102 protein-coding genes are annotated in these 106,114 nt (G+C 71.0%); 62 read left to right on the top strand and 40 right to left on the bottom strand.

The features are described from left to right. From uvrC to Q1K57_RS05945, 9 genes are all read left to right on the top strand, one after another. Positions 1–1,278, top strand: a 1,278-nt coding sequence (gene uvrC, locus Q1K57_RS05985; RefSeq protein ID WP_300079984.1) for an excinuclease ABC subunit UvrC, incomplete at its 5' end; no start/stop codon positions are given. A 181-nt stretch (positions 1,279–1,459) separates the two neighbouring features. Beyond that, positions 1,460–2,323, top strand: a complete 864-nt coding sequence (gene rapZ, locus Q1K57_RS05980) for an RNase adapter RapZ (RefSeq protein ID WP_300079982.1) — start codon at positions 1,460–1,462, stop codon at positions 2,321–2,323. Between the two features lie 5 nt (positions 2,324–2,328). Next, on the top strand, positions 2,329–3,276 hold the full coding sequence (gene yvcK / locus Q1K57_RS05975) for a uridine diphosphate-N-acetylglucosamine-binding protein YvcK (protein ID WP_300079980.1): 948 nt from the start codon (positions 2,329–2,331) through the stop codon (positions 3,274–3,276). A gap of 10 nt (positions 3,277–3,286) precedes the next feature. Next, complete coding sequence (gene whiA, locus Q1K57_RS05970) at positions 3,287–4,273, top strand: DNA-binding protein WhiA (RefSeq protein ID WP_300079978.1); 987 nt, start codon at positions 3,287–3,289, stop codon at positions 4,271–4,273. A gap of 164 nt (positions 4,274–4,437) precedes the next feature. Beyond that, on the top strand, positions 4,438–5,442 hold the full coding sequence (gap, locus tag Q1K57_RS05965) for a type I glyceraldehyde-3-phosphate dehydrogenase (RefSeq protein WP_300079977.1): 1,005 nt from the start codon (positions 4,438–4,440) through the stop codon (positions 5,440–5,442). A 103-nt stretch (positions 5,443–5,545) separates the two neighbouring features. Beyond that, positions 5,546–6,739, top strand: coding sequence for a phosphoglycerate kinase (locus tag Q1K57_RS05960; protein WP_300079975.1), 1,194 nt, complete (start codon positions 5,546–5,548; stop codon positions 6,737–6,739). 3 nt (positions 6,740–6,742) lie between these two features. Beyond that, a complete protein-coding gene (tpiA, locus tag Q1K57_RS05955) occupies positions 6,743–7,525 on the top strand; it encodes a triose-phosphate isomerase (protein ID WP_300079973.1) in 783 nt (260 codons plus the stop codon). Between the two features lie 71 nt (positions 7,526–7,596). Continuing rightward, positions 7,597–7,875 carry a preprotein translocase subunit SecG gene (gene secG / locus Q1K57_RS05950; RefSeq protein ID WP_300079971.1) on the top strand — a complete coding sequence of 93 codons (279 nt, stop codon included), beginning with the start codon at positions 7,597–7,599 and terminating at the stop codon, positions 7,873–7,875. Between the two features lie 46 nt (positions 7,876–7,921). Next, positions 7,922–8,278 (top strand): RNA polymerase-binding protein RbpA, encoded by a 357-nt coding sequence (locus Q1K57_RS05945; protein WP_300079970.1) that lies wholly within the window; start codon positions 7,922–7,924, stop codon positions 8,276–8,278. A gap of 32 nt (positions 8,279–8,310) precedes the next feature. Here Q1K57_RS05945 and pgl read toward each other — a convergent pair whose 3' ends face one another. Next, positions 8,311–9,057, bottom strand: coding sequence for a 6-phosphogluconolactonase (gene pgl / locus Q1K57_RS05940; protein WP_300079969.1), 747 nt, complete (start codon positions 9,055–9,057; stop codon positions 8,311–8,313). Between the two features lie 9 nt (positions 9,058–9,066). Continuing rightward, entirely contained in the window at positions 9,067–10,161 is a 1,095-nt protein-coding gene (gene tal / locus Q1K57_RS05935; RefSeq protein ID WP_300079967.1) for a transaldolase, read from the bottom strand. Positions 10,162–10,287: 126 nt separating this feature from the next. On the opposite strand from tal, the gene Q1K57_RS05930 reads away from it, so the two are divergent. Then, positions 10,288–11,211, top strand: coding sequence for a heme o synthase (locus Q1K57_RS05930; RefSeq protein ID WP_366525342.1), 924 nt, complete (start codon positions 10,288–10,290; stop codon positions 11,209–11,211). On the opposite strand, the gene Q1K57_RS05925 is transcribed toward Q1K57_RS05930, so the two are convergent. From Q1K57_RS05925 to Q1K57_RS05900, 6 genes are all read right to left on the bottom strand, one after another. Beyond that, on the bottom strand, positions 11,160–12,077 hold the full coding sequence (locus Q1K57_RS05925; protein WP_300079966.1) for a COX15/CtaA family protein: 918 nt from the start codon (positions 12,075–12,077) through the stop codon (positions 11,160–11,162). The genes Q1K57_RS05930 and Q1K57_RS05925 overlap by 52 nt on opposite strands. Then, positions 12,074–12,835: an ABC transporter permease gene (locus Q1K57_RS05920; RefSeq protein WP_300079964.1), complete on the bottom strand. Its 762-nt coding sequence runs from the start codon at positions 12,833–12,835 to the stop codon at positions 12,074–12,076. Before Q1K57_RS05920 ends, Q1K57_RS05925 begins: the two co-directional genes overlap by 4 nt. Beyond that, a complete protein-coding gene (locus Q1K57_RS05915) occupies positions 12,832–13,539 on the bottom strand; it encodes an ABC transporter ATP-binding protein (RefSeq protein WP_300079963.1) in 708 nt (235 codons plus the stop codon). The genes Q1K57_RS05920 and Q1K57_RS05915 overlap by 4 nt, the downstream gene beginning before the upstream one ends. A gap of 10 nt (positions 13,540–13,549) precedes the next feature. Further along, complete coding sequence (locus tag Q1K57_RS05910) at positions 13,550–14,977, bottom strand: MauE/DoxX family redox-associated membrane protein (protein WP_300079962.1); 1,428 nt, start codon at positions 14,975–14,977, stop codon at positions 13,550–13,552. Between the two features lie 22 nt (positions 14,978–14,999). Beyond that, a complete protein-coding gene (locus tag Q1K57_RS05905) occupies positions 15,000–17,462 on the bottom strand; it encodes a sodium-translocating pyrophosphatase (RefSeq protein ID WP_300079992.1) in 2,463 nt (820 codons plus the stop codon). A 191-nt stretch (positions 17,463–17,653) separates the two neighbouring features. Continuing rightward, positions 17,654–20,182: a sodium-translocating pyrophosphatase gene (locus Q1K57_RS05900; protein WP_366525341.1), complete on the bottom strand. Its 2,529-nt coding sequence runs from the start codon at positions 20,180–20,182 to the stop codon at positions 17,654–17,656. A gap of 270 nt (positions 20,183–20,452) precedes the next feature. Here Q1K57_RS05900 and Q1K57_RS05895 point away from each other — a divergent pair, with 270 nt between their 5' ends. The 8 genes from Q1K57_RS05895 to Q1K57_RS05860 are packed head-to-tail and all read left to right on the top strand — an operon-like array spanning position 20,453 to position 26,998. After that, a complete protein-coding gene (locus Q1K57_RS05895; protein WP_300079960.1) occupies positions 20,453–21,160 on the top strand; it encodes a metalloregulator ArsR/SmtB family transcription factor in 708 nt (235 codons plus the stop codon). Continuing rightward, positions 21,161–22,597, top strand: coding sequence for a Fe-S cluster assembly protein SufB (sufB, locus tag Q1K57_RS05890; RefSeq protein ID WP_300079959.1), 1,437 nt, complete (start codon positions 21,161–21,163; stop codon positions 22,595–22,597). A 27-nt stretch (positions 22,598–22,624) separates the two neighbouring features. After that, positions 22,625–23,797: a Fe-S cluster assembly protein SufD gene (sufD, locus tag Q1K57_RS05885; RefSeq protein WP_300079958.1), complete on the top strand. Its 1,173-nt coding sequence runs from the start codon at positions 22,625–22,627 to the stop codon at positions 23,795–23,797. Then, positions 23,794–24,114: a non-heme iron oxygenase ferredoxin subunit gene (locus tag Q1K57_RS05880; RefSeq protein WP_300079956.1), complete on the top strand. Its 321-nt coding sequence runs from the start codon at positions 23,794–23,796 to the stop codon at positions 24,112–24,114. Before sufD ends, Q1K57_RS05880 begins: the two co-directional genes overlap by 4 nt. A 14-nt stretch (positions 24,115–24,128) precedes the next feature. Then, positions 24,129–24,893, top strand: a complete 765-nt coding sequence (gene sufC / locus Q1K57_RS05875; RefSeq protein WP_300079955.1) for a Fe-S cluster assembly ATPase SufC — start codon at positions 24,129–24,131, stop codon at positions 24,891–24,893. After that, on the top strand, positions 24,886–26,151 hold the full coding sequence (locus Q1K57_RS05870; RefSeq protein ID WP_300079954.1) for a SufS family cysteine desulfurase: 1,266 nt from the start codon (positions 24,886–24,888) through the stop codon (positions 26,149–26,151). Before sufC ends, Q1K57_RS05870 begins: the two co-directional genes overlap by 8 nt. Next, entirely contained in the window at positions 26,148–26,600 is a 453-nt protein-coding gene (sufU, locus tag Q1K57_RS05865) for a Fe-S cluster assembly sulfur transfer protein SufU (RefSeq protein WP_300079953.1), read from the top strand. The genes Q1K57_RS05870 and sufU overlap by 4 nt, the downstream gene beginning before the upstream one ends. Then, complete coding sequence (locus tag Q1K57_RS05860; protein ID WP_300079952.1) at positions 26,597–26,998, top strand: metal-sulfur cluster assembly factor; 402 nt, start codon at positions 26,597–26,599, stop codon at positions 26,996–26,998. The genes sufU and Q1K57_RS05860 overlap by 4 nt, the downstream gene beginning before the upstream one ends. 139 nt (positions 26,999–27,137) lie before the next feature. On the opposite strand, the gene Q1K57_RS05855 is transcribed toward Q1K57_RS05860, so the two are convergent. Next, positions 27,138–28,328: an AI-2E family transporter gene (locus Q1K57_RS05855; protein ID WP_300079951.1), complete on the bottom strand. Its 1,191-nt coding sequence runs from the start codon at positions 28,326–28,328 to the stop codon at positions 27,138–27,140. Positions 28,329–28,390: 62 nt separating this feature from the next. Between Q1K57_RS05855 and Q1K57_RS05850 the strand changes: the two genes are divergently transcribed. Both Q1K57_RS05850 and Q1K57_RS05845 read left to right on the top strand, forming a co-directional pair. Next, positions 28,391–29,992, top strand: a complete 1,602-nt coding sequence (locus Q1K57_RS05850; RefSeq protein WP_300079991.1) for an ABC-F family ATP-binding cassette domain-containing protein — start codon at positions 28,391–28,393, stop codon at positions 29,990–29,992. A gap of 62 nt (positions 29,993–30,054) precedes the next feature. After that, positions 30,055–31,584: a serine protease gene (locus Q1K57_RS05845; RefSeq protein WP_300079950.1), complete on the top strand. Its 1,530-nt coding sequence runs from the start codon at positions 30,055–30,057 to the stop codon at positions 31,582–31,584. Positions 31,585–31,588: 4 nt separating this feature from the next. Here the strand turns inward: Q1K57_RS05845 and Q1K57_RS05840 are convergent, their stop codons facing one another. Further along, the gene (locus Q1K57_RS05840) at positions 31,589–32,419 is read right to left on the bottom strand and encodes a Cof-type HAD-IIB family hydrolase (protein WP_300079948.1); all 831 of its coding nucleotides are present in this window, start codon (positions 32,417–32,419) and stop codon (positions 31,589–31,591) included. A 65-nt stretch (positions 32,420–32,484) separates the two neighbouring features. Here Q1K57_RS05840 and Q1K57_RS05835 point away from each other — a divergent pair, with 65 nt between their 5' ends. The 6 genes from Q1K57_RS05835 to Q1K57_RS05810 all read left to right on the top strand — a co-directional run bounded on the left by Q1K57_RS05835 (position 32,485) and on the right by Q1K57_RS05810 (position 38,025). Beyond that, complete coding sequence (locus Q1K57_RS05835; RefSeq protein ID WP_300079947.1) at positions 32,485–32,979, top strand: DUF456 domain-containing protein; 495 nt, start codon at positions 32,485–32,487, stop codon at positions 32,977–32,979. Between the two features lie 237 nt (positions 32,980–33,216). After that, positions 33,217–34,170: a hypothetical protein gene (locus tag Q1K57_RS05830; RefSeq protein WP_300079945.1), complete on the top strand. Its 954-nt coding sequence runs from the start codon at positions 33,217–33,219 to the stop codon at positions 34,168–34,170. Between the two features lie 252 nt (positions 34,171–34,422). Continuing rightward, complete coding sequence (locus Q1K57_RS05825) at positions 34,423–35,967, top strand: acyl-CoA carboxylase subunit beta (protein ID WP_300079944.1); 1,545 nt, start codon at positions 34,423–34,425, stop codon at positions 35,965–35,967. Between the two features lie 9 nt (positions 35,968–35,976). After that, entirely contained in the window at positions 35,977–36,357 is a 381-nt protein-coding gene (locus Q1K57_RS05820; RefSeq protein WP_300079942.1) for an OadG family protein, read from the top strand. 4 nt (positions 36,358–36,361) lie between these two features. Then, positions 36,362–36,904 (top strand): biotin/lipoyl-containing protein, encoded by a 543-nt coding sequence (locus tag Q1K57_RS05815; RefSeq protein ID WP_300079940.1) that lies wholly within the window; start codon positions 36,362–36,364, stop codon positions 36,902–36,904. Continuing rightward, positions 36,904–38,025, top strand: coding sequence for a sodium ion-translocating decarboxylase subunit beta (locus Q1K57_RS05810; protein ID WP_300079939.1), 1,122 nt, complete (start codon positions 36,904–36,906; stop codon positions 38,023–38,025). The genes Q1K57_RS05815 and Q1K57_RS05810 overlap by 1 nt, the downstream gene beginning before the upstream one ends. A 156-nt stretch (positions 38,026–38,181) precedes the next feature. On the opposite strand, the gene Q1K57_RS05805 is transcribed toward Q1K57_RS05810, so the two are convergent. From Q1K57_RS05805 to Q1K57_RS05780, 6 genes are all read right to left on the bottom strand, one after another. Next, entirely contained in the window at positions 38,182–39,141 is a 960-nt protein-coding gene (locus tag Q1K57_RS05805) for a hypothetical protein (protein WP_300079937.1), read from the bottom strand. Between the two features lie 250 nt (positions 39,142–39,391). After that, complete coding sequence (locus Q1K57_RS05800) at positions 39,392–41,176, bottom strand: alpha-amylase family glycosyl hydrolase (RefSeq protein WP_300079935.1); 1,785 nt, start codon at positions 41,174–41,176, stop codon at positions 39,392–39,394. A gap of 132 nt (positions 41,177–41,308) precedes the next feature. Further along, entirely contained in the window at positions 41,309–42,475 is a 1,167-nt protein-coding gene (locus tag Q1K57_RS05795; protein ID WP_300079933.1) for a M20 family metallopeptidase, read from the bottom strand. Then, on the bottom strand, positions 42,476–43,939 hold the full coding sequence (locus Q1K57_RS05790; RefSeq protein ID WP_300079932.1) for a bifunctional ADP-dependent NAD(P)H-hydrate dehydratase/NAD(P)H-hydrate epimerase: 1,464 nt from the start codon (positions 43,937–43,939) through the stop codon (positions 42,476–42,478). A gap of 16 nt (positions 43,940–43,955) precedes the next feature. Continuing rightward, positions 43,956–45,959, bottom strand: a complete 2,004-nt coding sequence (locus tag Q1K57_RS05785) for an acyl-CoA dehydrogenase (RefSeq protein WP_300079931.1) — start codon at positions 45,957–45,959, stop codon at positions 43,956–43,958. Beyond that, a complete protein-coding gene (locus Q1K57_RS05780) occupies positions 45,956–46,582 on the bottom strand; it encodes a TetR/AcrR family transcriptional regulator (protein ID WP_300079930.1) in 627 nt (208 codons plus the stop codon). The genes Q1K57_RS05785 and Q1K57_RS05780 overlap by 4 nt, the downstream gene beginning before the upstream one ends. 83 nt (positions 46,583–46,665) lie before the next feature. On the opposite strand from Q1K57_RS05780, the gene Q1K57_RS05775 reads away from it, so the two are divergent. Genes Q1K57_RS05775 through Q1K57_RS05745 form a run of 7 tightly spaced genes read left to right on the top strand, consistent with a single transcriptional unit; the run spans position 46,666 to position 54,140 of the window. Further along, on the top strand, positions 46,666–47,910 hold the full coding sequence (locus tag Q1K57_RS05775) for an acetyl-CoA C-acetyltransferase (protein WP_300079929.1): 1,245 nt from the start codon (positions 46,666–46,668) through the stop codon (positions 47,908–47,910). 1 nt (position 47,911) lies between these two features. Continuing rightward, complete coding sequence (locus Q1K57_RS05770) at positions 47,912–49,315, top strand: 3-oxoacyl-ACP reductase (RefSeq protein WP_300079927.1); 1,404 nt, start codon at positions 47,912–47,914, stop codon at positions 49,313–49,315. Further along, the gene (locus Q1K57_RS05765) at positions 49,315–50,220 is read left to right on the top strand and encodes a MaoC/PaaZ C-terminal domain-containing protein (RefSeq protein ID WP_300079925.1); all 906 of its coding nucleotides are present in this window, start codon (positions 49,315–49,317) and stop codon (positions 50,218–50,220) included. The genes Q1K57_RS05770 and Q1K57_RS05765 overlap by 1 nt, the downstream gene beginning before the upstream one ends. Positions 50,221–50,230: 10 nt before the next feature. Then, entirely contained in the window at positions 50,231–51,151 is a 921-nt protein-coding gene (locus tag Q1K57_RS05760) for a PfkB family carbohydrate kinase (protein ID WP_300079923.1), read from the top strand. A gap of 13 nt (positions 51,152–51,164) precedes the next feature. Continuing rightward, complete coding sequence (locus Q1K57_RS05755) at positions 51,165–52,673, top strand: cytosine permease (RefSeq protein WP_300079921.1); 1,509 nt, start codon at positions 51,165–51,167, stop codon at positions 52,671–52,673. Continuing rightward, positions 52,673–53,203, top strand: a complete 531-nt coding sequence (locus tag Q1K57_RS05750) for an isochorismatase family protein (RefSeq protein ID WP_300079919.1) — start codon at positions 52,673–52,675, stop codon at positions 53,201–53,203. Before Q1K57_RS05755 ends, Q1K57_RS05750 begins: the two co-directional genes overlap by 1 nt. Positions 53,204–53,216: 13 nt before the next feature. Further along, a complete protein-coding gene (locus Q1K57_RS05745) occupies positions 53,217–54,140 on the top strand; it encodes a hypothetical protein (protein ID WP_300079917.1) in 924 nt (307 codons plus the stop codon). A gap of 10 nt (positions 54,141–54,150) precedes the next feature. On the opposite strand, the gene Q1K57_RS05740 is transcribed toward Q1K57_RS05745, so the two are convergent. After that, on the bottom strand, positions 54,151–54,669 hold the full coding sequence (locus Q1K57_RS05740; protein ID WP_300079915.1) for a phosphoribosyltransferase family protein: 519 nt from the start codon (positions 54,667–54,669) through the stop codon (positions 54,151–54,153). Between the two features lie 252 nt (positions 54,670–54,921). On the opposite strand from Q1K57_RS05740, the gene Q1K57_RS05735 reads away from it, so the two are divergent. The 5 genes from Q1K57_RS05735 (at position 54,922) to Q1K57_RS05715 (ending at position 59,399) form a co-directional block, all read left to right on the top strand. Beyond that, the gene (locus Q1K57_RS05735; RefSeq protein ID WP_300079989.1) at positions 54,922–56,991 is read left to right on the top strand and encodes a glucose PTS transporter subunit IIA; all 2,070 of its coding nucleotides are present in this window, start codon (positions 54,922–54,924) and stop codon (positions 56,989–56,991) included. Between the two features lie 45 nt (positions 56,992–57,036). Further along, positions 57,037–57,891, top strand: a complete 855-nt coding sequence (locus Q1K57_RS05730; RefSeq protein ID WP_300079913.1) for a PRD domain-containing protein — start codon at positions 57,037–57,039, stop codon at positions 57,889–57,891. Next, positions 57,888–58,193: a hypothetical protein gene (locus tag Q1K57_RS05725; RefSeq protein ID WP_300079911.1), complete on the top strand. Its 306-nt coding sequence runs from the start codon at positions 57,888–57,890 to the stop codon at positions 58,191–58,193. The genes Q1K57_RS05730 and Q1K57_RS05725 overlap by 4 nt, the downstream gene beginning before the upstream one ends. A 343-nt stretch (positions 58,194–58,536) precedes the next feature. After that, positions 58,537–58,890 (top strand): metalloregulator ArsR/SmtB family transcription factor, encoded by a 354-nt coding sequence (locus Q1K57_RS05720; protein ID WP_300079909.1) that lies wholly within the window; start codon positions 58,537–58,539, stop codon positions 58,888–58,890. Beyond that, positions 58,887–59,399 (top strand): SRPBCC family protein, encoded by a 513-nt coding sequence (locus Q1K57_RS05715; protein ID WP_300079908.1) that lies wholly within the window; start codon positions 58,887–58,889, stop codon positions 59,397–59,399. The genes Q1K57_RS05720 and Q1K57_RS05715 overlap by 4 nt, the downstream gene beginning before the upstream one ends. Here Q1K57_RS05715 and Q1K57_RS05710 read toward each other — a convergent pair. From Q1K57_RS05710 to Q1K57_RS05685, 6 genes are read right to left on the bottom strand one after another with little or no spacing between them, the layout of a single operon-like run. Continuing rightward, on the bottom strand, positions 59,357–59,614 hold the full coding sequence (locus Q1K57_RS05710) for a helix-turn-helix transcriptional regulator (RefSeq protein ID WP_300079987.1): 258 nt from the start codon (positions 59,612–59,614) through the stop codon (positions 59,357–59,359). The two genes, Q1K57_RS05715 and Q1K57_RS05710, sit on opposite strands and share 43 nt — an antisense overlap. Continuing rightward, complete coding sequence (locus Q1K57_RS05705) at positions 59,611–60,090, bottom strand: DUF2975 domain-containing protein (RefSeq protein ID WP_300079907.1); 480 nt, start codon at positions 60,088–60,090, stop codon at positions 59,611–59,613. The genes Q1K57_RS05710 and Q1K57_RS05705 overlap by 4 nt, the downstream gene beginning before the upstream one ends. Before the next feature lie 52 nt (positions 60,091–60,142). Continuing rightward, positions 60,143–60,946, bottom strand: coding sequence for a putative RNA methyltransferase (locus Q1K57_RS05700; RefSeq protein ID WP_300079906.1), 804 nt, complete (start codon positions 60,944–60,946; stop codon positions 60,143–60,145). 1 nt (position 60,947) lies between these two features. Next, on the bottom strand, positions 60,948–61,703 hold the full coding sequence (locus Q1K57_RS05695) for an SDR family oxidoreductase (protein WP_300079905.1): 756 nt from the start codon (positions 61,701–61,703) through the stop codon (positions 60,948–60,950). Continuing rightward, on the bottom strand, positions 61,703–62,476 hold the full coding sequence (locus Q1K57_RS05690; RefSeq protein WP_300079903.1) for an SURF1 family protein: 774 nt from the start codon (positions 62,474–62,476) through the stop codon (positions 61,703–61,705). Before Q1K57_RS05690 ends, Q1K57_RS05695 begins: the two co-directional genes overlap by 1 nt. Next, a complete protein-coding gene (locus Q1K57_RS05685; protein WP_300079901.1) occupies positions 62,473–62,796 on the bottom strand; it encodes a DUF3099 domain-containing protein in 324 nt (107 codons plus the stop codon). The genes Q1K57_RS05690 and Q1K57_RS05685 overlap by 4 nt, the downstream gene beginning before the upstream one ends. Before the next feature lie 49 nt (positions 62,797–62,845). Between Q1K57_RS05685 and fabG the strand changes: the two genes are divergently transcribed. The 5 genes from fabG (at position 62,846) to Q1K57_RS05660 (ending at position 66,873) form a co-directional block, all read left to right on the top strand. Beyond that, positions 62,846–63,562 (top strand): 3-oxoacyl-ACP reductase FabG, encoded by a 717-nt coding sequence (fabG, locus tag Q1K57_RS05680; protein ID WP_300079899.1) that lies wholly within the window; start codon positions 62,846–62,848, stop codon positions 63,560–63,562. 69 nt (positions 63,563–63,631) lie between these two features. Then, a complete protein-coding gene (fabI, locus tag Q1K57_RS05675; protein WP_300079897.1) occupies positions 63,632–64,405 on the top strand; it encodes an enoyl-ACP reductase FabI in 774 nt (257 codons plus the stop codon). A 30-nt stretch (positions 64,406–64,435) separates the two neighbouring features. Next, complete coding sequence (locus Q1K57_RS05670; protein ID WP_300079896.1) at positions 64,436–65,218, top strand: ABC transporter ATP-binding protein; 783 nt, start codon at positions 64,436–64,438, stop codon at positions 65,216–65,218. Between the two features lies 1 nt (position 65,219). After that, on the top strand, positions 65,220–65,687 hold the full coding sequence (locus Q1K57_RS05665; protein WP_300079894.1) for an NfeD family protein: 468 nt from the start codon (positions 65,220–65,222) through the stop codon (positions 65,685–65,687). A gap of 46 nt (positions 65,688–65,733) precedes the next feature. Next, on the top strand, positions 65,734–66,873 hold the full coding sequence (locus Q1K57_RS05660; protein ID WP_366525339.1) for an SPFH domain-containing protein: 1,140 nt from the start codon (positions 65,734–65,736) through the stop codon (positions 66,871–66,873). A gap of 33 nt (positions 66,874–66,906) precedes the next feature. Here Q1K57_RS05660 and Q1K57_RS05655 read toward each other — a convergent pair whose 3' ends face one another. Further along, the gene (locus Q1K57_RS05655) at positions 66,907–67,893 is read right to left on the bottom strand and encodes an SDR family oxidoreductase (protein ID WP_300079892.1); all 987 of its coding nucleotides are present in this window, start codon (positions 67,891–67,893) and stop codon (positions 66,907–66,909) included. Between the two features lie 23 nt (positions 67,894–67,916). Here Q1K57_RS05655 and Q1K57_RS05650 point away from each other — a divergent pair, with 23 nt between their 5' ends. Then, the gene (locus Q1K57_RS05650; protein WP_300079890.1) at positions 67,917–68,669 is read left to right on the top strand and encodes a TMEM175 family protein; all 753 of its coding nucleotides are present in this window, start codon (positions 67,917–67,919) and stop codon (positions 68,667–68,669) included. Here Q1K57_RS05650 and Q1K57_RS05645 read toward each other — a convergent pair. The 3 genes from Q1K57_RS05645 to Q1K57_RS05635 are packed head-to-tail and all read right to left on the bottom strand — an operon-like array spanning position 68,611 to position 71,646. Then, positions 68,611–69,192, bottom strand: coding sequence for a uridine kinase (locus Q1K57_RS05645; RefSeq protein WP_300079888.1), 582 nt, complete (start codon positions 69,190–69,192; stop codon positions 68,611–68,613). The genes Q1K57_RS05650 and Q1K57_RS05645 overlap by 59 nt on opposite strands. Continuing rightward, complete coding sequence (locus Q1K57_RS05640; protein WP_300079886.1) at positions 69,189–70,838, bottom strand: phospho-sugar mutase; 1,650 nt, start codon at positions 70,836–70,838, stop codon at positions 69,189–69,191. The genes Q1K57_RS05645 and Q1K57_RS05640 overlap by 4 nt, the downstream gene beginning before the upstream one ends. A gap of 1 nt (position 70,839) precedes the next feature. Beyond that, positions 70,840–71,646 (bottom strand): purine-nucleoside phosphorylase, encoded by an 807-nt coding sequence (locus tag Q1K57_RS05635; RefSeq protein WP_300079885.1) that lies wholly within the window; start codon positions 71,644–71,646, stop codon positions 70,840–70,842. An 83-nt stretch (positions 71,647–71,729) separates the two neighbouring features. Between Q1K57_RS05635 and Q1K57_RS05630 the strand changes: the two genes are divergently transcribed. Together Q1K57_RS05630 and Q1K57_RS05625 are read left to right on the top strand one after the other, a co-directional pair. Beyond that, positions 71,730–73,118 carry an NAD(P)H-quinone dehydrogenase gene (locus tag Q1K57_RS05630; protein ID WP_300079884.1) on the top strand — a complete coding sequence of 463 codons (1,389 nt, stop codon included), beginning with the start codon at positions 71,730–71,732 and terminating at the stop codon, positions 73,116–73,118. Positions 73,119–73,243: 125 nt separating this feature from the next. Then, a complete protein-coding gene (locus Q1K57_RS05625; RefSeq protein ID WP_300079882.1) occupies positions 73,244–74,167 on the top strand; it encodes a DMT family transporter in 924 nt (307 codons plus the stop codon). A 6-nt stretch (positions 74,168–74,173) separates the two neighbouring features. Here Q1K57_RS05625 and Q1K57_RS05620 read toward each other — a convergent pair whose 3' ends face one another. Beyond that, a complete protein-coding gene (locus Q1K57_RS05620) occupies positions 74,174–75,262 on the bottom strand; it encodes a glycosyltransferase (RefSeq protein WP_300079881.1) in 1,089 nt (362 codons plus the stop codon). 59 nt (positions 75,263–75,321) lie between these two features. Further along, positions 75,322–76,122, bottom strand: coding sequence for a hypothetical protein (locus Q1K57_RS05615; RefSeq protein ID WP_300079879.1), 801 nt, complete (start codon positions 76,120–76,122; stop codon positions 75,322–75,324). A gap of 106 nt (positions 76,123–76,228) precedes the next feature. Here Q1K57_RS05615 and Q1K57_RS05610 point away from each other — a divergent pair, with 106 nt between their 5' ends. Next, positions 76,229–77,101, top strand: a complete 873-nt coding sequence (locus tag Q1K57_RS05610; RefSeq protein WP_300079877.1) for a phosphatase PAP2 family protein — start codon at positions 76,229–76,231, stop codon at positions 77,099–77,101. Here the strand turns inward: Q1K57_RS05610 and Q1K57_RS05605 are convergent. The 6 genes from Q1K57_RS05605 to Q1K57_RS05580 form a co-directional block, all read right to left on the bottom strand. Continuing rightward, a complete protein-coding gene (locus Q1K57_RS05605; protein ID WP_300079875.1) occupies positions 77,092–78,858 on the bottom strand; it encodes a biotin carboxylase N-terminal domain-containing protein in 1,767 nt (588 codons plus the stop codon). The two genes, Q1K57_RS05610 and Q1K57_RS05605, sit on opposite strands and share 10 nt — an antisense overlap. Before the next feature lie 70 nt (positions 78,859–78,928). Then, entirely contained in the window at positions 78,929–79,822 is an 894-nt protein-coding gene (locus Q1K57_RS05600; protein ID WP_300079874.1) for a decaprenyl-phosphate phosphoribosyltransferase, read from the bottom strand. Positions 79,823–79,859: 37 nt separating this feature from the next. Next, positions 79,860–80,483: a Maf family protein gene (locus Q1K57_RS05595; protein ID WP_300079986.1), complete on the bottom strand. Its 624-nt coding sequence runs from the start codon at positions 80,481–80,483 to the stop codon at positions 79,860–79,862. After that, on the bottom strand, positions 80,480–81,232 hold the full coding sequence (locus tag Q1K57_RS05590) for a DUF937 domain-containing protein (protein ID WP_300079873.1): 753 nt from the start codon (positions 81,230–81,232) through the stop codon (positions 80,480–80,482). The genes Q1K57_RS05595 and Q1K57_RS05590 overlap by 4 nt, the downstream gene beginning before the upstream one ends. 44 nt (positions 81,233–81,276) lie before the next feature. Then, positions 81,277–81,504, bottom strand: a complete 228-nt coding sequence (locus tag Q1K57_RS05585) for an acyl-CoA carboxylase subunit epsilon (protein ID WP_300079872.1) — start codon at positions 81,502–81,504, stop codon at positions 81,277–81,279. Further along, a complete protein-coding gene (locus tag Q1K57_RS05580) occupies positions 81,501–83,075 on the bottom strand; it encodes an acyl-CoA carboxylase subunit beta (protein WP_300079871.1) in 1,575 nt (524 codons plus the stop codon). Before Q1K57_RS05580 ends, Q1K57_RS05585 begins: the two co-directional genes overlap by 4 nt. A gap of 39 nt (positions 83,076–83,114) precedes the next feature. On the opposite strand from Q1K57_RS05580, the gene Q1K57_RS05575 reads away from it, so the two are divergent. Next, complete coding sequence (locus Q1K57_RS05575) at positions 83,115–83,882, top strand: biotin--[acetyl-CoA-carboxylase] ligase (protein WP_300079869.1); 768 nt, start codon at positions 83,115–83,117, stop codon at positions 83,880–83,882. A 388-nt stretch (positions 83,883–84,270) separates the two neighbouring features. On the opposite strand, the gene Q1K57_RS05570 is transcribed toward Q1K57_RS05575, so the two are convergent. Beyond that, the gene (locus tag Q1K57_RS05570; RefSeq protein ID WP_300079867.1) at positions 84,271–85,248 is read right to left on the bottom strand and encodes a Gfo/Idh/MocA family oxidoreductase; all 978 of its coding nucleotides are present in this window, start codon (positions 85,246–85,248) and stop codon (positions 84,271–84,273) included. A 15-nt stretch (positions 85,249–85,263) separates the two neighbouring features. Further along, on the bottom strand, positions 85,264–85,899 hold the full coding sequence (locus Q1K57_RS05565) for an alpha/beta hydrolase (RefSeq protein ID WP_300079865.1): 636 nt from the start codon (positions 85,897–85,899) through the stop codon (positions 85,264–85,266). Positions 85,900–86,007: 108 nt separating this feature from the next. On the opposite strand from Q1K57_RS05565, the gene Q1K57_RS05560 reads away from it, so the two are divergent. Then, complete coding sequence (locus Q1K57_RS05560) at positions 86,008–86,436, top strand: GtrA family protein (RefSeq protein ID WP_300079863.1); 429 nt, start codon at positions 86,008–86,010, stop codon at positions 86,434–86,436. Between the two features lie 57 nt (positions 86,437–86,493). Here Q1K57_RS05560 and Q1K57_RS05555 read toward each other — a convergent pair whose 3' ends face one another. Continuing rightward, entirely contained in the window at positions 86,494–87,207 is a 714-nt protein-coding gene (locus tag Q1K57_RS05555; protein WP_300079862.1) for a peptidase E, read from the bottom strand. 32 nt (positions 87,208–87,239) lie between these two features. On the opposite strand from Q1K57_RS05555, the gene Q1K57_RS05550 reads away from it, so the two are divergent. From Q1K57_RS05550 to Q1K57_RS05540, 3 genes are all read left to right on the top strand, one after another. Continuing rightward, complete coding sequence (locus Q1K57_RS05550; protein ID WP_300079860.1) at positions 87,240–88,421, top strand: 5-(carboxyamino)imidazole ribonucleotide synthase; 1,182 nt, start codon at positions 87,240–87,242, stop codon at positions 88,419–88,421. Further along, a complete protein-coding gene (gene purE / locus Q1K57_RS05545; RefSeq protein WP_300079859.1) occupies positions 88,414–88,908 on the top strand; it encodes a 5-(carboxyamino)imidazole ribonucleotide mutase in 495 nt (164 codons plus the stop codon). Before Q1K57_RS05550 ends, purE begins: the two co-directional genes overlap by 8 nt. Before the next feature lie 91 nt (positions 88,909–88,999). Further along, positions 89,000–90,547: an LCP family protein gene (locus Q1K57_RS05540; RefSeq protein ID WP_300079858.1), complete on the top strand. Its 1,548-nt coding sequence runs from the start codon at positions 89,000–89,002 to the stop codon at positions 90,545–90,547. A gap of 19 nt (positions 90,548–90,566) precedes the next feature. Here the strand turns inward: Q1K57_RS05540 and Q1K57_RS05535 are convergent, their stop codons facing one another. Both Q1K57_RS05535 and Q1K57_RS05530 read right to left on the bottom strand, forming a co-directional pair. After that, positions 90,567–91,415, bottom strand: coding sequence for a serine hydrolase (locus Q1K57_RS05535; protein ID WP_300079856.1), 849 nt, complete (start codon positions 91,413–91,415; stop codon positions 90,567–90,569). Then, positions 91,412–92,143, bottom strand: coding sequence for a TIGR03089 family protein (locus tag Q1K57_RS05530; protein WP_300079855.1), 732 nt, complete (start codon positions 92,141–92,143; stop codon positions 91,412–91,414). The genes Q1K57_RS05535 and Q1K57_RS05530 overlap by 4 nt, the downstream gene beginning before the upstream one ends. Before the next feature lie 33 nt (positions 92,144–92,176). Between Q1K57_RS05530 and Q1K57_RS05525 the strand changes: the two genes are divergently transcribed. From Q1K57_RS05525 to Q1K57_RS05480, 10 genes are all read left to right on the top strand, one after another. Next, entirely contained in the window at positions 92,177–93,253 is a 1,077-nt protein-coding gene (locus Q1K57_RS05525; protein WP_300079854.1) for a mannose-1-phosphate guanylyltransferase, read from the top strand. A gap of 12 nt (positions 93,254–93,265) precedes the next feature. After that, positions 93,266–94,006, top strand: a complete 741-nt coding sequence (locus tag Q1K57_RS05520) for a hypothetical protein (RefSeq protein WP_300079852.1) — start codon at positions 93,266–93,268, stop codon at positions 94,004–94,006. Between the two features lie 63 nt (positions 94,007–94,069). After that, positions 94,070–94,327 (top strand): WhiB family transcriptional regulator, encoded by a 258-nt coding sequence (locus tag Q1K57_RS05515; RefSeq protein ID WP_300079850.1) that lies wholly within the window; start codon positions 94,070–94,072, stop codon positions 94,325–94,327. 35 nt (positions 94,328–94,362) lie between these two features. Continuing rightward, positions 94,363–97,458: a glycosyltransferase gene (locus Q1K57_RS05510; protein WP_300079848.1), complete on the top strand. Its 3,096-nt coding sequence runs from the start codon at positions 94,363–94,365 to the stop codon at positions 97,456–97,458. After that, on the top strand, positions 97,455–98,831 hold the full coding sequence (locus Q1K57_RS05505; RefSeq protein WP_300079846.1) for a DUF5719 family protein: 1,377 nt from the start codon (positions 97,455–97,457) through the stop codon (positions 98,829–98,831). Before Q1K57_RS05510 ends, Q1K57_RS05505 begins: the two co-directional genes overlap by 4 nt. Before the next feature lie 157 nt (positions 98,832–98,988). After that, complete coding sequence (locus Q1K57_RS05500; protein WP_300079845.1) at positions 98,989–100,881, top strand: PRD domain-containing protein; 1,893 nt, start codon at positions 98,989–98,991, stop codon at positions 100,879–100,881. After that, the gene (locus Q1K57_RS05495; RefSeq protein WP_300079844.1) at positions 100,878–101,207 is read left to right on the top strand and encodes a PTS sugar transporter subunit IIB; all 330 of its coding nucleotides are present in this window, start codon (positions 100,878–100,880) and stop codon (positions 101,205–101,207) included. Before Q1K57_RS05500 ends, Q1K57_RS05495 begins: the two co-directional genes overlap by 4 nt. Position 101,208: 1 nt before the next feature. Next, entirely contained in the window at positions 101,209–102,537 is a 1,329-nt protein-coding gene (locus tag Q1K57_RS05490; protein WP_300079843.1) for a PTS transporter subunit EIIC, read from the top strand. Next, entirely contained in the window at positions 102,534–104,030 is a 1,497-nt protein-coding gene (locus tag Q1K57_RS05485) for a family 1 glycosylhydrolase (protein WP_300079841.1), read from the top strand. Before Q1K57_RS05490 ends, Q1K57_RS05485 begins: the two co-directional genes overlap by 4 nt. Next, positions 104,027–105,424, top strand: coding sequence for a glycoside hydrolase family 1 protein (locus tag Q1K57_RS05480; RefSeq protein ID WP_300079839.1), 1,398 nt, complete (start codon positions 104,027–104,029; stop codon positions 105,422–105,424). The genes Q1K57_RS05485 and Q1K57_RS05480 overlap by 4 nt, the downstream gene beginning before the upstream one ends. The last annotated feature ends 690 nt before the right edge of the window (positions 105,425–106,114 follow it).

Genomic DNA, 106,114 nt, shown 5'->3' with positions numbered 1-106,114 from the left:
GAGTTCGAGAAGGCGGCCGTCCTGCGCGATCAGCTCGGCGCGCTGGAGTCGGCCACCGAGCGGAACGCGATCGTGCTCGGGGACGGCACGGACGCCGACGTCATCGCGCTCGCCGCCGACGAACTGGAGGTGGCGATCCAGGTGTTCCACGTGCGCTCGGGCCGTGTCCGCGGCGAGCGCGGCTGGGTCGCCGACCGCGCCGACGATTCCAGCCTCGCCGAGCTCATCGAGTCGTTCTGCCTGCAGCTCTACAGCAACCCCGAGATCGAGGTGAGCGGGGGCGTCCCCAAGGAAGTGTTGCTGCCCGTCGAACCGGCGTCCGGCAAGGCGCTCGAGGAGTTGTTGGTCGAGGTGCGCGGCGGCCGCGTCCGGGTGCACGTGCCGCAGCGGGGCGACAAGCGGGCGCTGCTGGAGACGGTCGGCCGGAACGCGCAGGAGGCGCTGGTCCTGCACAAGACGAAGCGCGCCGCCGACCTCGAGACCCGGAACCGGGCGCTCGAGGAGCTCCAGGACGCCCTCGAACTGGACGCCCCACCGCTGCGCATCGAGTGCTACGACATCAGCCACCTGCAGGGCACCGAGGTGGTCGGGTCGATGGTCGTGTTCGAGGACGGCCTCTCGCGCCGCTCGGAGTACCGGCGGTTCATCATCAAGACGGTCGAGGGCTCCAACGACGTGGGTGCGATCCACGAAGTCATCACGCGGCGGTTCCGCCGCTACCTCGATGACCAGGCCTCGCTCACCGGGGAGGGGGCGATGCTGGTCGACGCCACCACCGGCGCGGCGCGCAAGTTCGCCTACAAGCCGTCGCTCGTCGTCGTCGACGGTGGTGCACCCCAGGTCGCGGCGGCCCGAGCGGCCATGGACGCCCTCGGCGTCACCGACGTCCCCCTCATCGGGCTCGCCAAGCGACTGGAGGAGGTGTGGCTGCCCGGCGAGGAGTTCCCGCTGATCCTGCCGCGCGCCTCGGAGGGGCTGTTCCTCCTGCAGCGCGCTCGCGACGAGGCCCACCGCTTCGCCATCACCCACCACCGGGGCCGGCGTAGCGCCTCGATGGTCGAGTCGCTGCTCGACGGCGTCCCTGGGTTGGGGGAGTTGCGGCGCAAAGCGCTCCTCAAGCACTTCGGGTCGTTGAAGAAGCTGCGGGCCGCCGAGGTGGGGGACATCGCGGCCGTTCCGGGCATCGGGCCGCGCACGGCGCAGGCCGTCAAGGACGCCCTCGCCGCCACCGAGCAGCCCGAGGCCGTCAACACGGCCACCGGCGAGATCCTGGAGTGATAGGGGTCCACTTCCCTGACCCCCACGCACGGTCCTCCCCCGCACGCACTTGCCTCGCCGCCACGCACTTGCCTCGCGTTGCAACGGTAGGTAAGTCGCCCGACGCGCGGGGAGTGCCCGAACGCCACCCGAGTGCGGCTCCGCGAGGAGATGGGAGGCGAATGTCGGCGATAATGACCCCATGAGTGGGGCGTCGTTGCGGTTCATCGCGATCACGGGCATGTCGGGGGCCGGACGCCGCACCGCGGCGCACACGCTCGAGGACCTCGGCTGGTACGTCGTCGACAATCTGCCGCCCACTCTGCTCAGCCAGCTCGCGACCTCGGCGCAGCGCGACGGCTACGACAAGGTCGCCGTGGTGCTCGACGTGCGCACCCGCAAGCAGTTCGACGAGATCCCCGCAGCGTTCGACGCGCTCAACACGCAGGGCATCTGGCCCCAGATCCTGTTCCTCGAGGCGTCCGACGAAGTGATCGTGCGCCGGCAGGAGTCGGTGCGGCGACCGCACCCGCTCCAGGGCGACGGCCCGCTCCTCGACGGCATCCACCGGGAGCGGGAGATGCTCGCCATGCTCCGTGCGGGCGCCGACATGGTGCTCGACACCTCCGACCTGAACGTCCACCAGCTCACCAGCCGGGTGGCGTTCGCGTTCAACACGGCCGACGACCGGCAGTTCCGCCTCACGCTCATGTCGTTCGGCTTCAAGAACGGCCTGCCCGTCGACGCCGACATGGTGCTCGACGTGCGGTTCCTGCCCAACCCGCACTGGATCCCCGAACTACGCCCGCAGACGGGCCTGTCGCAGGCGGTGTCGGGTTACGTGCTCAGACAGGATGCCGCGGGGCCGTGGCTCGAGGCGGTCCGGGCGATGCTCGGCCAGGTCATCCCCGGCTACCAGCAGGAGGGCAAGCGTCTCGCCACCCTTGCGGTCGGCTGCACCGGGGGCAAGCATCGCTCCACGTCGATGGCCGAGGAGCTGGCCCGCCGCCTGCGCACCGACGGCGTCGAGGTGCACGTCGTGCATCGCGACCTCGGTCTCGAGTGACCCCGATGCTCTCGGCCGGCGTTCCGCGCGTGGTCGCCCTCGGCGGCGGTCACGGCCTCGCCGCGACCCTCCAGGCGCTGCGCCGGGTGACGTCGCAGATCACGGCGATCGTGACGGTGGCCGACGACGGCGGCTCGTCCGGACGCCTCCGGGCCGAGTTCGACATCCTGCCGCCCGGCGATCTGCGGATGGCGCTCGCCGCCCTGTGCGGTGACGACGCGGACGGACGGCTGTGGGCGGACGTCCTGCAGTCCCGCTTCGGCGGCGACGGCCCCCTTGCCGGGCATGCGATCGGCAACCTGCTGATCGCGGGCATCTGGCAGCGTCTCGGCGATCCGGTCGCCGGTCTCGACATGGTGGGGCGCCTGCTGGGCGCCCAGGGCCGGGTGCTGCCGATGGCTGCGGTACCGCTGGCCATCGAGGCCGACGTCATCGGGCTCGATCCCGACCATCCCGACGAGCACGGTCTGGTCACCGGACAGGCTCACGTGGCGGTGACCAAGGGCTTCATCCAGGAGGTGCGGCTGATCCCCGGACGCCCCCCGGCGTGCCCCGAGTCGGTCGCCGCCGTGCGGCAGGCGGACGCCGTCGTGCTCGGCCCCGGTTCGTGGTTCACCTCGGTGGTGCCACACCTGCTCGTCCCCGAACTCGCGGAGGCTCTCGTCGACACCTCCGCGCGGCGCGTCCTCAACCTCAACGTGGTGTCGTCGTCCGAGATGGCCGAGTACTCGGCGTCCGGGCATCTCGAGGTGATCGCCGAACACGCCCCGAAGCTCCGGTTCGACACGATCATCTGCGACCCCACGATGGCCGCCGGCGATCCGCACCTCGAGCGGTACGCCGAGTCCCTGGGCGCGGAGTTGCGGGTGTCGCGGGTGCGGGCGCGGGACGGGTCTCCTCGTCACGACGTCAACCGACTGGCCTCGGTCTTTGCCGACGTGCTCGGTCGGTAGGCTGGCGCGCATGGCCCTCACCGCAGACGTCAAGGAAGAGCTCGCAGCCGTCGAGATCACCAAGCCCGCCTGCCGCAAGGCGGAGGTGGCCGCCATGCTGCGGTTCGCGGGCAGCCTGCATCTGGTCGGGGGAAAGATCATGGTGGAGGCCGACCTCGACACCGGCGCCGCCGCCCGCCGCCTGCGCAACACGATCTTCGACCTGTTCGGGCTGACCTGCGAGTTCGTGGTCATCACGCCGAGCGGACTGCGCAAGAGCACCCGGTACGTGGTGCGGCTCATCCGTGGCGGTGATTCCCTCGCCCGCCAGACGGGTCTCGTCGACGCACGCGGACGCCCCGTGCGCGGTCTGCCCGCCGCCGTGGTCAGCGGGGGCCTCGACGTGGCGACCGCCGTGTGGCGCGGCGCATTTCTGGCGCACGGCTCCCTGACCGAGCCGGGCCGGTCGATGTCGCTCGAGGTCACGTGTCCCGGCTCTGAGTCCGCCCTCGCGCTCGTCGGCGCCGCCCGCAGGCTCGGCGTCCAGGCCAAACCGCGCGAGGTCCGCGGGGTCGATCGGGTCGTCATCCGCGACGGCGACGCGATCGCAGCCATGCTCACGCGCCTCGGCGCCCACGAGACGCTGCTGGCCTGGGAGGAGCGCCGCATCCGGCGCGAGGTGAAGGCGTCCGCGAACCGGTTGGCCAACTTCGACGACGCCAACCTGCGCCGTTCGGCCCGAGCCGCCGTCGCGGCCGGAGCCCGCGTCGAGCGGGCGCTCGAGATCCTCGGCGACCAGGTGCCCGACCACCTCCGCATCGCGGGCCAGCTCCGCCTCGCGCACAAGCAGGCGAGCCTCGAGGAGCTCGGCCAGCTACACGAGCCGCCCCTCACGAAGGACGCCGTCGCCGGCCGGATCCGGCGGTTGCTGGCCACGGCGGACAAGCGCGCGCAGGAGCTCGGCATCCCCGGGACCGAGGCCAACCTGAGCCCCGACATGCTGGATGACGACGTCTGATCCGACGTCGGGGACGGATTATGTCCATCGTTTGACCTAGGTAACGGGTTGATCTCGGTGAAGGCTCCCCGAGCGCCCGCGAGGGGCGGATTTACGCGCTAGGGTTGTCCCTGTCCAGTCCCGTCGTAGTGGCGGGAAGTTCCCTTCGAAGGAGACACCGACACATGACTGTCAAGGTTGGTATCAACGGCTTCGGCCGCATCGGCCGCAACTTCTTCCGCGCCATGCTGGAGCAGGGCGCCGATCTCGATGTGGTCGCCGTTAACGACCTCACCGACAACAAGACGCTCGCCCACCTCCTCAAGTACGACTCGATCCTCGGCCGCTTCAGCGGTGAGGTCAGCTACGACGACGAGGGCATCGTGGTCGACGGTAAGCACATCAAGGTGCTCGCCGAGCGCGACCCCGCGAACCTGCCGTGGGGCGAACTGGGTGTCGAGATCGTGGTCGAGTCGACCGGCTTCTTCACCGACGCCACCAAGGCCAAGGCTCACATCGACGGCGGCGCCAAGAAGGTCATCATCTCCGCTCCGGCGAAGAACGAGGACGGCACGTTCGTCATCGGCGTGAACGAGGACAAGTACGACTCGGCGACGATGAACATCATCTCGAACGCGTCCTGCACGACCAACTGCCTCGCGCCGCTGGCCAAGGTGCTGAACGACGAGTTCGGCATCGTCCAGGGCATCATGACCACGATCCACTCGTACACGGGTGACCAGCGCCTGCTCGACGCGCCGCACAGCGACCTGCGCCGCGCCCGCGCCGCCGCCCTGTCGATGATCCCCACCAAGACCGGTGCCGCCCAGGCCGTCGCCCTGGTGCTCCCCGAGCTGAAGGGCAAGTTCGACGGTCTCGCCGTTCGCGTCCCGACGCCCACCGGCTCGCTGACCGACCTCACCTTCCAGGCCGAGAAGGAGGTCTCCGTCGACGCCGTCAAGGCCGCCGTCAAGAAGGCCGCCGAGGGCCCGCTCAAGGGCGTCCTGGTCTACACCGAGGATCCGATCGTCTCCGCCGACATCGTGGGCGACCCGGCGTCGTCCATCTTCGACGCCAACGAGACCAAGGTCATCGGCAACCTGGTCAAGGTCCTGTCCTGGTACGACAACGAGTGGGGCTACAGCAACCGTCTGGTCGACCTGACCGAGCTGGTCGCCGAGAAGCTCTGACCTGTTCTCACCATCAGTGATCCACCCGGGGTGGGGCGCCACCGGCGCTCCACCCCGGTGTGGTTCCACCCCTCCATCCACGGAACATCGAAAGGGAATGACAGTGAAGTCCGTCAAGGATCTGGGCGATCTCAAGGGCAAGCGGGTCCTCATCCGCTGCGATTTCAACGTGCCGCTGGACGGCGACACGATCACCGACGACGGCCGCATCAAGGCCGCTCTGCCGACCCTCAAGGAGCTCGTCGGCGCTGGCGCGAAGGTCGTCGTCATGGCGCACCTCGGCCGCCCGAAGGGCGAGGTCAACACCAAGTACTCGCTGGCTCCCGTCGCCAAGCGCCTCGGTGAGCTCATCGACGCCCCCGTGACGCTTGCGGGTGACGTCGTCGGCCCGTCGGCCGCCGAGACCGTGGCGGCCCTGGGTGACGGCGAGATCGCGTTGTTGGAGAACGTCCGCTACGAGAAGGCCGAGGAGAGCAAGGACGAGGCCGAGCGCCAGGCGCTGGCCGCCAAGTATGCCGAGTTCGGCGACGTGTTCGTGTCCGACGGCTTCGGCGTCGTCCACCGCAAGCAGGCGTCCGTGTACGACGTCGCGAAGCTCCTGCCGAACGCTGCTGGCTACCTCGTCGCGAAGGAGGTCGACGTCCTCAAGAAGCTGACGGAGACCCCCGAGCGCCCGTACGTCGTCGTCCTCGGCGGCGCCAAGGTCGCCGACAAGCTGAGCGTCATCGACAACCTGCTGAAGGTCGCCGACACCCTCATCATCGGTGGTGGCATGGGCTACACCTTCCTCAAGGCCGAGGGCCTCGAGGTCGGCACCTCCATCCTCGACTCCGAGAAGATCGACACCGTCAAGGGCTACATGAGCCAGGCCGAAGCCGAGGGCAAGAAGATCCTCATCCCGACGGACGCCGTCGTCACGCCCGAGTTCGGCGACGCCGAGCACAAGTCGACGGTCGCTGCGGGCGCCATCCCCGCCGACCAGATGGGTCTCGACATCGGCCCCGACACCGCCGAGGCGTACGCCGCGGCGATCAAGGAGGCCAAGACGGTGTTCTGGAACGGCCCGATGGGCGTGTTCGAGAACCCGGCGTTCGCCGACGGCACCCTGGCCGTGGCGAAGGCCCTCGCCGAGACCGACGCCTTCACGGTCGTTGGCGGCGGCGACTCGGCCGCAGCCGTGCGGCAGCTGGGCTTCTCGGACGACCAGTTCGGCCACATCTCCACCGGCGGCGGCGCGTCGCTGGAGTACCTGGAGGGCAAGGTGCTCCCGGGTCTCGACGTCCTCGAAGGGAACTGAACCATGGCGAACCGCACCCCGCTGATGGCGGGCAACTGGAAGATGAATCTCGACCATGTCGAGGCCACCGGCGTCGTGCAGAAGCTGGCCTGGTCGCTGACCGACGCCAAGTACGACGCGTCGAAGTCCGAAGCCGCAGTGATAGTTCCGTTCACCGACCTTCGCACCGTGCAGACGTTGGTCGAGGGCGACAAGCTCCCGATCACCTACGGCGCCCAGGACATCTCCGTCCACGCCAAGGGCGCCTACACGGGCGAGATCTCGGCCGCCATGCTCAGCAAGCTCAACGTGAAGTATGTGGTGGTCGGGCATTCCGAGCGCCGCGACTACCACGGCGAGACCGACGAGGTCATCAACGAGAAGGCAAAGGTCGTCCTCGCGGCCGGCATGACGCCGATCATCTGCGTTGGCGAGAAGCTCGATGTCCGCAAGGCCGGCGAGCACGTGCCGTTCGTGCTGGCTCAGGTCGACAAGGTGCTCGAGGGCCTCACCCCCGAGCAGGTCGGTTCCCTCGTCGTGGCCTACGAGCCTGTCTGGGCGATCGGCACCGGCGAGGTCGCGACCCCTGAGGACGCCCAGGAGGTCTGTGGCGCGATCCGTGGCCGCGTGGCCGAGCTCTTCGGTCAGGACGCCGCGGACGCCGTCCGCATCCAGTACGGCGGCTCGGTCAAGTCCTCCAGCGCCCCCGACATCATGGCCCAGCCTGATGTCGACGGCGCCCTCGTCGGTGGCGCGAGCCTCGACCCGGAGGAGTTCGCCAAGATCGTCCTCTTCTACCAGGCCTGATCCGCAACGCCTGCGCGCGGCCCCCGTTCCGTCGGTTCGGAACGGGGGCCGCGCTGGGTTAGAATCATCCGGTGACTCTCGTGCCTCTGCTGACCTGGCCGATCCTGACCGTGTCGATCCTGCTCTCGATCACGAGCGTCGCCCTCGCCTTGTTCATTCTGCTGCACAAGAACCGGGGTGGCGGCATGTCCGACCTCTTCGGCGGCGGCATGAGCTCGAGCATGGGTGGCACATCGGTGGCCGAGCGGAACCTCGACCGGTTGACGATCATCGTGGGGGTGCTGTGGTTCGGTTGCATCCTCGCCCTGCTCGCCCTCTACCGCTACTTCCCGGACTTCGGCACGCTCTGATTTCCCCACGCCGTTCGGCGTCCGACACTCAACGAAGGAGACATCGGTGGTCGGTGGTAGTGCGATCCGCGGGAGCCGCGTCGGTGCGGGCCCGATGGGGGAGGCGGAGCGGGGCGACGCGGCCCCGCGGCTGTACGTCTCCTACTACTGCAGCAACGGTCACGAGACCAGGCCGGCGTTCGCCGCGGACGCGCAGGTCCCCGAGACCTGGGACTGCCCCCGCTGTGGGCTGCCCGCCAACCTCGACTCCGAGAACCCGCCGCCGCCGCCGAAGATCACCCCGTACAAGACGCACCTGGCTTACGTGAAGGAGCGGCGCACCGACTCCGAGGCCGCCGCGATCCTTGCCGAGGCCCTCGCCACCCTGCGTGCCCGCCGCGCCGCGGGAGAGGTCATCTACTAGCCGCGGCGCAAGGCCAACGGGCGCGATCGGCGTCAGAAGCTGCACTCGTGGTACGGCAGATCGGACGCGGCCGAGCGGTCCAACAGCCACAGCGTGCGCTCGCGCCCGCGGACGACGCCCGCGGGCACCGTCGGGTCGCCGCCGACGGACCGGCGCACGGCGTCCGCCTTGTCCGCACCGCCGACGAGGAACCAGATCTGGCGGCTCGTGTTCAGGGCCTGAATGGTCAGACTGATGCGTTCCGACGGGGGCTTCGGTGAATCCGTGACACCGACGACCGCATGACTGGTCGCCTCGAACGAGGGGTGGTTCGGGAAGATCGACGCCACGTGTCCGTCGGTGCCCATGCCGAGCAGGCAGATGTCGAACGTGACGTTCTCCAACTCCTTGGCGTACGACGCGGCGACGGCGGTGGCGTCCGCGAACCCGTCCTTCGCCGACATGGGGTGAGTCTGCGCCGACGTGAGTGGCAGCTTGCCCGCCAGGATGGCCAGCGTGTGGCCGGCGTTGCGGTCGGGGTCCTCGGTAGGCACGAACCGCTCGTCGCCCCACCACAACTCCAGTCGCCGCGGGTCGAGCCCCGAGCCCTCCAGCTGGTCGCAGAGCGCCGCGTAGATGCGGTTGGCGATGCGACCACCCGTCAGGCACAGGTGCACGTTGCCCTCCCGCTCCGCCTGGATCGCCACCAGGTTGGCCAGCAGGCGTTCGGCCGCGCCGTCGACGAGGTCGGGGCCGGTCGCGTAGCGAGCGACGGACTCGACGGCAGTGTTCTCAGCCACGAGCCGATCCTAACCCGCGCCCCTGCCGCCGAGGGCGGCGGCCACGGTTTCGGTGAGTTCGGTCCAGCTCGCCGCGAACTTGTCCACGCCTTCTCGTTCGAGCACGGCGAACACGTCGGCCAGGTCCACGCCCGCTGCTGCGATGGATTCCAGCACCCGGACGCCGTCGGCCGCGGTCCCCGGCATCGGCGTCCCGATCTCGCCGTGATCGGCATACGCGACGAGCGTCTTCTCGGGCATCGTGTTGACGACGCCCGGCGCCACCAGCTCGGACACGTAGAGCGTGTCCGGGTAGGCGGGGTTCTTGACGCCCGTCGACGCCCACAGGGGTCGCTGCGGGTGGGCACCCTTGGCGGCCAGCGCCGCGAACCGCTCGCCACCGAACACCTCGTCGTAGGCCCCCAGCGCCGTCTGGGCGTTCGCGATGCCTGCCCGGCCCTTCAGTTCGGCTGCACCGGCGGCGTCCAACCGCTGGTCGACCTCGACATCGACGCGGCTGATGAAGAACGACGCCACCGAGTGGATGCCGCCCAGGTCGATCCCGGCAGCGTCGGCCATCTCGAGGCCGGTGAGATAGGCGTCCATGACCTCGCGGTAGCGGTCGACGGAGAAGATCAGGGTGACGTTCACGCTGATCCCCGCGGCGAGGGTCTCGGCGATCGCGGGCAGGCCCTCCGGCGTGGCCGGGATCTTGATGAGGACGCCGTCGCGATCGACGAGGCGGTGCAGTTCGCGCGCCTGTGCGATGGTGCCCCGCGTGTCGTGGGCGAGGGTGGGCGCCACCTCGATCGACACGCGGCCGTCGACGCCGCCCGTGGCGGTGTGGACGCCGGCCAGCACGTCACAGGCGTCGCGCACGTCGGCGGCGGTGAGCAGTTTGATGGCGTCATCGACGCCGACGGGGGCAAGGTCGGCCACGGCATCGGCGTAGGCACCGGATTGTGCGAGCGCGGCGGCGAAGATCGTGGGGTTCGTGGTGACCCCGGTCACGGACTTCGTCGCGACGAGTTCGGCGAGGTTGCCGCTGATGAGTCGGGAACGGGACAGATCGTCGAGCCAGATGGAAACCCCGGCGCCGGCGAGGGCCGCGAGACGGTCGTTCATGGCTCGACTGTAGCCGCCACAAGGGGCGGGACGCGGAGTCGGGCGGGTGACGCCCGATCGGCTAGACTGCCTCCGACCGCCCGGGCCCCCAGGCCGGCGGCGCCAGCCGGATCCCGTGGAGTCCACATGCACAACGCACCCAGCCGGACCGTGCCCGTCGGCACCGGTCTCGGGGGAGTCGTGCGGGCCTATGTGGGTCTCACCAAGCCGCGGATCATCGAGCTGCTGCTCGTCACCACCATTCCGGCCATGTTCCTCGCCGCCGGCGGCCTGCCGCCGCTGGGGCTGGTGCTGGTCACCTTCGTGGGTGGGACGCTGTCGGCCGCGGCGGCCAACGTCTTCAACTCGGTGCTCGACCGCGACATCGACGCCTCCATGCGGCGCACGCGGCGGCGTCCGATGCCGCGCGACCTGGTGGATCCCCGCGCCGCCTACGCGTTCGCGACCGTCCTCGGGATCGGATCGCTGCTCATGCTCGGGCTCGGCGCCAACTGGTTGTCTGCGGGCCTGTCACTGCTGGCGATGCTCTACTACGTCTTCGTCTACACGATCTGGCTCAAGCGGCGCACGCCGCAGAACATCGTGTGGGGTGGCGTGGCCGGCTGCTTCCCGCCCCTCATCGGCTGGACCGCTGTCACCGGTTCCATCGCCCTCACCCCGCTCGTGCTGTTCGCGATCGTCTTCTTCTGGACGCCGCCGCACACTTGGGCCCTCGGGTTGCGCTATCGCGAGGACTACGCCCGGGTGGACGTCCCGATGCTGCCGGTCGTGGCGTCCGCGCCCGTGGTGACGCGGCAGATCCTCGTCTATGCGGTGCTCACGGTGGCCACGAGTCTGGTGCTGTGGCCGGCGGCGGGCACCGGCTGGCTGTACCCGCTCGTGGCCGGTGCCCTCGGCGCGTGGCTGGTCGTCGAGGCGTTCCAGTTGCTGCGCCGGGCCCGTGCGGGCCAGACCGACGCCGCCCTCAACCCCATGCGGCTGTTCCACTACTCCAACAGTTACCTCGCGCTCGTCTTCATCGCAGCCGCGGTCGACCCGCTCGTCTTCTGAGGCGGTCCCGCGCCGGCGAGCAGCCACAGGTGGCCCAGCGCGGCGGTGAACACGGTGGTGCCCACCATGTGCGCGATCACCACGCCGACGGGCAGGTGCGTGAAGTACTGCACGTAGCCGATGAGACCCTGCAGGAGTTCGGCTGCCAGGAGGCCCTGCCACAGGCGGCGCAGCCGGGTGTCCGACCAGGCCCACAGCAGCCCCAGCAGGGTGAGCGCGAGGAGCCCCCACACCGACCAGGCGTGCACCTTGGCCGTCCACTCGGTCGACAGATCGTTGCGCGCCGCGCCGCCGTCCCCCGCGTGCGGACCAGCGCCGGTCACGACCACCCCGAGCGCCACCACAACGATCCCGAGCGCGAACACGACCTCCGTCAGCCGGGCGAGCCGCAGCGGGGCGGACGCCCTCGGCGTCCGCTGGGCGTCGTGAACGAGCAAGACGCAGGCGAGGATGAGGAACACCGAGACGAACATGTGCAGCCCGACGATCCACGGGTTGAGCTGCAGGAGCACCGAGATGCCGCCCACGACCGCTTGAGCGATGATGCCCAGCCCCACGGCGAACGCGACGACCGGCATCCGCTCCGGCACGCGGCCGGCGCGGGCTTCGCGGCGGGCGAGCAGCCAGGTGGACAGGGCGATGCCGGCGAGCACGAAGGTGAGCAGGCGGTTGCCGAACTCGATGGCGCCGTGGATGCCCATCTCGGGGGTCGCGACGAAGCTGCCGGGCTCGCACTGCGGCCACGTCGGGCAGCCGAGCCCGGAGCCGGTGAGGCGGACGAGGGCGCCGGTCCACACGATGACCATGTTGGCCACGAGCGAGGCGATCGCCAGGCCCCGGAGGGTGGTGCGGGGGGGGCTCGTCACGTCCATCGGAAGGCCTTTCGGGCGAGCAGGAGCGCCAGGGCGGCCCAGGCGGCGACCACGACCAGCGGCATCGGATCGGTGCCGCCCGCCGCCCACGTGCGCAGCGTCTCGCCGAGGGCGCCCGACGGCGTCCACGCGAGCACGGCCGCCGTGGCGGGTGGGTAGGCCGACAGAGGCAGCAGGACGCCGCCGCCCGCGGCCACGAGCAGGTAGATGAGGTTCGCAGCGGCAAGGGTGGCCTCGGCGCGCAGGCGGGAGGCGAGGGTGAGCGCGAAGCTCGCGAACGTGGCGGCGCTCAGCACGGCGACCCCGGCCGCCACGAGGGTCTGGGTGACCGTGGGCATCGGCCGCCAGCCGAGTGCCACCGCGACCCCGGCCAGCAGGGCCAGCTGCCCGGCAGTGACGGTCGCCGTCGCCAGTGCTTTTCCGGTGACCAGGTCGAGGCGCGTCAGGGGCGTGGCGACGAGGCGCTCGAGCACGCCGTAGCGGCGCTCGAAGGCCGTGGTGATGGCCAGCGAGGTGAACGAGGTGGACCACAGCGCCAGTGCCAGCACCGAGGCGGGCAGGAACTGCGGATCGAGGCCGAACTGCGTCCCGAACAGGCGGCCGGCGACCAACACGCCGACCGGGATGACGAGGGCCAGCAACAACTGCTCGCCGTTGCGGAGCGTGAGGGCGGACTCCATGGCGGCGTGGCGGGCGATGCGGCGCCCACGAGGGGCAGCGCCGGCGGCCGGCGTGAGATCGAGGGCGGTCACCGGCCCTCCTGGGTGTGGCGCAGGAAGACGTCCTCCAGGGAACCGTCGACGGTCAGCTCGCCCACGCTTCCGGAGACGGTGACCCGGCCGGCGTCCATGATCCAGACGTGGTGGGCGAGCGCGGCGGCCTCGTCCATGGCGTGGGTGGTGAGCAGGACGGTGACGCCGACGTCCGCGAGCTCCCGCACGAGCGCCCACGTGCGGCGGCGGGCGTGCGGGTCCATGCCCGCGGTGGGCTCGTCGAGGACGACGAGCTCGGGCCTCCCGACCAGCGCCCCGGCGAGATTGACGGCCTGCTGCTGCCCCCCAGACAGGCGCCGGTAGGGCGTGTCGAGGAAGCTGCCGAGCGCGAGGGCGTCGACGAGGGCGTCCACGGGGTGCGGGTGCGCATACAACGACGCGAGGTAGGCGAGCAACTGGCGTGGCCGGACGCCGGACCAGGCGCCGGTCGCCTGCGGCATGAGGCCGAGCCGGACGAGGGCCTCCGGGTGCCCTGCGGGTCGGCCGAGGACGCTGACCGTGCCCGCCTGCGGGGCGATGAGGCCCGTCAGGCAGCGAAGGGTGGTGGTCTTGCCGGCGCCGTTGGGACCGAGCAGGGCCGTGATCTGGCCGGTGCGGGCGCTCAGGCTGAGGTGGTCGAGGATGCGGCGCCCGCCGAGTTCGACGACGACACCGTCGGCGACCAGGGCGGGATCGGCGGGCATGCGGGCCAGTCTAGGCATCGCGGGTGAGCACGGCGTACTCGACCAGCTCCGCCTCGATGTCGGCCACGAACTGCTCGATCTCGTCCTCGGGCACCGGGCCGCCCGCGACCATGCCGTCGGCGCCGAGGAGCACCGCGCTGACCGAACCGCTCAGGCCGAGGGCCGACCGGCTGGTGCTGCGGTGGTCGTACCACGCCCGGTCGCGGACGCCCCAGTCCTCGGGCAGCCCGTCGAGGGGGAAGGTGGTGAACAGGACGACGTCCACCACCTCGAGTCGCTCGGCCCAGGCCCCCAACTGATCCACGGCACCGCGGACGGAACCGCACAAGCATGTGATGGCCACGACGAGGGTCGGGCGGTACATCGCCAGTTCGGCCAGCGTGCGCGGCTTGCCCTCGGCATTGATGACGATGCCGCTCGGGATCGGCTTGCGCTCGTAGGCGAGCTCGTCCTCGACGACGGCGGGCGCGGCCTCAGACGTCGGGGTGGGTGTCGGGGCAGGTGCCGTCGCCTCGGCGCCGAGGGCGGCGGCCAGCTCACGGACAGCGGTCTCGCCCACGGCCGCCCACCCCACCGTGCCGTTGCGGTCGACGTGCACGGCGCTCGGCGTGCTGCCGCCGAACAGGGCGAGGCCGACGTTGCCGTCGTTGTCGGTGAGATGCAGGTCGCGGACGCCGTCGTGCGCCCACTCCGCCGGGTTCACGGCATCGTGGTAGACGGGCCTGATCGTCACGCCCGGCAGAGCGGCGCGCCAGGCGGCAAGGTCCTTTGCGACGCGTTCACAGCCGCCGCAACCGGGGGTGACGAACAGCAAGAGCGTGTCCGGGAGCCGCCCCAGCGAGTACGGGGTCCCGGTGGCCGCCTCGCGCAGCACAAGGTGATTGGCGTAGGTGACGGTGGCAGCGGCGTCCGCTGTCGGACCGCCGGCGCGGCCGAGGACGAGGACGCCGACGGCCCCGGCCAGGGCGGCGGCGAGGATCCAGCCGATGGCCCCAGGGGTGGCGAGCAGGACGTCTGCCGTCGAGACCCCGCCGAGCGCCCCGGCGAGGCCGGCGGTGGCGGTGCCGACGAGGACGGAGTTGCGGACGAGCGTGCGCCGGCTGACATCGTGGTCGCCGATGCGGCCGAAGCAGCCGCAGCGCACAGGCACGGCGAAGCCGAGGGCGCGGCCGATGATGACGAGGTAGGCGACGAACAGCACCAGGGTGGCCAGCAGCGTGAGCACCAGCACCCAGCCGGCTCCCACCACGATGAGGGCGCCGAGGACCAGCTCTGCCCACGGCAGCAAGGTGGGCGCGGGGGAGTCGGCGAGCGCGCGCGGCAAGCGGAGGGCGGCGAAGGCGTCCCGTGTGGCCTCGGGCTCACGCGCCTTGGCGAGTCCGCTCAGGATCAGGACGGCGGCGCAGAGCAGCTGGGCGACGACGAGGAACGACCACACGGTTGACCATTCTATGGCTTGATCAGCCGAGCACCTCGGGGGTCAGGTTGTGATCGCCCTGGACCTGGGCGGGCGTGATGTCGGGAGCGTCGATGCGCATGCGGTAGAAAGAGCGCCACATGAACACCACGGCGGCGGCGAAGCTGAGGGCCGCCAGCACGGCGACGACCGTGTGCAGTTCGCTCGCCCGCAGGGAGACGGCCAGCTCGACAGCCAAGAGCCCGAAGAGCGTCGTGAACTTGATGACCGGGTTGAGCGCGACCGAACTGGTGTCCTTGTAGGGGTCGCCCACGGTGTCGCCGACCACGGACGCGTCGTGGACGTCGGTGCCCTTGGCGCCCAGATCGACCTCGACGATCTTCTTCGCGTTGTCCCAGGCGCCACCCGCGTTGGCCATGAAGATGGCCTGGTAGAGGCCCACGATGGCGATCGAGATCAGGTAGCCGATGAAGAAGAACGGGTCGAAGAAGGCGAACGCCAGCGTGGCGAAGAAGATGCCCAGGAAGATGTTCAGCATGCCGCGCTGGGCGTACTGGGTGCAGATTTCGACGACGCGCTTCGAGTCGGCCTCGGACGCCTTGGCGGCGCCCTCCAGCTCGATGTGGCTCGCGATGAACTCGACGGCCCGGAACGAGCCCGTCGTGACGGCCTGGATGGAGGCTCCGGCGAACCAGTGGATGATCGCCCCGCCGGTGATGAGGCCGAGCAGGAAGGGTGCGTACAGGAGGCTGAGCCGGTCGACGTTCGCGGTGAGACCGTCGGTGAGCCCCATCATGATCGAGAAGATCATCGTGGTGGCCCCCACGACGGCGGTGCCGATGAGCACCGGCTTGGCGGTGGCCTTGAACGTGTTGCCTGCGCCGTCGTTCTGTTCGAGGAGGGTCTTGGCACGGTCCCAGGCGACTCCGAAGCCGTAGTCGCGTTCGATCTCGCCGTTGATGTCGGGGAGGTCCTCGATGGTCGACAGCTCGTAGATGGACTGGGCGTTGTCGGTCACCGGGCCGTAGCTGTCGACGGCGATGGTGACCGGGCCCATGGCGAGGAACCCGAACGCCACCAGCCCGAACGCGAACACGCCCGGGGCGACCATGAGGGCGCCGAGGCTGGTCAGCGAGATGAAGTACGCCGACGTCATGAGGCCGACGATCGCCATGCCCAGCCACAGACCGGAGAAGTTGCCCGCCACCAGCCCCGACAGGATGTTGAGGGACGCCCCGCCGCGGTGGGACGACTTGACGACCTCCTGCACGTGCCGGCTCTTGACCGAGGTGAACACCTTCACCAGTTCGGGGATGAGGGCGCCGGCCAGGGTGCCGCAGGACATGATCGCGGCCATCTTCCACCAGACCGTGCCGTCGCCGAGGTCGCGGATCAGGGCGAACGAGACCACGAACGTGGCTGCAATGGAGAGCAGGGAGGTGATCCAGACGAGCTGGGTGAGGGGCCGCTCGAAGTCGATGTCCTCGGCGTCGTCGTAGAGCCGCCTGGTGATCGCCGAGCTGATCACATAGGACAGCAGCGATGTGACGATCATGACGGCGCTGACGAAGAACAGCCAGGTCAGCAACGTCGCCTGCAGCCCGGGCACGAGGTCGGGGCCCACGACGGCGGGGGTGACGGCGAGCATGATGAACGTGACCAGCGCCACGGACGTGACGCCGTAGGTCTCGAAGCCGTCGGCGGACGGGCCGACCGAGTCGCCGGCGTTGTCGCCGGTGCAGTCGGCGATGACGCCGGGGTTGCGGGCGTCGTCCTCCTTGATTTTGAAGGCGATCTTCATGAGGTCCGACCCGATGTCGGCGATCTTGGTGAAGATGCCGCCCGCGATGCGCAGCGCCGAGGCGCCGAGGCTCTCGCCGATCGCGAAGCCGATGAAACACGAGCCGGCGATGTCCCCCGGCAGCACGAGCAGGATCGACAACAACATGAAGAGCTCGAGGCTGATGAGGAGCGTCCCGATGCTCATGCCGGCGCGCAGCGGGATGCGGTGCACCTCGTACGGACGCCCCCGCAGCGCCGCGAACGCGGTGCGCGAGTTGGCGAACGTGTTGACGCGGATGCCGAACCATGCGATGCCGTAGCTGCCCGCCATGCCGAGCAGGCTGAAGGCGAGGATGACGAGCACCTGCCCCAACCCCGAGCCCACGAGGAACGTGAAGTAGACGAAGATGACCGTGCCGGTGAACGCCCACAGGAGCAGGAGGAACTTGCCCTGCTGGCGCAGGTAGGCCTGACAGGTCGTGAAGATAAGCTCGGACACCTCGCGCATAGCCTGGTGCACGGGGAGCTTGCGCAGCCCCATGACGGTGCTCAGCCCGAACGCCATGCCGGCCAGGCTGATGAGCAGCCCGAGGATCAGGAGCGTCCGCCCGTCGACGACGCCGAAGAACTGGGCGCTCGCCAGATCGGGCAAGCGCAGATTCGCCTCGCCGCCCGGCCGGTGCTCGCCCCCGGCGGACACCACCGGTGTGCAGCCGGCGAGCAGCGCCGTCGCGAGCGCACCCGCGAGCAGGCCGAGGGGGCGGCGTCCGACCCCGAAGTGCGAACGTCCTGCTGCGGCCACGGCCACCCCCATTGGTGAGTCGACTTCAGGTGCACGTCATTAAAGGGGAGCGCCCGAAGATGGCGCAACCCCCGGCGACCGGCGCCGGGGGTTGCCTTTTCACACCGGGTTCGTCAGGCGACCGGCTCGGCCGCGTTGTCGACACCCACGAGCTCGTGGGTGAGCATGGGGGCGTCGATGCGCATGCCGTAGAACGACCGCCAGACGAAGAAGGCGCTGACGAGGAAGAACACCACGGCGAGCACGTGCACCAGGGTGGCACTGCCCGTGGCCGACAGCGACACGGCCAACTCGACGGCCAGCAGGCCGAACAGGGTCGTGAACTTGATGACCGGGTTGAGGGCGACCGAGCTGGTGTCCTTGTAGGGGTCGCCGACCGTGTCGCCGACGATGGAGGCATCGTGCAGGTCGGTGCCCTTCGCGTTGAGGTCGACCTCGACGATCTTATTGGCGTTGTCCCAGGCGCCGCCGGCGTTCGCCATGAACACGGCCTGGTAGAGGCCGAACAGGGCGATCGAAACCAGGTAGCCGATGAAGAAGTACGGCTCGACGAACGCGAACGCGAGGGTGGCGAAGAAGATGCCGAGGAAGATGTTCAGCATGCCGCGCTGCGCGTAGACGGTGCAGATCTGCACGACCTCGCGGCTGTCCTTCTCGGACGCCCGCGTGGCCGTCTCGTCGAGGCGGATGTTCTCCTTGATGTACTCGACCGCGCGGAACGAGCCCGTCGTGACGGCTTGGATCGAGGCGCCGGTGAACCAGTAGATGACCGCGCCGCCGGCGATGAGGCCGAGCAGGAAGGGCGCGTGCAGGAGCGACAGGTTCTCGACGTTCTCGGTCATGCCCGCGGTGAGACCCATGATGATCGAGAAGATCATCGTGGTGGCCCCGACGACGGCGGTGCCGATGAGCACCGGCTTGGCGGTGGCCTTGAACGTGTTGCCCGCGCCGTCGTTCTCCTCCAGGAGGTGCTTGGCGCGCTCCCAGTCGGGCTCGATGGCGTAGTTGCTCCGGATGTCCTCGGTGATGCCGGGGATCTCCTCGATCGTCGAGAGTTCGTAGACGGACTGGGCGTTGTCGGTCACCGGACCGTAGCTGTCGACCGCGATCGTGACCGGGCCCATGCCGAGGAAGCCGAACGCGACGAGGCCGAACGCGAACACCGCCGGGGCGGCCATCGTGTCGCCGAAGCCGAGCACGGTGGAGACGCCGTACGCGATCCCCATGAGGCCGAGGATCGCGATGCCCAGCCAGTAGCCGGAGAAGTTGCCCGCCACGAGGCCGGACAGGATGTCGAGCGACGCGCCGCCCGAGTTGGCCGACTTGACGACCTCCTGGGTGTGCTTGCTCTTCACGGAGGTGAACACCTTGACGAGTTCGGGGATGAGCGCGCCGGCGAGGGTGCCGCACGAGATGATCAGCGACAGCTTCCACCAGACGCTGCCGTCGCCGAGGTCGTGGATGAGCAGGTACGAGGTGGCGAAGGTGAGCACGATCGAGGCCACCGAGGTGATCCACACCAGCCAGGTGAGCGGGGCCTCGAAGTCCATGGCGGCGGACTTCTCGTAGCGGCTCTTCGTCATTGCGGCGTTGGCGGCGTACGAGATCGCCGACGCTATGACCATGACGGCGCGGATGAAGAACAGCCACACGAGCAGGGTGGCCTGGAGGACCGACTCGGCCGGCGGGATGGCCAGCATGATGAACGTGACGAGGGCCACGCCGGTGACGCCGTAGGTCTCGAAGCCGTCGGCGGACGGGCCGACCGAGTCGCCCGCGTTGTCGCCGGTGCAGTCGGCGATGACGCCGGGGTTGCGGGCGTCGTCCTCCTTGATCTTGAACACGATCTTCATGAGGTCGGAGCCGACGTCGGCGATCTTGGTGAAGATGCCGCCCGCGATGCGCAGCGCCGAGGCGCCGAGGCTCTCGCCGATCGCGAAGCCGATGAAGCACGAGCCGGCGATCTCGGCGGGCAGGAACAGCATGATCGTGAGCATCATCGACAACTCGACGCTGATCAGGACCATGCCGACGCTCATGCCCGAGCGCAGCGGGATGACGTGGACGGGGTAGGGACGCCCCTCGAGCGAGGCGAACGCGGTCCGGCCGTTGGCGAACGTGTTGACGCGGATGCCGTACCAGGCGATGGCGAAGCTGCCCAGCATGCCGATGAGGCTGAACAGCAGGATGATCGCCACCTGCCCCCAGCCGGAGCCGACGAGGAACTTGAAGTACACGAAGATGACGGCCGCGATGAACGCCCACAGGACGAGCAGGAACTTGCCCTGCTGGATCAGGTAGGCCTTGCACGTCGTGTAGATGAGCTCGGAGATCTCGCGCATCGCCTGGTGCACGGGCAGCTTGCGCAGCGAGACGTAACTCGACAGGCCGAACAGCAGCCCGCCGAGACAGACCACGAGCCCCAGCATGAGGAGAAGGCGGCCGTTCACCGCCCCGCCGAAGAACACCGCGGAACCGAGGTCAGGAAGGTGAATGTTCGCCTCGCCACCGCCGGAATGGCCACCGGACGCCGGCGTCGCGGGTGCGCTGCAGCCCGCGGCGAAGAGGAGGGGAAGGAGGAAGGTGAGCAGAAGAGCACGGGGTCGCGAAGAGACTCGGGTCGGTGCTGTGCGCGTGTTCACGGAAGTGTCCTTGACAGAGACGATGATCAGGCGGCTGTGCCGTCGGACCCGAAACTAGCCGTTGTGACTCGTAATTGCTCTCCGAGCCATCCTTTGGGACGAGTTGTCCAGACTCCGGGCGAGCTGTGCGGATCGAGCTGCCTGGCCCTCCGCCCGCCGGGTGGTGCGGGGGCTGTCGAGGGGGATCGGCGGGTCTGTCGGTGGGGTCGGTGGGGCCGCAGTAAGGGCAGCCTTACCTGACAGCAGGACGCTTTATGCAATGATGGCGTTGTGAAAACAGCGGGCGCGGAGCGGGTGAGCCGGGGGATCAGCCCCGAGCCGACGCTCGAGGATGCCTCGACGCGCGACCGCGTGGCCCGCTCGATCCTGGAGCACGGGCCGTCCACCGCCGGGGAGCTGGCGGAGCGGCTCAACCTGACGCCGGCGGCCGTCCGGCGACACCTGGCGGTCCTCACGGACGTCGGTCATCTGACGAGCCGTGAGCGGCGCGTGTACGGCGCCCGGGGGCGGGGGCGTCCGGCGAAGGTGTTCTGTCTGACGGACGCCGGCCGCGGCGAGTTCTACCAGGCCTACGACGCGCTCGCCGTGCGGGCGCTCGAGTTCCTGCGGGCCCACGCGGGCCCCGCGGCGGTCGAGCAGTTCGCCGAGCAGACCATGGCGGAGGTGGCCGACCGCTTCGCGGCGGCGACGGCGTCCGATGCCGGGGAATACGGGAGCGCGGCCGAGGCGTTGGCGACGGTGTTGAACGAACAGGGGTACGTGGCTTCGCTGCAGCCGGTGGCGTCCGGGACGCAGTTGTGCCAGTACCACTGCCCGGTCGCCCACGTCGCGCGCGAGTTCCCCGAGTTGTGCGCGGCAGAGACGGCTCTGTTCGCCGAGTTGCTGGGCAGTCACGTCCAGCGGCTCGCCACGATCGCTCATGGCGACGGGGTGTGCACCACGCACATCCCGCACCCGGTTGAGAGGAAGGTCTCCTAGATGACCCAGACGCAGGCCCCCGGCCTCGGCGCCACCCAGGACGAGCACCTCGAGGCGCTCGGTAAGTACCGGTTCGGGTGGCACGACCCGGACGCCGCCGGCGCCTCGGCCCAGCGTGGCCTCAGTGAGGCCGTCGTGCGGGACATCAGCGCCCGCAAGGACGAGCCGGCCTGGATGCTGGAGCGTCGCTTGCGCGGTCTGAAGCTGTTCGATCGCAACCCAATGCCCACGTGGGGCGCAGACCTCTCCGACATCGACTTCGGCAACATCAAGTACTACGTGAAGTCGACCGAGAAGCAGGCCACCACCTGGGAGGACCTTCCCGAGGACATCAAGAACACCTACGACCGCCTCGGCATCCCCGAGGCCGAGAAGCAGCGGCTCGTCGCCGGTGTGGCCGCCCAGTACGAGTCGGAGGTCGTCTACCACAAGATCAACGAGGAACTGGAGCGCCAGGGCGTCATCTTCCTCGACACCGACACGGGCCTGAAGGAGCACCCGGAACTGTTCGAGGAGTACTTCGGCACGGTCATCCCGGTCGGGGACAACAAGTTCGCTGCGCTCAACACGGCCGTCTGGTCGGGCGGATCGTTCATCTACGTGCCGAAGGGCGTCCACGTGACGATCCCGCTGCAGGCCTACTTCCGGATCAACACCGAGAACATGGGCCAGTTCGAGCGGACGCTCATCATCGCCGACGAGGACTCCTACGTGCACTACGTGGAGGGCTGCACGGCGCCGATCTACAAGTCGGACTCGCTGCACAGCGCCGTCGTCGAGATCATCGTGAAGAAGGGCGCCCGCGTCAGGTACACGACGATCCAGAACTGGTCGAACAACGTCTACAACCTCGTCACCAAGCGCGCCACCTGCGACGAGGGCGCCACCATGGAGTGGATCGACGGCAACATCGGTTCCAAGGTCACCATGAAGTACCCGGCCGTCTGGCTGCTCGGCGAGCACGCGAAGGGCGAGACGCTGTCGATCGCGTTCGCCGGCGAGGGCCAGCACCAGGACACGGGTTCCAAGATGGTGCACGCCGCGCCGCACACGTCGAGTTCGATCATCTCCAAGTCGGTCGCGCGCTCGGGGGGCCGGGCGTCCTACCGTGGGCTCGTCGAGGTGCAGCCACAGGCGCACCACGCGGCGTCCAGCGTGAAGTGCGACGCGCTGCTCGTCGACACGATCAGCCGCTCGGACACCTACCCGTACGTCGACGTCCAGGTCGACGACGTGGCGATGGCGCACGAGGCGACCGTGTCGAAGGTCTCCGACGACCAGCTGTTCTACCTGATGCAGCGCGGCATGGAAGAAGACGAAGCCATGGCGATGATCGTGCGCGGCTTCGTGGAGCCCATCGCGCGCGAGCTGCCCATGGAGTACGCGCTCGAGCTGAACCGCCTGATCGAACTGCAGATGGAAGGAGCCGTGGGCTGACGCCCGCGGAAAGGACAACCTGTGACCGTGACTGACGTTCCCAACGTTTCGGCTGCCCTCGAGACGGTCGAGTCCCACCTGCACCCGAAGCCCAGCTTCGACCTGGCCGACCATCCGGTGCCCACCGGCCGCGAAGAGGTGTGGCGGTTCACGCCTCTGCACCGCATCCGGCCGCTGCTCGACGAGCAGCCGGACGCCGGCGGTGTCGAGTTCACGCTGGAGGCACCCGACGGCATCGCGCGCGAGAACCTCGCCCCGCGGCAGAGCCCGCGCGGCGACGTGCTCGTCCCGGGCGACCGGCCGGCTGCCCTAGCGGACGCCGGGTGCGAGCGGGCCCTGTACTTGCGCATCCCCGCGGGGCGCGAGCTCGCCGAGCCGATCCGGCTCCGTGTCGAGGGGTCGGACGCCGCCGCCCGCAGTCACGCGGTCCACGTCATCGTGGCCGAGCCGAACAGCTCGGCGACGATCATCGTGGACCACGGCGGTTCGGCGCAGCAGTTGGAGAACGTCGAGATCGACGTGCAGGAGGGGGCCCGGCTCACCTTCGTGTCCATCCAGGACTGGGCCGACGACGCCCTGCACGCGGGCCTCCACGAGGCGCGGGTCGGCAAGGACGCGACGTTCCGGCACGTCAACGTGAGCTTCGGCGGGTCGGTCGTGCGGCTGCACACCAACGTGAGCTACGCGGAGACCGGTGGCGAGGCCGAACTGTACGGCGTGTACTTCGCCGACGCCGGCCAGCACATCGAGCACCGCCTGTTCGTCGACCACAACGCACCCGCCGGCAAGAGCCACGTCGACTACCGGGGCGCCCTCCAGGGCGACCACGCGCACTCGGTGTGGGTGGGCGACGTGCTCATCCGCAAGGTCGCCGAGGGCATCGAGACGTACGAGACGAACCGCAACCTCGTCCTCACCGAGGGGGCGCGCGCCGACTCCGTGCCGAACCTCGAGATCGAGACCGGCGAGATCCTCGGCGCGGGGCACAGTTCCACGACCGGCCGGTTCGACGACGAGCACCTGTTCTACCTGACCAGCCGCGGCATCGATCCCGTCGAAGCGCGCCGCCTGGTCGTGATGGGGTTCTTCGTCGACATCATCCGCCGCATCGGCGTGCCCGACGTCGAGGAGCGCCTGGTCGCCGAGGTGGAGCGCGAGCTGACGGTGGTCTCGACCGGCTCGACGGGCGGGGCCCGATGAGCTGGCAACGCGCGGCCGCGGCGTCCGACCTGGAGCCCGACCAGCCACTGAGCGTCCAGGTGGGCGACGAACTCGTCGCGCTCGTGCGCACCGACGGCGAGGTCTTCGCGATCCGCGACGAGTGCAGCCACCAGAGGGTCATGCTCAGCCATGGCGTGGTGGAGGACTGCACGCTGGAGTGCTTCGCCCACGGCAGCCGCTTCGACCTGCGCACCGGCGAGGCGCTCGACCTGCCGGCGACGCAGCCCGTCCCCGTGTACCCCGTCTCGATCGAGGGCGACGACGTGCTCGTCGACCTCGATCACCCGATCCACTGAAAACAGGAGCAGAAGTGTCCCTCGTCATCAACGACCTGCACGTCGACGTCCTCACCGAGGACGGCCCCAAGGAGATCCTGAAGGGCGTCAACCTCACCATCAACCCAGGTGAGGTGCACGCCATCATGGGCCCGAACGGGTCGGGCAAGTCGACGCTCGCCTACAGCCTCGCCGGCCACCCGAAGTACAAGATCACCTCGGGCTCCGTCACGCTGGACGGCACCGAGCTGACCGAGCTGGCCGTTCACGAGCGGGCCCGCGCGGGCCTCTTCCTCGCCATGCAGTACCCGGTGGAGGTGCCGGGCGTCTCCGTGTCGAACTTCCTGCGCACGGCGAAGACCGCTCTCGACGGCGAGGCCCCGAAGGTGCGCACGTGGGTCAAGGACGTCAACAAGGCGATGGCCGATCTCGGCCTCGACGACTCGTTCTCGGGCCGCTCGCTCAACGAAGGCTTCTCGGGTGGGGAGAAGAAGCGGGCCGAGATCGTGCAGTTGCAGCTGCTCAACCCGAAGTACGCGATCCTCGACGAGACCGATTCGGGCCTCGACATCGACGCGCTGCGCGTGGTCGCCGACGGCGTCAACCGCTACACGAGCCAGGGCGATCGCGGTGTGCTGCTGATCACGCACTACACGCGGATCCTGCAGTACATCAAGCCCGACTTCGTGCACGTGTACGTCGACGGCCGCGTCATCACCGAGGGCGGCCCCGAGTTGGCCGAGAAGCTCGAGGAGACCGGCTACGACGCCTACATCGCCCAGGCCCGGGCGCATGCCTGATTTCTCCCTCGCGGACGCCGTCCGCCCCGATTTCCCGGCGCTCGGCCGGGTGGTGAACGGGGCGGAGCTGGCGTACCTCGACTCGGCCAACACGTCGCAGAAGCCGGCCACGGTGATCGACGCGATGGCCGAGTTCACCGCGTTCCACAACGCCAACGTGGCGCGGGCGATGCACACGCTGGGTGCGGAGGCGACGGCGGCCTTCGAGGGGGGCCGGGCGAAGGTCGCCGCGTTCGTCGGCGGCCGGCCGGAGGAGATCGTCTTCACGAAGAACGCCTCCGAGGCGCTCAACCTGGCCGCGCACACGCTCGGCCAGCACCTGCGGCTCGGCCCGGGCGACGAAGTCGTCATCTCGGTGCTGGAGCACCACTCCAACATCGTGCCGTGGCAGTTGCTCTGCGAACGGACGGGCGCCACGTTGCGCTGGTTCGACATCACCGACGACGGACGCCTCGACCTCGCCAAAGCCGAGGCCGACGGGTTGCTCAACGAACGGACGCGGATCGTCTCGGTGGCGTGGGTCTCCAACGTGCTGGGCACGGTGAACCCCGTGGCGGAGATCGCTGCGCTCGCCCATGCCGTGGGCGCCACGGTGGTGCTGGACGCCGCCCAGGCCGTCCCCCAGCTGGGGGCCCACGTGAGGGCGTCCGGAGCCGACCTGGTGGCCTTCACGGGCCACAAGATGCTGGGGCCGACCGGCATCGGCGTCCTGTGGGGGCGCTACGACCTGCTCCAGCAGTTGCCGCCGTTCCTTGGCGGCGGCGAGATGATCGAGGTGGTCACGATGGAGCGCTCGACGTTCGCGCCGCCGCCGGCCCGGTTCGAGGCGGGGACGCCGCCGATCATCCAGGCCGTCGGTTTGGGCGCGGCGGTCGACTACCTGGCCGGGGTGGGGATGGAGCGCGTCGGCGCGCACGAGTCCGCGATCACGGCGTACGCGCTGGAGCGGCTCGCCGGGGTGGAGGGGCTGCGCCTCCTGGGGCCGACGGAACCGGTCGACCGCGGGGGAGCGGTGTCCTTCACGCTCACCACCGCCGACGGCGTCGACGTGCACCCGCACGACCTGATGCAGTTCCTCGACTCCCGCGGCATCGCGGTGCGGGGCGGGCACCACTGCGCGCGGCCGCTGCATCGGCGGCTCGGCATCGTGGCCTCGACGCGGGCGTCCGGCTACCTCTACACGACGCCCGGCGAGATCGACAGGCTGGCCGACGCGCTGGACTACACGCGGGACTTCTTCTCCGGAGGTGGGCGGTGAACGTCGAATCGATGTACCAGGAGATCATCCTCGACCACTACCGGGAGAAGCGCCACAGCGGCCTGCGCGACCCGTACGAGGCCGAGGTGACCCACGTCAACCCGAGTTGCGGTGACGAGGTGATGTTGCGCGTCCACCTCGACGGCGATCGGGTGGCCGATGTGAGCTACGACGCCATCGGCTGCTCGATCTCGCAGGCGTCCACGTCGGTGATGACCGACCTCGTGATCGGCCGCACGGTCGACGAGGCGCTGGCGGTCGCCGCGGTGTTCTCCGAGATGATGCACGGCCAGGGCAGGGTCGAGCCCGACGAGGACGTGCTCGAGGACGGCATCGCCTTCGCCGGTGTCGCCCAGTTCCCTGCGCGTGTGAAGTGCGCGCTGCTCGGCTGGTCGGCGTGGAAGGACGCCACCGCCCGGGCCCTGTCGCTTCCCAAGGAGGAATCATGACCGACGAACCCCGCCCGTCCGACCTCGTCAGGGACACGTTCCCGGACGCCGCCGGCGCCACCGCGGCGCCTGCGGAGCCAGAGGGTGACCGGCCGAGCATCGAGGACCTCGAGGAGGCCATGCGCGACGTGGTCGACCCGGAGCTGATGGTGAACGTGGTCGACCTCGGTCTGGTGTACGGCATCCACCTGGACGACGAGCTGAACTGCACGGTCGACATGACGCTCACCTCCCCGACGTGCCCGCTGACGGACCGGCTGGAGTACGACACCCAGGTCGCCCTCGGGCCGCTCGTGAACTCCGTGACGATCAACTGGGTCTGGCTGCCGCCGTGGACGCTGGACAACATCACCGACGACGGCCGCGAACAACTCCGGGCGGTGGGCTACAACCTCTGAGGTGGGCCTCGCGCCGGACGTTTGGCCGTTCCGGCGGAGCCGTCGGCGTGTGTTCCGCACTGTCACGCTGAAACGCGTCGACTTCCCGTGACTCCGCCGAACGCATGCGCCGCCCGGCGAGCCACGCGTTCTGTGCGGTTCAGTGCTTGGCGACGCCCTCGGCCACCACGTCCCCGTCGTCCGGGGGCGGACAGTCGTCCTCGGCGACGGAGGAGACGGCGTCCGCTTTGTCCTCCGCAAGCACCGTCGCGGGTGCGGTGACCGCCGCGAGGACCGCCGGATTGGCCGTGTCCGGCTCGTTGGAGATGAACGCGTTCAGCCAGCGCAGGTTCGGGTCGTGGTCGACGAAGAGCGCTTTCGCGAGCAGGGTCATGGGCAAGGCCAGCAGGGCGCCCAGGGCGCCCAGGACGGAACTCCACAGCAGCAGGGACAGCAGGGCCACCGTGGCGGTGACGCCCACGGCGTCCCCGTTGAACTTGGGCTGGATGATCGACTGGATCACGAAATTCGCCACACTGTAGATGATGACCACCAGCAGCGCCGTCAGCGGATCGTTCGCCAGCAGCGCCATGACCGCCGGGGGCACCAGACCGATGACGAACCCGATGTTCGGGATGTAGTTCGTCAGGAAGCTGAGGATGCCCCAGACCAGCGCCAACGGCACCCCCAACCACATGAGCGCGATCACATCGATGATCGCCACGATCAGTCCGAACAGGCTCGTGACGACCCAGTAGCGCCGAACGCCGATCGTGTAGTCCACCACCGACAGCCACACCCGCGGCTGGAAGCGGTTCAGCACCCGGTTGCGGTGCGCGAACGTGCCCGAATCGATCGTCATCATGAAGATCATCGTCACCAGCACGACGAGCAGCGTCACCGCCGACGTCACCTCGCGCAGCAGGCTCTGCAACAGTCCCGCGAAATTCACCGGGTTGATCTGCTGGAGTTGTCGACTCAACTCCGCCTCCGACAACCCCCAGCCGGCCAGCCAGTCGATGGTGGCGCGGTATTGGGTCCAGAACTGGCCCTGGTACTTGGGCAACTCGGAGATCAGCGACGTGATCGCCCACGTGAGCATGTAGAAGAACGCGCCCAGGATCGCGAACACCAGCAAACCGAGCATGGTCGACGCCACCACCCGCGGCACCCCCGCCTTCTCCAGCCGCGGCTGGATCGGATACGCGGCGATGAAGAGGCTGATCGTCAGGAAGAACGGAGCCAGGATCTCGTTGAACTCGCGCATGCCGAACAGCAGCACGACCAGGCCCGCCAGGGTCCCCACCACCACGAGGGCCGAGGGGGGTCTGATCGCTGCGCGTTCCGCCATGCGGCAACCCTAACCAACCCGGCGGACAATCCGCCGTGGCCGTCCCGGTAAGCTGGATCCTCGTGATCGTCGCCCGTGAACTCGCCGTCTCCGTGGGCGCACGCACCCTGCTGGAGCCCTCGTCGTTTCAGATCGCCGCCGGCGACCGCGTCGGTCTCGTCGGCCGCAACGGCGCCGGCAAGACCACCCTGACCCGCATCCTCGCCGGCGAGGGCCAGGCGTCCGGCGGCACCGTCAAGCGCACCGGGCCGGTCGGCTACCTACCGCAGGATCCGCGCACCGGAGACCTCGGCGTCCTCGCCCGCGACCGCATCCTGTCCGCCCGCGGCCTCGACGGCATCCTTCGGCGGCTGGATGCCCACTCGCTCGCCATGGCGTCGGCAGACGACGAAGAGGCTCGCGAGGCGTCCATGGCCAAGTACGCCCGCGCCGAGGCGGAGCTCGCCTCGGCGGGTGGCTACGCCGCCGAGTCCGAGGCCGCCCGCATCGCCGCCAACCTCGGCCTGCCGGAACGGGTCCTCACCCAGGAGCTGCGGACGCTCTCGGGCGGGCAGCGGCGCCGCGTCGAGCTCGCCCGCATCCTCTTCTCGGGAGCCGACGTGCTCCTCCTCGACGAGCCCACCAACCACCTCGACGCCGACTCGATCGTCTGGCTCCGCACCCACCTCGCCACCTACCCCGGCGGCGTCCTCGTCATCAGCCACGACACCGGGCTGCTGGACGCCGTGGTGAACAAGGTCTTCCACCTCGACGCCAACCGCGCCGAACTGGACCAGTACGCCCTCGGCTGGAAGAAGTACCTGCTCCAGCGCGAGGTCGACGAGAAGCGCCGCCGCCGCGAACGCGCCAACGCCGAACGCAAGGCCGCCCGACTGCTCGAACAGGCCGAGAAGATGGGCGCCAAGGCCACCAAGGCCGTGGCCGCCCAGAACATGGCCCGCCGCGCCGAACGGCTCCTCGCCGCCACCGAGGGCGAACGCGTCCAGGACAAGGTGGCGAGGATCCGGTTCCCCGAACCCGCACCCTGCGGCAAGGTGCCGCTCGAGGCGTCCGATCTCTCCAAGAGCTACGGATCGCTCGAGGTGTTCACCGGCGTCGATCTCGCCATCGACCGCGGCGCCAACGTCGTCGTCCTCGGCCTGAACGGCGCCGGCAAGACCACCCTGCTGCGCCTGCTGGCCGGCATCGAGGAACCCGACACCGGCGAGGTCCACCCCGGCCACGGACTCAAGCTCGGCTACTACGCCCAGGAACACGAGACCATCGACGTCAACCGATCCGTGCTGGAGAACATGGTCACTGCGTCCCCCGACCTCGGCGACACCGAGGTGCGCAAGATCCTCGGGTCGTTCCTCTTCTCCGGCGACGACGTGGACAAGCCCGCCCGCGTCCTCTCCGGCGGAGAGAAGACCCGCCTCGCGCTCGCCATGCTCGTCGTCAGCGCCGCCAACGTGCTGCTGCTCGACGAGCCCACCAACAACCTCGACCCCGCCTCCCGACGCGAGGTGCTGGAGGCCATCCGGACCTACGCTGGGGCGGTCGTGTTGGTGACCCACGACGAGGGCGCCGTCGCTGCACTCCAACCCGACCGCGTCCTGTTGCTGCCCGACGGTGACGAGGATCTCTGGAGCCCCGAGTACGCCGAGCTGATCTCTCTGGCCTGAGGCCGGCGTCTCGACGAGCTCGACCTGCGGACTTCTGGTGCGCGATACGGCAGGATTGGCGCATGACACGAGAGCCGACCCCCAAGGTCCTCGCCAAGATCTTGGTTCTACTGTTGGCCGGCGTCCTCCTCGTGGGTTGCGTCCGGCTCAACTTCACCTCCGTCAGCCCCACGCCCGACGCCACCGTCGCCACCCCGGGCCCTGCGGGTCCTGCCGACTGGGACGCCGTGGCCTCGGCCGTCGTCCTCGTCGCCGCCGTGGACGCCGCCGGTGAAACCCTGTGCAGTGGTTCGGGCACTCTCGTGGACTCCGCCGGAACGATCGTGACCAACTTCCACGTCGTCGAACCCGCCGGCCCCTGCGCCTACGACCACCTCCTCATCGGCCTGGCCGACTCGGTGCGGGACGTGCCGAGCCTCGACTACACCGCCGACGTGCACGCTTACGACGCGTCCCTTGACCTCGCCGTCCTCCGGATCTCCGGGACGGTGAACGGAGGGACGGCGTCCGGGCCCTTCCCCTTCATCGCGCTCGGCGATTCCGACGCCATCGGCATCAGCGACACCCTCCACGTCTTCGGCTACCCGGGCATAGGCGGCCAGACGATCACGTCCACCCAGGGCGAGGTCTCCGGGTTCACCACCGAGGCGGGCATCGACGGCACCGCCTGGATCAAGACGGACGCCTCGCTGGCTGGCGGCAACTCCGGCGGCCTCGCCACCGACGACGCCGGCCGCATGGTCGGCGTCCCGACGCGCGCGGGGGCGTCCGACGCCAGTTCGACCGTCGACTGCCGCCGCGTCACCGACACCAACGGCGACGGCACCGTCGACGAGTCGGACACGTGCGTGCCCATCGGCGGGTTCATCAACTCGATCCGGCCGGTCAACCTCGTGTTGCCGCTCATCGAGGACGCCAAGGGTGCCGCCGCGATCCCGCCGTCCGAGTTGGCGCCGACAACCACCGACCCGGGCACGCCCACCACGTCGGAGCCGACCATCACCGCCATGAGCTTCGCCGAGAGCGCCGACGCCGAGGACCAGCCGATCGGTGAGGCGGCGTCCTTCCCGTCCGGCGTCGACCGCATCTGCGCCTTCTTCTCCTACACCGGCATGGGCGGCGTGGAGACGTGGGACGCCGTGTGGACGCGCGACGGCGAGGTCGACGAGACGGCCAGCATGCTGCAGAGCACCTGGACGTGGACGCCCGACGGCGACACCTGGCTGTGCACCGGAATCGCAGACCAGGCGCCCCTGGCCGACGGAGGCTGGGAACTCAGCCTCTACTTCGGCGGTGACGAACCCCTCGTCAGCCGCAGCGTGTGGGTGGGCGACGGCCACGAGATCGTCGACATCACCGTGCGCAACGATCTCGCCGGCGACGTCTGCTACCTGTACATCTCGCCGGGGTTCGCCTCGTCGTGGGAGTCGGACCGGCTGGGCGAGGACCAGATCCTGTGGGCGGGCGACAGCACCACGCTGTCGCTGCCGGCAGGCGACTACGACGTGCTGGCCCGCAACTGCGACGAGGAAACCCTCGCAACCCAGACGGCCACCGTGGCCCCAGCGGCCGTGATCGCGCTGACCGGGTAGGGACTCACGTCAGGCCGAGCCGGCGGAAGCCGATGGCCAGACCTTCGTCGGACGCCGCCGGCACCACCAGATCGGCGGCGTCCCTGACAACGGCCGGGCTGTCGCCCATGGCGACGCCGACGGCGACGTAGTCGAGCATCTCGAGGTCGTTGGTGCCGTCGCCGAACGCGATGGTGTCGGCGCGGTCGATGCCGACCTCGGCGAGCAGCCGCTCGATCGCGGTCGCCTTGTGGACGCCCGGCAGCGCGAGTTCCCCCATGTTCGCGCCGAAGCGGGGGATCGTGTCGCCGATCACGTCGAGTTCGGCGCCGAACTCGGCGCGCACCTCATCGAGGGGCACGTCGGAGCCCAGCAGTAGGATCTTGTGGACCACCCCGTCGAGGTCGTGCCCGGCGAGCGTGACGATGGGCTTGATGAAGTCGGTGTCGGTCGCGACGAGTGCGTCCAGGTCGGCGGCGTCCAGGTCGGGGTGGACGATCCGCGCCAAGTGGGCTCGCGTGCCGGCGCTGCCGAGCATGGCGGCGTCGGTCTCCAGGATGTGGTCGATGCCGTGGGCGTCCAGCCAGGCCAGGGCGCGGTCGAGGAGTTCAGGCGGGTAGGCGTGGGACTCGAGGCGGCGTCCGTCGTGGTCGATCACCGCGCCGCCCGCCGAGATGACCCCGTCGAACCCGGCCTCGGTGATGTGGGCGTAGATCTCCGAGAGCGACCTTCCGGTGCAGAGGAACACCTGGTGACCGTTCGCGCGGGCTGCGCGCACGGCGTCCGCAGCGCTCGGTGGCACCTCGTTGCCCACCATGTACGTGCCGTCGACATCGAGGAACACCGCTTTGCGCATGGCACCAGTGTGGCAGCTGAGTCGTTTAAGAAGAAGGGGCGCCGGGTTTGGCCTACGCTGGCGCCGTGCCCGTGGAAGCTGCAGCGCTGATCGCCGTCGCCCTGACCGTGGTCGGGGTGTGCGGGATCGTCGTGCCCGTGTGGCCCGGGACGATCACCGTGCTCGCCGGCCTGCTCGTGTGGGCCTGCTTCTCGCCCGCACCGTGGGGGTGGATCGTCTTCGGCGTCGGGGCCGTGTTGCTGGCCGCGGGGGCTTCCGCGCAGTACCTCATCACCGGACGCCGCCTCCGCGAGCGGCAGATCCCCAACCGGTCGGTGCTCGTCGGCCTCGCGTGCGGGGTGATCGGGCTGTTCGTGATCCCGTTCGTGGGGCTGCCGATCGGGTTCGTCGTCGGCCTGCTGGGCATGGAGTGGCTCCGGGTCCGGCGCTGGCGCGAGGCCGTGTCGACGAGCTGGGCGGCCCTGAAGTCCGTAGGCCTGGGGATGCTGGTGGAGCTCGGCTGCGCGCTGAGTGCGGCGGTCGTGCTGCTCATCGGGATCCTGGTGCACTTCTTCGCTTGAGCCCGCCGGCTGCCGGGCCTCCGGGGGGGTCACCACCAAAGTATCGGGGCGTGTGCGCGCTGGGCGAGGGCGACGCGGAGGCGTGTGCGGGCCCTCGCTACCAAACCAGTGCCCTGGCACGCCTTGCGCAGCACGGAGCCGCACACGCTCGTCCCCGGCGGTGTGGACAACGAGACGCGTTGTCCACATCTTCTCGATCCGTGACGGATTCGGTGGCTCGAGGGCGAATGTGAGGGTGTGAGCACCTGCAGATTCCCGGAGGTCGGGGGCCAGTGCGGCCTCGCCACTGCCCTCCAACTCAAGCAAGCCGGCACTACCCCGGACGCCCTGACCCACTTGGCTGCCACCGGGCGCCGCGTCGTCCGGGGGGTCTACGCACCCACGAAGGGGCCGTGGTCGGCGGACGTGCTGCTCATGGCGGGGCTCCTGTGGGCCGGTCCCCGGGCCGCCCTCACCGGCGCCCGCGCGCTCGCCCTGCACGGGGTGGAGCTGCCGCGGGCTCCCGTCGCCACCCGCTTCCTCGTGCCGGCCAGCCACCGCTCACGGCGCAGCGCTCGCGGGTACGTCACGGTCCGCACGCGGTCGATGCCGGCGACGATGGTGCGCGGCGGCGTCCGGGTGGCGTCGCTCGAGCGGGCTCTCGTGGACGCCGGACGCTTCGCCGAGTTCACGCGGGCCGAGCTGAAGGGCCTCACACTCGCCGTGCTCCAGCGGCGCCTGAGCACCGACGACCGGCTCGCCACCGAACTCGAGGGCGGGTGGAACGCGGGGGTCGCCGGGGTCCGCGACGGGGTGCTGGCCCACCGGGCGGGGGCGTGGTCCGTGCCCGAGGCGGTGCTGCAGGACGCCGTCGAGCGCTGCGCCGACCTCCCGCCCATGCTGGCCAACCCGCGGCTCGAGACCCTCGCGGGGGAGTTCATCGGCGTGCCCGACGGGTTCTTCCCGGACGCCGGCGTGGTCGTCCAGGTGCACTCGCGCGCCTACCACGACGGCGTGGACCTCGAGGGGAACGACCAGTGGGCCGCGACGGTGGAACGGGACAACGAGTACACCTACCACGGCCTCGTGGTGGTTCCGGTGACCCCCGAGACGATCCGGGACCGGCTGGACGCCTACCTCGAGGGCCTCGTCGCGATCGTGGACGGGCGCGGTTCCGGTGCGGGCGACCGTGTGCGCGTCCGTGCTGCCTAACCGGTGCCCTCGCACGCCTTGCGCAGCACGGGGTTGCACACGTGCCGCCCCGGTGCATCTCAGGGGGCGCGGGACGGGCCCGGCTTGTCCGGGAACCAGGCGGGCCGGCCCCGGCGCGGCCGAGGGGCAACGAGGGGCGCCTGCGGCGTCCGAGGGGTGTGCGGGACAGGCGCTGGTGGGGAGTGTCCGGAGGGCGTGCTACGGTGCGCGTCATCGCGCCGCGACGACCGCGGCGCCGTGAGGTGAGGACCAATGGCGGACCAACTCTCCATTCTGCGCAGCAAGCGCGAACAGGCCCTGCTCGGGGGCGGGCAGGCGCGGATCGACGCCCAGCACGCCCGCGGCAAGCTGACGGCGCGGGAGCGGCTGTCGATCCTGCTCGACGAGGCGTCCTTCCAGGAACTCGGCGCGCTCGCCACGCATCACAACACGGCGTTCGGCCTGGACGCCCAACGATTCCCGGGGGACGGCATCATCACCGGCTTCGGGAAGATCCAGGGTCGCCGCGTGGCCGTCTACGCACAGGACTTCACCGTGCTCGGCGGGTCGTTCTCGGAGGTGCAGTCGAACAAGATCTCCCGCATCCAGGACCTCGCCATCGAGGCCGGCATCCCGCTCATCGGGCTCAACGACTCCGGCGGCGCGCGGGTGCAGGAGGGCGTCCGCTCTCTGGCCGCGTACGGCGAGGTGTTCGTGCGGAACGTGAAGGCGTCCGGGGTGATCCCGCAGATCTCGCTCATCATGGGCCCCTGCGCGGGCGGCGCCGTCTACAGCCCGGCGCTCACCGACGTGACGATCATGGTCAACGAGACCTCCAACATGTTTCTCACCGGCCCCGACATCATCAAGACCGTCACCGGCGAGGAGGTGAGCGCCGAGGATCTCGGCGGCGCCTGGGTGCACAACGCGACCTCCGGCGTCGCCCAGCTCGTCGCCGACAACGAGCAACAGGCCCTGGGGCTCACCAAGTCGCTGCTCAGCTATCTGCCGCAGAACAACACCGAGGACCCGCCCGCTCTCGAACCCTACGATCCGCCCGACCGCATGGACGAGGCCCTCAACACGCTCGTCCCCGCCGACGACGGGATCGCCTACGACATGCGCGAGGTGCTCAGCCGGGTGTTCGACCACGACTCCGTGTTCGAACTGCACGCCCAGTGGGCCGGCAACGCGCTCGTGGGCTTCGCCCGACTCGACGGGCAGAGCGTCGGGTTCATCGCGAACCAGCCGCTCGTCATGTCCGGATGCCTCGACATCAACGCCTCCGACAAGATCGCCCGCCACATCACCTTGTGCGACGCGTTCAACATCCCGCTCGTCACCTTCGTCGACTGCCCCGGTTACCTGCCCGGCGTCGAACAGGAGCACAACGGCGTCATCCGGCACGGAGCCAAGATCATCTACGCCTACTGTCAGGCGACCGTCCCCAAGATCTCCCTCGTCACGCGCAAGGCGATGGGCGGGTCGTACGTGGCCCTGTCGAGCAAGCAGATGAACAACGACGTCGCCTTCGCCTGGCCCAGCGCCCAGATCGCCGTCATGGGCGCTGAGGGAGCCGCGCGGCTGCTGCACCGGCGCGCCATCGAGGCCGCCGAGGACCCGGCCGCCGAACAGGCCCGCTTCATCGCCGAGTACAAGGAGAAGTTCTTCAACCCCTACCAGGCCGCCGACGTCGGCCAGATCGACGAGGTCATCGAGCCGCGCGAGACCCGTGCGCGTCTCATCCGGGCGTTCGAGGTGCTGCGCACCAAGGTCACCCACACCATCCCCAAGAAGCACGGCCTCTTCCCCGTCTAGGAGCACGCCATGGAGAACCTCGGCTGGGGCCTCATGATGATGCTCGTCGGCATGGGCGTCGTGTTCGCCCTGCTCGCCGCCCTCATGGGTCTGCTCATGCTCATCGGACGCCTCGACCGCCAGCCCCGCGAGACCCCCGCCGCGACGGAGGTGCCGCCCGTCGAGGAGCGGTCCGCTCCGGACGCCGCCCCCCGCGTCCGCATCGTCGCCGACGGCCTCGACGAGAACCAAGTGGCGGCGATCACCGTCGCCGTCATCACGCACGCGGAGAACCGGCGTCGCCTCGCCGCCCCCGAGACCCGCGCCCACGCCCCGGGCAGCCAACTGTTCGCGAGCCGGTGGCTCGCCGTCGGGCGTGCCCAGTCCCAGCAACCGTTCGTCCGGAGGTAGGCCGATGCGCCGCTACACGATTTCCGTCAACGACACCACCAAGGTGCTCGACGTCGAGGCCATCGGCGCCAACAGTTTCCGCGTCCAGATCGACGGACGCCTCGTCGACGTCACCCTCGAAGACCACCGCGACCTCGCCCACTCCGCCGTCACGCCCGCCCTGACGCCCCGCCCGTCGCCCGCCCCGGAGCCCCGGCCGGCACCGGCGGCGTCCCCCCGCTCGGCACCTCACGCAGCGGCTGCACCCGCCGGGTCAGGCGCCCCCAGCCCGTCGGCCGCTGCGTCCGCGCCGGCCGGGGGAGGCGGTGGCGGCGGGGCGGCGTCCGGCAGCCGGGACATGCTCACCGCCCCCATGCCCGGCGTGATCCTGAGCGTCGATGTGACACCAGGCACGCGCGTGCAACGCGGCGACGCCCTCATGGTGCTCGAAGCGATGAAGATGAAGAACGAGCTCAAAGCGCCGCGCGACGGCGTCGTCGCCGAGATCTACGTGGCTGCCGGCCAGCAGGTGAAGTTCGGCGAGACGCTGGTGAGGTTCGAGTCCTGATGAACCCGGACACCCTCCACTACCTCCTGCAGGGGATCCTGAACGTCACGTGGCAGAGCCTGACCATGATCGCGGTCGGGCTGCTGCTCGTCTGGCTGGCCGTGAAGAAGGAGTACGAGCCGCTGCTGCTCCTGCCGATCGGCGCCGGGGCGATCCTCGCCAACCTGCCCCTCTCGCCGATGGTGGGTGAGGAGGGTGCGCTGACCGTGCTGTACGAGATGGGCGTGGCGAACGAGCTGTTCCCCCTGCTCATCTTCGTCGGTATCGGAGCCATGACCGACTTCGGGCCGCTGCTCGAGAACCCCAAGATGGTGCTCCTCGGCGCGGCGGGGCAGTTCGGCATCTTCCTGACCCTGCTCCTCGCTCTGCTGCTCGGCTTCAGTCAGAACGAGGCGGCGTCCATCGGCATCATCGGAGCCATCGACGGGCCCACGTCGATCTACGTCTCCAACAAACTCGCCCCCGACCTGGTGCCGCCGATTACGGTCGCCGCCTACTCGTACATGAGCCTCGTGCCCATCATCATGCCGCCGATCATGCGAGCGCTGACGACGCCCAAGGAGCGCGCCATCCGCATGCCGTACACGAGCCGGGAGATCAGCCAACGGACACGGATCCTGTTCCCCATCATCGTCACCATCGTCGTGGGCACCCTGGTGCCCTTTGCGACGCCGCTGATCGGCATGCTGATGCTGGGCAACCTGATGCGGGAATCGAAGGTGGTGGAGCGGCTCGTCGGGGCGTCCTCGAACGAACTGGCGAACGTGGTGACCCTTTTCCTCGGCCTCGCCATCGGCTCGACCATGATCGGCGAACGCTTCCTCAACGTGGCGACGCTGATGATCCTCGTGCTCGGCCTGATCGCCTTCTGCCTGGACACCGTCATGGGAGTCCTGTTCGGCAAGGTGATGAACGTGGTCTCGGGCGGCAAGTTCAACCCCCTCATCGGGGCGGCGGGCATCTCCGCATTCCCCATGGCCGCGCGGGTCGTCCAGCGCGAAGCGCAACGAGAGAGCTTCGACAACTTCCTGCTGATGCACGCCATGGGCGCCAACGCCGCGGGCCAAGTGGCCTCCGTCGTCGCCGGTGGCGTCCTGTTGGCGTTGATGGGCACCGCCTGATCCTCTCCGCCCGTGTGGCAGTTGATGACCACCCCCCTGTGGCGGTTGGGGCAGACGGTTTGGGCGCTGCAGCGCCCTCTTCGTGAGCCCCGACTGTCGCACGGGGGGGGTCCCCAACTGCCACACAGGGAGGCAGGGTGGGCGGGGGTTTGGGCGTCACGCGGCGGGGGGCGTCCGAACGAAGACGTTCGGTGCCGGGCCATCGCGGGTAGCCAGGATCGCGGCGAGCGAATCGAGGAAGCCGGGGAGGGAGTCGCGCAGGGTCTCGGGGGTGACGGGCACGACGAGGAGCCCGTGCTCGGGGTAGCGGAGGTCCCCCTCGACCGTTGCGGTCCACCGGTCGTCACCGTCATCGGTGACCCCGTCGTGGTAGGCGCGGGAATGGACCTGGACGACGACGCCGGCGTCCGGGAAGTACCCGTCCGGGACGCCGATGACCGCACCGGCGGCGTCCAGGAGTGTGGGGTTGGCCAGCATGACCGGCAGGTCGGAGTGTTCTGCGACGGCTCCGGCGAGCGTCGCCTCCGGCACCGACCACGACCCGTCACAGAAAGCCATCAGCCCTTGTCGCACGCCGGTGACGCCGAGGGTGCCGCCCGCCTCGAGCTCGGCAACGAGGCGCTCGGGCGTGGTGAGGCGCCGTTGCAGCACGGCGATCGTCAGGCCCTTCAGCTCGGACGCCGTCAACTCGCGATGCCGCCCCGCATCGGCGAGAGCGCGTTCGATGGGGGCGGTCGGGACGCCGTAGCGCGGGCGAGCCTTGGGGGGACGCCGGGTGCGGATGGTGCGGAAGCCCTGGATGTGTCGCCTGTTGCGGGCCCCCGCCACCACGAGGAAACAGATCACCGTGGCCGGCCGGGGCACCGCGATGCCGAGGCGGATGAGGGCATTGACTCCGGTCAGCACCGCGCTCTTGCCGGCCCACAGGTAGCCGGCGATCACGCGATCCTCCTCCCGTAGGGCGCCCCCGTCGGCGCCGTAGACCGCCCGGGCGACGTGGTGCCCGTTCCGCGACAGCTGGCGGAGCGCGGAGGGGGTGGATCCGGCGTCCAGAAGCTGGCGCCGGGTCGCGAAGCCGCGCTGGTGCGGCAGGTCGGGAAAGCCGTTGTCGTTCACGCCCTTCACATTCGCCCGCAGAGGCCCGAATCCGTCACGATGAGGCAGATTGTGGACAACTTCTGGGGCTCGGGTGCGTTGTCCACAGGCCCGTCGGACGCCGCCGGTTCGGCTTCCCTGCCCCGTGCGACGGTTGGGGACCACCCCCGTGCGACAGTCGGGGCTCACGAAGAGGGCGCTGCAGCGCTCCAAACGTGAGCCCCAACCGCCACACGGGGGTGGTCCCCAACTGCCACACGGGCGGGGAGAGTCAGGCGGGATCCTGGGAGAAGACCAACGCCGTGTACGGGCCCAGGGCGACGTGGGAGCCGGCGGGGTAGCCGTCGCACCACCAGTTCGTCGCGTCCACGTCGGTGGTGACCACGGCGCCGAAGTCGGGGCCGTAGGTGGGGGCGTCCGTGTTGACGCGGAGGCGCCAGCGACCGGACGCCGGGAACCCGACGGGGTAGTGGCCGTGCGTGCGCGTGGAGAGGTTGACCACGACGATCGTGTCGTCGCCGGGGCCGCCGCGGTGCCATCGGTGCAGGACGAGGACGCCGTGGTGGGGGTCGACGCGCAGGATCTTCGCGTGCGGGCCGTGCAGGCCGCCCGTCGTGCGATCGACGTTGCGGCGCAGCCGCACGAGGTCGCGCACCAGCAGCAAGAACCCGTGGTGGTGGTTGCCCTTCTCCCACGACAGTGCCCGGCGATCGGAGAACCACTGGTCCTCGCAGAACTCCTGGCCCTGGAACAGCATCGGCAACCCGACGGCGGTGAGCGTCAACGCCAACCCGAGTGCCGATCGCTTGCGCGCGTGCCACGAATCGGCCGCTCCCGGCGTGATCGTCTCCGGCAGCCGCGACCGGCCGTTGGCCACCTCGTCGTGGCTCTCGGTGAACACCACCCGCTCGTGGGGCGCCGAAAGATAGTGGCCCAGCCACGCGTGGGCGACGGCGTACAGGTTGCGGTCCTCGTCGCGCGGCGTCTCCAGCGCCGCACGCACCGGGTGGACGAAGCCGGCGTCCCACTGCGCATGGAAGCCCAACCCGCCAGCCGCCGACGACCGCGTCACGACCGGGTCGAGCTGCATGTCCTCCGCGACGAGCAGCTTCCACGGCTGCCGTTCGCGCAGGTCGGCGGTGAGCGCCGCCAGGTACGCGTGGCCGCCGCGCAAATACGCCGCCGGGTCGCGCGTGTCCCCCCAGCGAGACCGGATGAAGTTCGTGCCGTCGAAGCGCAACCCGTCGACGCGGAAGTCCTCTAGCCACATGACCGCCGAGTCGCGCAGGAACCGGCGCACCTGCGAGCGCCCGTAGTCGGGGCGCGTCGCCCCCCACGGCGTCAGGGCGCGGCGGTCGTTGTAGAAGTAGACGCCGCCCCAGCCGCCCTTGCGCCAGCCGTCGAACCGCCAGAGATCGAGGTCGGTAGGGCCGAGGTGGTTGTGCACGACGTCGAGGAACACGGCGATGCCCAGCCGGTGGGCCTCCCGCACGAACCGGGCGAACGCGTGCGGCCCGCCGTAGGACGACTCGATCGCGAACACGTGCGACGGGTTGTAGCCCCAGCTGACCGTTCCGGCGAACTCGAACGGCGGCATCACCTCCACCGCGTTGACGCCCAGCCACGCCAAGTGCTCCAGCCGGCCGATCGCCTTGTCGAACGTGCCCGCACCGCGGGCGTCCGCCGCGAAGGTCCCGACGTGCAACTCGTAGAGGACGATCTCGTCCCACCCGGGCGAGACGTAGGCGTCGGACCCCCAGTCCAGCGACGCCGGGTCGAACACGACCGAGTTGCCCCGCGACCCGGTGACCTGGCGGCCGTACGGATCCATGCGCCACAGGTACGGCCCTCCCCGACGGATCAGGAAGCGGTACTCGGTGCCCGGTACAGCCCCCGGCACGAACGCCGACCACGTGCCCGACCGGGCGTTGTCGGGCGCGAGCATCTGCTTGCGGGTGGTCTGCCAGTCGCAGAAGTCGCCGATGACGGCGACGTGGCGTGCGTTCGGCGCCCACACGCGGAACGTGACGCCCCCGTCGTCCGGAACCGCTCCCATTCCCGCTTGTGGGGAGGGGCGAACGGCAGGCACGGCGGCCACTGTATGCCACCGTTCAAGCGGGGCCGGCGGGACAGGAGAGAGCGCGGCCGGCCAGATCAGGACTGGGTCTCGCGGGCTCGACCGGCGGGGTCAGCGCAGGGTCTCGGCCGCGGCGAGGTAGTTGGCCGCCAGGGCGATGGCGCTCAACCGCATCGCGCCGCGCCCGGGCAGGAACTTCGCGGAGTGGAGGCTCACGCCGTCGCCCGTCCCGGTGCCGATGAAGCTCATCAGGCTGGGCACGATCTCGCCGTACTCGGAGAAGTCGTCCGACCCGCACGAGCGGAACGGCACGTCGGCGACCGGGATGCCCAAGCCCTTCAGCAACGCGTCCGCGCCGGCGACGAGCCGCGGGTCGTTCACGACCGCCGGACCACCGCGGGTGAACTGCACGGTCGCGGACGCCCCCCGCGCGATCGCCGTGCCCTCCGCCAACCGGGTGATGGCGTCGTGGATGTTGGACCGGTCGGACTCCTGGAAGGTCCGGATGCTGCCGGAGCAGGTGGCCGTGTCGGCGATGATGTTCGGCGCGGTGCCCCCCTGGAACAGGCCCACGGACACGACGGCAGGGTTGAGCGGATCGACGGTCCGCTGCGTGATGCCGCCGAGCGCGGTGACGATCGACGCGAGCACGGTGATCGGATCCACCGCCGCGTGCGGGTAGGCCCCGTGGCCGCCTCGCCCCGTGATGGTGATGTCGAAGCCGTCGAAGGCGGCGTTCACCGCGCCGGCTCCGGTCGACACGAGCCCGCGCTCCACGGCCGGCTGCACGTGCACCCCGACCATCGCCCGCACGTCGGCGTCCTCGAGAATCCCCGAGGCGACCACGTCGGACGCCCCAGGCGGGTTCAGTTCCTCGCGCGGCTGCAGGATCGGCACCATCGCCACCGGCAGGTCGAGGTCGCGCGCGACCGTCATGACCGCCCACAGCGCCGCCATGTGTACGTCGTGGCCGCAGGCGTGCATGATGCCGCGCCGCCCCGACGCCCATTCGACGCCGGTCGCCTCGGTGATGGGCAGCGCGTCCAGTTCGGCGCGCAGCCCGACGGCGGGCCCGTCGGGTCCGGTCCGTGCCCAGGCGCCGGTCTCGGCGACGGGCGTCCAGTCGAGCCAATCTGCCGCCGCTGTGATCGCGTCGCGCGTGTCGCCCTCGTCGCCGCCGAGGTGCGGGTCGGCATGGATGGCGCGGCGCAGCGACGCCGCCTCAGGCAGCAGCGCGTCGATCCCCGCGACGAAGGCGTTTAGCAGGTCGGAGCTCACTCACGGGAGGTTAGCGCCCCAGTGGTCGATGACGCGCGCGAACTCGGCCGCCAGGCGCTCCGGCGGGATCGGCGCCGACGCCACCACCCGCGACGTCTCCGCCTGCAGGGACGCCGCGAGTGCGGCTGCCCGCTCCGGCGGCAGTCCGGCGGCCAGGAAGGTGCCGACAGCCCCGGCGAGCACGTCGCCCGAGCCGGCCGTCGCGGTCCACGCGAGCCCCGGCCGGGCGACGAGCACCCCGCCGCCGGGGGACACCACGTACTGCGAGGCGCCCTTGAGCAGCACCGTCGCCCCCGTGGACGCCGCCGCCCGGCGGGCATGCCCGATCGGGTCGGTCTCCACCTCGGCCCGCGTGACCCCGAGCAGCCGGGCGAGCTCACCGGCGTGCGGCGTGAGGACCGAGCCCGCCGGGAGGGCGTCCGGCAGCGCGTCGAGCGCGCCGGCGTCCACCACGAGCGGGACGCCGTCGCCCACCCGCCGATCGAGGCGCGCCGAGTCGCCTCCCGGCCACCCCGAGCCGCACACCCACACCTGCACCCGGCCCGGATCGTCCGGATCGACCGCCACGACGACGTTCGGGTGTGCGGCCAGGACGAGGTCGGCCGGACGCCGTGGGCCCGCGTAGCGCACCATCCCGGCCCCCGACCACAGGGCGCCCGCCGCCCCGAGCACGGCGGCGCCGGGGTAGGCGTCGGTGCCGGTGTCGAGGCCCACGACGCCGCGGGCATACTTGTCCGACGTCGCGCCCGGCCAGGGGAACCAGGCGGTGCAGTCGGCCTCTTCGATCGATTCGAGATCGGACGCCGGCGCCGCCACCCCGATGTCGGCCAGCCGCACCAGTCCGCAGCGCGACGCCGCCGGCTGGGCCACGTGGGCGAGCTTGTGGGCGATGAACGTGACGGTCATGGTCGCGCTGAAGCTCGGGTGGGCGACGTGACTGTCGGCCACCAGCCCGCTCGGGAGGTCGACGGCCAGGACCGGCACGCCGGCGTCGGCGGCGGCGTCCGCGACGGCCTGGACGTCGGCGTCCAACCCCGGGCGACCGCCCAGACCGGACACGCCGTCGATGACCAACGCGGCGTGGGCTGCCAGCGCGAGCGCACCGGCGGCGTCCACCTCGCGCGCGCCGGCCGCGAGGGCGGCAGCCAGGCCGGCCGCGTGGGTGACTCCTGCGCAGCGCCAGACGACGAACTCGAGGTCGGAGTCGACCAGCGCGGGCAGTTCGGCGAGAGCGAAGAGCGCGTCGCCGGCGTTGTTGCCCGGACCGGCCACCGCGAGGACCACCCGGGGGGCGTCCGGCACCGGCTCGGGCGGCTCGGCGTACCAGCCGGCCAAGCTCACCAGTTCGGCGGCGGCCCGCGCCACCTCGTGCGCGGCGCGTGCCATGAGGTCGCCGCCGGGGTGGGCGGCGAACCACGCCTGCTCGGCGTCCCGGATGGCCTGGGCGCTCACGACGGGCTGCATGCCGCCAGCCTAGGACTCAGGAGGCGACCTTGGTCTCGACCTGCTCGACCGGCGCGGTGCCCTGCTCGACCGGCGAAGTGCCCTGCTCGGCCGGCTGCCGCTGGCCGCCCGCGTCGGCGAGCATGGCCGAGTTGAGCCAGCCCTCCGGCACACCGAGGCCCCCGACGAGCTCGAGGACGACCGGCCGGAGCTCGACGATGAGGTCGTCGACGGCCTGGCTGATCTCGCGGCTGCGGTTGCCGTCGAAGCGGTCGTGTTCCATGTACCAGGCGCGGTGCTCCTCGAGGGTGGCCAGGGCGAACAGGTCGCAGACCTGGTTGAGGATCGAGCGGATGTAGGGATCCCTGGTCTCCTCGATGCCCTCGATGAACGCCTCGAGCACGACCCGGTCGGTGTGGGCGCGGGCGGCGTTCAGCATGTGCTCCTGACAGGCGTTGACGGCCGCGAACGCGTTCTCGGCGGGCGCCTTGCCGGCGGCGCGCATGCGCTTGGCGAGCCCCTCGACGACGTGCGCCTCGCGGTCCTCGAACAGCTGGACGTGCCAGCCGCGCTTGCGCATCGGGTCGCCGCCCAGGTTGCGGGCGCTCAGCACGAGCCGGTCGATGACGGAGCGTGCGGTCGTCCTTTCGAGGACGGAGCCGCCGACCATCCGGGCGGTCGCCTGAGCGGTGCCGCGCAGGTCCATGTCGCCCCAGGTCTTCTTGTAGTCCAGCAGCAGCGCCTTGGCGACGAGTTGCTGCAGCACCGTGTTGTCGCCCTCGAACGTGGCGAACACGTCGGCGTCCTGCCGCAGCAGCGTCAGGCCGTTCTCGCTCAGATAGCCGGCACCCCCGCACGCCTCGCGGCACAGCTGGATCGTGTCGTTCGCCCAGCGCGTCAGCAGCGCCTTCATGCCGGCGGCGCGGGTTTCCAACTCGCGGGCGGCGACCGGGTCGGCGCCGTCGGCGTCGATCACCCGCTGCAGCGCGAGCGCCATCTCGTTCTGCGCGAACCCGTACGCGTAGGCGCGCGCGATGTTGGGCAGCAGCTTGCGCTGATGGGTCTGGTAGTCGAGCAGCAGGATCTCCTCACCCAGGCCCGGCTGCCGGAACTGGGTGCGCTGCAGCGCATAGCGGGTGGCGATGCTCAACGCCTTGCGGGTCGCGGACGCCGCCCCGCCGCCCACACAGATGCGGCCCCGGACCAGCGTGCCGAGCATGGTGAAGAACCGGGCGTTCTTGGACTCGATCGGGGAGTGGTAGGCGCCGTCGTCGCCGATGCCGCCGAACTTGTCGAGCAGGTGGCGGCGCGGGACGCGGACGTGGTCGAACCGGATGGTGCCGTTGTCGACGCCGAGCAGGCCGCCCTTGTGCCCCTGGTCGCCGGTGGTCACGCCCGGCAGGTCGGCGAGGGCGTGGTCGCGGATCGGCACCAGGACCACGTGGACGCCCTGGTTCTCGCCGTTGACCTCGAGCTGGCCGAAGACCGTGGCCCACTGGCCGTGCTGGCCGGCGTTGCCGAGGTAGGCCTTCGTCGAGCTGGGCGTGGGCGAGTTGACCTCGAGTTCGTCGGTCTCGGGCACGTAGGTGATCGTCGTCTCGATGGACGACACGTCGGAGCCGTGGCCGAGCTCGGTCATGGCGAACGCGCCCGGCATCTCGACGCTGATGACCTGGGGGAGGAACGTCTCGTGGTGCCACTGCGTGCCCAGGTTGACGATCGCGCCGCCGAAGAGCCCGTGCTGGACGCCCGACTTGATGGTCAGGCTGAGGTCGCCCAGGGCGAGCATCTCGAAGTGGGCGACCGATTCCGACTGCGGCCCGGTGCCCCCGTGCTCGGCCGGGAACCCGGCGACAGCGAGCTTGCGACCCGCGAGCCTGACGAGCCGGTCGAGCGTCCACTCCCGCGCGTCGGGGAGGGAGAGGGCCGGGTCGCGGACGATGTCGTCCGCGGTGACCTCGTCGCGCCACCGCTGCTTGATGGCGCGGAACGGGCCGTCCAGGGCCGTGGACAGGGCTTGGCCGGTGGGGCTGGTGCTCATGCGTTGACTCCTTCGTCAGTGCGGTTCTGGTGGGCGAATGCGGGGGCGAAGAGCTGGGCGACGAACGCGACGATGTCGGCGCGCGGGCGGCGCAGGTCGGTCAGGATCCACCGGTCGGCGACGGCCCAGACGAACCCGGTGACGCCGTGACCCCACGTGCTGGCGGGGGCCGGGTCGAGGCCGTGGTCGGTGAGCCAGGCGCCGAACGCGGCCGCCACCTCGTCGCCGATCCGGTTGGTGATGCCGAGGACGGGGTCGGGCGACCCCGCAGGGCGGTTCGTCACGAACCGATAGATCTCCACGTCGCCCTCGACGACCGCCAGGTAGGCGTCGGCGAGCTCGGTGACGAGGTCTGCCGGCGGCAGGGCGGCGCTGAGCGGCCGGTCGAGGTTGCCGCGGATGAACGTGTGCACGCTCTCGACGACGGCCGCATAGAGACCGTTGCGGTCGCCGAAGTGGCGGTAGAAGACGGTCTTCGAGGTGCCCGCGGAGGCCGCGATCTCCTCCATGCCGACCGTGTGGCCGTGCTTGCGGATCGCCCGCAGGGTGGCCTCGACGAGCTCGGTTCGCCGGGCGAGATTGTGCTCGGCCCAGCGCGTGGCGCGCCCGTCGGTGGTGGTCATGACACCGAGAGTACCCGAAACTTGCAGTACCTGCTACCGTGGGTTCCGGACATCTGGCTCCGATCACGTTCACAGGAGAACCCATGGCAGAGCGCAACGCCGTCGTCGTCGGCGGCAACCGGATCCCCTTCGCGAAGGCGGGCACGCAGTACGCCGCGGCGTCCAACTCCGCCATGCTCACCGCGGCACTCGACGGGCTCGTCGCGCGGTTCGGGCTGGCCGGCCAGACCGTGGGGGAGGTCGTCGCCGGCGCCGTGCTCAAGCACACCCGCGACTTCAACCTCACCCGCGAGGCCGTGCTCGGCTCTGCTCTCGACCCGCACACGCCTGCCTGCGACCTGCAGCAGGCCTGCGGCACCGGGCTCGAGGCGGTGATCTACGTGGCCAACAAGATCCGGCTCGGCCAAGCCGACACCGGCATCGCCGGCGGCGTCGACAGCGCGTCGGACGCCCCCATCGTCGTCTCCGAGGGGTTGCGCCGGCCGCTGCTGAAGGCGAGCCGGGCGCGCAGCCTTCCGGAGCGGCTCAAGGCGTTCGCGACGATCCGGCCGCAGCACCTCGCGCCGGTGCCACCCGCGGTGGTCGAGCCGCGCACCGGACTGTCGATGGGGGAGAGCCAGGCGCTCACGACGGCCGAATACGGCATCACCCGCGAGGCGCAGGACGCCCTCGCCCTCGCCTCGCACCGAAACCTCGCCCGGGCGTGGGACGCGGGATTCTTCGACGACCTCGTGACCCCTTTCCTGAAGGTCACCCGCGACACGATCCTCCGGCCCGACACCACCTCCGAGGCGCTCGCCAAACTCAAGCCGGTCTTCGGGGGCGCTGACGGCACGATGACGGCCGGCAACTCGACCGCGCTCACCGATGGTGCCGCCACCGTGCTGCTCGCCGACGAGGGGTGGGCACGCGATCACCACTGGCCCGTGTTGGCCCGCGTCGTGGACGCCCACGTCGCGGCCACCGACTACGTCACGGGAGCCGAGGGGCTGCTCATCGCCGGCGCCCGGGCCATCCCCGTGCTGCTGGAGCGCAACAACCTGACGCTCGCCGATTTCGACTTCGTCGAGATCCACGAGGCGTTCGCCGCCACCGTGCTCGCCACCCTCGCCCAACTCGAGCGCGACGGCCACGGCACGGTGGAGCCGGCCCGCCTGAACGCCCACGGCAGCTCGCTCGCCACCGGCCATCCGTTCGCCGCGACCGGCGCCCGCATCGTGCCGACCCTCGCCAAGCTGCTCGCCCAGAAGGGCCCGGGGGCGAAGGGCCTCATCTCGGTGTGTGCCGCCGGTGGCCAGGCCGTCACCGCGATCCTCGAGGCGGTCTGACATGAGCCTGCTCGAGAAGCTCTACCGCACGCCCCTCGGCAAGCAGGTCGCGGGCCGTGCCGGCCTCGCCGAACCGCCGACGCTGCGCCGGGGACGCGTCCTGCCGATCGGCCCGGTCGTCCTCGCCGAACTGCCCGGCGGCGGCATCGGTGCCGAGGCCCTTGCCCTCGCCGGCGTCCACCCGGCCGAGCCGCTCTTCGATGTCCCCGAGGCCCGCACGGAGGACGACCGGGGCCGCGCCCAGCCGCCGCGCTACGGCGTCCGGCCCGGGGCGCTCGTGATCGACGCCACCGGCGTCCGCGAGATCGGCCAGCTGGAACTGCTGCGCCAGGTGCTGCGGCCGGTGATGCGCGGGTTGGAGAAGTCCGGACGCATCGTCATCCTCGCCATGGACGCCGCTGCCGTCGACGGGCTGGAGGCCAAAGCGGTCGCCCAGGCGATCGACGGGATCAACCGGACCGTCGGGAAGGAACTGCGCGACGGCTCCACCGCCAACCTGTTGTTCCTGCGCGCCGGGACGACCGCCGCCGACCTGCGCTCCACGCTGTCGTTCCTGCTCGAGGGGCGGTCGGCGTTCGTCGACGGCCAGACGTGGCGGATCGGCCCGGCCAAGAGCGGCGACACGGTGCCCGACGACCACGTCCCGACCCGTCCGTTCGCCGACAAGATCGTCGTGGTCACCGGCGCCGCCCGCGGCATCGGGGCCGACATCGCGCGCACCTTCGCCCGCGACGGGGGGAAGGTGGTCGCCGTCGACGTGCCCGCTGCCGGCGACGCCCTCGCGAAGGTCGCCAACGAGGTGCGGGGGTCGGCGCTCCAACTCGACATCACCACCGACGGAGCCGGCCACCGTATCGCCGCACATGTGGCGTCCGTGCACGGCCCGCAGGCCCGCATCTGGGCGATCGTCCACAACGCCGGCATCACCCGCGACAAGATGCTCGCCAACCTGGACGAGAAGCTGTGGGCGTCCGTGCTGGAGGTCAACCTGGCCGCGGAGATCCGCATGAACCATACCCTCCTCGACCCCGACCTGCCCGGGGGGCTCGCCGCCAACAGCCGCATCGTGGGCATCGCATCCACGTCCGGCTGGGCGGGCAACAAGGGGCAGACGAACTACGCGGCGTCCAAGGCGGGCGTGATGGGCCTCACATGGGCCGAATCGGCGGCGCTCGCCGACCGGCCGATCACCGTCAACGCGGTCGCGCCCGGCTTCATCGAGACCGAGATGACCGCGGCGATCCCGTTCGTGCAGCGCGAGGTGTTCCGCCGCACGAACTCGCTCAACCAGGGCGGCCTGCCGGTCGACGTCGCGGAGACCATCGCCTACCTGTGCGACCCGGCGTCCGGGGGCGTCGACGGACAGATCGTGCGCGTCTGCGGGCAGAACCTGATCGGAGCCTGATGGCCACCACCCTCGCCTTCCGCACCGTCCCCGACGTGACGCCGCTCCTCCTGCGGGCGATGGCCAACCATGTCGGACGCCGCCCCGCGGCCGCGCCCGTCCTTCCGGACAAGGTGGCGCGCGTCGCCCGGCACCGGCAGGACCTCGACCGGCTCGCCGCTTACGACCGGGTGTGCGGGTTCACGCTCCGCGATCACGTGCCGCCCACCTGGCTGCACGTCCAGACGTTCCCGCTGCAGGCGGCGATCCTCGCCGAGCGGAGCTTCCCCTTCGCGCCCGCCGGGCTCGTGCACGTGGCCAACACGATGACCATCCACCGGGGTGTCGGGGTCGCGGAGGAACTCGACCTCATGGTCCGTGCCGACGGCCTGCGGCCGCACGCGAAGGGCGCCCTGTTCGACCTCGTCGAGGAGGTGCGGGTCCGCGGCGACATCGTCTGGTCCGGCCGGAGTACCTATCTCGCCCGCCTGCCCCGTCCGCTGGCCGAGACGACCCCACCGGTCGCGCCGGGCGGGACTCCTGATCTCGACCAGCTCGATCGGCAGGAGCCCCGTGATCTCGACGAGCCCGATCGGCGGCGCGCTCAGACGTGGCGTCTGCCGGCAGATCTCGGCCGAGACTACGCCGCCGTGTCCGGGGACGTGAACCCGATCCACCTCAGCGCGGCGAGCGCGAAGGTGTTCGGGTTCAAGCGCGCCATCGCGCACGGCATGTGGACGCACGCGCGCTGCCTGTCCGCCCTGGAGGGGCGTCTCCCCGACGCGTACACGGTCGCCGTGCGGTTCACGAAGCCGATCCTCCTCCCCGGCCGGGTGGGCTTCGCTGCGAACGACGCGAGCGACGGCGTCCGGTTCGCCGTGCTCGGGCGCGAGGACAAGCCGCACCTGATCGGCACCGCTCGCTAGGCTGCGGCGCGTGCCGCGCATCATCCACACCGGGCAGGCGCTCGTGGACGCCGTCGCGCGCGTCCCCGCCCTTCCGGAGCGCGGGCAGAACGTCATGGCGACCAGTTGGGACGTGGCCGCCGCCGGATCGGTGAACATCCTCGTCGCGGCGGCTCGGTCGGGCGCCGAATGCGTGCAGGCGGGCGTCATCGGCACCGGCCGCAACGGCGACCTGATCCGCACCGCCCTCGCCGCCGAAGGGGCCACCTGGTCCGCCCCCGCCGTCCCGGACGCCGACACGGGGCTCTGCCTCGTCCTCGTCGAGGCCGACGGCGAACGTACCTTCGTGACCACCCTCGGCGCCGAACGGCGGTTGTCCGTCGCCGCGCTCGCCGCCAGCGCACCGCGGCCCGGCGACCTCGTCTGCATCACGGGCTACACCCTCGCCGTCGACGCCACCCGCGAGCCCCTCGAGGCCTGGCTCGCCACGCTGCCCGCCGGCGTGGGCGTCGTGCTCGACCCCGGCGCCGTGTTCGCCGGCCTCCCGGAGTCCACGCGCGCCGCCATGCTCGCCCGCACGAGCATCTGGACCTCCAACCTCGCCGAGGCCGAGGCCCTCACGCCCGAACGCGGCATGGCCGCCACCGCCCGCGCCCTCGCCGGACTCCTTTACCCGGACGCCGTCGCCATCGTCCGCGACGGGCCGGCCGGGTGCGCGGTGCACGCCGACGGCACGACCACCGTCGTCCCGGGCTTCCCGCAGGACGCCGTGGACACCAACGGAGCCGGCGATGCGCACACCGGCGTGCTGCTCGCCGAGGTCGCGCGCGGCACCGGCTGGGTGGAGGCGTGCCGGCGCGCCAACATCGGCGGCGCGATCAAGGTGACCCGCCGCGGGCCGGCCACGGCGCCGACGCGCGCAGAGATCGACGCCTTTGTCCCCCCGGCGTGATTGAATCCCGGGCATGAGCACGCCCGAGACCGCCCGCCAGGCGGCGTCCGCAGATCCGGCACCCGCCCGGCTGATCGAGACCAACGGCATCGACATCATCCGCGAGGACGAACGCACCGCGAAGCCTCGCGATCTGTTCTGGCCGTGGTTCGCGGCCAACGTGTCGGTGTTCGGCATGAGTTACGCCGCGTTCGTGTACGGCTTCGGCGTGAGCTTCGGCCAGGCCGTGTTCGTCGCCGTGGTGGGTGTCATCGTGAGCTTCGCGCTCTGCGGCGTGATCGCGATCGCGGGCAAGAAGGGCTCGGTGCCGACGATGATCCTGTCCCGGGCCGCGTTCGGCGTGCACGGCCAGAAGGTGCCGGGCATCGTGAGCTGGCTGCTGTCGATCGGCTGGGAGACGTTCCTGGCGATCATGGCGGTGCTCGCCACGTCGACCGTGTTCGAGATCCTCGGTTGGGGCGGCGGCCTCGGCGTGCAGATCGGGGCGACGGTCGCCGTCGCCGCGCTCATCGTGGTCGCCTCGGTGCTGGGCTACCACACGATCATGAAACTGCAGTCGATCCTCACCTGGATCACCGGAGCGGTGACGATCCTCTACATGGTCATCACGATCCCGCACATCGACTTCGCCGCCGTCAGCGCCTTGCCGTCGGGGTCGATCGGCAACGTCATCGGGGCGCTCACCATGATCATGAGCGGGTTCGGCCTGGGCTGGGTCAATATTGCAGCCGACTGGTCCCGCTACCAGAAGCGGACGGCGTCCGACGGCTCCATCGTCTTCTGGAACACCTTCGGCGGCTCGGTGGCGCCGGTGATCCTGGTCGTCTTCGGCCTGCTGCTCGCCGGCTCCGACGCGAACCTCAGCGAGGCGATCGCAGGCGATCCGGTGGGGGCGCTGGCCGCGATCCTGCCCACGTGGGTGCTCATTCCGTTCTGGCTGACGGCGCTGCTCGCCCTCGTGTCCGGCGCGGTTCTCGGCATCTACTCCTCGGGGCTCACCCTGCTCAGCCTGGGCATCGCCATCCCGCGCCCGGCCGCCGCTGCCGTCGACGGCGTCATCCTGACGACCGGCACGATCTTCGTCGTGTTCTTCGCCGACAACTTCCTCGGCCCGTTCCAGAGCTTCCTCATCACCCTGGGGGTGCCGATGGCCGCGTGGGCCGGCATCCTCATCGCCGACATCCTCCTGCGCAAGCGCGACTACGACGAGGCCGCGCTCTTCGACCCGCGCGGCCGCTACGGGGCGTTCGACTGGGTCGCGATCGGCACGCTCGTGGTCGCCACGGTCATCGGGTGGGGCCTCGTCATCAACCAGTTCGCCGCCGACGCCGCCTGGAACAACTGGCAGGGGTACCTCCTGGAGCCCCTCGGTCTGGGCGCGCGCAGCGTCGTCGACGGCGTCGAGACTTGGGACGGCACCTGGCCGTGGGCCAACCTCGGCGTCCTGTTCGCCCTCGTGTTCGGCTTCCTCGTCACCCTCGCTGCGCGCGCCGGCACGGTGCGCCGCCAGGAGGGCCGCTGATGCCCGATCCCTGGCTCGTGGTGATCGACCCGCAACGCATCTTCGCGGACCCGGCGAGCGCGTGGGGCTCGCCGATGTGGCCGGACGCCGCCGGCGTCATCGCGACCCTGCTGCCGCGCTTCGAGGGACGCACCATCCTGACCCGCTGGATCCCGCCGCGGCGGCGTCCGGGCTCGTGGGAGGCCTACATGAAGGCGTGGCCGTTCGCCGACCGGCCGGCGACCGACCCGTACTTCGACCTCGTCGATGAGTTCGCCGATGTGGAGGCTGTCGTGCTGGACGCCCCCACCTTCGGCAAGTGGGACGCCCTCCGCGCCGTGGTGGGGGAGACGCCCGAGCTGGTGTTGACGGGCGTGTCCACCGACTGTTGCGTCATCTCGACAGCTCTGCCCGCTGCGGACGCCGGCGCGACCCTCACCGTCGTGTCCGACGCCTGCGCCGGCTCGACGGTGGAGAACCACGCCGCCGCGCTCACCGTGATGGGGCTGTACCCGCCCCAGATCACCGTGAGGCGCAGCACCGACCTGTGAGAGGCTGGGCCGCGTGACCACCCCGGCCCGTCCATCTGCGCCGCGTCGCCTCGGCGGGGGACCCCTCGGCATCCTGCTCGGCACCCTCGCGACCCTCGCGTTCGTCCCCGTGCTCGACAGCTTGTTCGGCCTGGTCGGGTTGGGGATCCCGTGCGAGGGGTTCCTGTGCAGCATCGGCCTCGCGCTCTACGGCGCCATCGCGGGCGCGGCGCTCGGCCTGGTGCTGGGCGGCGTCGCCGGCTGGTTCTGCGGGCTGCGATGGTGGTTCATCCCCGGTTTCGTGTTGGGCGTCGTCGCCGGGGGGATGGCCTTCTCGGCGCTGGCCATCCCGATCGAGAGCTCCTGGCCGTGGCTCCTGCCGATCCTGCCGTTGGCGGCGGTGCTGGCCTCCCGGCTGCCCACCCGGCCGCGGCTGCTGGCGTCCGGGATCCTCGGCGCCGTGCTCGTGCTGGGCGTCGGGGTCGGCGTGTTTGTCGTGGGCCGCACGTCGGCCGTGGCGGCAGCGTCGCGTGCCGTGGCGGCCGCGCGCACCGACGGTGCGGGCATCCTGGCGCCCGTCGGGCACGATGAGTTCGTGGTCTCCGCGGTCGTGCACGAACCGCCGCCGACCGGCCCCTACCTCGCCTACGACCCGACCGAGCTCGGGCAGCCCGGGACCGTGCGTGTCCTCATGGACCGCGTCGACGCCTTCGACTCCTGCGGGGACGGCTCGGTCCTGCGCGCGTGGCACCTGGGCGACCCGCCGCCGACGGGCGGCGTCGACGCGATCGACCGCGTCTGCGTGCCCGTGCCGGGCGGTGGCTGGGCCGTCCTGTTCGCTGCCGAGCCAGAGATCATCGCCGGGGAGAACGCGGGCTGGAGGGGGCGGCGTCTCGTCGACCTGGCCGAGGCGCTGCGGCCCGACGACGGCGCGTGGGTCGTCGGGCACGCGCGCTGAGGCCGCCTCGTCAGCGCAGGAGCTTGGAGACGTTCGGCCGGTTCCGGTGGAGGTCGTTCCAGGGCAGGCCGTAGCCCACGAGGAGATCGTCGGAATCCATCTCGTACGCGTAGAACGCTTCGGCACCCACGTCGACCCGGCCCGGCTTGACGAACAACACCGCGACCGCCAGCGATGCGGGCGAATAGTTGGTCGCGAGGAACTCGATGAGTCGCTTCATCGTTCCGCCGGACTCGATCGCATCGTCGACCACGATGACGTCGCGGCCGGTGATGTCGATGTTGGCGTGATAGACGATCGGGGAGGCGTTGTTGCGCGCGCCCGGTGTGTGGGGGCAGGAGATGTAGTCCATGGCCACGTCGAAGTCGAGCTGTCGCACCAGGTCGGCCGTGTGCAGGATCCCGCCGGGCACGACGGTGATCACGACGGCGCTGTCGTAGCGCTCGTTGAGGCGGGCAGCCACCTGGGCCACACCGGTTCGGATGTCGTCGGCGCTGAGAACGACGTCGCTGATGGTCGCGTCAGTCATGGGTCGATTCTCCCACGCCACGGTCGTACGAGGTCGAGACAAATCAGGCCCCGAGGGTCTTGACAACACGCCCACGCCGTCAGCCCTGGGCCGAATCTGTGTGCTAGATTGCTCCGCGAGCATCAGTTCGCTCACTCGGATTGCTACCCGGTACAGGGGCAAGACCTGGGGACGGTACTTCCGCGTACCCTCCCGCAGGTCTTTTTTTGTGCCCGGGATGCTGGCAGACAAAGGAAGTGACCAGTGGCTACAATGCAGGACAGCGCAGCCGCCCAGATCGTCGACGCCGTCGGCGGACCTGGCAACATCACGGCCCTGACCCACTGTGCGACCCGCCTTCGCTTCGAGCTGAAGGACGCGTCGGGCATCGATCAGACCGCCGTCGAGAAGATCCCCGGTGTGCTCGGGGCCGTGCCGCAGAGCGGCGACCGCTACCAGGTCGTCATCGGCGGTGCCGTTCAGGGCATGTACACCGACATCATGAACCTCCCCCAGATGTCGAGCATGGGCGCCCAGTCGGACGCCGACGTCAAGGCCGCCGCGCGCTCCAAAGCCCGCGGCAAGGTGGCGTGGCTCGACGCCTTCTTCGAGTACCTGTCCAACAGCTTCCGCCCGCTCCTGGGCGTGCTGCTGGGGGCCTCCCTCATCATCGCGTTTGCGGCCGTCCTCGACGCCCTCGGCGTCGTCGACTTCCGCGCCTCCGACAAGGCCGCGTCCTGGATCTTCGTGGACGCCATGTGGCGGTCGGTGTTCTACTTCCTGCCGATCATGGTGGCGTACAACGCCTCCAAGGCGCTCAACATCGACCCGTGGGTGGGCGCGACCGTCATGGGCGCCGTCATGACCCCCGAGTTCATCAGCCTGTCGAGCACCGAACGCTTCGCCGACACGGTCTGCACGCCCAGCCCGATCCCGGGCGCCGACCCGACCTGTGTGGCCAACATCTTCGGCCTGCCGATGCAGCTCAACGGCTACGGCGGCCAGGTGTTCGTGCCGCTGATCACGGTCGCGGTGCTCGCGCTCGTCTACAAGGCGCTCGTGCGCATCTTCCCGGAGAACGTGCAGATGGTGTTCGTGCCGTTCTTCTCGATGGTCATCATGATCCCCGTGACCGCGTTCCTGCTCGGCCCGCTCGGCATCTGGCTGGGCACCGCGCTCGGCACCGGCCTCAACTGGCTCAACACGACCGTGCCGTTCCTCTTCGCGATCCTGATCCCGATGGTGTACCCGTTCCTGGTGCCGCTCGGCCTGCACTGGCCGCTCAACGCGCTCATGCTCGCCAACATCCAGAGCCTCGGCTACGACTTCATTCAGGGCCCGATGGGCACGTGGAACTTCGCCTGCTTCGGTGCGACCGCCGGCGTCCTCTTCATCGCCATGCGCGACAAGGAGACCCAGATGCGCCAGACGGCCACCGGTGCTCTCGCCGCCGGCCTGCTCGGCGGTATCTCCGAGCCGTCGCTCTACGGCATCCACCTGCGGTTCAAGAAGATCTACCCGCGCATGCTGGTGGGCTGCTTCGCCGGTGGTCTGACGATCGCCATCCTCGGCTCGCCGTTCGGCGGCGTCCGCACGTCGGCGTTCGCGTTCACCTCGCTGCTGACGATCCCCGTCTTCTCCCCGATGTGGGTGTACGCGATCGCGATCGCCGTGGCGTTCGTCGTCGCGATGATGCTCATCATCATCACCGACTACCGCACGCCGGAGCAGAAGGAGGAGTCCCGACTCGCCCGTGAGGCAGAAGAGCGCGAGCACGCCCTGCACCCGCACGGCCACCGCGACGCCACCGCCGGTGCGGTGGCCGCCACGGGCGCCGGAACCGCGGCCGCGGCGTCCGCTGCCCCGGTTGCGGTGCTGGACGCCCAGGCCACCACCTTCGTGGGGGCCCCGATGGCCGGCCAGGTCGTCACGCTCGACGAGGTCGAGGACAAGGTCTTCGCCTCCCGTGCGCTCGGTGAGGGCGTCGGCATCCGTCCCGACAACGGCCGCGTCGTCGCGCCGGTCGGCGGCACGCTCGCCACGGTCACCAAGACCGGGCACGCGTTCGGGCTGAAGACCGACGACGGCGTCGAGGTGCTGGTGCACGTCGGCATCGACACGGTGCAGATGAAGGGCGACGGCTTCAGCGTGAAGGTCGCCAAGGGCGACCGGGTCAACGTGGGCGACGTGCTCGCCGACGTCGATCTGGACGCCGTCCGCACCGCCGGTTTCGACACGACCACCATCGTGACCGTCACCAACACCAAGGCGATGGCGTCCGTCACGCCGTTGGCCGGCCAGTCCGTCTCGGCGGGCGACCCGGTCATCGACGTGGTTCGCTGACCGTCCTCTGCACGACCCGTGACCTCCTCGCCCGGTTGTTGAGCCATGGAACTGCTCCGCGTCTTCAACAACAACGTCGTCCTCGCCCGGGACGACCGCTCGGGTGAGGAGGTCATCCTGACCGGCCGCGGCCTGGGGTTCCAGGCCCGGCCGGGCCAGGCGGTCCGTGAGGACCGCGTCGTCCGGGTGTTCCGCGCCGCCGACGGCCGCGACCCCGACCACCTCGCAGAACTCCTGGCCGGCATCCCGCCCGAGTACATCCAGATCGTCGGGGCCGCCCTGGCCGATGCCGGACTGGAGCGACGGGCGGCGTCCACCCCCACCCTCGTCATCGCGCTGGCCGACCACGTCGCGTTCGCCGTGCGCCGCATCGCGCTCGGCATGCACATCGACTACCCGCTCGCTGCCGAGGTGGCCCACCTGTACGCCGACGAGTACGCCCAGGCGCGGGAGTTGCTGGCTGGGGTGAACGCCCGGCTCGACACGCCCCTGCCGCCCGGCGAAGCCGTGGCGCTCGCGTTGCACTTCGTCAACGCCGGGTTCACGACCGGCGACCTCAGCTTCACCTACACGATGACGGGCGTCATCCAGCAGATGATCGACGTCATCGAGACCAGCTACGGCTTCACCCTCGACGAGAACTCGGTGAGCGTGGGCCGGTTCATCACCCACCTGCGCTACCTGTTCGTGCGCATCCATGCCCACCGCCAGCTCGACGAGGGGCGATCCACCATCGGGGATGCCATCCGGGCCGTGTATCCCGAGGCGTTGCGCTGTGCGGAACGGCTCGCCGGTATCGTCGAGTTGCGGCTCGGCGCGCCGTTGACCGAGGACGAGATCTCGTATCTCACCCTGCACGTCGCCCGCGTGGCGACCGACGAGGAGAGGGGACACCCGTGATCATCTGGCGCGGCTGGGGCATTCTCGCTTTCCTGACCGTTGGGGTCGGGGTGGGACTCGCGAGCCTGCTGGATGCGACGGTCGGCCTGGCCGACGGCGCGCAATGGACGGGGATCGTCTTCGGCGTGGCCGGGGTGTTGACCTGCCTCCTCGCCTGGGTCCTGAACTTCTGGCTCGCGGACCGGCGCACCGCGAAGCACGCGGAACTCATCCGTGCCGACGTCGAGCGGCATGTCGCCGCCGGTGTGTTCCACGCCCCGGGCTTCCCGCCGCTCACGACGTTGGCCGAGGCGCGATATTAGGCGGACGCCGTCGTCGCCGCCGAGACCTTGCGGGCCCGCAAGCAGTGGCGCACCCACAACACCTTGTTCTTCGTGCCGCTGCACTACCTCGGGCCGGCCCTGATCGTGATCGCGATCATCGCCTTCGCCACGACGCTCCTCTGACGCCCTCCTGGAGGGCTCCCCAGCCAACCACGCCGCTTGGGTGCAGATACGCCGCGCACACCCGGCGTTTCTGCACCCAAGCGGCGTGCCCTCCAGCCCAACCGGCGTTTCTGCACTGATCCGGCGTGGATGCGCCCAAGCGGCGTGTCCACGGCGGGGCCCCCTTGCCAAATGCGTAACTATATGGTTACATATCCGCATGGCCGATCCCTGGGAGGCGCTCGCGGACCCCATCCGTCGCCGCATCGTCGAGCTGCTCGCCGTGGGTGAGCGGACTGCGGGCGATCTGGCGGAGGAGTTCGACGTGTCCCGGCCCGCGGTCTCGCGGCACCTGCGGGTGCTCCGGGAGGCGGGGGTGGTCTCCGCGACAGCGGTGGATCGCCGCCGCGTCTATCGCCTCGAACACGAGGCGATCGACGAGGCGGGAGCCTGGGTGGAGGGCGTCCGCGCCTTCTGGAGCCAGCGCCTCGACGCACTCGAGACCGAGATCGCCCGCGGCCGGCACGCCCCGCCGGCCCCGGCCAGCCACGCCCAGAGGAAGGAAAGCGCATGAGCACCGAAATCCAGGCAGCCCTCTCCCGCGCCGCCGACGAGACCGTCGCCGTCGCCTTCGACCGCATCTACCGCACCTCCGCCGCCGACCTGTGGGCGGCCGTCACCGACCCCGAACGGCTCGCGCGCTGGTACGCGCCCGTCGAGGGCGAGCTCCGGGTGGGCGGCACGTTCGTGCAGAAGTTCGACGACATGGACGCCCCCGTGTGCACGATCGTCGCCTGCGAGCCCGCGTCCTCGTTCGCGTTCACCTGGCCGGTGGGAGGCGTGGACACGCTCCTCACCGTCACGGTTACCGCGGCCGGCGACGACGCTCGGCTCACCCTCGTCCACGAGCGCCTGACCGCCCTGGCCGCAGCCGGGTACGGCGCCGGGTGGGAGACCTACCTCGATCCCTTCCTCACCGCCCACCTCGCCGGACACGAGGCGTCCGACTGGATGGAAATCTGGCAGGAGCGTCACGCCGCCTACGGCGCCGCGCTGCGGGAACGCGGCTGGCTGGTGGAGTGACGACCGTCGGCGTCGGGCGCATGGGCGAGCAGGTCGGCCGGTTGGCAGCCGAGCTCGCGGCAGATGGCGTCCAGCGTCGAGAAGCGGACGCCGCGGGCGCGACCGTTCTTGAGGTTCGACAGGTTGGCCTGGGTGATGCCCACGCGGTCCGCGAGTTCGGTGACCGTCATCTTCGCGCGGGCGAGGGCGACGTCGAGCGTGACGACGATCATCAGACGAAAGCCGCCCACTCGTCGCGGACCGTCATGCCGCGCGTGACCTCTCCGCGGGCCGCCCAGCACGCGGCGGCCGCGGTGAGGCACACCAGCGCCCCGCCGAGCAGGCCGTACGCCACGGCCGGCGGGTTGGCGCGCACCCAGAAGGTGAGGTGCGCGTCGATGCCGAGGAACACGGCCCCGGTCACGACCAGGGCGATCGCGGCGAGCCCGAACGCCCGCACCGTCGGCGCCGACCAGAACCGGTCCCGGCCCGCGAGCGACACCACCGACGCCGCGAGCCCGATCACGACCAGCGCGCACGCGCCCGTGACCCAGAGCAGCACCGTGTAGGGCCACCGCAGGTACGCGACCTCGGGGAACGACTCGGCGAGCTGTGCCGCAGCCAGGGGGGCGAGCAACCCCATGACGAACAAGACGCCCAGGGCGAGCACGGTGAGCAGGCCGGACAGCAGGAGTCTCAGCAGCGTGGACATGCTCCCATCATATCGCAAAACAATATGAACCGTCCGTTAAACGATATGAAGGTCAGGACCGTCGGAACAGCCACACGGTCACGGCGACCTCGGTCTCCAGCGCGTCGACGTCGTCGGGGACGCCGTGGAAGGCGTTCGGACCCATCGCGACCAGGTCCGCGATGAGTCCGGCGGAGGCGGCCAGCGGCGTCCGGACCCTCTGGCTGCCCACGGCCGTGAAGAACCCGGACGCCGCCCGCAGCAGCCGGTCTCCCTTGTCGGGCTCGATGCCGAGCAGGCCGTAGCGCTCGCGGACGGCGGCGAGGTGGCCGGCGTCGGGGGTCACGACGACCAGCAACCCGTCGTCGCCCAGCACCCGGGCGAACTCGGCCATGTTCCGGGGCGCGAACCAGCACGTCACCAGGTCGAACCGGCGTGAGAGCAGCGGCAGGGTGCCCCAGGTGTCGGCCACCACGGACGCCGCGCGCTCATGCGCCCGCCCGGCCCGCTTCGCCGCCGCCACGGACACGTCGCAGCTGACGCCGCGGGCGTCCGGCAGTGCGTCGAGCAGGCGCGCGAGGTGATGGCCCGTCCCTCCGCCGGCGTCGAGCACCGTCCTGCAGCCGGCCGCACCGGCCCGTCGCGCGACGAGTGCATCCACGGCGTCGAACGCCCCCGAGGCCAGCACCCGCTCGCGTGCGGCCACCATGGCAGCTGTGTCGGCGTTCGCCGGGGGTGTGCTCCCGAGCAGGTTCACATACCCCTGCCGGGCCACGTCGAAGCTGTGCGCGGACCGGCACCGCACCGGGCGCTCCGCCACGTCGAGCGCGCCTGCGCACACGGGGCAGGCGAGCAGGCCGCGGGCGGCGTCCAGCACGTCAGAGCCCGCGCAGGCGGCCGCCGTCGACCGGGATCATGCAGCCCGTGAGGAAGCTCGCCGCATCGGACAGCACGAAGGCGGCCACGCGCCCGAACTCGGCCGGCTGCCCGACGCGCCGCAAGGCCGCCGATGCTCCCATCTGGGCCAGGGCGGCCGCGGGGTCGTCGGCCTGGGAGGTGATGAACTCGATCCGGTCGGTCTGAATGGTGCCCGGCATGAGCCCGACGACCCGCGACCCCGACGGGCCCACCTCGTCAGCCATCTGCTTGAGCACCATCGCCAGCCCGGGCCGCGTCACGTTCGACGGGGCCATGACAGCCAACGGCTCCTTCGCCGAGGTGGAGAGCACGAACGCCAGCGCCACCGGTCCGGATGCCGCCGCGACCACCTCGCGCGCCACCCGCAGCGCCGGCAGCACGACCGACGCGAACGCGTCGCGCCACACGTCCTCGGTGGTCTCCAGCACGGTGCCGCGCGGCGGGCCGCCGACGCTCACGAGCGCCCCGTCGAGCCGCCCGAAGCGCTCCAGGGCCAACTCCACCGCCCGCCGGGCCGTCTCCGGTTCGGTCACGTCGGCCGCCAGCCCCACGGCCGCCGGGCCGAGCGCCGCCACGGCGGCGTCCAACGGCTCGGGGCGCCGCGCGACGAGCACCACTTGGGCGCCTTCGCCCACGAGCGCCTCGGCAGCCGCCCGGCCGAGGCCGCCCGAGGCGGCCGTGACCACGAACACCTTGCCGGCCAGCCCGAGATCCATCAGTCCTCCTCCTTCGACACGGACGCCGGCACCGACGCCGCCGCTCGTGCCGCCATCTTCTTCCGGTCGCGCAGATCGTTGCGGATCAGCAGCACGAACCCGACACCGGCGATCGCGGTGAACGCGAACCACTGCAGGGCGTAGCTCAGGTGCGAACCCTCGGTGAGCGGTGGCGGCTCGACGACGGTGAAGCCGGGGTCGGCCGGCTCGGACTCCACGACGCCGACGTAGCCGTTCACCACGTCCCGGCCCAGCCATGCGCCGATCGCGTCGGAGTTGATGAGCATCACGGCGCCGGAATCGGGGGTGACGGCGCTGTCGCGGCCCTGCTCGTTGCGCCGCACATACCCGACGAGCGTCACCTCGCCGGCCGGCGGCGGGGGCGCCACGGTCGGGAAGTCCTGGTCGCGGGGGCGCTCGACGAAGCCGCGGTCGACCAGGACCGTCCGCCCGTCGGCCAGGTCGAGCGGCGCGACGATCTCCCAGCCCGTCGCCCCCTCGATCGACCGGTAGCGCACGACCAACTGGTGTGCGGCGTCGTAGGTGCCGCTCAGCCGCACCCGCTGCCACTGGTCGGCCTCGGTGATCTCGCGGGTGTAGATGGCGTCGAACTCCGCCACGGGCGCGTTCTCGTGCTCGACGACGACGGCGTTGCGGTCGCGCCGCTGCTCGAGCCGGTCGAGTTGCCACCGGCCCAGATTGACGAACGTGATGGCGAGGGCAACCACGAAGAGGGTGAGCAGCAGCCATCGCGTCCAGGGGATGCCCTTCACCGCGCCCCGCCCTCGGGGTCGACCTCGCCCGGCACGACCGTGCCGGCACCGAGGGCCGGCCGGTCGGGCACCACGTCGTCCCCGACGACCGGGGCGGGGCTGTTGTCGCGGGCGTTGCCCAGCAGCACGGCGATGGCCGGCAGGAACGCGGCCGCCGCGATGAGCAGCACGTTCCACGGCAGGGGAGACATGACGGCCGCCAGGAACGCGACGACGCGGAACGCCATCGTCCACAGGTAGCGGCGCTCGCGGGCGTCCACGGACAGCGTCGTGCCGTACCGCGCGTCCGTGATGATGGTGGGCCGCGACCGCGAGGGCATGTCGGCCAGCCTAGCCCCCCGCCCCGACGCCGCACGCTAGCGTTGCCCCGTGAGTGAGCAGACCCCACGCAGCATCCTCGTCACCGGCGGAGCCCGGGGCATCGGCGCCGCCATCGTTGCCGAATTTCTTGCCCGCGGCGACAAGGTGGCCAGCGCCAGCACCAGCGGCAAGGCCCCCGACGGAGCCCTCGGCATCGCCTGCGACGTGTCGGACGCCGCGAGCGTCGATGCGGCCTTCAAGGCGGCCGAGGAGGCGCACGGTCCGGTCGAGGTGGCCGTGGCGAACGCCGGCATCACCAAGGACACCCTCATCCTCCGCATGAGCGAGGCCGACTTCGACGCCGTCGTCGATGTGAACCTGAAGGGCGCGTTCAACGTTGCCAAGCGGGCGGCGAAGGGTATGCTGCGGCTCCGCAAGGGCCGCATCATCTTCATCGGCTCGGTCGTCGGCCTCTACGGCTCGCCCGGCCAGGTCAACTACGCGGCCACCAAGTCGGGCCTCGTCGGCATGGCCCGCTCGCTCACCCGCGAGCTCGGCGGCCGCGGCATCACCGCGAACGTCGTCGCTCCCGGCTTCATCGAGACCGACATGACGGCCGTCCTCTCCGAGGACACGGTCGCCGGTTACAAGGCGGCCATCCCGGCCGGACGCCTCGGGCTCCCGGCCGAGGTGGCGGCGTCCGTGGCCTTCCTGGCCTCGCCCGAGGCCAGTTACATCTCCGGAACCGTGCTGGGCGTCGACGGCGGCCTCGGCATGGGGCACTAGTCTCGACAGGCTCGACCAGCGATCAACGACCTGCGACCAGCGACGGGCTCGACCAGCGAAAGGACTGACATGGGCATTCTCGAGGGCAAGACGATTCTCGTCACCGGCGTCACGATGAACACCTCGATCGCCTACAAGGTGGCCGAGATCGCGGCGGCCGAGGGCGCGACCGTGGTGGTGTCGAACTTCGGGCGGGCGCTGTCGCTCACCCACCGCATCGTCAAGCGGCTCGACCCCGTTCCCGCGGTGCTCGAGCTCGATGTGACGGACGCCGACCACCTGGCCTCGCTGCCCGAGAAGTTGCGCGAACTGGGCGTGGAGCGCCTGGACGGCGTCGTGCACTCGGTGGCGTTCGCGAACCCCGAGACGGCGCTCGGTGGCAAGTTCCTCACCACCCCGTTCGAGGACGTCGCCACGGCCATGCACATCTCGGCCTACTCGCTCGTCAGCCTCACGATGGCGTGCAAGCCGCTGTTCGGCGAGACGGCTTCGGTGGTGGGGCTGACCTTCGACGCCCGCGTCAGCTGGCCGACCTACGACTGGATGGGCGTGGCCAAGTCGGCGCTCGAATCGGCCTCGCGCTACACGGCGCGCTACCTCGGGCCGGAGGGCGTCCGGTGCAACATCGTGGCGGCCGGCCCGATCGACACGATCGCGAAGAAGGCCATCCCGGGCTCGACGTCGTTCAACGACATCTGGGGTGACCGGGCCCCGCTCGGCTGGGACGCCTCCGACGCCACGCCCACGGCGAAGGCCGTGGTCGCGTTGCTGTCGGACTGGTTCCCGATGACGAGCGGCGAGATGATCCACGTCGACGGCGGCCTGCACTCGACCGGCGCCTGAGCGGCGCCGGCGAGGGGGTAGGTTGGGCGCATGGCAGGAGTGGTCGAACTCGCGGACGTGACCGTCGTGCGGGGGGGCAACACGCTCCTCGACAAGGTGTCGTGGCGCATCGACGAGCGTGACCGCTGGGTCGTCGTCGGCCCGAACGGGGCCGGCAAGACGACGCTCCTCCAGGTGCTCGCGGCGCAGTTGCACCCCACGTCGGGTCTCGTCGAGATCCTCGACGAGGTGCTGGGCGCGGTCGACGTGTTCGAGTTGCGGCCGCGCATCGGCGTCACCTCGGCGGCTCTGGCCGACCGCATCCCCCGGTCGGAGTCGGTGGGCAACGTGGTGGTGTCGGCCAGCTATGCGGTCATGGGCCGGTGGCGGGAGTCGTACGACGTCACCGACTTCCAGCGGGCGGCGTCCCTCATGAGGCAGTTGCGCGTGGAGCACTTGTCCAAGCGGACCTTCGGCACGCTCAGCGAGGGGGAGCGCAAGCGGGTGCAGATCGCGCGCGCCCTCATGACCGATCCCGAGTTGCTGCTGCTCGACGAGCCGGCGGCCGGCCTCGACCTCGCCGGCCGCGAGTCGCTCGTGGCGACGCTCACCGACATCGTCGGCGACCCCCACGCCCCGGCGACGGTGCTCGTCACGCACCACCTGGAAGAGATCCCGCCCGGCATGACGCACGCCCTGCTGCTCAAGGGGGGTCGCGTCGTGGCGGCGGGGCCCATCGGCGAGACCCTCACCGACGACCTGCTCAGCCGCACCTTCGACCTGAGCCTCCACGTCAGCGTCGAGGGCGACCGGTACAGCGCGCGGGCGGCCTGACATGTGGGAGTGGGTGCAGGACAACTTCTGGGTGATCTGGCTGATGGCCGCCGGTGTCCTCGCCGTCTCCGAGATGCTCACCCTGGACCTGACCCTGCTCATGCTCGCGGGGGGCGCCCTCGCCGGCGGCCTGACGGCCCTGGCGTTCCCGGGGCTCGTCTGGCTGCACCTGCTCGTGGCGGTCGTCGTGGCGGTCGCACTGCTTGGCCTGCTGCGCCCCGAGCTGTTGAAGCGCCTCCACCAAGGGCCCGGCTACCGCAGCTCGATCGACAAGATGGTCGGTTCCACGGGCCGCTCCCTGCGCGAGATCACGGCGTCCGACGGCGAGGCGAAGATCAACGGCGAGGTTTGGTCGGCGCGCAGCTACGACGGCGAGCCGATCGCCGCTGGCGTCGAAGTGGAGGTCTTCGAAATCGACGGCGTGACGGCGGTGGTGTACCCGCGGCACAAGCCGCTGTCCGGCTCCTGACGGCGGGTAGGGTGGGGGTGAACCCAGCACTCGTGAGGAGTTCCCCATGCCACCCGTCCTGACCGTCCTTCTCCTGATGATCGCCGTGGTCGCGATCGTCGGGCTCGCCCTCGGCGTGCGCGTGGTGCAGCAGATGCAGGTCGGCATCGTGCAGCGCCTCGGCAAGTTCCACAAGACCATCGAGCCCGGCCTGCACCTCATCGTCCCGTTCATCGACCGCGTCCGCTACACGATGGACATGCGCGAGGCTGTCGTGCCCTTCCCGCCGCAGGGCGTCATCACCGAGGACAACCTGATGGTGGGCATCGACTCGGTCATCTACTACCAGATCGTCGATCCGGTGCGGGCCGCCTACGAGGCGCAGAACTACATCCAGGCCATCGAGCAGCTCACCATGACCACGCTGCGCAACATCATCGGCGGCATGGACCTCGAGCAGACCCTGACGAGCCGCGAGGAGATCAACCAGAAGCTGCGCGCTGTCCTCGACGAGGCCACGGGCAAGTGGGGCATCAAGGTCAACCGCGTCGAGTTGCGCTCGATCGAGCCCCCCGCCACGATCCGCGACGCGATGGAGAAGGGCGCGCGCGCCGAGCGCGAGAAGCGCGCCCAGATCCTGCTGGCCGAGGGCCAGCGGCAGAGCCAGATCCTGTCGGCGTCCGGCGACCGTGAGTCGAGCATCCTCCGCGCCCAGGGTGAGCGGGAGTCCGCGGTCCTCCGGGCCCAGGCGGATCGGCAGGCGTCCATGCTGCGGGCCGAAGGCGAGGCGCAGGCCATCACGACCGTGTTCCACGCCATCCACGCCGCCGAGCCCGATCAGGGCCTGCTCGCCTACCAGTACCTGCAGATGCTGCCCCAACTCGCCAAGGGCGATGCCAACAAGATGTGGATCATCCCGTCCGAGCTCAACGACGCCCTGAAGGGCCTGGGCGGCGGCAGCGTCGGCGAGCTCGCCTCGAAGGCGTTCGGCGCCGTCGACCCGAGCCGCTTCGAGGCGCCGAAGAAGGTCGACGTGTTCGCCGAGATCGAGGCGTCCAAGAAGGCCGAGGAGGCCGAGTCGGCCAAGTCGGTCAACCAGGCCATCGCCGAGGCGCAGAAGATCGAGCAGGGCAAGGTGACGCCGGGCAACGAACTGACGGCCGGCGAGCCCGTCGACCCGGTCGGCGACCTCCGCCCCGACGCCTGACCCGTTCGGACGCCGCCGGCCCGCCCCCGCCCCCTACCGGGCCCAGGCGGCCCGGCGGGCCGCGACGTCGTCGTGGAGGGCGTCGAGGGCGGCGTCCGGTTCGAGTAGTTCGGGGTGGGCCTGTAGGAAGGCCCAACACCGCTCCACGCCCTGGCGGAACGACGTGGCGGGCGCATACGCGGGCACCAGCGAGCGCACCAAGCTCGTGTCGAAGAGGACCGACGTGGCTTTGTCGCCGAGCAGCGCCCCCTCGAGTTCGGCGCGCACGTCGATGAGCATGTCGGTCGACACGTGCAGCAGGTCGGGGGTCACGCCGGCCACCTCCCCGAGCGTGGCGTACATCTGGTTCCACGTGAGCGACTCCTCCGCGGTGATGTGCACGGCCCGGCCGTAGGCGTCCGGGTTGCCGAGCAGCCCCACGAGGCCGACGGCGAAGTCGGCGTTCCAGGTGGAGGTCCACAGCGACTCGCCGTCGCCGTGGACGAGAACCGGCTTGCCGGCGAGCATCCGCTGCAGCACCGCGCCCGGCCGCCCGGTGTGAATCGCCACGGGGAGGCGCCGCTCGTCGTAGGTCTGCGTGGGCCGGACGATGGTCCACGGCACCCCGGAGGAGGCCCGCAGGGCGTCCTCGCAGGCGATCTTCGCGCTCGCATAGGCGCTGAACGGGTTGCCGAGCGGCGTCTCCTCGGTGATCACCACCGACCGCGACGGCCGCTCGTACACCGTCGCCGAACTGATGAGCACGTACTGGCCGGCGTGGCCGACGAACGAGTGCAGATCGCGCTCGACGTCGTCCGGGGTGAACGCGAGGAACTGGACGACGGCGTCCCACTCGCGTCCCTCGACGAGCCCGCGCAGGGCTGAGGCGTCCTTCGCGTCGCCGACGAGGTGCTCGACCCCGGCAGGCGGCGCCCCCCGGGTGCCCCGGTTGAGGACGCTGACTTCGTGGCCCTCGGCGAGGGCCCGTTCGACGACCGCGGTGCTGATGGTGCCGCTTCCACCCGTGATGAGAATGCGCATGACCCCAGTCTGTCAGTGTCAGGATGGCGCATGGCCCCCACACGACCCCGCCCGACGACCCGACCGAGGACGCCGACCCGGCCGGCTTCCTCGAGGACCCGGTGCAGGTCGCCTTCGTGAACGGCGAGCGCCGGCTGCTGCTCAACGAGGGCGGCAACACCGAGCGCCTCGCCTTCTTCTCCGACGCCGTCTTCGCCATCGCCCTCACCCTCCTCGTGCTCGACATCCGCCTTCCCGAGGTCCCCGAAGAGCAGGTCAGTGAGGCCGTCGTCGGGCTGCTGCCGAAGTTCGGGGCGTTCCTGGTGAGCTTCCTCATCATCGCGACCAACTGGCTCACCCACTTCCGCAGGTTCCGCCTCATGACGGGCTACGACGGGTGGGTGATCCGGCAGAACTTCGCGCTGCTCTTCCTGATCGCGCTGGTGCCCTTCCCGACCGCGCTGTTCGCCGAGCACGCGCCCAACGCGTGGGCTGTGGCCCTGTACGCCGGCACGCTCGGCCTCACGGGGCTGGTCCAGCTGTGGGGCTGGTGGTACGCCTACCACCGGGGGCTGCTCTCGCCGATCGTCACCCGCACCGACTACGTCCTGCGCCGCAACGCACTGCTCGTGTTGCCCCTCATGTTCCTGGGCACCCTGCCCCTGCTCGTAGTGAACCCCTTCGCGGTTCTGTGGGCCTGGATGGTGTTCCCCGTCCTCATGATGGCCATGCGGCTCGTCAACCGGCGGGTGCGGCAGCGAGCCCAGCGAGCGCCCGCCTCATCGTCAGCGGGGTGAAGCCGGCCGCCAGCGCCCGGCGCTTCAGCCCGGGTTGGGCCCGCCACAGCGCAAACCCGCGGCGCAGCAGCACCAGCGGCGGCTTGCGGTGCTGCCGCAGATCGCGCTGCAACCGCAGCAGGGCGACGAGCGTGCGGTTGCGATCGAGGTAGACGGGCGCGACGTCGAGCCCGGCTTCCCGGGCGGGCGCCAGCAGTTCGACGGCGAAGATCCCCTCGGCCACGACGAGCGGGCGATCGCCCAGCTCGACCGGCCGGACGCCGACGCGGCGGCTCTCCGCAATCGAGTAGGTGGACACGCGGGTTGCGCCGGTGCCCACCAGTTCGGCCAACGCGGCGACCGCACCGGCGGCGTCCCAGGTGGCGGCGTCGTCCCAGTCGACGATGCCGTGGGCCCGCGGCAGTCCGGGGTGGTCGGCGTCGAAGTAGAAGTCGTCCAGCCGGAAGACCAGGGCGCCCAGCAGCCGCGCGAGCCGCGACTTGCCGCTGCCCGAGGGCCCCGCCAGCAGGACGATCCGGGTCACAGTCCGAGCGCCTCCGCCATCTCGGACCGCAGTCTGGCCATCAGCCCGGCAGCCTCCGCCCGCGCCGTGGGCAGGTCGGCGGACTGCTCCTGCGGCAGCCGCACCTGCAGGTAGCACTTCAGCTTCGGCTCGGTGCCAGAAGGCCGCACCACGACCCGGAACCGCTGCGTCTGGAGCAGGACGCCGTCGGTCGGGGGCAGCCCGTTCCAGCCGTCAGCGAGATCGGCGGACGTCACCGGCTCGCCGACCAACTCGGTCGGCGTGTGCGCGCGGATGCGAGCCATCGCGTCGGCGATGAGGCTCAGTTCCGCCACCCGGAACGACAGCTGCGAGGTGAGGTGGACGCCCTGGGTGGCGGCGATCTCGTCGAGCCGGTCCGCGACCGTCCGGCCCTCGGCCCGCAGACCGGCGACGAGGGCGAGCACCCGGGTCAGCGCCGAGATGCCGTCCTTGTCGGCGACCGCAGCCGGGTCGGTGCAGTAGCCGATGGCCTCCTCGTAGCCGAACGCCAGGCCCGGCACCCGGCCGATCCACTTGAAGCCGGTCAGGGTCATCGCGAACGGCTGGCCGGCCGCGCGGGCGAGCTCGCCGAGCAACGTCGAGCTCACCACCGAGCAAGCGTACACGCCCGGCGCTCCGCGGCGCAGCGCGTCGTCGGCGAGCAGCCAACCCAGCTCGTCGCCGGTCAGCATGCGCCAGGCGCCGTCGACCGGGGCGGCGAGGGCGCAGCGGTCGGCGTCCGGGTCGTTGGCGATCGCCACGTCGGCGTCGGCCTCGCGGGCGAGGGCCAGGGCGAGATCCATGGCCCCCGGCTCCTCCGGGTTCGGGAACGCGACGGTCGGGAAAGCGGGGTCGGGCAGCGCCTGCTCGCTGACGAGCGACGGTGGCGGGAAGCCGACCCGGTCGAGCACGCGGGCCACGACTTCGGCGCCCACGCCGTGCATCGGGGTGTAGGCCCACACGAGATCTCGCGGGGCGTCGCCCGGCACGAGCGAGGCGACGCGGGCCACGTAGGCGTCGAGCAGGTCCTCGCCCACGGTCGCGTAGGTGGTCGACCGGGGCAGGTCGGCGACCGGCCCGGACGCCGCCGCGGCGATCTCGGCAGCGATCTCCGCGTCGGTCGGCGGGACGATCTGGCTGCCGCCCACGTACACCTTGTACCCGTTGTCCTGCGGCGGGTTGTGGGACGCCGTCACGACCACGCCCGCCACGCAGCCGAGGTGGCCGATGCCGAACGCGACGACCGGCGTCGGCACGTACGTTTCGGTGAGCACCGGGGCCAGCCCGTGCCCGGCGAGGATCTCGGCGGTGTCGCGGGCGAACACGTCGGAGTTGTAGCGGGCGTCGTACCCGATGAGCACCTTCGCCCCCTCGTGGCCGGAGGCCACCAGCCAGCGCGCCAAACCGGCTGCCGCTTGGCTCACGACCACGCGGTTCATGCGGTTCGGGCCGGGCCCGAGGGCTGCGCGGAGCCCGGCGGTGCCGAAGGCGAGGCGTCCAGCGAAGGCGTCGGCGAGTTCGGCCTCGGCGTCGGTGTCGCCCGTGAGTGCCTTGTCGAGCAGGTTGCCGAGGGCCATCGCCGTGGCGGGGTCGGGGTCGGCGTCGCGCCAGGCCTCGATGGCCGCGACCGCAGCATCGGTCAGCATGTCAGAGCACCTCCAGCAGTCCGGCGAGCAGCGTCCGCAGGCGAGCGCCGGCGTCCCGGCCCGCCTCCAGCACCTCGTCGTGGTTGAGCGTTTCGCCGGTGACCCCGGCGGCGGCGTTGGTGACGAGCGAGATGCCGAGCAGTTCCAGACCGGCCTCGCGGGCGGCGATGGCCTCGAGTGCCGTCGACATGCCGACGAGATCGCCGCCCAGGATGCCGGCCATGCGCACCTCCGCCGGCGTCTCGTACTCGGGGCCGTGGAACTGGACGTAGACGCCCTCGTCGAGGGTCGGGTCGACCCCGCGGGCCACCTCGCGGAGGGCCGGCGACCACGCATCGGTGAGATCGATGAACGTGGCGCCGTGGAGCGGGGTGGCTCCGGTGAGATTGATGTGGTCGCGGATGAGGACCGGCGTCCCCGGCGCCCACGCGGGGTTGAGGCCGCCGCAGCCGTTGGTGAGCACCAGCCGCTTCGCCCCCGCCGCGGCCGCGGTGCGGACACCGTGCACGACGGCGTCCGGGCCCTTGCCCTCATAGAAGTGGGTGCGGCCCGTGAACAGGGCAGCCAGCCGACCGGCAGCCGTCCGGACGACCCGCACCACGCCGCCGTGCCCCTCGACGACCGGCTCGCTGAAGCCCGGCAGTTCGGGCAGCGGGATCTCGACGACGGTCTCGCCGAGGCCTTCCGCCGCTCCGGACCAGCCCGATCCCAGCACCAGCGCCACGTCGATGCGGTCACCCCCCAAGCGGTCGGTCAGGACGGCGGCCGCTTCGTTGGCCAGGGCGTACGGGTCGATCGCATCGGTCACCGGACGAGCATAATGGCGGACGCCCACCTCCTGCTCGGCGCCTCCCCGCGCTGCCGGACGCCGCCCGTGCGAGAATGCTCCTCGTGACGGACGTGGTGATCATCGGCGGCGGACCGGGCGGCTACGAGGCCGCGCTCGTCGGCGCGCAGCTGGGCGGCAACGTGACCCTCGTCGAGCGGCGCGGGCTCGGCGGTTCGGCGGTGCTCACCGACGTCGTGCCTTCCAAGACCCTCATCGCGACCGCCGAGGTGATGACGAGCATCCGGGGCGCGGGGAACCTGGGCATCCACGCCAGCGGCGTCACCGTCGACCTGGGCCGCGTGAACGAACGCGTCCTCGAGCTGGCCTTGCGGCAGTCGGCCGACATCACGTCCCGCCTGCGCGGCGAGGGCATCCGCATCCTCGACGGCACCGGGCGTCTCGACGGCACCGAGGCGGTCGTCGCGAGCACGCCGGACGGCGAGGAACGCCTGCCTGCGGACATCATCCTCGTCGCGACCGGCGCTCGCCCGCGCGAACTGCCGGAGGCCCGGCCCGACGGCGAGCGCATCCTCAACTGGACCCAGATGTACTCCCTGCGCACGTTGCCCGAGCGGCTCATCGTGGTGGGCTCCGGTGTCACGGGTGCCGAGTTCGCGTCGGCCTACCACGCCCTCGGTGTCGACGTCGTGCTCGTGTCGTCGCGGCACCAAGTGCTTCCGGGGGAGGACGCCGACGCCGGCCGCGTCCTGCAGCAGGTGTTCGAGAGTTCGGGCATGACGATCCTGTCCCGCGCGCGTGCCCAGGCGGCGCGGCGCACGGGCGACGGCGTCGTCGTGACGCTCTCCGACGGGCGCACGGTCGAGGGCAGCCACGTCCTGGTGGCCGTCGGCGCCGTGCCCAACACCGAGGAACTCGGCCTGGCCGAGGCCGGCATCGCGCTCGCCCCGTCCGGCCACATCACCGTCGACAAGGTGTCGCGCACCTCGGCGCGCGGCGTGTACGCGGCCGGCGACTGCACCGGGGTGTTCGCGCTCGCGTCGGTGGCCGCCATGCAAGGCCGCATCGCCATGTGGCACGCCCTCGGGGACGCCGTGTCTCCGCTCGACCTGCGCACTGTCTCGGCGAACGTGTTCACCGCCCCCGAGATCGCCACCGTCGGTGTCGGGCAGGCGGAAGTGGACGCCCGTCTCGTCGCCGCCCGGGCCGTCATGCTGCCGCTGGGCTCGAACGCGCGGGCCAAGATGCAGGGGCTCTCGGACGGCTTCGTGAAGGTGTTCTGCCTGCCCACCACCGGCATCATCATCGGCGGCGTCGTGGTCGCCCCGAACGCCGGAGAACTGATTCACGTGCTCGCGCTCGCGGTGGCGTCCAAGATCACGGTGGACGAGCTCGCCCAGGCGTTCACGGTCTACCCGTCCTTGTCCGGCTCGATCGCCGAGGCCGGGCGCCGCCTCCACGGCCGCGACGGCGAGACGCAGACCAGCATCTGACCTGGGGGCGTCCGCGACCTTCGGTCGTTGCCTCTCCGACCCAGGGTGGAATTCGGATCGACGGAAGGTGCGACCCCGGGCGGGGCTGCCGACGGCGCGGGCGACGTCCGGCTACGGTGGTCGCTGTGACGCAGAATCTCCCCCTTGCGATCATCCTCGTGGTGGTCGGATCGTTCTGCTTCGCCATGTCCGCCCACCTGCAGCACCGGGCCGTCGACAGCCACCTCGAGGGCAACGTCAAGAAGACCCGGATGAGTTGGGACGACCTGATCCTCGCCATCCGATCGCCGCGCTGGGTCATCGGCCTGCTGTTCATGGGCATCTCCTTCACCCTCCAGGTCGTCGCGCTCACCATGGCGCCGGTGTCGCTCGTGCAGCCGGTGGGCCTGCTGGCGTTCCCGTGGTCGGTGATCCTCGCGGTCTCGGCCTCGCACCGCCGCATGCCCAAGCGGGTGCTGTTCGCGGTCGTCGGCACGGTCGCCGCGACGCTGGCGTTCACCATCGTCACGGCCCTGCACGCCGCCCCGGAGTCGGACATGAAGGTGTTCCGCGTGGTCATCGGCGCGGTCGTCGTGTACGCCGTGGCCGCCACGTTCGCCGGCCTGGGGGCCAAGGGTCCCTTCGGCTGGCGCTGCCTGTTCTGGGGGTCGGGCGGGGCCCTGTTCTACGGCCTGGAGGCGTCCCTCATGAAGTCCCTCATCGAGTATGCGCGGGCCAACGACTGGCTGCACTCGCTCGAGTTCTGGGGCATCGCGATCGCGCTCGGCATCGGCGCGCTCGCGGCCGGTTGGTTCATCCAGCAGGGGTATGCGACCGGCCCAGCCGAGGTGGTGGTGGGCTCCATGACCGTCACGAGCCCGGTCGTCGCCGTGGCGTTCGGCATCGCTGTGCTCGGCGAGGGCGTGAACATCACGCCCCTGGCGGCGGGCTGGATGCTCGTGCTCGGCCTCATCGCCGTCGCGGGTGTCGGCGTCCTGTCGCGCTTCCACCCGGCGAACGAGGTGGCGCCGGCGCCGGCCGCGGCCGACGCCCCGCCCCCGATGAGCTGACCGGCGTCAGCTGAACTTGTAGAGCTTCTGCGCGATCCGGTACATCGCGACGGACGTGCGCCGCCCGACCGCGCCCGGCAGGTTGCTGCCCAGCACGAGCCACTGCCGCAGACCGAGGGTCCGCTTCAGGTCGCGGTCGACCGAGTCGATGTGGTCCCACATCTCGCGGCGGGCACGCAGGCCCTTCTCGGTGCCCTCGAGCAGGGAGAAGATCGAGGACGCCGTCACGATCAGCCCGAGGTAGCTCGCCATGTAGTGGGCGAGCTTCCAGTTGCCGACGCCGTCGGGCAGCTTGTGCGCCTCCACCATGATGCGGGTGATCTTCATCTGCTGGTCGAGACGGCTGATCTGCACGCTCTCGTTGACCGACTGGTCCTCGCGGCCGATGAAGTACCGATAGAGGTTGACGGGCAGGTAGTAGAGGGTCTGCACCGACGGCAGGGGCACGTAGACGAAGATGTTGTCGACGTAGAACGTGTGCTCGGGCAGATGAACCCCCGACTCGCGCAACACCTGGGTCCGGAAGGTCGTGGCATGCATGAGCAGGTTCTGCCCCGGGCCGAACGGGCCGATCTCGTTCCACGTGAACACGCGGTTCTGCGGCAGGAAGCCCCGGTAGCGAATCACTTTCTGGGTGCCCGTGTTGGTGTGCTCGTAGACGTAGTTGCACACGATCAGGTCGACCGGGCTGCCCGAGTGGATGAACCCGCGCACCTTGCTGAGCAGCAGGTTGAGGGCCACGGGGTCGAGCCAGTCGTCGGAGTCGACCACCTTGAAGTACACCCCGGACGCCGCCGCCAGTCCCGCCATCACGGCGCCGCCGTGGCCCTTGTTCTCCTGGTGGATCACCGTGATCGTGTCCGGGTGCCGCTCGGCCCACGCGTCGGCCTTGGCGCCCGTGTCGTCCTTGGTCGAGCCGTCGTCGACGATGATGATCTCAATGTTGCCCTTGCCCCGCAGGATCGAGTCGATGCAGTGGTCCATGTAGTCGCTCGAGTTGTAACAGGGGACGACGAAGGTGATGTCCTTCGTCGGTGCGGGGGAATCGGTGCGGGCGTCGTCGGGCACGGGCGTGGCCTTCTGGGTCGGGGACATCAGTGCCGCAAAGACTACCGGGGTCGCGCGTCGGCACTGGGCCTGCCGCGCGGGGTGGCTTAGTCGAAGAGATCGCCGAGCATGTCGCCGATGCCTTCGCCGAGCCCGCCCAGCCCTTCGCCGATGCCCTCGCCCAGGCCGCCCAGGCCGTCGCCGAGGCCGTCCATGAGGTAGGGGAGCGTGGCGATGCCTTGGAAGACGAGCGCGCCCACGGCGATGTCGCGGATCAGGTTGCTGCCCCGCCAGTTCGCGTAGTAGCCCTGCGCCCACGGCGCGTACTGCTCCCCGCCCTGCCAATAGGGCACCCGCTGCGCACCGACCTGAACGGTGCGGATGTAGGGGTCGGCGCCGGCGAGGACTCGTTCGGCGTCCGCCGGGCAGGCGGGCACCGACCGCACGGAACCGCCGGGTGGTGCCCAGTCGACGTTCGTGCTGCTGGGGCCGTGGGCCGGGTTGAAGAAGCAGGGCGGCCGCTTGGCCGGCAGCGGCCGGCCGGCGACGCGGGCTTTCACGCAGGCGATGGCGTAGCGCCCCTCCTCGAGGATCTCGGTGACGAACCTGATCTCGTCGGCCCGCTGCACGGCGGCCAGCGAGTCCTTGGCGTGCTCGTAGGCGTCGAGGGCCCGCTCGTAGTCCTGCCGCATGGCCTCGTCGAGCGGGTGGCCGGCGACGTCGGTGTCGAGGCGCTGCAGTTCCTCTCCGAACCGCGTCACGTCCTCCTCGGCGGCGCGGCGCGAGGCGTCGAACTGGGCGGTGAGCTCTGCCTGCTGCCGGTTCTCGACCGCGCGCGCATTGCGTCCGAGGCGCAGCGCGAAGAACGCGACGAAGGCCACGACAGCCAAAATGAGGACGTATTCCATGCCCCCCATTGTGCCCAGCACCTGCTGTGGTCCAACCAGCCCCGGCTGTGAGATTCCTGTGAGACCGGTTCGTCGCCCGGCGTCGAGACGCGGCACCATGGGAGCGATGAATGAGCGACGATCCGCCGTGGGGGCGGTGTGGGTGGGAGCGCTGGCGACGATCGTCGCGGGCGCCCTGGCGATCGCCTGCGCCTGGTTCTTCGTGACCACGCGTCGCGGTCAGGTTCTCGACGAGCTCGCGCTGCGCGGCTCGCACATCGGCGCCTGGCGCCTGGACGCCCAGGCAGCGGCTCTGCTCCAGTTCGTCTCGGTGCCCACCGTCGCCGTCGGGATCGTCGTCGTGGCGCTCGTCGGTCTCGTCCGCGGCCGCTGGCGCGACGCGCTCGCGGCGGCGGTGGCGGTCGGCGGTGCCAACGTCACGACTCAGCTCGTCAAGAACTGGCTGCTCAGTCGGCCCGACCTCATCAGCGGGGACGCCGCCGCCAACTCCCTGCCGTCCGGGCACACGACGGTGGCGGCGTCCCTGGTCGTCGGGCTCGTGCTCGTGAGCGGCCGGTACGTCCGGGAAGCGGTGGCCGTGCTGGGTGCACTGGCCATCATCGCGTTCGGGTACGCCACGCTCGTGAGCCAGTGGCACCGGCCGGCCGACGTGGTCGCCGCCGTCCTCGTCGCCAGCACGTGGGGGCTGGGCGCCGCCACCGCGATCCGGGCGGCCGACCTGGGCCGGGGTGAGCCGGACGCCGGCGTCCGGGGCGGACCCGTCGTGACGATGCTGCTGCTCGCCGGCTTCGCGGCCCTGGCCACCACCGGCGTGCTCGCGGCGGCGGTCTGGGGCGTCGGGCTCACGGACGCCTCACGCAGCCAGTCGTTCGCCGCCTACGCGGGCGGCGCGGCCGCCCTGGTCGGTTTCACGGCCTCCTGCCTCGGGCTGTTGACCGCCGTCGCTCCGCGCGTGCGGCGCGACCCCGCTCACTCCTGATCGACGATCTCCAGCAGCGGCTCGCCGCTCGTCACGGTCTGACCGACGGCGGCCGTCAGCGAGCGCACGACGCCCGCCTTGTGGGCCGACAGCGGCTGCTCCATCTTCATCGCCTCGAGCACCACGACGGTGTCGCCCTCGGCCACCTGGTCGCCCTCGGCGACGGCCACCTTCACGATCGTGCCCTGCATGGGCGCGGTGACCGTGTTGCTCGACGGCGCTGCCGCCCGGCTGCCCGAGCGCTCCCGCTTGGGCGGCCGCTTCGCGGCGCGCGCCGGCGGTGCCGACACGGCCGTCAGGACGGCCGGAACGCGCACCTCGATGCGCTTGCCGCCGACCTCGACGACGAAGGTCGTCTTCTCCTCGGGCTCGCCGTGCGCGGCCGGCGCCGCGTAGGGCGCGAGGGTGTTGTCGAACTCGGTCTCGATCCAGCGGGTGTGGACGCCGAAGGTGCCGTCGCTGCCGGTGAAGGCAGGTTCGTCGACCACGGCACGGTGGAAGGGCAGCACCGTGGGCATGCCCTCCACGACCGTCTCGGCGAGCGCCCGGCGGGCGCGCGCGAGGGCCTGGGCACGATCGGCCCCCGTCACGACGATCTTGGCCAGCAGGGAGTCGAAGACGCCCGGGACGACGGTGCCGACCGCGTAGCCCTCGTCCACCCGGACGCCCGGGCCACCCGGCGCCCGCCACCCCGTCAGCGTGCCCGGCGCGGGCATGAAGCTGCGGCCGGGATCCTCGGCGTTGAGACGGAACTCGAACGAGTGGCCCGTGACGACGGGGTCGTCGTAGCCGAGCTCCTCGCCGGCGGCGATGCGGAACATCTCGCGGACGAGGTCGAGCCCCGTCACCTCCTCCGACACCGGGTGCTCCACCTGCAGGCGCGTGTTCACCTCGAGGAAGCTGATGCGGCCGTCGGTGGCGACGAGGAACTCGCAGGTGCCTGCACCCACGTAGCCGGCCTCCGTCAGGATCGCCTTGGACGCCGCGTAGAGCTGCGTGCGCTGCTCGTCGCTCAGGAACGGTGCAGGAGCCTCCTCGACGAGCTTCTGGTGGCGGCGCTGCAGCGAACAGTCGCGGGTGGACACGACGACGACGTTCCCATGGGCGTCCGCGAGGCACTGGGTCTCGACGTGGCGGGGCCGGTCGAGGTACTGCTCGACGAAGCACTCGCCGCGGCCGAAGGCGGTGATCGCCTCCCGCGTCGCCGATTCGAACAACTCGGGGATCTCCTCGGTGTTCCGGGCCACCTTGAGGCCTCGGCCGCCGCCGCCGTAGGCGGCCTTGATCGCGATGGGCAGGCCGTGCTCGGCGGCGAAAGCGACGACGGCGTCGGCGTCGGCCACCGGATCGGCCGTGCCGGCCACGAGCGGCGCCCCGACCTTCTGCGCGATGTGCCGGGCCGTCACCTTGTCCCCGAGCGCCTCGATGGCCTCCGGAGGCGGTCCGATCCACGTGAGCCCGGCGTCGATGACGGCGCGGGCGAAGGCGGCGTTCTCGGCGAGGAACCCGTAGCCGGGATGCACGGCGTCCGCGCCGGAACGCGCGGCCACCTCGAGGATCTTGCCGATGTCGAGGTACGACTCCGCCGGCGTCGACCCGCCGAGGGCGTACGCCTCGTCGGCGAGCCGCACGAACAGGGCGTCGGCGTCCGGGTCGGCGTAGACGGCCACGCTGCCCAGGCCGGCGTCCCTGGCCGCCCGCACCACCCGTACTGCGATCTCGCCCCGATTGGCCACGAGCACCTTGCTGAGGGACACCTCGACTCCTTCGCCGCAGCCCCGCCACGCCCAAGGGGCGGGGGTCGTTTCGGAGCCTAGTCCTGTTCGCTCAGGAGAACACGCCGATCGCGACGGGAATCACCCAGGCGAGGCCGAGCACCTGCAGGACGCGGTCGGACAGGACCACATCCTCGGGCTCGCCGGCGCCGCCGGCGTCGATCGTGTACGCGTAGCGGAGCAGCGCCAGGGTGAAGGGGGCGATGGAAAGGGCGTGCCAGTTGATGCCCACCGAGTCGGGGGCCTGCTCGAACGCCCAGAGGCTGTAGGACATGATGACGGCCGCGCAGCTGAGCGCCCACACGAAGCGCAGGTAGCTGGCCGTGTAGCGCGCCAACGACGCGCGCGTGCCTGCCTCAGGGCCCAGCTCGACCATCTCGGAGTAGCGCTTGCCGGCCACCATGAACAGCGACCCGAACGAGGCGACGAGGAGGAACCACTGGCTCAGCGGGATGTTCGATGCGACGCCGCCCGCGACGGCCCGCAACAAGAAGCCCGCCGCGACCATGGCGAGGTCGAGGATCGGCTGGTTCTTCCAGAACAGCGAGTAGCCCACCTGCAGCACCCAGTAGACGGCCAGCGTGACCGCCAGCAGCGGTGCGATGAACCACCCGGCGACGAGCGCCGCGACGCCGGTGACGGCCGCGAGGATCGCGGCGGTGCGGATGCTCACCTCGCCTGCAGCGATCGGCCGGAACCGCTTCTTCGGGTGGCTGCGGTCGGCCTCCACGTCCCGGATGTCGTTGATGAGGTAGATCGACGCGCTCACGAGACAGAACGCGGCGAACGCGCCGAGCGTGTTCAGCAGGACGGCGGGAACGAACAGCAACCCGGCGGCGACCGGCGCGGCGAGGACGAGGACGTTCTTCACCCACTGGCGTGGCCGCATCGCACGGATGGGGGCCGGGAGGACGTGGCTGGGCGCTGCGGGCGTGATCTCGGTCATGGCAGCGCACGAGTCTACCGGGCCCGGCGCATCCGGGTCAGGGGGTGGGGCGCCACAGGTCGGTCCACCTCACGCCGAGCTCGGCCAGCATCGTGCGCAGCAGAGGCACGCTCAGGCCCACGACGTTGTGCGGATCCCCTTCGACGCCGGTCACGAACGCGGCCCCGAAGCCGTCGATGGTGAAGGCGCCCGCGACCTGCTGCGGCTCGCCGGTCGCCACGTAGGCGTCGATCTCGGCGTCGGTCACGTCGGCGAAGTGCACGACGGTGGACGCCGCCCGCGTCAGCCGGTCGACCCGGCCGCCGCGGACGGCCACCACGTGGTGGCCGGTGACGAGCACGCCGGAGCGTCCGCGCATCGCCCGCCAACGCTCCACGACGGCGGCGTCGGTTCCTGGTTTGCCGCACAGGGTGCCGTCGAGATCCAGCACCGAGTCGCAGCCGACGAGGACGAAGTTCCCGGCATGCGCGGTGCCCGCCAGCTCGGCCAGCACGGCCTCGCCCTTGAGGCGGGCCAGTTCGGTGGCCAGACCGGCCGCGTCGGCCGCGGCGACGACCGACTCGTCCACGCCCGAGACGTGCACGACCGGCTCGACTCCCGCCGCGCGCAGGGTGCTGAGGCGCGCGGGCGAGGCCGAGGCGAGGACGAGCCGCACCGTCAGCGGCGACCGAACAGGATGTCGGACAGGATGCTGCCGAGCGGGTTGTCGGCCTGCGCCGGGGACTGCGGCGCCGCTGGGGCCTGGCTGGTGGCCTGGCCCATGGACAGGTCGGTTTCTGGCACGTCAGGCGCGGTGAACGGGCCCGAGCCGGTCGACGGGGACGTGCGCGGCGCCTGAGTCGGCACCGACTGCTGCTGCGTCGGCACCGACTGCTGCTGGGTCGAGCCGCCGCCCAGGAGATCCCCCAGAATGTCGCCGAGGCCGCCTCCGGAACCGGAGGAGGACTGGCCGCCACCGAACATGCCGCCCAGGATGTCGCCGAGGCCACCGCCACCGGTGCGCCCGCGGGTGTCGGCTCCGATCGCGCCCGAGAGGCGCTGGGCGAGGTAGGCCATCACGATCGGGGCGAGGATCGGGAGCAGCTTCTGCAGCAGCGATCCGGACTGACCGCCCGACAGCGCCTGCAGCTGGGTGGGGCTGTACACGTGGTCGACGATCTTGGCTCCGTCAGCCGTATCGATGGCGCCGAGGTCGACCGTGTTGCCGAAGGCCGCCGAGGACACGTGCTGGTCGAGCGCGCGCGTCAGGCTGGCCGCACCGGCGGCGTCCGAAACGTTGTTGTCCAGCTGGCCCACGAGCGAGGCGAGCGCCTCGTCCACCAGCACGTTCGCCTCGTCGGGGTTCGTGCCCAGCAGCTGGGCAACCTGGTCGAGGTCCAGGTTGGCCTTGATGTCGTCAACGGCTCCCATGGCTTGCTCCTTCGCAGTGTCGGTGGGGATGGCGTGAGCCCAGCTCACCGCCGGAACGTGCTGCGCCACGCGGAGGCACCGGCCAGCACGTCGTGCCGGACGAGGTGCCAGCGGGACACCCAGCCACCGGCGATGCGGGTGTCGGTCGGGGCATGCGGACGCCCCCGCTCGCGTCGCAGCATGGCGAGCACGGTGACGAGGGCCGCGAGCTCGTCGGCGTCCGGTTCGCCGGCCAGCACCTCGAGCGCGGGACGGGGCTCGTCGGCGTTCACAGCGGGATGTTCCCGTGCTTCTTCGGCGGCAGCGACTCGCGCTTCGTGCGCAGCAACCGCATGACGCGGGCGATCGTCTCACGGGTGGCGTGCGGGTGGATGACCTGGTCGATGTAGCCGCGCTCGGCCGCCACGTACGGGTTGGCCAGCTCGTCGTTGTACTCGGTGATGAGTTGGGCGCGGCGGGCGGCCGGGTCGTCGGCCTCGGCCAACTCCCGGCGGTAGAGGATCTCGACGGCGCCCTCGGCGCCCATGACGGCGATCTGGGCGGTCGGCCACGCGAGATTCACGTCGGCACCCAGGTGCTTGGAGCCCATGACGTCGTAGGCGCCGCCGTAGGCCTTGCGGGTGATGACGGTGACGAGCGGCACCGTCGCCTCGGCGTAGGCGTAGATGAGCTTCGCGCCGCGGCGGATGATGCCCGTGTGTTCCTGGGTGACGCCGGGCAGGAAGCCGGGGACGTCCACGAACGTCAGGACGGGGATGTTGAAGCAGTCGCACGTGCGGACGAACCGGGCGGCCTTCTCGGAGGCGTCGATGTCGAGGCAGCCCGCATACACGAGCGGCTGATTGGCGACGATGCCGACGACGCGGCCCTCGATGCGTCCGAAGCCGCACACGATGTTGCCGGCGAACAGCTCCTGGACCTCGCAGAACTCGTCGTCGTCGAGCACGTTCGTGATGACGGCGCGGATGTCGTACGGCTGGTTGGGGGAGTCGGGGATGAGGGCGTCGAGTTCGCGGTCGTGGTCGGTGATCGTGAGGTCGGCCTCGGCCTCGTCGTAGACCGGGGGTTCCTCCAGGTTGTTCTGCGGCAGGTAGGTGAGCAGGTCGCGGACGTACTCGAGGGCGTCCGTCTCGTCGGAGGCCAGGTAGTGCGCGTTGCCCGACTTCGTGTTGTGGGTGCGGCCGCCGCCGAGCTCCTCGAGGCTGACATCCTCGCCGGTGACCGTCTTGATGACCGCCGGGCCGGTGATGAACATCTGGCTCGTCTGGTCCACCATGACCACGAAGTCGGTGAGGGCCGGCGAGTAGACATGGCCGCCCGCCGCCGCGCCCATGATGACCGAGATCTGCGGGATGACGCCCGAGGCGAGCGTGTTCCGGCGGAAGATGTCGCCGTAGAGACCCAGGCTCACCACACCCTCCTGGATGCGCGCTCCGCCGCCCTCGATGAGCCCGATGATCGGGCAGCCGGTCTTCGTGGCGAAGTCGATGATCTTCACGATCTTCTCCCCGTACACCTGACCGAGGGCGCCACCGAAGAGCGCCACGTCCTGGGAGTAGACACACACAGGACGCCCGTGGATCGCCCCCACCCCCGTGATGACGCCATCGGTGTAGGGCCGCTTCCTCTCCATGCCGAACGCCGTGGAACGGTGGCGGCTGAACTCGTCGAACTCGGCGAACGTGCCCTCGTCGAGCAGCGCATGGATGCGTTCGCGGGCGGTCATCTTGCCCCGCGCGTGCTGCTTCTCGACGGCTTCGGGGGAGGCGGCGTTCAGGGCGGCCTCGATACGGGCGTCGAGATCGGCCAGCTTGCCCGCGGTGGTGTGGATGTCGGGCTCCATGGTGCCTAACCTAGCCCTGCATCTCGTAGGCTCGCGGGCGTGAATGCGTTTCTCGATGCGGACGCCCTCCACATCGCCTGCCGGGGTGGGCTCTGGGGCGACGTGCAGGTCGTCGACAGCACCGGTTCGACCAACGCCGACCTGGCGGACGCCGCCCGCGCCGGCGCCCCCGCCGGGGTGGTGCTGGTCTCCGGCCACCAGAGCGCCGGCCGCGGGCGGCTGACCCGCCGCTGGGAGGCGCCACCCAACACGTCGGTCGCCGTGTCGGTGCTGGTGGCACCGGCACGGCCCGTCGCCGACTGGGGGTGGCTGCCGCTCGTCGTCGGCATGGCCGTCGTCGACGGCGTCCGGGCGGCGTCCGGGCTGGAGGCGGGGCTGAAGTGGCCGAACGACGTGCTCGTCGACGGACGCAAACTGTGCGGCATCCTCTGCGAGACGGTGCTGACGGACGCCGGGCCGCGCGCGGTCTTGGGGTTCGGCATCAACGTGAGTCTCGCCGAGGAGGACCTACCCGTGCCGACGGCGACGTCGGTGCGGCTGGCCGGGTCGGGAGCCTCGGCGACCGAGATCACCGCCGCCAGCCTCGCCGCGCTGGAGAATCTGTTCGGTCGCTGGGAGGCCGGCGACGACCTGACCGCCGACTACCGGGCGAAGTCGGTGACGCTCGGCAAGGACGTGTCCGCCGCTGTGGGCGACACCGTCTGGGAGGGGCGGGCGCTCGACATCGACGCGACGGGGGCGCTGAAGCTCGCGACGGCGTCCGGCCCGCGCACCGTCGTGGCGGGGGACGTGACGCACCTCCGCTAGGGAAGTGGGTCTTTGGGACCCGCTCGATCGTCGGGGCTATCCACGCCGCTTGGGCGCATGCACGCCGTTTGGGTGCAGAAACGCCGGATCGGCAGCGACGTACGCCGTTTAGGTTCAGAAACGCCGGGTCTGCGCGGCGTATGTGCACCTAAACGGCGGGAGTGTTCCTTGCGGACAGCGGGTCTCGACAGGCTCGATCAGCGGGGGTGGCCCGGATCATTGCCGTGAGTGGCTTTCGTCCGCCTGGGGCGTCCGCAACGATCGGAGACCACGCCGTGGAGTGGGTTTCGTACACCCGCGGCATCTGAAGCGTGCGCCACCCACACTGTGGGAGTGGCCATCGACGCCGCCCTGAGGAGGGTGTCGACAAGCGCGACCACCGGCTGCCCTAGACGTGCCCCGCCTGCGCGGAGGCCTGCAGGTGGGCGTCCATGAGGGCGCGGGCGTTCACGCTGAGCGTGCCCCAGCGCGGGTCGGACGCGCCGGCTTCCACCTGCTCGGCGAAATCGATCACCTCGTACTGCATGGAGTTCTCCGGGCCCTGGCGCTCGCCCTGCCACAGCACGCGCGGCTCGCCGCCGCGTGGGGTGAGGGTGACGTGGGTCATGTCGGCCGGATCGTCGAAGGCGAGGGCGGCGTCCTCGCCGTGGACGACGCTCGGCCCGGATCCGGCCACGATTTTCGACCAGGCCAGCTCGACGACGGCGTTGCCGTGGTCGAGGTACATCACGCCGCCCGCCTCGAAGCCGTTCGGGAGGAAGACGCTCGAGCCGCCCGCGTTGCGCGGCATGCCGAACAGGTCGAGTGCGGGCTGGAGGCAGTAGACGCCGATGTCGGCCAGCGCCGAGTTCCCGAGCGACGGATCGAAGGCGTTGAGTACCTCGCCCGCCCGGAAGGCGTCGTAGCGACGCGAGTACTGCAGCTTCTCGAAGTGCGCGTGCCGCACGGTGCCGAGCTCGTTGATCGCGTCGCGGATGACCTGGTGGACAGGGGAGTGGACGTTGCGCATGGCTTCCATCGCCACGACGCCAGCCGCAGCGGCGGCGTGCAGGATCTCGACGACCTCGGCGGCGCTCGCGCCCATCGTCTTCTCGACCAGGACGTGGCGCCCGGCCTCGATCGCCGCGAGGGCCTGGGGGCGATGCGCGCCCACCGGGGTGGCGACATAGACGGCATCCACGGCGTCGAAGAGGGCGTCGAGGGAGTCGACGGCGGTGGCGATGCCGTGGCGCCCGGCGAAGTCCTGTGCCTTGGCCAGGGTGCGGGAATGGACGGCCGCCGCCTCGGCCCGGCCGCCGCTGGCGCGGCAGGCGTCGACGAAGTGGTCGGAGATGAAGTTCGTGCCGATGACGCCGAACCGGAGCATGGTGGTCCTTTCCTGTCAGGCGGAGGCGAGGAAGCTGAAGACGGCGTCGTTGAACGCCCTCGGGTTGTCGGTGTGAGCCGTGGCGCCGGCGTCCGGGATGACGGCCAAGGCGGCGTCCGGGATGCCGGCCGCGAGTTGCTCGGCGGCGGGCCGGTTGGGCTTGTCGCGGTCGCCGACGACGACGAGCGTGCGCGCGGTGACCTCGCCGAGGCGCCCGGAGTAGTCGAAGCCGGCGGCTTCGTCGAGTGCGGCGAGGAACCGCTTCTTGCTGATGCCCATCGTGGCCAGCTTGCGGGCGGGCATGAGCCCGAACGCGAGTCGCTGGACCTTCGCCAGCCCCGGCGGGGGCTTCACCTGGCCGGCGGCCAGAACGAGTTGCGCGACCGTTGCGGGGGCGCGGACGGCGGCGTCCAGGGCGACGACCGCACCGAGGGAGGATCCGATCAGGGCCATCTGCTCGACGCCGTGCTGGTTGAGCAGCCGGAGGACGTCATCCGCGGCACCCGTGATGCTGAACGCCTCGTCACGGCCGGGTCGTGTGCCGCGCAGCCACGGCGCGACGGCCTTCACGCCCGGCGGCAGCGCGACGACCTGGTCCTGCCAGGCCTGCGGCGTCTCGCCCACGCCGTGGAGGAACACGAACAGCGGCATGCGCACAACCTACTTCACCCTCGAGCGCCCCGGCGGTCCGCGGTGCGAGGCCCCGGCGTTTGCGGCGAGTAGCACGGGTTGGTGCGCCGACAGCCCCCGCATGGGACCATGAGCGCTGTGACCGACACCGAGCCGCGACGCAACCTCTCCCTGAGGTCGCAGCTGGTCCGGTTCATGCTCGTCGGCGTCGTCTCGGCGATCGTCGACTACGGCTTGCTCGTGGTGGGCATGAACGTCGCCGGGCTGGATCACACGATGGCCAAGGCGATCAGCTGGGTGTTCGGCACGGTCACGGCGTACGTGCTCAACAGCCGCTGGACGTTCGACTCCGGCGGTTCGCGCACGAAGTTCGCGGCCGTCGCGATCCTCTACGCCACCACGTTCGCCGTCCAGGTCGGCACCTTCGCCCTCATCTACCCGCCGCTGCACGCGACGTTCGGAGTGGACGCCGCCCAGATCGTCGGGTTCGTCATTGCCCAAGGCTTGGCGACCACGATCAACTTCGTCATCCAGCGGACGCTCATCTTCCGGTCCTGAGGGCCTTCGCCGCGCGACGCGGGGCTGAGCGGGTTCAACGGCCCGGCAGGCGGGCCCTCAGACGACCGTGACCTCCAACGGCTGGGCCAGCACACCGGACGCCGTCGGCTCGCTCGAGCCGCTGACCGCCAGGACGCGACGGCCAGAGGCGTCCGCGACACCGCCGGCGAGGACGCCGTCGGTGATCAGCACCCCCGCACCGTCGTCGCACGCGTAGCCGCCGGGCAGGAAGCCGGAGGCGACGGCGTCCGTGTAGACACCGACCCGGCCGTCCTCGGAGTCGAAGTGGCTGCAGAAGCTGCCCGGCACCAGACCCAGGCCTCCGCGCCAGGCACGGAAGTCGCCGAAGCTGTCCGTCACGCACCCCGAGAACCACACGTTGCCCCCGGCGGACGTCCCGGCCAGCACCACGTCGCCGGCGTGGTAGCGCTCCTGGAGGGCGGCATCCACGCCGTGGGCGCCCCACAACGCCAGCATGTTGATCGTGTTGCCGTTGCCGACGAGCACGAGGTCGGCGTCGCGGATGCGGCGCACGGCGTTGGCGGCGTCGGTCCACAGGGTGAGGACCATCGGCCGGACGCCGAGGGTGCCGTAGGCGGTCAGGAACGCCCGGATGTACACCGGGTCGTCGGCCGACGCCGTCGGCACGAAGCACACCAGCGGGTTGCGTTTGCCGGTGAGGGAGACGAGCCAGCGGTCCAAGGCGGTGGGAGCGCCCAGGCTGCTGGTGGCGAAGCCGCCCCCGCCGAGCGCGACGATGTGGGTGGTCACGCGACCATCCTTCCACCCGTAGACTCGCCCGCGTGTCAGAACCACGGATCGGCGTCATCGGCGGTGGCCAACTGGCGCGCATGATGCAGGAGGCCGCGTTGCCCCTCGGGCTGCGCCTCCGGCTGCTCGCCGAGGGGCCGGAGACCTCGGCCGCTCTCGCCGTCCCCGGCGCCGAGGTGGGCGACTTCACCGACCCGGACGCCGTCGTCGCGTTCGCCGCCGGGCTGGACGCCGTCACCTTCGATCACGAGCACGTTCCCACCGAGCTGCTGCGCCGCCTCGCCGACGCGGGCGTCGCCGTCCGCCCCGGCCCCGAGGCGCTCGTCCACGCCCAGGACAAGGCGGCCATGCGCGAGCGGCTCACCGCGCTGGGCGTGCCGTGCCCGCGCTGGCGCGTCGTGGCGTCGCCGGCCGAGCTCACGGCCTTCGCCGAGGAGGCCGGCTGGCCGGTCATCGCCAAGACGTCCCGCGGCGGTTACGACGGCAAGGGCGTCTGGAAGGTCGATGCTCCGGCGGATGCCGACGCCCCCTTCGCCGCCCTGGCCGGCCCGCAGGGGCCCACCGAGGCGCAGCGCGAGGCCGATCCCTCGGTCGTCATCGTCGCCGAGGAGTTCGTCGATTTCGCCCGCGAACTCAGCGTGCTCGTCGCCCGGCGCCCGGGAGGAGAGGCGGTCGCCTACCCCGTGAGCGAGACCGTGCAGCGCGACGGCATCTGCCACGAGACCACGACCCCCGCGCCGGGTCTGAGCCCCGCCCGCGCCGCCCGCCTGCAGGAGATGGCGCTCGGCGTCGCGGACGCCCTCGGTGTCGTCGGCATCCTGGCCGTGGAGCTCATGGAGCGCCGCGACGGCGAGGTCGTCGTCAACGAGCTCGCCATGCGGCCGCACAACACCGGCCACTGGAGCATCGACGGTGCCGTGACGAGCCAGTTCGAGAACCACCTGCGCGCCGTCGCCGACTGGCCACTCGGCGCCACCGACCCCGTCGCCCCGGTGACCGTCATGAGCAACATCCTCGGCGGCGCCAACGGCGACCTCGTCGGGTCGCTGCCCCAGGTGCTCGCCGACCCGCGCGTCCGCGTCCACCTGTACGGCAAGGCGGTCAAGCCGGGCCGCAAGGTGGGGCACGTGACCGTGTGCGGCACCGACCTCGCAACCACCCGGGACGCCGCGCGGGCGGCGTCCGACCTGCTGGAAGGACGCACGCATGGCTGAGCAGCCGTTGGTCGGGATCGTGATGGGCTCGGACTCCGACTGGCCCACGATGGAAGCGGCCGCCCTGGCGCTGGCCGAGTTCGGGGTGCCGTACGAGGCGGACGTGGTGTCGGCGCACCGGATGCCGGAGGAGATGGTCCGCTACGGCCGCGAGGCGCACACGCGTGGCCTCAGGGCGATCGTCGCCGGCGCGGGGGGAGCGGCTCACCTGCCGGGCATGCTCGCCGCGGTGACGCCCTTGCCGGTCATCGGCGTGCCGGTGCCGCTGAGGTATCTGGACGGACTCGACTCGCTGCTGTCGATCGTGCAGATGCCGGCGGGCGTCCCGGTGGCGACCGTGGCGGTCGGCAACGCACGCAACGCCGGCCTGCTCGCCGTGCGCATCCTCGCCGCCGCCGATCCCGCGCTGCAGGACCGCATGATCGCCTTCCAGGAGGAACTGAGGGCCGTGGCGACGGCCAGGGGCGAGCGAATCCGGAGCCGCTGAGCGGACACGCCGCGCCCGCACCGCACCGGCCCTCGTCAGCGCCCCGATACTGGGCATGCCCTCCCCCCTGAAGAGTCGTCGAGGTGAGACCGTGGCCACGACCCATCCCGAGCCCACCGCGCGCCAGCGCGGCGAGCGACTCGCCTTCCGCCGCGGGATCACCCTGTTGGCACTCACCCTCATCGCGCCCGGCTCGGCGCAGCTCATCGTGGGCGGGAAGGGCCTCGGCCGGTTCGCGCTGCGCATCTGGGCCGGCGTGTGGGCGCTGCTGATCGGGTTCGGCCTGCTCGCCCTCGCCAACCGCAACGCCGCCATCGCCGTCTACGCCCACCCCTTCACCCAATGGGTCGGCTCCGCCGCCGTCGCGGTGCTGGGCGTCGGCTGGGCCATGTTGCTGTTGGACGCGTGGCGGCTCAGCCGGCCCCGCCAGATGGGCACCCCGCGCACGTTCTGGATGGGCGTCACCGCCCTGGCGCTGGCCTTCACGCTCGGCTTCGGTGCGCTGCAGGCGTCGGCTGTGTCCCGCTCGCAGGCGCAGCTGTTCAGCTCGGTGTTCGCCGGGGGCGGCATGGTCGATGCCACCGACGGCCGCTACAACGTCCTCCTCATCGGGGCGGACGCCGAACCCGATCGCCCCGGCATCCGCACCGACACGATCATGGTCGCCTCGGTGAGCGCCACCACCGGGCGCACCGTGCTGTTCAGCCTGCCGCGCAACCTGCAGTGGGCCCCGTTCCCGCGCACATCGCCGCTGCACGCGCTCTACCCCGGCGGGTACTGGTGCGAGGACCAGTCCTGCCTGCTCAACGCTGTCTACAATCTCGCCGAACAGCACGCCGACCTCTACCCCGGCAATCCGCATCCGGGGATGACGGCGCTCCGTGAGGTCGTCTCCGAGACCCTTGGTCTCACGCTCAACTACCACGCCATGATCGACATGCGCGGCTTCGAGCAGCTCATCGACGCCATGGGGGGCGTCACGCTCGACATCGCCAAGGCCGTCCCGATCGGCGGCGGCAGTGCGCGCATCGACGGCTGGATCCAGCCCGGCACCGATGTTCACCTCAACGGCTACGAGGCGCTCTGGTTCGCGCGCTCCCGCGAGGGTTCGTCCGACTACGAGCGCATGACGCGCCAGAAGTGCGTGGTCAACGCGATCGCGAAGCAGGCGACGCCGCTCGTGCTCGTGACGCGGTTCAACGAGATCGCAGCCGCCGGGGCGACCGTGCTCACGACGGACGTGCCGTCCAGCCAGATCGGCCCGTTGGCCCAGTTGGCGGACGCCGGCCGTCGCCTCCCCATCGCCTCGGTCAGCTTCGCCCCGCCGCTCGTCGAGCCGGTGAAACCCGACCTCACCGTGATCCGCGACACGGTGCGGGAGTACCTCAAGGCCTCCGTCGAGGCCGACCGGCAGGCGGCCGAGGCAGCCGCGGCCGCCGAGGCGGAACCCGCCGAGGCGACGCCGGCGGCGTCCACGGACACCGGCGCCACGCCGGCGCCGCAGCCCACGCCCGAGCCTGCGGTGGAGCCCACGAACCCAGGCACGCCGGCGGTGGTGAGCGACACCAAGGGCAGTGGCACGGGCGATTTCACGCAGGAGCGCACCACCGACGACCTCGACCAGATCTGCGGGGCCTGACCGGCGCGGCGGCTCGGCTTCAGGAGAGCGTGCCCGAGCCCAGGAGGGTGAACAGGTCGGCGCCGATGGCGTCCACGAGAACCCGGCCGTCGGCGAACGTCGGCCGACGGCACATGATGGCCGCGGTGTAGTCGCGGCCCTCGCCGCTGACGTGGCCGATCGTGTTGACCGCCCACAGGTTGTCGAGCGACGCAAACTGCACCCAGCCGTTCTTCATCTGGACGCGGACGTCGCCCCCCCGGTCGTGGCCGACGCCCCACGTCTGCTCGGCGTTGGTCTTGCCCATCAGGTCCAGCAGGTAGAGCCGGTCGTCGACAGCGAGCGCGGGCGACCCGTCGACGAGGGCGTCGACGAGGGCCCGCTGGTCGTCGGGCGTCGTGTTCGTCCAGGACCAGAACTCGCTCCGCTCGTCGCCGCGCGTGTGCGCGAGGCCGAGGTCGGCGGCGAGGGCGGTGTAGGCGTCCTTGCCACCCACCCACTCCCACAGGGCATCGGCAGAGTCGTTGTCGGAGTTGATGATGGCCTTGGAGGCCCAGGTGTACTGGTCGAAGGTCAGCTCGGTGCCCTCGGCGCGTGCCTTGCGCAGCGCGAGCAGGACGATCATCACCTTCGCGATCGACGCGCTCTGCGTGGAGTAGTCGCCGCGGAACGCGTACGTCGCCCCCGAGCGGCGGTCACGCAACGACAGGCCCAACAGGTCGGTGTTCTGCGCATAGACGGCCATGACGGCGTCCAACTGCTCGCGGACCGTGCCGGCCGGAGAGGCCGTCGGCGTCACCAGCGGCGCAGCGCCTTTCGTGCAACCCGCCAGCGCCAAGCCGGCGCCGAGGGTGCCCACGAGGAACGTGCGGCGTCCGAACGCGCTCATGGGGGAATCCTTCCTGCGGTGGGCGCTGCCCATCTTGGCACGCGGGCACGCTCGGCCGCGGCGCACCGGGCCAGCGTGGCGGCGTCCTCGACGACGACGAGCGAACCGCCCCCCAGCACGGCCCGCACGAGCCACGCGACGGCGGCCCACGGCCCGTCCGGGGTGACCGCGACCCGATCGGACACGGGCTCCAGCGCGGCCAGGTCCCCGTGCGTCCGGACGCCGCCGCCGTCGGTCCATGCGGGGGCCTCCGGGGCGGCCGGCGCCCCCGGGTGACCGTCGGGCTGGGCCAGTGCCTCGGAACTGTAATCGGCGACGCCGCCCGGCAGGCCGGTCAGGCCGCGGCCCCAGGGGTCGAGCGAGCAGGCGAACGTCTCGGCGCCCAGCGGCGTCGGATCCTCCGGCCCGGTGACGACGAGGGCGGCGGGGGCGGCGTCCGGGCGCGCGACGACCCGGACGCCCACACCGGCGCGCCAGCAGGCGAACGGCCACACCAGGGCCATCCAGTGCGCCGGAGCCTCGATCAGGACCGGGAGGGCCACGTCGGCGTCGGCGTCCAGCCCGAGGTCGTCGAGGAGGTTGGCGGTCTTGTCGACCCAGTTCGCGAAGCTCGCCACCGACAGTTCGCTGCGCGACCCGTCGGCGCCGTAATGGGTGAGCAGCGGCGTCCCGCCCGCCGCCCGGACGCGGCGCGCCAAGGCCTGCGGGACGAGTTCGTGGCGTGGCACGGGGCCAGCGTAGGCGACGCTAGGCTGACCGCCATGCGCTACGTCGTCATCATGGCGGGCGGCTCCGGCACGCGTCTGTGGCCTCTCTCGCGCCAGGGAACCCCCAAGCAGCTTCTCAAGCTCATCGAGGGCCGCAGCCTGCTGCGGTTGGCCTTCGAGCGTGCGCTCGCGCTGGTCCCGGCCGACCGCGTGCTCGTCGTCACCGGGGCCGCGTATCTCGACGAGGTCGCCGCCGACCTCCCCGAGGTGGCCCCCGCGAACCTGCTCGGCGAGCCCATCGGCCGCGACTCCCTGAACGCGATGGCCTGGCCCGCCGCGGTGCTCGCCGCCCGCGACCCCGACGCGGTCATCGCTCAGCTCACCGCCGACCAGCTCATCGAGCCCGTCGACGCCTTCGTCCGGGCGGTCGAGGAGGGCTATGCGATCGCGGAGTCCACTCCGGACGCCCTCGTGACGCTCGGCGTCGTGCCCGCCAGCGCCCACACCGGCTACGGCTACCTCCAGCGTGGGGCCGAGCTGGACGGGTTCCCCGGCGCCTGCGTCGTGCGCGAGTTCCGCGAGAAGCCAGACGCCGCCACAGCCGCCGCCTACGTGGCCTCGGGGGAGTTCTGGTGGAACGCGGGCATGTTCGTCTTCGCGGCTCGCACCTTCCTCGAGCAACTCCAGCTGCTCGAGCCCGAGGTGCACGCAGCCGTGTTGGGGCTCGCCGCGAAGCCGGCCACCCTGCCCGACGTGTTCCCGACGCTCAAGAAGATCTCGGTCGACTACGCGATCTTCGAGCCCGTCAGCCGGGGCCTGGGCAGCGCCCGCGTGGTCGCCGTGCCCCTGCCGATCAGTTGGAAGGACGTAGGCGGCTTCGGCAGCCTCGCCGAGGTGCTTCCCGCCGACGAGCAGGGCAACGTGGTCGACGGCCTGGGGGTGGCCCTGGCAGCGAGCGACAACCTCGTGATGAACACGGTCGAGGGGCACGTCGTGACCGTCCTCGGCGTTGCCGGGCTCGTGGTCGTGCACACCCCCGACGCCACCCTCGTCACCACGCTCGCGGGCGCCGAGCAGGTCAAGGCGCTCGTGGGTAAGGTGGCCGAGGCTGCCGGGCCGAACTACGTCTGAGAAGGAACGTCGATGGTCGAGAACCTCAAGCGGCTCCGCGAGCCGGTCGCCTGGATCGTGCTGGCCGTCACGGCCGGCAGCATCGTGCTGGCCCTGATCCGGTTCGGCGTCGCGCTGTCGACCGGCCTGCCGTTCGCCGAGGCGTCCCAGTCGATGGCGCTCACGGTGATGAACCTGACCTTGGTCGTCCTCGTGGTGGCGCTCGTGTGGACGTGCGTCTTCGTCGAGCCTGCCACGCCACGCGCCTCGCGCCTCGTCACCCTCTCGGCCGTCGTCGTCACCGTGGGAACGCTGCTCACCCTGCTCGGAGCTCTCCTGGGGCTGAGCGCCATCCAGGGCGTTCTGGCTGTCGTGCTGGAGTTCGTCGGCGGACTGCTCGACATCGTCGTGAAGGCCGTCGGCGCCGTCACCTTGTGGCTCATCCACCGCGGCGTCCGCGCGGGACGGATCGCGGTCTCGAGCGGTGGGCTCGCCGCGGGCGCGGGGGTTTCCGCACGAGCGACCGGCGGGGGCTCGACGGGTGCGGATCCGTTCCTCCCTGACCCGGGCAGCGGTGGCGAGGTGGAGATCGCGAGCAGCTGGACGCCCGATGTGGCGAGCGGGCACGTGTGGACGTCGGCGTCCGACGCGGCAGCCGGGGCACCGGCCAGCGGGTCCGGCCGCCCCGGCTCGGGGAACGGCTGGCGGCCGGTTCCGCGCGAAGGTGACGATTCAGCGGACGGAACCGACCGCCGCGGCTTGACGAACGGCTAATGACACAGGTGTAATTCAGGTGTCAAGCAACGCTCTCGGCGCGTCGAGGAGGTCAAGTCGCACATGCGTGAGTTGATGATCGTGGGCCCCGACGATGAAGGCATCCTCGGGTGGCAGGAGCGGGCGCTGTGCGCCCAGACCGATCCCGAGGCGTTCTTCCCGGAGAAGGGTGGCTCCACCCGCGAGGCGAAGAAGGTCTGCCAGACCTGCGTCGTCCGTGCCGAATGCCTGGAGTACGCGCTCGCGCACGACGAGCGGTTCGGCATTTGGGGCGGGCTCTCCGAGCGCGAGCGCCGCAAGCTGAAGCGCCGCGCTGTCTGACCGGCACCGGGCCGCGATGACCTAGGCTGAACCGGGTGACCGACGTCGACTCCGACTCCGCTCTCGACCCGTGGGGTTGGCTCCACGAGTCCGCCGTGGAGACGCCCCTCCCCGACGGTGGCGATGTCACCGCGGTCCTCGTCTCCCACGACGGTCCTCGCTGGCTGCGGGACACACTCGCCTCCCTCGCTGCGCTCACCGTCCGGCCCGCGCACCTCGTCGCCGTCGCGACCGGCACGGACGCCGACGCCGCCGCCCAGCTCGCCGCCGCCCAGCGCGACGGTGTCCTGGACACGGTCCTCACCGCTCCCGCGGACTCCTTCGGCGCGGCCGTGCGCATCGCCCTCGCCGACGGCCCCGGCGACACCCGCTGGCTGTGGCTTCTCCACGACGACGCCGAGGTCTCCCCGGACGCCCTGGGTCGCCTCCTCGCCCGCGCCGAGGCCACCCAAGGGGCCGCCGCCGTCACTCCCGTCCTCCTGACGCCCCGCCGGCGCGGCGTGGGTGCGCTGATCAGCGAGGTGGGGCAGACCGTCACGCGCGGCGGCTCGATCACGAGCGCGGGCGCGAACGGCGTCATCGACCAGGGGCAGCTCGAGTCGCAGCAGGTGCTGGGGGCGTCCACGTGCGCGTTGCTGGTCGCCCGCGCGGCGTTCGACGCCGTCGGCGGCACCAATGACGATCTGCCCACGTCCGTGCAGGGCCTCGACCTCGGCGCCCGCCTGACCGCGGCTGGCGGTGTCGTGGTCACCGAGCCGGAGGCGAAGGTGCGCCACGTCGAGGCCTCCGCGCGCGGGCTCCGCGGGCCGGGGGAGGACGCCGTCGCCCTGGAGCGGCGCACGTACGGTCTAGCCTTCGACGCGGTCGCGCACGGCCGTGGCGGCAGCGCGCTCGGCACGACGATCGGCTCGTGGGCCCGGACAGCGGGCCTCGTGCTCGGCAAGGACACCCCTGGGGCGGCCGTCGAGCGCCGCGCCCTGGCAGCCTGGCAGGGAGCGCGCGACGCACGGGCGGCGGCCGCAGCACGGTTCGCAGCGGCGTCGACCGGCGTCGACCTGGCGCCGTTGCGGCCCACGAGAGCCGATGTCGCGCGCCGCGGGATCGAGGACGCGGGCGGCCGGTTCTCGGAGTGGGCGGCGTCCTTCACCGACCGCAGTGTCGGCGTCGGGTTCGACACGCTGACCGGAGACGACTTCGCGGGCGGCGGCCTGGAGAACCGCCGCCGGCCGTGGACGCCGTGGGCGGTCGTGCTCGGCCTGCTGGTCGTGGCGGCCGCGGTGGCCGCGCGCGACATCGTCGGTCTGGCGCCGCTGCGCGGCCCTCAGTTGCTGCCGGCGCCGGGCACGCCGACGGGGTTGCTCGACGCCTACCTCGCACCCGTGGCGGGCACCGATCCCGGCTCGGGCGCGCCGTGGGCCGCGTTGGCCTGGCTCACTTCCTTGCCCCTGCTGACTTCGGCGGACGCCGTGGTCACCGTCGTGCTGACGGCCTGCGTGCCGGCCCTGTTCCTGCTCGCCCGGCGGTTCCTGCTGCGTGCCACGGACGACCGGACCGTCGCCGCTGCCGGCGCGTTGGGCATCGCGCTGGCCCCCGTGCTCACCGGCGCCGTGGGCCGCGGCGACGTGGGAGCGGTCGCGTGGACCATCCTCGCGGTGCTCGCCGCCACCGGCCTGCAGACCTGGCTCGACGAGGGGCTCACGTGGGGCGGCGCCGCCCGACTCGCCCTGGCCCTCGCGGGACTCACCGCCCTCGCCCCGCTGACGGGGCTGCTCGCGATCGCGGGCATCCTCGCGCTCGGCTTGGTGCGTCGCGCGGGCGTCGGCCGCCTGCTGGTGGCCGCGCTCGCTCCGCTCGGCGTCTTCGTCACCCCGTGGACGGCCGAGCTCGCCGCGCATCCGGGCCGGTTGCTCACCGGCATCGAGCCGCTCCTGGCACCGACCGTCGTGGCCGAGTGGTGGGCGCTCCTGCTCGGCCGGCCGGCCGGCGACGGACTGCCACCGCTCTGGCTCTCCGCGGTCGTCGTCGGAGCCTGGTGGTTCCTCGCCTTGGCGGGTGCGGTCTTGCGACCGGCGAAGGCTGGCTGGGCGCTGGCGGCCGCCACGGGGTCCGGGGTCGTGGCAGTCGCCATCTCGCGGGTCGGGGTCGGCATTCCCCCGGACGCCGTCGCCGTGCCGCAGGCGACCGAGTGGGCGATTCTGCTCGTCGGTGCGCTGGCGGTCGCGACCGCCCTCGGTTTCGCCGGTCTGGCCGAGCGGGCCAGCGCCACCAGCTTCGGTACCCGCCAGCTGCTGACCTCAGCCGTCGGCGTCCTCGCCGTGGGGGCGCTCGTGGTGACAGGCGGCTGGTGGGTGTGGGCCGGGCTGGCCCCGCTCGAGCGCCGTGACGTGGGCGCGGTGCCTCCGTTCATCGCCCGCGACCAGGAGCGGGGCGCCACGCGCACCCTCGCCCTCGAACTCCACGGCGACACCTTGGCGTGGGCGCTCCACGAGGGCGACTTCGCGCGCCTCGGCGATGCAGAGCGCGGCCTCGTCCTCGCCGGAGACCCCGAGGCGCGGGCGCTCGCGGCGTCGGTAGCCGCCCGAATCGCCGCCGGAACCGCCGACGACGCCATCGCCGCCGATCTTGCCCGCCTCGGCGTGGGGCACGTGTGGCTCAAGGGCGCGAGCCCGGCGCTCGCCGTCCAGGTCTCGAACACCCCGGGCCTCGGCACGGCTGCAGGGGAAGGGGACGTCAGCACCTGGGCGCTGCCCGCGTCCGGGCGTCTGACGATCCGCAGTGGCGCGGAGACCTCGCGGGTTGACCCGGCCGCCCAGATCGCCGCCGGCGGTGCCGACCGCACTCTCGTCCTCGCCGAGCCGGCCGACCCCCGCTGGCGAGCGAGCCTCGACGGCGTCCAGCTGGCACCCGAGCCCGACGCTGCGATGCCGACGTTCCGGCTCGGGGCAGGCGGCGGGGCATCGCGGACCTGGCTGGAGTCCGGCGGGCCCTGGTGGGCGTGGGTGCAGGTGGGTGGCCTCGTCGTGTTGGCCCTCCTCGCCGCCCCCGCCACGACCGGCGGGCGAGAGGCGGAGCGTCGCTCGGCGCGCGGCGGACGCCGCGCCGCGGACGGGCGGAGAGGGGTCGACGCATGAGGTGGTCCTGGACCTCTATCGCTGTCGCCGGCGCGCTGGCCGCGGCCACGGTCGCCGTGGGCGCCACCGCCCCGGCCTGGACGCCCCCGGCCGACACCGCCGCCACCACCGGCGCCAGCGTCGAGCGTGCCTGCCCGGGCACTGCCGGCGACACCGCTACGACGCGCCTGGCGGCCTGGGCCGAGGGCGGCGTCACGACCGCCACCCTGGCCGACCCCGCCGCCTCGAGCGATCAGTCCGCCCCGACGTGGGACGCCGCGGCCGAGGTCACCCGCGTCCTGACCCCCGCAGACGCCCCCGCCGCGGTGACGGCGTCCGCCTGGGCGGCCGACGGCCCCGATCGCGGCCTGTCGGCAGTGGCGTGCCCAGCGGCCCTCGGGGACGCCTGGTTCGTCGGTGTGCGCAGCGATGCGGCGCACACGACCGAACTGTTCCTCACCAACCTGGATTCCACGCCGGCGGAGGTCTCGCTCACGATCCTCGGCGCCGACGGACGGGTGGCCGCCGCGGGCACGCGGGGCATCCAGGTGAACGCCCGCACGACCCGGACGGTCGCGCTGGGCCCGCTGCTCGACTCGGGCGAGCCGGCGACGATTCGCGTCGAGACGACCGCGGGGCGGGTGGCGTCCGTGGTGCGCGAGCGCGCCTGGGATGCCGCGACGCCCCGCGGCGCGCTCTGGCTGGGTGCGACTGCGGCACCTGCGGCGTCCGTCGTGGTGCCCGGCATCCCCGGCGGTGCGGGGGAGCGGACCGTCGTCGTGACCAACCCGGGCGATCGCGTCGCCACCGTCAGCGTCGACGTTCTCGGCGACGCGGGCGCCATCCAGGTGGCCGGCGCCGAGACCCTCGAGTTGCCCGCGCAGACCACGCGCACGCTCAACCTGGCGCCGGGCCTCGCCGGGCACCCCGCGTCGGTGCGCCTGAGCGGATCGCGCGAGGTGCTGGCAGCCGTGCGCGTCACCAGTGGGGACGACCCGGCCACGGCCTCCGCGGCCGTCGTGCCCGCCGCGACCGGGTTCGGTTCGAGGGCCGCTCAGCGGGTCACCTCGCCCGAGGGCACGACGACGCTGCTCGTGCTGGCCAACCCATCGGACGGCGCGGCGCCCGTCCGGATCCTCGCCACCGGCCCCGACGGCGGTCGGCTCAAGGACGAGGAGATCGTCGTGCCGGCCAACGGGGCCGTGGAGGTGGGGGACGCCCCCGGCGTCGACACGCTCTGGCAGGTGACGACGGACGCCCCCGGCGTGGTGGCGGCCGTGCTCGCCTCTGGGCCGGTCGGGGGCACCGCCGGCCTCGTCGTGGTGCCCGTCGTGGGGCAGGCGGCGACGGCGTCCGGGCCCACGCCCGTGGCCGATCCGCACGCGGGCACCTGAGGCCACTCGCTTCCGCAACCGACCCGCCGTTTTCCGCAGCGCAGCGGAAAGCGTGGGGTCTGGACCCCTTCGCTGCACCGTCGTACTGTGACGTTGAAGCACCCTCGACGGTCCTGGGCGCTTCGGCGCAGCCACAGCGGAGTGGAGGTGAGCGCGCGTGGACGCACGGATGTGGGACATCCTCGACCAGATGGACGCCGCGCCCGTCGTCACGGCCGAGGACCTGGGGGTGGCGCTGGGAGTCACCCCGCGCACCGTCCGGACGATCATCGCCCGCTCGCGCCGGCACCTGCAGGGGGCGGGGGCGTCGCTCGAGTCGAAGCCCGGCCAGGGCTACTGGCTGGAGGTGTCCGATCCCGCCTCGTTCGCCGAGTTCCGCGCTCGCCGCGGTCAGCAGGACGGCGTCCCGCGCACATCGGCGGAGCGGGAACGCTACCTCCTCGAGCTGTTGCTCACGGCGTCCGACTACGTGAAGATCGACGAGGTCGCCGAGCGGCTCTACGTGTCGAAGAAGACGGTCACCCACGACCTGGCGGCCGTGGAGGACGTGCTGCGCGAGCACAACCTGCTGCTCGACCGGAAACCGTACCGCGGCATCAGGGTGGTGGGGTCGGAGTTCGACGTGCGCCACTGCCTGGCGACGAGCTCGGCCGAACTGCGTGAACTGCTGGAGCCGTCGGTGCCGCTGCGCTCGATCGTGCGGGATGTGCTGGCCGACGAGGGGATGGACATTTCCGACGTCGCCCTGCGCAACGTGGTGCTGCACGTGGCGATCGCCCTGAGCCGGGTGCGGGCGGGCAACGCGATGCTGAGCGGCACCGACGAGGTCGGCCGGTTCGTCACCGAACGGGAACTGGCCGTCGCGGGGCGCCTGCTGCACCGGACGGGCGAGGCGGCCGGCGTCGCCTTCACCGAGCCTGAACGCGCCTACCTCGCGCTCCACCTGGCGGGCAAGCGCATCCTGCGCGACGCCCGCGCGGCCGAGGCACTCGGCGTCCACGCGGACGCGCGCGAACTCGTCGACGAGATGCTCAAGGTCGCCGACTTCAACTACAACCTCGGCCTCGGTAACGACGACGACCTGCGCAGTTCGCTCACCCAGCACGTGGTGCCCATGCTCGTGCGGGTGCAGTTCTCGATGTCGCTCACCAACCCGATCCTGGCGCAGGTGAAGGAGGGCTATCCGCTCGCGTACCTCATGGCGTCCCAAGCGTGCGCGGCGGTGCAGTCGCGGATGGGGCGTCCCCTGTCGGACGACGAGGTCGGCTACGTCGCTTTGTGGTTCGCGCTGTCGCTCCAGCGCCGACGCCGCAAGCCTGCCCGCAAACGGGTGCTCATCGCCTGCACGTCGGGGCGTGGCTCGGCGCGTCTGCTCGAATACCGCTACCGAGAGGAGTTCGCCGACCTCATCGCGTCGGTCGAGACCTGCGAGGCGCACAAAGTGGCGTCGGTGGACTTCTCGACGATCGACATCGTCTTCACCACGGTCCCGCTGGCCTTCACGCCGCCCGTGCCCGTCCACCAGGTGAGCAGTGTGCTCGGCAGCGACGACTCGGCACGCGTGCGCCGGGCGCTGCAACGCGACCGCGAACGCAGCATCAGGGCGTGCTTCCACCCGGACCTGTTCCTGGTCGGCCTCACCGAGGAGACCCCGGAGGCGATCATCGGCACGATGGTGGACGCCGTCGGCGCGCGTCAGGAATTGCCCGGGGTGTTCCTGCGCTCGGTCCTGCGGCGCGAGCGGTTGTCCTCGACCGACTTCGGCAATCGGGTGGCCATGCCGCACGCGGAGGTGGCGATGCTGCCCGAGACGACGGTGTGCGTGGCGGTGCTCGACCGGCCCGTGCATTGGGTGCACAACCCGGTGCAGGTCGTCTTCTTGGTGTCGATCTCGACCCACGAGGGCAAGGACCTCCATCGCTTCTACGGCACCCTCAGCAAGTTCCTCATGAGCCAACGGCACGTGGCCGACCTCATCGCACGCCGCGACTTCGACGAGCTCATGGACGTCCTCAGCGAGATCGAGACCAACCTGGAGGTGCACGGATGACGGAACAAGGAGCCCCCGCGCTGCGGATCCTGCTCGCGTGTGCGCTCGGCATGTCGACCTCGATCCTCGTGGCCCGGATGCAGGAGGAGGCGGCCCGACAGGGCAAAAGTCACCGCATCTGGGCGGCCGACCAGTCGACCATCGAGGCCCAGCTCGGTGAGTTCGACGTCGTCCTGCTGGGACCGCAGGTCAAACACTTGCTCAAGAAGGTGAAAGGCATCGTCGGGGAAGCCGCGCCCGTCGATGTGATCGATGCGCGCGCATACGGGCGGGGCCAGGCGGCCGCCGTTCTCCATCAGGCCGAACAACTCATGAGAAAGGACTGACATGTCTTCTTTCGGCGAGAAGTTCTCCGAGTCCCTCAGCACCGTTGCTGAGAAGGTCGAGGAGAACAAGTACCTCAGCTCACTCAAGAACGCCTTCGCGTACTACCTGCCGTTCATCTTGGTGGGTTCGTTCGCGACCCTCCTCAACACGCTGATTTCGTCCAAGACGACCGGCCTCGCCCTCTGGGTGCCGGCGCTGGCCGAACTCGCGCCCGGTTTCACCGCCCTCAACTTCGCGACGATGTCGTTCATGACGATCCCGATCGTCTTCCTGCTCGGACTGCTGCTCGGACGCCGCAACGGCACGCAGGAGTACGCCACCGCCGCCCTGGCCGTGGTCGCCTATGTCTCCGTGGTGCCGCAGGTCGTGACCGCCGCCGTCACCGACCAGCCCGACCTGACGACGAGCGCCGCCGGCATCCCGGCGGCCGCCCTGGGCGCCCAGGGCCTGTTCGTCGGCATCATCTGGACGATCGTCATCACCGAGCTGTTCCGGTGGCTCGCCTCGGTCGAGGCGCTGCGCATCAAGATGCCCGCCAGCGTGCCGCCCGCCGTGAGCTCCTCGTTCAGCAACCTGCTGCCCGTGTTCATCGTGCTCGTCTTCAGCGCCATCTTCGGCATCCTCTTCCGGATGCTCACCGGCTCCTACCTGAACGAGTGGATCTATTCGGTTCTGCAGGCGCCGCTGGAGGTCATCTTCCAGTCGACTGCGGGCATCGTGATCATGCTCATGACCGCCCAGCTGTTCTGGTTCCTCGGCATCCACGGCGGCCTCGTGATCTCCCCGATCCGCAACCCGCTCATGGCGGCCGGCATCGCGACCAACGTGGCGCTCCACAACGCGGGTGACGCCCCGACCCAGATCCTCACCTTCGGCTTCTGGCTCGTATTCGGCGTCGTCGGCGGTGCGGGCATGACCCTCGGCCTCAACATCGCGGGCATGCTGTTCTCGAGTCAGCAGGACCTCAAGATGGTCTGCCGCCTTGGCCTCCTGCCCGGCCTGTTCAGCATCAGCGAGCCGATGGTGTTCGGCGTCCCGCTCGTGCTCAACCCCATCTACGTGATCCCGTTCATCGGCAACGCCGGCATCTCGGGCTTCATTGGCGTTCTGGCTCACCAGATCGGCTTCGTCAGCCCGAACGTGGTCGACGTGCCGTTCGGCCTGCCCATCCTCCTCAATGCGTTCATCAGCTACGGCTGGCAGGGCATCGTCGTTCAGGCGATCATCATCGTGGTCTGCACGCTCACGTGGATCCCGTTCGTCAAGATCGACGACCGCCGCGCCCGCCTCGAGCAGGAGCGTGCGGCTGAGGCCGAGGTGGCGCTGTGAACGCCAAGGACGTCCTGACCGAACTCAAGCCCGAGTTCCCCCGAGGTTTCCTCTGGGGCGGTGCCCTCGCCGCGAACCAGTGCGAGGGTGCTTGGGACGCCGACGGCAAGGGACCGTCGGTGGCCGACGTGACCCGCCGCAAGGAGAACATCGATCCCAAGGATTACAAGGGCAGTCACGCCATCTCGCTCGCCGACATCCATGCGGCCCTCGAGTGGACCGACGAGCTCGGACCCTATGGCAAGCGCCGCGGCAACAAGTTCTACGAGCGCTACCTCGAGGATCTCGACCTCTGCGCCGAGATGGGCTTCAAGACCCTGCGGGTCTCCATCCAGTGGACGCGGCTGTTCCCCGAGGCGGAGGAGAAGCAGCCGCTGGAGGCCGGCGTCCGGTTCTACCGGCAGCTGTTCGAGGCGATGCGGGAGCGGAGCATCGAGCCGCTGGTCACCCTGCACCACTACGAGCAGCCGCTCGCCACGGTCTTCAACCGGCGTGGCTGGTACGACCGCGGGATGATCGAGCTGTTCAACCGGTTCACCGAGGTCTGCTTCCGCGAGTACGGCGATCTGGTCACCTATTGGCTGACCTTCAACGAGGTCGACTCGATCTTCCGCCACCCGTTCACCACGGCGGGCCTGGTGGAGGAGCAGTTCGAGGGCCTCGACATGGAACAGGTGTGCTACCAGGCGCTCCACCACCAGCTCGTCGCGGCGGCCGTGGCCACCACGCAGATGCACGAGCTGGCGCCCGGAGGCCGGATGGGGTGCATGCTCACCAAGACGCTGCACTACCCGCTCACCTCGCATCCGGACGACCAGCTGCTCGCCCAGCGCGTCAACCGCGAGAACCATCTCGCCTCCGACGTGCATGCCTTCGGCGAATACCCCGGCTGGGTGCTGAAGGAGTGGGAACGCAAGGGGATCACGGTCGAGCGGACGGACGCGGACGCCGCGGTGCTGAAGGAGGGGGTCATCGACTACTTCTCGTTCAGCTACTACATGTCGATGGTGTCGACCCGTGACGAGGCGGACAAGGAGAAGGTCTCCGGCAATCTCACCTCGGGCGTGAAGAATCCGTACCTCGACGTCACGGAGTGGAACTGGCAGATCGATCCGGAGGGCCTCCGCTTCTCGCTCATCGACCTCTACGACCGCTACCGGATGCCGCTGTTCATCGTGGAGAACGGCATCGGCGCCATCGACGAATTCAAGGACGGGACGGTCGTCGACGACTACCGCATCGCCTACTTCCGCAGCCACATCACCGAGATCGGCAAGGCCATCGCCGACGGCGTCGACCTGCTCGGCTACACCCCGTGGGGCTGCATCGATCTCGTATCGATGTCGACCTGCCAGATGAGCAAGCGGTACGGCTTCGTCTACGTGGACGCCGACGACGAGGGCCACGGCACGTACGACCGGTCCAAGAAGAAGAGCTTCGACTGGTATGCCCGTGTCATCGCCACCAACGGAGCCAACCTGGAGGATCTGTGAGCAAGTCCCTGCCCGAGCAGTTCCTGTGGGGAGGTGCCCTCGCCGCCAACCAGTGCGAGGGAGCCTGGCTCGCCGACGGGAAGCAGCCCTCGACCGCCGACACGGTGCCGGTGGGCGCGGGACGTTTCCTGCGGACGACGCTGGAGGTCGCCGAGGGCGTCCACTACCCGAGTCACGATGCGATCTCGTTCTACGAGCACTACAAGAGCGACCTCGCGTTGCTGGCCGGGATGGGGCTGCGCTGCCTGCGCATCTCCATCGCGTGGACCCGCATCTTCCCCAACGGTGACGACGCCGAGCCCAACGAGGCCGGCCTGGCGTTCTACGACGACCTGCTGGACGAGATGATCCGGCTCGGCATGGAGCCCGTGGTGACGATCACCCACTACGAGTACCCGTTGAACGCGATCAAGAAGTACGGCGCCCTCGACAACCGCGCCTGGCTGGACCTGTATGCCCGCTACATCGACGTGCTGTTCCGCCGGTACGGCTCGAAGGTGACGTACTGGATGACGTTCAACGAGGTGAACAACACCACGCGCATCCCGTACCTGTCGGCGGGGCTGCTCACCGAACCGGGCGACGCGGGTGCGGTGCAGCAGGCCTTCCAGGCGGCTCACCACCAGTTCGTGATGAACGCGATGACCGTCAAGCTGGCCCGCGAGCTCATGCCGGACGCCTGGATCGGCTGCATGCTCAGCCTGTCCACGATCTACGCGGCGACGTGCCGCCCCGAGGACGTGCTGGGTGCCTACGTCTACCGGCGGCGTTCGCTCATGTACTCCGATGTGATGCTGCGCGGTGAATACCCGGGCTACGCCAAGCGCCTCATGGCCGACGAGGGCCTCGAGCTCGAGATCGCCGACGGCGATCTCGAGTTGATCAGGGAGTACACCTGCGACTACCTCGCTTTCAGCTACTACCGGACGACCGCCTTCGCGGTGGGCGACGAACCGCAGTACAACACCGCGGGCGTCGTCGGGTCGGAGAACCCGTACCTGGAGACCTCCAGCTTCGGGTGGCCGAAGGATCCGGTGGGGTTCCGGTACGTCTGCAACGAGTTGTGGGACCGCTACCAAGTGCCCCTGTTCATCGCCGAGAACGGGCTGGGCACCTACGACGAGGTGCAGCCGGACGGCAGGATCCACGACGAGGAGCGGATCCACTACTTCTACGACCACGCCGAGCAGCTGCTGGAGGCCATCGAGGACGGTTGCCAGGTCTTCGGCTACACCTGGTGGGGTCCCATCGACATCGTCAGCGCCGGCACCGGTCAGATGGCGAAGCGGTACGGCTTCATCCACGTCGACCTCGACGACGACGGGAACGGCACGGGGGAGCGGCGCATCAAGGACTCCTACCACCGGTACAAGGAGTGGATCGCCACGCACTGACCCTGGACGTCGGCCGCCCGTCGGCCTGTCGGAGCCCCTCGTCGGTCCCGGCAGGCTCGACCGGCTGATTCGTCGCTCCCTTCGAGCCCGGTCGACCAGGGCCGGGCCGGTGGAAGGATGGTGTCGGCACCGGACGAAGGAGGCATGGTGACGGACGAGGAGCGCAGGGCCGCGGCACGCGGCGTCGCGGCGGGGCTGCTAGGCGTGTTGGGTGGCTTCCAGATGGCCCTGGCCGCCGGCGCTCCCTGGGGTTCAGCGGCGTACGGCGGGAAGCACCCTGGCGTCCTGCCGACACGCCTGCGGGTGGTCTCCGCGGCGGCGGTGCCCGTTTACGGTGCGCTGTTCGTGCTGGTCGCGCGCGAGCCCCTGGGCCAGCGGCAGAGGCGCGCCCATGAGGTCGTCGCCGGGTTGTTCGCGGCGGCTGTCCTCCTCAACCTCGCCAGCCCGTCGCGAGCCGAGCGTGGGTGGGCGCCGGTGTGCGCGGCCATCGCGACTGCCACGTTGGCCGCGCGGCCCGCGCGTTCCACCGCTCTCGCGCGCTCGACCAGTGCTCAGTCCCAATCGTCGTCTTCGGAGCCGCGGTGGCCGAGAGGATCGATCTCGTCCACGGCGATGCCGGTGGCCTCGGCGAGCTGCTCGACGATGGTGCGGAACACGAGGATGCGCAACCCCGCCCGGGTGCGGGCGCGC

The organism is Propioniciclava sp. (assembly GCF_029977985.1).
Taxonomy (GTDB): Bacteria; Actinomycetota; Actinomycetes; order Propionibacteriales; family Propionibacteriaceae; genus Propioniciclava.
The sequence above is the reverse complement of the archived record's forward strand: the minus strand, read 5'-3'. Positions and strand labels throughout refer to the sequence as shown.

Coding starts and splice junctions, on each gene's coding strand:
- Q1K57_RS05770 (WP_300079927.1), top strand. CDS start 47,912: ATGAGCCTGCTCGAGAAGCTCTACCGCACGCCCCTCGGCAAGCAGGTC.
- Q1K57_RS05790 (WP_300079932.1), bottom strand. CDS start 43,939: ATGCAGCCCGTCGTGAGCGCCCAGGCCATCCGGGACGCCGAGCAGGCG.
- whiA (WP_300079978.1), top strand. CDS start 3,287: ATGGCCCTCACCGCAGACGTCAAGGAAGAGCTCGCAGCCGTCGAGATC.
- Q1K57_RS05535 (WP_300079856.1), bottom strand. CDS start 91,415: ATGAGCGCGTTCGGACGCCGCACGTTCCTCGTGGGCACCCTCGGCGCC.
- Q1K57_RS05855 (WP_300079951.1), bottom strand. CDS start 28,328: ATGGCGGAACGCGCAGCGATCAGACCCCCCTCGGCCCTCGTGGTGGTG.
- Q1K57_RS05695 (WP_300079905.1), bottom strand. CDS start 61,703: ATGGATCTCGGGCTGGCCGGCAAGGTGTTCGTGGTCACGGCCGCCTCG.
- Q1K57_RS05520 (WP_300079852.1), top strand. CDS start 93,266: ATGGTCGAGAACCTCAAGCGGCTCCGCGAGCCGGTCGCCTGGATCGTG.
- tal (WP_300079967.1), bottom strand. CDS start 10,161: ATGAACGACCGTCTCGCGGCCCTCGCCGGCGCCGGGGTTTCCATCTGG.
- Q1K57_RS05660 (WP_366525339.1), top strand. CDS start 65,734: ATGCCACCCGTCCTGACCGTCCTTCTCCTGATGATCGCCGTGGTCGCG.
- Q1K57_RS05490 (WP_300079843.1), top strand. CDS start 101,209: ATGTCTTCTTTCGGCGAGAAGTTCTCCGAGTCCCTCAGCACCGTTGCT.
- Q1K57_RS05505 (WP_300079846.1), top strand. CDS start 97,455: ATGAGGTGGTCCTGGACCTCTATCGCTGTCGCCGGCGCGCTGGCCGCG.
- Q1K57_RS05720 (WP_300079909.1), top strand. CDS start 58,537: ATGGCCGATCCCTGGGAGGCGCTCGCGGACCCCATCCGTCGCCGCATC.
- Q1K57_RS05715 (WP_300079908.1), top strand. CDS start 58,887: ATGAGCACCGAAATCCAGGCAGCCCTCTCCCGCGCCGCCGACGAGACC.
- Q1K57_RS05915 (WP_300079963.1), bottom strand. CDS start 13,539: ATGCCCGCCGATCCCGCCCTGGTCGCCGACGGTGTCGTCGTCGAACTC.
- Q1K57_RS05765 (WP_300079925.1), top strand. CDS start 49,315: ATGGCCACCACCCTCGCCTTCCGCACCGTCCCCGACGTGACGCCGCTC.
- Q1K57_RS05750 (WP_300079919.1), top strand. CDS start 52,673: ATGCCCGATCCCTGGCTCGTGGTGATCGACCCGCAACGCATCTTCGCG.
- Q1K57_RS05615 (WP_300079879.1), bottom strand. CDS start 76,122: ATGGAATACGTCCTCATTTTGGCTGTCGTGGCCTTCGTCGCGTTCTTC.
- Q1K57_RS05820 (WP_300079942.1), top strand. CDS start 35,977: ATGGAGAACCTCGGCTGGGGCCTCATGATGATGCTCGTCGGCATGGGC.
- Q1K57_RS05740 (WP_300079915.1), bottom strand. CDS start 54,669: ATGACTGACGCGACCATCAGCGACGTCGTTCTCAGCGCCGACGACATC.
- fabI (WP_300079897.1), top strand. CDS start 63,632: ATGGGCATTCTCGAGGGCAAGACGATTCTCGTCACCGGCGTCACGATG.
- Q1K57_RS05525 (WP_300079854.1), top strand. CDS start 92,177: ATGCGCTACGTCGTCATCATGGCGGGCGGCTCCGGCACGCGTCTGTGG.
- tpiA (WP_300079973.1), top strand. CDS start 6,743: ATGGCGAACCGCACCCCGCTGATGGCGGGCAACTGGAAGATGAATCTC.
- Q1K57_RS05670 (WP_300079896.1), top strand. CDS start 64,436: ATGGCAGGAGTGGTCGAACTCGCGGACGTGACCGTCGTGCGGGGGGGC.
- Q1K57_RS05815 (WP_300079940.1), top strand. CDS start 36,362: ATGCGCCGCTACACGATTTCCGTCAACGACACCACCAAGGTGCTCGAC.
- Q1K57_RS05845 (WP_300079950.1), top strand. CDS start 30,055: ATGACACGAGAGCCGACCCCCAAGGTCCTCGCCAAGATCTTGGTTCTA.
- Q1K57_RS05580 (WP_300079871.1), bottom strand. CDS start 83,075: ATGGAGCCCGACATCCACACCACCGCGGGCAAGCTGGCCGATCTCGAC.
- Q1K57_RS05785 (WP_300079931.1), bottom strand. CDS start 45,959: ATGAGCACCAGCCCCACCGGCCAAGCCCTGTCCACGGCCCTGGACGGC.
- Q1K57_RS05755 (WP_300079921.1), top strand. CDS start 51,165: ATGAGCACGCCCGAGACCGCCCGCCAGGCGGCGTCCGCAGATCCGGCA.
- Q1K57_RS05565 (WP_300079865.1), bottom strand. CDS start 85,899: ATGCCGCTGTTCGTGTTCCTCCACGGCGTGGGCGAGACGCCGCAGGCC.
- Q1K57_RS05705 (WP_300079907.1), bottom strand. CDS start 60,090: ATGTCCACGCTGCTGAGACTCCTGCTGTCCGGCCTGCTCACCGTGCTC.
- Q1K57_RS05870 (WP_300079954.1), top strand. CDS start 24,886: ATGCCTGATTTCTCCCTCGCGGACGCCGTCCGCCCCGATTTCCCGGCG.
- Q1K57_RS05825 (WP_300079944.1), top strand. CDS start 34,423: ATGGCGGACCAACTCTCCATTCTGCGCAGCAAGCGCGAACAGGCCCTG.
- Q1K57_RS05735 (WP_300079989.1), top strand. CDS start 54,922: ATGCAGGACAGCGCAGCCGCCCAGATCGTCGACGCCGTCGGCGGACCT.
- Q1K57_RS05860 (WP_300079952.1), top strand. CDS start 26,597: ATGACCGACGAACCCCGCCCGTCCGACCTCGTCAGGGACACGTTCCCG.
- Q1K57_RS05590 (WP_300079873.1), bottom strand. CDS start 81,232: ATGGGAGCCGTTGACGACATCAAGGCCAACCTGGACCTCGACCAGGTT.
- Q1K57_RS05650 (WP_300079890.1), top strand. CDS start 67,917: ATGGCGCATGGCCCCCACACGACCCCGCCCGACGACCCGACCGAGGAC.
- yvcK (WP_300079980.1), top strand. CDS start 2,329: ATGCTCTCGGCCGGCGTTCCGCGCGTGGTCGCCCTCGGCGGCGGTCAC.
- Q1K57_RS05800 (WP_300079935.1), bottom strand. CDS start 41,176: ATGGGAGCGGTTCCGGACGACGGGGGCGTCACGTTCCGCGTGTGGGCG.
- Q1K57_RS05775 (WP_300079929.1), top strand. CDS start 46,666: ATGGCAGAGCGCAACGCCGTCGTCGTCGGCGGCAACCGGATCCCCTTC.
- Q1K57_RS05780 (WP_300079930.1), bottom strand. CDS start 46,582: ATGACCACCACCGACGGGCGCGCCACGCGCTGGGCCGAGCACAATCTC.
- Q1K57_RS05840 (WP_300079948.1), bottom strand. CDS start 32,419: ATGCGCAAAGCGGTGTTCCTCGATGTCGACGGCACGTACATGGTGGGC.
- Q1K57_RS05515 (WP_300079850.1), top strand. CDS start 94,070: ATGCGTGAGTTGATGATCGTGGGCCCCGACGATGAAGGCATCCTCGGG.
- Q1K57_RS05570 (WP_300079867.1), bottom strand. CDS start 85,248: ATGCTCCGGTTCGGCGTCATCGGCACGAACTTCATCTCCGACCACTTC.
- Q1K57_RS05620 (WP_300079881.1), bottom strand. CDS start 75,262: ATGTCCCCGACCCAGAAGGCCACGCCCGTGCCCGACGACGCCCGCACC.
- sufB (WP_300079959.1), top strand. CDS start 21,161: ATGACCCAGACGCAGGCCCCCGGCCTCGGCGCCACCCAGGACGAGCAC.
- Q1K57_RS05640 (WP_300079886.1), bottom strand. CDS start 70,838: ATGCTGACCGATGCTGCGGTCGCGGCCATCGAGGCCTGGCGCGACGCC.
- Q1K57_RS05495 (WP_300079844.1), top strand. CDS start 100,878: ATGACGGAACAAGGAGCCCCCGCGCTGCGGATCCTGCTCGCGTGTGCG.
- Q1K57_RS05930 (WP_366525342.1), top strand. CDS start 10,288: ATGCACAACGCACCCAGCCGGACCGTGCCCGTCGGCACCGGTCTCGGG.
- Q1K57_RS05560 (WP_300079863.1), top strand. CDS start 86,008: ATGAGCGCTGTGACCGACACCGAGCCGCGACGCAACCTCTCCCTGAGG.
- Q1K57_RS05655 (WP_300079892.1), bottom strand. CDS start 67,893: ATGCGCATTCTCATCACGGGTGGAAGCGGCACCATCAGCACCGCGGTC.
- Q1K57_RS05730 (WP_300079913.1), top strand. CDS start 57,037: ATGGAACTGCTCCGCGTCTTCAACAACAACGTCGTCCTCGCCCGGGAC.
- Q1K57_RS05610 (WP_300079877.1), top strand. CDS start 76,229: ATGAATGAGCGACGATCCGCCGTGGGGGCGGTGTGGGTGGGAGCGCTG.
- Q1K57_RS05600 (WP_300079874.1), bottom strand. CDS start 79,822: ATGACCGAGATCACGCCCGCAGCGCCCAGCCACGTCCTCCCGGCCCCC.
- Q1K57_RS05685 (WP_300079901.1), bottom strand. CDS start 62,796: ATGCCCTCGCGGTCGCGGCCCACCATCATCACGGACGCGCGGTACGGC.
- gap (WP_300079977.1), top strand. CDS start 4,438: ATGACTGTCAAGGTTGGTATCAACGGCTTCGGCCGCATCGGCCGCAAC.
- Q1K57_RS05810 (WP_300079939.1), top strand. CDS start 36,904: ATGAACCCGGACACCCTCCACTACCTCCTGCAGGGGATCCTGAACGTC.
- Q1K57_RS05665 (WP_300079894.1), top strand. CDS start 65,220: ATGTGGGAGTGGGTGCAGGACAACTTCTGGGTGATCTGGCTGATGGCC.
- purE (WP_300079859.1), top strand. CDS start 88,414: ATGGCTGAGCAGCCGTTGGTCGGGATCGTGATGGGCTCGGACTCCGAC.
- rapZ (WP_300079982.1), top strand. CDS start 1,460: ATGAGTGGGGCGTCGTTGCGGTTCATCGCGATCACGGGCATGTCGGGG.
- Q1K57_RS05880 (WP_300079956.1), top strand. CDS start 23,794: ATGAGCTGGCAACGCGCGGCCGCGGCGTCCGACCTGGAGCCCGACCAG.